This is a genomic window from Microbacterium sp. Y547, assembly GCF_057669785.1.
In genome coordinates, this window is record NZ_JBYHFN010000005.1 from 1 (window position 1) to 81,221 (window position 81,221).

The following is an 81,221-nucleotide window of genomic DNA, read 5'->3' on the forward strand; positions in this document are numbered from 1 at the left end:
TACCCGTCAACCAAAGTAGGGGCAGTCCCTTTCATCTCGCTGCACTCGCTCAACGAGCGGGTGACGCACCCGCAGCGCGAGAACCGCGAAAACGGCAACTAGCGGCTTTCGGACACGCTATTCGACGAATATGCGCCGGAAGTTTGTGGGCGATTTGTGGGCGATTTGGCTTCAGGGCGCCTGACCGCCAACGAACAAAGGCCCCGAAACCCGCGTGATTACGCGGCTTTCAGGGCCTTGTTCCGTGACAACGGTTTGTGGAGATGGGGGGAATCGAACCCCCGTCCATCGCTGAGTCTCCGCGCATTCTCCGGGCGCAGTCTGTGCAGACGTTCTACTCGGCCCCGACATTTGTCACAGACAACTAAGTCGACAGGCCCAGCCTGGAAAGAGTCCCGCGTGACGTCCAGACGCCATCACGCAGCAAGATTCCTAAATGACGCCAGGAACCGTGTCGGAATCAACCACGGCCTGACGGACTATCGGGCTCGCTTATGCAGCGAGGGCGAAGTCGTTGCGCTTTGCATCGGCAACTATAGTTTTGCAGGGAGCGTTGACGAGATAACCCTGCATCCTCGGCCCGCTTCTCGTGGATTCGCAAGCAATGTCGAAACCGATCATCCCCGTGAACCTTCTCTCGAAGGGAACCGCTGTCACTCTGTGGAGTTGTGTCTTTCCTCGGGCGAACCCGAGCATCCCAACTTACAACAGATGCCGCTCCCCCGCCATTCCCACGACACGGTCTAGCCGCTACCCTGGCGCCATGAACCGACAGCGTTCTGGCCCAACATCCGTCGTGCTCATCGCGCTGTGTCTCGGCTTCGCACTCGCCGGATGCTCCTCGGGCGCTGCGCCCGCGCCATCCACCACCCCGTCGCCCACCGTGACGGCCACCCCGACTCCGACTCCGACGCCCACGCCCACCCCGACAGCCGAACCACTCGCTCTCACGTGCGAATCGATCATCACCCCCGAAGCCGTCTCCGACTTCACGGCATTCGGCTGGACAGGGGAAGAACGTCCGAACCCCCCGTGGACCGTCGGCAGCCAGCCGTTCGAGGACGGCCTGGCCTGCCAGTGGATGCTGGACCACTCGGTCGGCACCGACAACTTCTCGTGGTTCGGGTGGGCTCCGATGGATGCCGCCGAGGCAGCCGCCGTCACCAGCTCACTGACCGGCAGCGGCGAGTACTTAGCCGACGAGACGCCCGACGGGCTCTATCTCACGATCGACCCGAGCCTCGCCGTCGTCACCGACGCGAACGGCTATGGCATCACCTACTTGCTGGCCGACGGGTGGATCGCCGGCGCGGGCACGCGATCCGAGCTGATGCTGGTGCGCGTGCCCGAAGGCTGGACGCCGGAGGGCGGCTGACCGCACCCACACGTAGAGTCTCTGCATGAGCGAAGTGATCATCACCGTCCGTGGAGAACACGAGACCCGCGTTGCCCCCGAAGAGGCCGTCGCCACGATCACCGTGCGGGCAGAAGGACCCGAGCGCGGCGAGGTCGTCGAGCGGATCTCTGCGCTCACGGCTCCCCTGCGTGACGATCTTGCCGCACGCAAGCTCGCGGGCGGCGTCGCCGACTGGTCGAGCCAGCGTGTGTCGCTCTGGGCGAACCGCCCGTGGAACAACGAGGGCACGCAGCTCGCCCTCGTGCATTACGCCTCGGTCGAGCTGACGGCCACCTTCACCGACTTCGCCGCCCTGTCGTGGTGGCTCACCGACGTGGCCGAGCGCGAGGGCGTGCAGATCGACGGGGTCTCCTGGAGCCTGACGCCCGAGTCCGAGAGCAACGCCGAGGCCGCGGTCGCCGCACAGGCCGTGCGCGTCGCCGTGGATCGCGCGACCGCCTACGCGTCGGCGATCGGACTGTCGAGCGTGACCCCCGTCGAGATCGCCGACGTCGGGCTGCTCACGCACGGTGACAGCGGCGCGCCGCCAGAGATGCTGCGCATGGCGAACGCCTCATTCCGCGCCGAGGCCGCAGGCCCCGCCTTCGAGTTCGAGCCGAAGGACATCGTGGTCTCGGCGGCCGTCGAAGCACGATTCACCGCACGGTGAATCGCTGACCATGGTTCAGTCGCCGAGGCGGTTGCGCGAGCGCATCGCGCGCTCGGCTTCGCGCTTGTCTTCGCGCTCGCGGAGCGTCTGACGCTTCTCGTACTCGCGCTTGCCCTTCGCGATGGCGATCTCGACCTTTGCCCGGCCGTCCGAGAAGTACAGCTTCAGCGGCACGAGCGTATAGCCGCCCGCTGACACTGCGTGCGAGAGTTTGACGATCTCGGCTTTGTGCAGCAGCAGCTTGCGCGTGCGCTTCGCGGCGTGGTTCGTCCAGTGCCCCTGCGAGTACTCGGGAATGTGCACGGCGTCAAGGAACGCCTCGCCGCCGTCGATGTAGGCGTAGCCGTCGCTGAGGTTCGCGCGCCCCTGACGCAGCGACTTCACTTCGGTTCCCGTGAGCACGAGGCCCGCTTCATACGTCTTCTCGATCGTGTAGTCGTGACGCGCGCGGCGGTTGGTCGCCACGACCTGCTCGCCGCGTTCCCTGGGCATGGGCCCTCCTCGATATCGGATGCCGCATCCCCGGGTTCGGGCGCGCGACAGCCCGTCAGTCTATCAACCGCGCATTCTCGCGGAAATCAGGCGCGGAGCCAGCGCCGGATCGCGAAACCTGCCGACAACGCCGCGAGGGCGATGCCGATCACGATCAGAATCGGCACCACGAGCCAGGCCTCGGTCATCCCCACCCAGGTCGTCACGAAATTGACCCGCTCACGCAGGTAACCGTTGACCCCGAAGTGCACGCCGGCGAGCACTGTGCCCGATGCCAGCACCGAGCCGATGAGCGCTGCGAAGACACCCTCGAGCACGAACGGAGTCTGGATGAACCGATTGGATGCACCGACCAGCCGCATGATCCCGATCTCGCGTCTACGGGCGTATGCCGACAGACGGATGGTCGTCGCGATGAGCAGGACCGCGGCGATCAGCATGAGGCCGGCGATGCCGACGGCGATATAGGTCGCGACGGTGAGCGCGGCGAACAGCGGCTCGAGGTATTGCATCTCGTCGCGCACTTCTTCGATGCCCGGGGTGCCCGAGAACGCTTCGATGATGACGTCGGACTGCTGCTGGTCGACGAGGCTGATGATGAACGTCTCGTTGAGACTCTCGGGTGCGACGACGCTCGCGTAGTCCTCACCGAGCAGGTCGATGACGTTCTGATAGGCCTGGTCGCGGTTCTCGAACTGGACGCCGCGGATGAGCCCCGTCAGCGCAGGGCTCTCGAGCTTCGCCTCGACGTCGGCCAGCTGTTCGGGTGTCGCGACGCCGTCGGTACACGTCGTCTCGGTCGACACATCGGTGCACATGAAGATCTTCACCTGCGCGCGGTCGACCCAGAAGTCGCGCATCGTGCCGATCTGCATCTGCATGAGCACGGCCGCGCCGACGAAGGTGAGCGAGACGAAGGTGACGAGCACGACGGAAACGACCATCGACGCGTTGCGGCGCAGGCCAGAGAACGCTTCAGAGAGGATGAGCCCGACCCTCATGATGTCGGCCCCACTTCGTCGTCGCGACCCGCGTCGGCAAGACCCAGGCGATCAGCCAGCCCAAGCTCTGAGACATCCATCTCGATCGCTTCGACGACGGGAATGGGATTCGTGCGCGGCGTGACCGGTTCGGACGCGGCCTGCGGCTCAGGTGCGGGTGCCTCGACGGCCGGCGCGGCCTCTTCGGCCCGCGCGAGCTGCTCGGCCGACTCGGTGATCGCCGCATCCGTCGCCGCCATCGCGCGCGCTTCGAGCACGGGCTCGGCGGCATCGGTGGCCGCGGCGACGGCGGCATCGACCGCTTCGGAATCCACGACGCCTGTCTCGACGATCTCGCGGTGCAGTTCGAGCACGGCGGTGAGGGCGGCGACCGCGGCCGCGCCCTTCTCGGGCTCGGGGGCCAGACTCGGGATCGCAGAGGTGTCGCCGTACCCACCGTGGCGCTCGTCACGGACCATCTCACCGTGGTGCAGCTCGATGACGCGTCGCTGCATCTGATCGACGAAGCCGGCTTCGTGGGTCGCCATGACGACGGTCGTGCCGCCGGCGTTGATGCGCGCCAGCAGCTGCATGATGTCGACGGATGTCGCGGGGTCGAGGTTGCCGGTCGGCTCATCGGCCAGCAGCACCTGCGGCCGGTTGACCAGAGCGCGGGCGATCGCGACGCGCTGCTGCTCGCCACCCGAGAGCTCATGCGGGAATCGCTTCTCTTTGCCCGCAAGGCCCACGAGGGCGAGCACTTCGGGCACGGCCTGCTGCACGAAACCACGCGACGAGCCGATCACCTGCAGGGTGAACGCGACGTTCTGGAACACGGTCTTGGTCGGCAGCAGCCGGAAGTCCTGGAAGACCGCTCCGATGTGCCGGCGGAAGTACGGCACCTTGCGGTTGGACAGCGTGCGCAGATCGCGACCGAGCACGACGACGCGCCCCTCAGAGGGCACCTCTTCGCGCAGGATCAGTCGCAGGCACGACGATTTTCCCGAGCCGGATGCACCGACCAGGAAGACGAACTCCCCGCGTTGCACCTCGAAGTCGACATCGCTCAGCGCGGGCTTCGGGGTGCCTCGGAAGCGCTTCGTGACGTTCTCGAACCGAATCATGGCTCAATGAGCCTAAGCGGGAGTCATGCGGTGGCTTCCAGCGACACTCGGGAGGTGCGTCCGAGAGTTCGCGCGACGGGGCGGCGTGGCGCTCATCGATCCCTCCCCAGGAGGCCGCGAAAGAGGTCATCCACAGATTTCAGAAAGAGCCCTGGATCTGGGTGAAATCGGGGCCGGAATGTCGGAAGGGGTCACCAGGATTGAGGCATGAACCCGCTCCTGGCACAGCTCGAGTCGCTCGACGCGCTCGCGAGCGAAATGCTCGAGCGGCACCGCGATGATGACGGCCTGCGGCGGGCCCCTGATGAGCACCTGCTGCTCGTGCTGTCGACAGCGGCCCGGGTGCAGCGCCGTCTCGACGCTCTGCTGATCGAAGCGGGTGATGAAGTCGTGGCTCGGTCGGCGACAGGTGTCGTCGAAGACCGGATGACCTCGCGATTCGGATGCCACGACGTCAACGAGCTGCTCCAGCGCACGACGCTGCAGGGTCCGCCGACCGTCGCACGCCTGCTGCGCGCGGCGAAGGGCGTGTGCGGTGAGCGTGCGCTCGTCAGCGGCGAACGGTTAGAGCCGAGGCTTCCAGCCCTGCGCCGGGCGATGCTCGATGGCGCGGTGGGCGTCGACGGTGTCCTGGCGATCGCCACGCCCCTGCTTGCGACCGGGCACCGCGCTTCGCGCGAGGCGCTCAGCACAGCCGATCGGCTGCTCGCGGCGGTGGCGACCGGTGAGGGGCCTGACGGTGCGCCACCGGCGTGCGCTGATCTGCTGCGGGTGCAGGCGCAGACCTGGCAGATCGCGCTCGATCAAGACGGCGCCGAACCGCGCGATCGCCTCGCCGCATATCGCCGTGGCGTCACGCTCGGTGCGCCCACCGATGCCGGGGTGCCCATCCGCGGCACCCTCATGCCCGAAGTCGCGGCGCAGTTCCAGCGGCTCTGCGACGCGATGCTGTCGCCCCGGGTCGAGGGCGTGCGTTTCGTCGACGAGCCTGCCGACGCCGACGACTCTTCGGGGCCGGCCGACACCCGCTCGCGTGCGCAGCAACGGCATGACGTGCTCGCGACCGTCCTGACGGTGGCCGCCTCGAGTGGCGAGCTGCCCACGATCGGCGGTGCCGCCCCGACCCTTGTCGTCTCGGTTCGCGCAGAAGACGTCGCACGCGGCACCGGCTACGCGCACATCGATGGGTTCACCCGGCCCGTGTCGATGGCGACGGCGCAGCACATCTCGTGCGGCTCGGTCATCCAGCGCATCACGTTGAACGCCGAAGGCCGCATTCTGCGACTGGGAACCGAGGAGCGGGTCTTCAACCGCCGCCAGCGGCGCGCGATCACACTTCGTGACGGCGGGTGCGTGATCCCGGGGTGCGGTGTTCCCGCGGCCTGGTGCGAGATCCACCACGTCACCGAGCACTCCGCGGGCGGACCGACCCACACCGACAACGGGGTGCTGGTCTGCTGGTTCCACCATCGATTCCTCGAGTCCAGTGGCTGGGCGATCCGCATGATGCGGGGTGTGCCTCAGGTGCGCGCGCCGCTCTGGTACGACTCCGCTGGTCAGTGGCGAGCCGTCACCACCTCGCCGACCCGGCTTCGAAACGCTCTCCTCACGACCTGACGGCACCCGCCCCGGGGCTCAGCGCGCGAACGTGAGCGCTGCGTTGACGGCCACCGCCAGGCCCAGCGCAACGACGATCCCGTTGCCGATGAAGGGCGACAGCCCGAGCAGTCGCGGCGCCGAGCGCGCGCGCAAGAACGCACCGACTCCCACCAGCAGCGCCTGCCACGCGAAGGATGCCACGCCAACGGCGAGCACGAACACCGCCGCACTCCCCCACGACGACGTCACTCCGGTGATCGCGGTGACGACGGCGGCGAAGTAGATCACCGTCGTCGGGTTGACCACGGTGAGCCCGACGAACAGCATGAACCGGCGTGCCGACGCACCTGCCTCCCGTGCCCGTGGCGCGAGACCGGCGGAGCGAGATGCCTGCATGAGCCGCCACGCGCCGAGCGCGAGCAACGCGCAGCCGCCGATGATCTGAGGCCAGGGTGCCCACTCGGCGATCACGGGTGCGGCCGTCGAGCCTGCCGCCACGGCGACCGTGCACAGGATCACATCCGTCGTCGCGACGCCCGCGGCGGCGGTCAGTCCACGGCGCCCGCCGTGCGTGGCCGCCTCCTGCACCAAGAGCACCCCGATCGCACCGAGCGGCATCGCGAGGGCGAGGCCCGCGACCAGCCCCGAGAGCAGGGCGACACCGAGATCCATGCACCGAGCATCACGCGACGGCGACATCCGACAGCGCGATTCACGGTCATCCTGAGATGATGAGCAGCATGGACGCCCTCGACGAGAAGATCCTCGGTCATTTGCGCGAGAACGGCCGCGAATCATTCAGCAGCATCGGACGACAGATCGGCCTCAGCACGAATGCCGTGGCAGCCCGTGTGCGACGCCTCGAGAACACGGGCGTCATCGTCGGCTACCAGGCCATCCTGGCGACGGATGCGCCTGACCCCACGGCGCACCTCGAGGGTTTCATCGACGTGCGCCTGCACACAGACCGCGACTCAGACGACTTCCTGGAGTGGGTGCGAGGCGTGCCGCAGATCCGCGACGCCGTGCATGTCACCGGTCCGCATGACTACCTGCTGCGCGTGAGGGTGCGCGACATGAGCGATCTCGATCAGCTACTCCGCAGAATCAAGAAGGATGCCGGCGGAGCACAGACGCAGACGCGCCTCGCGCTGCGCTGAGGCGTCAGTCTTCGATCTTGCGCTTGCGCCAGCGGATGCCTGCGGCGATGAGGCCGTCGAGGTCTCCATCGAACACCGACGCGGGGTTTCCGACCTCGTAACCTGTACGCAGATCCTTCACCAGCTGCTGACCGTAGAGGAAGTACGAGCGCATCTGGTCGCCCCAGCTCGCCGTGATGACACCCGCGAGCTCCTTCTTCTTCGCGGCCTCTTCTTCGCGCTGGAGCAGCATGAGGCGCGTCTGGAGCACGCGCATCGCGGCGGCGCGGTTCTGGATCTGCGACTTCTCGTTCTGCATCGACACGACGATGCCGGTCGGCAGGTGCGTGAGGCGCACGGCAGAGTCGGTCGTGTTGACCGACTGGCCGCCGGGGCCCGACGAGCGGAACACGTCGACGCGGATGTCGTTCTCGGGGATCTCGACCTCGACGGCCTCTTCCATGACCGGGATCACCTCGACGGCGGCGAACGACGTCTGGCGCTTGTCGGCCGAGCCGAACGGGCTGATGCGGGCGAGGCGGTGCGTGCCGGCCTCGACCGACAGCGTGCCGTAGGCGTAGGGGGCGTCGATCTCGAACGTCGCCGACTTGATGCCGGCGCCCTCGGCGTACGAGGTGTCCATGACCTTGACGGGGTACTTGTGACGCTCGGCCCAGCGCAGGTACATGCGCAGCAGCATCTCGGCGAAGTCGGTGGCGTCATCGCCGCCGGCGCCGGAGCGGATCGTGACGACGGCACCGCGCGAGTCGTACTCGCCGTCGAGAAGCGTCTGCACCTCGAGCTGACCGATGAGGCTCTCGAGCTCGGCGAGCTCCTTGCGCGCTTCGTCGGCCGAGTCCTCGTCATCCATCTCGAGAGCGAGCTCGACGAGCACGTCGAGGTCGTCGAGGCGCCGCTCGATGTCGGCGATGCGCTTGTACTCGGACTGGCGGTGACTGAGAGCGCTCGTGACCTTCTGCGCCTTGTCGACGTCGTCCCACAGGTCGGGCGCACCGGCAGCCTCGCTGAGGCGCGCGATCTCGGCGGTGAGTGCGTCGACGTCCACCACGGCGCGAATGTCGTCGAAGGTGGAACGCAGCGCCTGGATGTCGTCGGAAAGATCGAGTTCGAGCATCACAGTCCAGAGTAACGTGGATGGGCGTGACGGATCACGCGGACCCCATTCGCGCCCGGGACGTACTGTGGCGGTTCGGTCCCATGGTCTACGGTCCGACCGTGCTCTTCGCCTTCGGCGAGGGCGCCGTCATCCCCCTCATCCCCGTCATCGCAGCGCAGCTGGGTGCCGATCTCGCGACGGCCGCGCTCGTGGCATCCGCCCTCGTCGTCGGACAGCTGTGCGGAAACCTTCCCGCCGGCTGGGCGGTCGCACGCATCGGCGAACGCCTCACCATGGCTATCGCCGGCACGGTGGCTCTTGCCGGCGTCGTCGTGCTCGCCCTCGCACCGTCGCTCGGGGTCTTCGCCCTCGCCATCCTCCTGGTCGGCTTCTGTGCCGCCGCCTTCGGACTCGCGCGCCACTCGTTCATGACGACGCGCGTGCCCATCGCCTTCCGCGCCCGCGCCCTGTCGCTGCTGGGCGGAACGTTCCGCTTCGGCATGTTCATCGGGCCGTTCGCCGCCGCCGCACTCCTCGCGATCTTCCGCGACGAGCACGCCGCCATCTGGCTCTTCGGCGTGTGCCTCGTCGCGACGGTGCTGCTCGTGCTGCTCGGGCCCGACCCCGAGAAGCAGTTCGCCGCCGTCGCGACGACTCCCGCCGACCCCGCCGCGGTCGAAGACACCGGCGAACCCGTCACCGGATCGATCCCGACCGCCGCGCCCATCGGCGTCTTCCGCACGATGTGGCGCTACCGCGGGGTGCTCGCCCGGCTCGGCAGTGCCGCGGCGTCGCTGTCGGCCGTGCGGTCCGCACGCCAGGTCGTGCTTCCCCTGTGGGGCGTGTCGATCGGCCTCGACGCGCAGACCATCGCGCTCGTCGTCGGCGTGTCGGGGGCGATCGACTTCGCCCTGTTCTACGCGAGCGGCCAGGTCATGGACCGCTTCGGACGCCTCTGGGCGGCCCTTCCCGCCATGATCCTGATGGGCGCGGGTTTCGTCGCCCTGTCGTTGACGCACGACCTCGAGCAATCGGCGATGTGGTTCGCCCTCTTCGCCGCCGTGCTCGGCGTCGGCAATGGGCTGTCCAGCGGCATCCTGCTCACACTGGGGGCCGATGCCGCGCCGAGGACCGACCCCGCACCCTTTCTCGGGTCGTGGCGCACCCTCACCGATGCGGGCGGGGCCGTCGCGCCGCTCGTGGTGTCGGGCGTCGCCGCCGCGGCATCCCTCTCGGTGGCGACCGGCCTGATGGGCGTCGTCGGTCTTGTCGGCGCCCTCGCATTCATCCGCTGGGTTCCCCGCTTCGCGCCGACGTAGCAGCGGGCGGCACGGGTTGCGCCGTTCACCGCAGTGCTGTGCGACTCGTCGCCGTCGCCTGCAGCGCGACCCCGTCGGGCACGAACAGCGTGAAGACGGGCGGATGCCACGGGCTCGCGACCGTCACGCGCGCCGAGATGCCGTCCGGCGTCGACGCCGCGACGAGACGCGCATCGTGCGCGACGACGTCGAGCAACGCCGATGCCTGCGCGTACACCCCACCAGAGGTCAGGCGCGCGATGGGCTCGCCCTCTGACACCTCGACGGTGAATCCGTCGGCGCCGGCAAGCGCGGCGGCATCCGCCACGGCGTCGAGCCGCTTCTGCGCGAGATACAGACTCGTCGCGTCGACGCACACGAGCACCGTGACCAGTGCCAACAGCGCGTAGCCGATCGTGAGAATCAGGATGCTACCGCGCTCGCCGTCGCCGTCGCCGCCGAGACGGCGCCGCAGCACCCCGATCACAGCCCGCCCCACAACCGCGAGACCTTCTGCACCGCCCGGGCCTCGACGGGAACGACAGCGAGGCGGTCGAGCCCCAGGATGGGCGGCACGAACGGCAGCGACACCGCTGTACGCAAGGTCACGACGACGGTCGCACCCGCCGCCGGGCAGGGCACGGTCGCCGGTGCACACGCGATCGCGACCTTCACACGGCCCGCATCCATGCCGTACTCGCGCGCGACGGACGCGAGCACGGCGTCCGCGCGCGCCGCGGCATCCGTGGTGTCGGCCGCCGTCGAAATCGCCCGCGCGACGTGCCGCGCACCGGCTTCGGTGCCGAGGGCCTGCGTCTGGATCATGCCCAGCGCGACGACGAGATAGACGATGGGCACGAGCAGCACGAGCCCGACGACGATGAACTCCAGCGCCACGGAGCCCCGCTCGGGATCGTCGGACTCACCCGAACGACTCGACCGGCGCATGCGCCGTCACCTCCAGCATCCCGGGGGCGCCCCACAGCCCGACGAGCGGCAGCGTCGCGCGAACCGTCACCGCGACCGTGTCGTGGCCGAGGGCACTCCCGTCGCTCGCCCGCACGTCCGTCGCGTACCCGGCACCGACCGTGTACGTGAGGATCTCGCGGGTGCGCCGCTCGCCGTCGAGGGTCGTCGTGTCGGCGAGCGCCGCGTGATACGCCCCCTCGACGGCCGCATCGTGCACGACGTTGCGCACGTAGACCGCCAGCCCGAGCTGCAGCACGGCGAGCGTTAGTGCGGTCAGCAGCACCCCGACGAGTACGAACTCGACCGGCGCCGATCCCCCGTCATCGCGCAGCGCCGCGCCGAGGCGAGAACGGATGCCGCGCATCAGAACCCGGCGACGCGCGAGATCGCCTGTTCGAACAGCCCCGACAGCGCGGGTCCGGCGAGCGCCCAGATCACGACGACCAGTCCGGCCGTCATGAGGGTGATGAGCACCCAGCCGGGAACGTCTCCGCGTTCGTCGTCTCGGATGTCCCGCAGTGCGGCGTGCGCACGGGTGAAGAGGGATCGCATGAAAGGTCCTTTCCTTCGGTCAGCCGATTCCGAGTCGGAGCATCAGCACCCCGGGGAAGACGGCGAAGATCACACTGAGAGGCAGAATCAAGAAGACAAGCGGCACGAGCATCACGATCTCTTTGCGCGCCGCACGTTCGAGGAGTCCCCGCTTGGCGTCCTCACGTGCGTCGAGCGCCTGCGCGTGCAGCACGTGGGCGAGCGGCGCGCCACGCTCGATCGCGGCGACGAGCTGGTCGACGCCGCGCGAGAGCGCAGGAACATCGAGTCGCTCCGACAGCCCCGACAGCGACTCCGGCAGCGGTGACCCCGTGCCGACAGCCAGCACGACACCGCGCACTTCGCTCGTCATCTCACCCGCGCCGACGTCGCCGACGCGCCGCAGCGAATCGAGGACACCCTCCCCCGCCGACAGGCAGAGCGCGAGGAACTCCCACAGTGTCGGCAGCTCCTCTTCGATCCGCGCGACGCGGGCGCGGGCGGCTCGGGTCAGCACGACGTCGCACACGACGACGGCAGCGACACCCGCCAGGGGCGGCACGACCCACATGCTCGGCGACGCCCGGTCCGCGAGCGCGATCGCCACGAGGAGCACACCGCCCAGGCCGATGCCCGCGATCGCCCACGTCAGCTGGCGGCCGCGGAACCGCGCAGCATCCATCGCCCAGCCCGCCTGCCGCAGCCGACACTCCAGTGACGGGGCACCGCCCATGACGCGGGCGAACCGATGCTGCACGACGCGCCACACGGCGATGAGGTCCTGCGCGGCCGGCAACGTGGTGCCGCTCGGGTCGGTCACGTCGCGGATGTACGGCCCCACACGCTGAGCGAGCGACACCGCACCCCAGCGCGGCGCGACCGCGACCAACAGACAGACGCCCACCCCGAACGCTGCCCCCAGGATGACGGCGACGGCGACATCGGTCGCGACGCTCACGCGAACCACCGCCGCGGCTCGGCCAGGCGCCCGATACGCAGCATGATGCGGTAGGCCACGGCCGAGACGACCGCCCCGGCCACGACGAGCACGATGCCCTCGGCGCTCGCGTACGCGCTCGCCCCCTCGGGCCGCACCGCGAGGAGCGCCAGGATCACCCACGGTGCCGTGACGCCCAGCACGGCCGCACCCCGCACCCATGACTGACGCGCCTCGACCTCGGCGCGCAGAGCCGCGTCGGCGCGCACCGATGCGGCGAGCGAACGCAGGATCGGCCCGAGCTCGGTCCCCCCGACCTGCCGCGCCATCCGCAGTGTCTCGACGATGCGGTCGGCCACGGGGTCGGCGAGCGCGGCCTTGAGTTGCCGCACGCTGGAATCGAAGTGACCGGATGCCGCGAGGTCGAGCCGGTACGCCGTGAAGGCGGCGCGGAGCTCGATCGGAGCGCAATCGGCGAGGCTCGCGACCGCATCGGGCAGCGCCATCCCAGCTCGCACGGAAGCGATGAGCAGATCGCACACGTCGGGCCACAGCCCGCGCCGGGAGCGCCGCCGTCGCGTGCGCTGCGCACGTACGAACGCGAGGGGTGCAGAGCCGCCCGCCCCCGCGGCGACGAGCGCGATCGGCGCGACGGGCACGATGAGCCACGCTCCCGCGGCAGCGAGCGCCGCGGCGCACAGCGACACGACACCGAGCTGCCATCCGGCGACCCGTGCGAGTCCCGCCTCGTCGAGCAGCCGAGCCACCCGCCCCGCATCCGGTGTGCGCGACCGGCGGATGCCGTCCGGCCACAGCCAGGGCGAGACCGCGAGCAGCAGCCCTGCGGCGAGCGCCGCGCCCAGCACGACGGTCATACCCCGTCCGCCCGGTACAGCGTGCGCGCCGTGATCGTGCCGCCCTCGACGCCCGTGGGGGCCACGATCTCGGCCACGCGGCGTTGACCCGCGGCATCCCGCTCGCACTGCACGACGAGATCGACCGAACCCGCCACAGCCGGCAGGACGAATGCCGCGTCGATGTTGCGTCCGGCCAGGAGCGGCAGCGCGACGAGCTTCGTGAGCGCCTCGCGAGCCGTGTTCGCGTGGATCGTCGCGGCGCCGGGGACACCCGTGTTGAGCGCCAGCACGAGGTCCAGTGCCTCAGCGCCGCGCACCTCTCCGATGACGAGGCGGTCAGGGCGCATCCGCAGCGCCTCTTTCACGAGGCGTCTCAGCGTCACTTCGCCCGTGCCCTCCAAGCTCGACTGTCGTCCCTGCAGCGCGACGAGGTCGGGCGCGTCGACCGCGAGCTCGAAGGTCTCCTCGACCGTCACGATCCGGTGCTCGGGCGGGCACGCCGCGATCAGCGCACCGAGCAGGGTCGTCTTGCCGGCGTGGGTGGCTCCCGACACCAGGATGCTCCGCCCCGCACGCACCGCGTCGGCGAGGAGACGCGCACCGTCGGGCCGAAGGGCGCCCGAGGCGACGAGCCCCGCCAGGTCGCGGAACGCGGGCAGGAACTTGCGCAGGTTGAGGGCCCAGTGGCGCCGGGTGATATCCGGAATGACCACGTGCAGTCGACTGCCGTCGGGCAGCGACGCATCGACGAACGGCTGCGACAGATCGATGCGACGACCCGAAGCGTGCAGCATCCGTTCGACGAGGTCGCGCACGACCGTGTCGGTGAGCACGAGCGGCACACGTTCGGACACCCCCGCCCGGGCGACGAAGATGCGGTCGGGAGCATTCACCCACAGCTCCTCGACCGTCGGATCGTCGATGTATGCCTGCAACGGCCCGTACCCCGCGACGGCGGCGAGCACCTCGCGCACACACGCCGCCTCGTCATCGACGGGCACGAGCCCGCGGGCCAGCGCGAAATCGTTGTGACGGCGCACCTCATCGCGCGCGACACGCCCGGCATGCTCGGGATCGCGCGTCGGATCGCTCTGCTCGCGCCGCAGCCGCTCGCGCACGCGCTCGGCCACGACGGTGGCGGCAACGGCCCGGCCAGGGGCGAAGAGGGAGGCGGCGGCGGAACTCATCGGAGCATCCTCGCAAGCCACCACAGAGGCACCGCGAAGTTGTCCACAGAGCGGGGTTCTGGTGAAGACAGCGTGGGGCAGGCAGGATGGATCCAGCCAGGGAAAGGAACCCCATGTCCGTGAAGAAGAACCTCCCCCTCCCCGCGCGCGGCGCGATCGGGGTGCTCGCCATCCTTCAGGTGACCTTCGCGTTCCTCGCGTTCTGGGACCTCAGCCACCGCGACAAGCGCGAGGTGAGAGGGCAGAAGCCCGCCTGGATCCCCGTGATCCTCGTGAACTGGATCGGCCCGGCGACGTACTTCCTCTTCGGCATCAAGCACTGACATCCGGGGGCCAGCACCCCGTGCGACGTAGGCCCTCCTCAGTAGACTTGTGAGGCTCGCGGGAGTGGTGAAACTGGTAGACACGCAGGATTTAGGTTCCTGTGCTTCAGGGCGTGTGGGTTCGAATCCCACCTTCCGCACGAATTCCCATGCCCTTCAGACCGCGAACGATCGACCCCGACGGGACCCCTCGTGCAGCACCTCTCCCTGATTCCATGGCTCGACCCTGCGATGATCATCGCCGCAGCGGGCCCATGGGCGCTCCTCGTCGTGTGCTTCATCGTGTTCGCCGAGACCGGTCTTCTCGTCGGCTTCCTGCTGCCCGGCGACACCCTGCTGATCATGGCCGGGCTGCTGTCCCACCCGATCCCCGGCGCAGAGAACGGCGTCTTCGGCATCAGCGCCTGGATCGTCGCGCTTTTGATCGGTCTCTCGGCGTTCGTCGGCGGAGAGGTCGGCTACTTCATCGGCCACAAGGGCGGCCCGGCGGTGTTCGAACGCAAAGAGTCGGGCATCTTCAGCCGTCGCAACGTCGAGCGTACAAACGCGTTCTTCGAGAAGTACGGCGGGCTCACGGTCATCCTCGCCCGCTTCGTGCCGATCGTGCGCACCTTCGCCCCCGTCGCGGCCGGCGTCGGCCACATGCCGTGGCGGCGCTACTCGCTCTACAACTTCATCGGCGCCCTCATCTGGGGCTTCGGCCTCACGATGCTCGGCTACGGGATCGGCTACATCCCCGGCGTCGGCGATTTCGTCGCCGAGTACATCGATGTCATCTTGCTCGTCGCGGTCGCCGGCACGGTGATCTTCGTCGTCTGGCACTTCTTCGCGGAGCGCCGGAAGGTCCGCAAAGAAGCCGCCGAGGGCAGCGACACCGTGACGGATGCTGAAGAAGCCGAAGCGCTCGCGCTCGACCCCGAGGTCTTCAACGAGGCAGCCGAGGGCGACTCGCGGGCTTGACCCGCCTCACGACGCCTTCTTCTTGGCGCCCGTCTTCTTCGCGGGCTTCTTCACACTGGTCGCCGTGGTCTTCGCCGCGCCGCGCGCCGCGCGCGACCGCTCGACGCTCGCCCGCAGCGCATCCATGAGGTCGATGACCTCACCGCCGGCGTCGGCCTCTTCGCTCTCACCGAAGGTCTCGGCCGTGTCGAGCGCGTCACCCTTGTCGAGCTTCGCTTCGATGAGCGTGCGCAGTTCGCGCTGATAGTCATCGGTGAAGTCCTCGGGCGCGAAGTCGCTCGCGAAGCTGTCGACGAGGGATGCCGAGAGCTCGAGCTCCTTCGCCGAGATGCGCACGCTCTCATCGAGCGACGGGAACGCGGCCTCGCGCACTTCGTCGGCCCACAGCAGCGTCTGGAGCACGAGCACATCGCCGCGCACGCGCAGCGCCGCGAGGCGGGTCTTCTGCCGCAGCGAGAACTGCACGATCGCCGTGCGCTCGGTCTGCTCGAGCGTGCGACGTAGCAGCACATAGGCCTTCGGCGACGCCGAATCCGGTTCGAGGTAGTAGGCGCGATCGAACAGGATCGGATCGACCTGGTCGCTCGGCACGAACTCGACGACGTCGATCTCACGGCTGCGCTCGGCAGGGAGCGAGGCGATGTCCTCTTTCGTGAGCACGACCGTCTTCTCACCGTCGTCGAAGGCCTTGTCGATGTCCTGGTACGGCACGACCTCACCGTCGATCTCGCAGACGCGCTGGTAGCGGATCCGCCCGCCGTCCTTGTTGTGCACCTGATGCAGCGACACGTCGTGATCCTCGGTCGCGGAATACACCTTGACCGGCACGTTCACGAGACCGAACGTCAGCGCACCCTTCCAGATCGCTCTCATCCCACCAGTAGACACCCGTCACACCTCTCATCGCCAGCCTCACGGTTCCCCTTGACAGGCACGGCAGGATGGGCGCATGGCGAAATCTGCCGGTGAGCTCGTGCGGATCGACGGCCGCCGTCTGCGCGTGACGAACCTCGACAAGGTCATGTACCCCGAGACGGGCACGACCAAGGGCGAAGTGATCGACTACTACACGCGCATCGCACCGCTGCTGATCCCCCACGTCGTGGGGCGCCCCGTGACCCGCAAGCGGTGGGTCGAGGGCGTCGGCACCGACGAGCATCCCGAGCCCGTATTCTTCGCGAAGGACCTCGAGCCCGGTGCTCCGTCGTGGATCGCAAGGCGGCCGATCGAGCACTCGGGCGGCGCCAAGGACTATCCGCTCATCGGCGACGTGCCCACGCTCGTCTACCTCGCCCAGGTCGCGAGCCTCGAACTGCACGTGCCGCAGTGGCGGTTCTCCCCCGACGGCAGCCGGGGCGATGCCGACCGGCTCGTGCTCGACCTCGATCCCGGACCGGGCGTGGGCCTTGCCGAATGCGCCGTCGTCGCGGGCTGGGCGCGGGGCATCCTCACCGATATGGGACTCGAGCCGTACCCCGTCACCAGCGGCAGCAAAGGCATCCACCTGTACGCGGCACTCCCCCCGGGACAGTCCACAGAGGCGGCCTCGGCGCTTGCCCGCGAACTCGCGCGCGCGATCGAAGCCGACCAGCCCGACCTCGTTGTGAGCAGCATGAAGAAGGCCGAGCGCGCGGGCAGGGTGCTCATCGACTGGAGCCAGAACAACGGCGCCAAGACGACGATCGCCCCCTACTCGCTGCGTGGCCGCGCGCACCCCACCGTGGCGGCGCCGCGCACGTGGGAAGAGATCGACGACCCCGACCTTCGTCACCTGACCTTCGACGATGTGCTCGAGCGGATGGACCGCATCGGCGACCCGATGGATGCCCTGGGGTTCCACGCCGGCGCGCGCGAGGCCGAGCACGGTCCTCTCTCGGCGTACATCTCCAAGCGCACGGCAGGACGAACCCCCGAACCGGTTCCCGCCAATCCGCTGGGTGAGACGCCCGACACCGACACCCCCGCCTTCGTCATCCAAGAGCACCACGCGTCGCGCCTGCACTGGGATTTCCGTCTCGAACGCGACGGCGTGCTCGTGAGCTGGGCCGTGCCCCGCGGCGTGCCGCACTCGTACCGGCGCAACAGCCTCGCGATCATGACCGAGGACCATCCCCTCAGCTACGGGTCGTTCGAGGGCACGATCCCCTCCGGCGAGTACGGCGGAGGCACCGTCACGATCTGGGATGAGGGCCGCTACGAGCTCGAGAAGTGGCGCGACGACGAGATCATCGCCACTCTCGAGGGCCGCCCGGGCGGCCCGCTCGGGCGCGTGCGTCTCGCGCTCATCCGCACCGAGGGCGAGGGTGAGAAGTCGAGCTGGCTGCTGCACCGCATGAAGACGGATGCCTCGGGCCGGCCGCAGCCCGACGGCACCCCCGTCTCACCCTCCCGCCAGGGCGATGAGGACAAGCCGCCGCGGATGCCCGGTGGTCCGGCGGTTGAGAAGGAGCAGGCGGATGACCCGCCTGACACCGACGCGGATTGGCCCCCCGCGGCGCAGGACCTGCACCCCATGCACTCCGCGCCCGCGACCCCCGGCATCGTCCGCGCCGCCGCGGCGCGCTGGGGCGCGTGGGTCGAGATGAAGTGGGACGGCATCCGCGCCGTGGGCGTGTGGGACGACGCCCGACTGCGCCTCGTCGCGCGCAGCGGCAACGACATGACACCCCGATACCCCGAACTCACCGCCGTCGACGCGGGTCTCGGCGGTTCCCGGACGATCGTCGACGGCGAGCTCGTCGCCCTCGAACCGGACGGCCGGCCGAGCTTTCCGCTGCTGCAGAGCCGGATGAACCTCGAGCGACCCGGTGACATCGCCCGCGAAGCCCGCCGCATCGCCGTGCGGTACTACCTCTTCGACGTGCTCGTGCACGAAGGGCGCGATGTGACGGGGCTCCCTCTGACCGAGCGCCGTCGCATCCTCGAAGAGCTCGCCGCGGATGCGATCAGCGCGATCACCGTCCCGCCGGTCTTCGACGACGTCGACGCGGCGCTCGAGACGAGTGAGACTCTGCGCCTGGAGGGCATCGTCGTGAAGGATCCGGCGTCGACCTATCGACGCGGCATCCGCTCGGAATCATGGCTCAAGGTGAAGCTCACCCGCACGCAGGAGGTCGTGATCGCCGGCATCCGCCCCGGCAAGGGCGGCCGCAGCGGCACGTTCGGGTCGCTGCTGCTCGGCATCCCCGGCGATGAGGGTCTGCAGTACGCGGGGCGCGTCGGCACGGGGTTCAGCGACGCCGCGCTCGCGCATCTGCTGCGAACACTCACCCCGATGCGCACCGACGACAACCCGCTCACCGGCGTTCCCGCGGCCGACGCACGCGATGCCCTCTGGGTGCGCCCCGAACTCGTCGGTGAGGTCGAGTACGGAGAGTTCACGCCGGGGGGGATCCTGCGCCATCCGCGGTGGCGAGGGCTGCGGCCCGACAAATCCCCCACGGACGTGCGTCGCGAGGACTGAGGCCCCTCACGCGTGCGCGTCGTGCTCGGTGTGCCCGGCAGGCTCGAGCTGGAACGTCGAGTGCTCGACGTCGAAGTGCTGGGCGAGGCAGTCCTGCAGCGCGCCGAGCAGCGCCCCCGTGCCGTCGCGGAAGGCCGCCTCGTCGACGACGACGTGCGCGCTGAAGACCGGAGCTCCGCGCGTGAGCTGCCACACGTGCACGTCGTGAACGTCGACGACGCCCTCTTTGCTCATCAGGTGCGCGCGGATCTCGGCGACCTGCATGCCGCGGGGCGTCGACTCCGACAGCACCGAGGCCACCTCGCGCAGGAGCGCCACGGCGCGCGGCACGATGAGGGCCGCGATGAAGAGAGACGCGATCGCGTCGGCGGCGGCCCATCCCGTCACGATGATGACGATGGCGGCGATGATGACGGCGGCCGACCCGATCAGGTCGCCGAGCACTTCGAGATATGCGCCGCGCACGTTGATGCTGCGCCTCTGCGCCGAGCTGAGCAGCCACAGGGCGACGGTGTTCGCCACGAGACCGATGACCGCGACGACCAGCATGAGACCGCCGCGGATCTCGACCTCGCCCGGGTCGACGAGACGCCGGATGCCCTCGACCGCGACCCAGACCGACAGCACGATGAGGATCACGCCGTTGATGAGCGCACCGAACACCTCGGCGCGCTGATAGCCGAACGTGCGCCGATCGTCAGCGGGCCGGGCGGCGACGATGCTCGCGACGAGGGCGATCAGCAGTGCGGCAGCATCCGTGAACATGTGCGCGGCGTCGGCGAGGAGCGCGAGGGAGCCGGTGAGCACGGCACCGATGACCTGGGCGACCATGACGACAGACGTGATCGCGAGCGAGATCGCGAGCAGGCGGCGGTTGCCTGCGCCCCGGATGCCGCTCGGCGCGTGATCGTGCATGTGTCCAGGCTAGGCCGGGTTCACCCGGCGGCGGGCATCGGCCCGGTCACAGCCGTTCGAGGAGGGGAACGAGCGCCCGGAAGGCCCGCGCGCGGTGCGACGCGGCGTTCTTCTGCTCGGCCGTCCACTCGGCGACCGAACGATCCGCGGACGCGCCGTCGGGCTGTTCGCCGGCAGCGCGGTCGTCATCGGGCTGCTCATCGGGCACGAAGACGGGGTCGTAGCCGAAGCCGCCCTCGCCGCGCGCCTCGCGCGCGATGCGTCCCGGCCACACGCCTTCGACGACGTCTTCGCTTCCCGTGGCGGGATCCACGAGCGCGATCGTCGAGACGAAGCTCGCCGTGCGGTGCGGATCGGCGATGTCGGCGAGCTGATCCAGGAGCAGCTCGCGGTTCGCGACGGCGTCCTTCGCGTGGCCGGCCCAGTATGCCGAGAAGACCCCCGGCGACCCGCCCAGCACGTCGACGCACACCCCTGAGTCATCGGCGAGCGCCGGCAGCCCCGTGTGAGCCGCCGCGGCGCGCGCCTTGATGAGCGCGTTCTCGGCGAACGTCACGCCGTCCTCGACCGGCTCGGGGCCGTCGTAGCCGACGACCTCGAGGTCGGGGCGCGTCGCCGCGACGATCGCCTGGAACTCCGCGACCTTGTGCGGATTGTGCGTCGCGAGGACGACCCGGCCGCTCATGAGGCAGCGAGCGCCGCGGTCTGGATGTCGCGCAGATCGCCGCACCCGGCGAGTCCGAGCTCGAGCATGGCGTCGAGTTCGCGCTTGTCGAACGGCGCCCCCTCGGCGGTGCCCTGGACCTCGACGAAGAGTCCGCGGCCGGTCACGACGACGTTCATGTCGGTGCCCGCGCGCACGTCTTCGACGTAGGCGAGATCGAGCATCGGCTCGCCGTCGATGATGCCGACCGAGACGGCGGCGACCGAGTCGAACAGCGGCGTGGCCTTCTGCGCGATGAACTTCTTCTCGCGGCCCCACTCGATCGCGTCGGCGAGCGCGACGTACGCGCCTGTGATCGCGGCCGTGCGGGTGCCGCCGTCGGCCTGCAGCACGTCGCAGTCGATGACGATCGTGTTCTCACCGAGCGCCTTCGTGTCCACGACTGAGCGCAATGCACGTCCGATGAGGCGGGAGATCTCGTGCGTGCGTCCGCCGACGCGGCCCTTGATGCTCTCTCGGTCGTTGCGCGAGTTCGTGGCGCGCGGGAGCATCGCGTACTCCGCGGTGACCCAGCCCTTGCCCTTGCCGGTCAGCCAGCGAGGCACGCCGTTCGTGAACGACGCCGTGCAGAGCACCTTCGTGCCTCCGAACGAGATGAGCGCCGAGCCCTCGGCGTGCGCGCTCCACCCGCGCTCGATCGTGATGGGTCGCAGCTGCTCGGGGGTGCGGCCGTCGGCGCGGACGATCTCGGTCATGCGGGGTTCCTCTCGGGTGTGCGGTCCCGGATGGGGCTGCACGGTCTGGGGTCAGGGGGTCTGTCGGGGAAGGTCGATCGCGCCGGTCTGCACCAGCTGCACCTCACGCACTTCGCGGCCCATCAGGCGGTGCGCGAGGCGGAGGAACTCATCGGCGGACGCACCGGTCGCTTCGTACGTGTGCCGCGGCGTGGCATCCGGACCCGCGAGCAACGAGCGCGACACGAGCTGGCGGTAGACGTCTTTCGCCGTCTCGGTGTCGCTCGAGACGAGGCTCACGCCCTCGCCCATGACGTAGCTGATGGCGCCCTCGAGGAACGGGTAGTGGGTGCAGCCCAGCACGAGCGTGTCGACGCCGGCGTGCCGCAGCGGTGCGAGGTACTCCTCAGCGACGGCGAGCACGTCGGGGGAATCGGTGACACCGGCTTCGACGAAGTCGACGAAGCGGGGGCACGCCTGCGCGAAGACCGTGAGGCGCTCGTTGACCTCGAGCATGTCCTGGTAGGCGCGCGAACCGATCGTGCCGACGGTGCCGATGACGCCGATGCGGCCGTTGCGGCTCGTCGACATGGCGGTGCGCACAGCGGGGCCGATCACTTCGACGACGGGCACGTCGTAGCGCTCGCGCGCGTCGCGCAACATAGCCGCCGATGCGGTGTTGCACGCGATGACGAGCATCTTCACACCCTGCTCGACGAGCGTGTCCAGCACCTCGAGCGAGTACCGCCGCACGTCGGCGATCGGCTTGGGACCATAGGGCGAGCGCGCCGTGTCGCCCACATAGAGGATCGATTCGCGCGGCAGGAGCGCCGACACAGCCCTCGCGACCGTGAGCCCGCCTACTCCGGAGTCGAAGATCCCGATCGGCGCGTCATTCACGATGCCCCAGCCTACGCCAGCACGCGCGGCTCACTAGGCTGACCGGCATGCACGCCTCCAGCGCCCTGTACACCGACCGGTACGAGCTGACGATGCTCGACGCCGCACTGCGCGACGGCACGGCCGAGCGCCGCTGCGTCTTCGAACTGTTCGGACGCCGGTTGTCGGGCGGGCGCCGCTTCGGCGTCGTGGCCGGCACAGGGCGCCTCCTGAGTCTCCTCCGCGACTTCCGCTTCGGCGACGACGAGCTGCGCTTCCTGCGCGACGAACGCGTCGTGGGCCCCGCGACGATCGACTACCTCGCCGAGTACCGGTTCACCGGCTCGATCACGGGCTACCGCGAGGGCGAGCTGTACTTCCCCGGCTCCCCCATCCTCACGTTCGAGGGCACCTTCGCCGAGGCCGTCGTGCTCGAGACCCTCGCCCTCAGCGTCATGAACCACGACTCCGCCGTCGCGACGGCGGCCGCGCGCATGAGCATCGCCGCGGGAGACCGCCCGCTCGCCGAGATGGGCTCGCGCCGCGCGGGCGAGGCCTCGGCGATCGCTGCGGCTCGGGCCGCCTACATCGCAGGCTTCACGGCGACGTCGAATCTCGAGGCGGGCCGAACGTGGGGCATCCCGACGATGGGCACCGCAGCCCATTCGTGGACGCTCCTGCACGACACCGAAGAAGACTCGTTCCGGTCGCAGATCGACGCACTCGGCGTCGAGACGACGTTGCTCGTCGACACGTACGACATCCGCCGCGGTGTCGAGACGGCGATCCGCGTCGCCGGCACGGGCCTCGGCGGCGTGCGGCTGGACTCGGGCGACCTGCCCATCGTCGCCGCCGACGTACGCGCGCAGCTCGATGAGCTCGGCGCGACCGGTACGACGATCACCGTCACGAGCGATCTCGACGAGTTCGCCATCGCGTCGCTGGCCGCCTCACCGGTGGACTCGTACGGTGTCGGTACATCGGTGGTCACCGGATCGGGCGTGCCCACGGCGGGCATGGTCTACAAGCTCGTCGCTCGGCAGGATGCCGCGGGCGGGTGGGTCCCGGTCGCGAAGGCGTCCGCCGACAAGGTGTCGACGGGCGGTCGCAAGGCGGCTTTCCGCCGACTCGACGAAGGCACCGCGACAGACGAGGTCATCGCGGTGTCAGACGGGTTCGAGCCCCTGGATACGTCCGCGGAGCACCCCGACGCGCGGCCGCTGCAGGTGAGCCTGGTCGAAGGCGGCGAGATCGACTCAGGCTTCGAGGGGCCACAGGGCGTTCAGGCCGCCCGCCGCCACCACGCACGCGTGCGCGAAGAACTGCCCGTTCGCGCACTCGCGCTCAGCCGGTCAGACCCCGCGATCCCGACGGTCTACTTGTTGAGCGACGCGTAGATCTCTTTGCAGGTGGGGCAGACGGGAAACTTCTCGGGGTCGCGCCCCGGAGTCCACTTCTTGCCGCACAGCGCGCGCACGGGCTTGCCGGTGATCGCCGACTCGAGGATCTTGTCCTTCTTGACATAGTGCGAGAAACGCTCGTGGTCTCCCGGTTCGATCGACTCCTCGCGGATGAGCTCTTCGAGTTCGCGGTCGAGGGTGGCCAGCCCGCCCTGGTCAGGGCTGTCGAGAGGAGTGCTCATGGTTCGTCATTCTATCCGCGCGTCCACGTCATGGGCGCGCTTCGCGGACGCTGCGACACCGGTCATCCGGTTGATTCGGCGAACTCCATGACGCGGCCGCCCCGGTGTTCGAACAGTACCGCGCCGACGACCGTGCCGATCACGAACACACCGATGCCGATGCCCAGCCCGCTCCAGAGCGCGGGCATGATGCTCGATTCGGCGCCGTTCATCGCCTGCCAGCACCATCTCAGGGCGGGAATCGAGCACGCGATCGCGCCAACCATGACCGCCGTCTGCGAGATGGCGCCGGCGGCACTGGTTCGTTGCGGCTGCTGGAACGGGCTCTCTCCTGGGCGCGACACCGCGTAGGGGGCCAGCACGGATGCGACGCTCGACAGGCCGAGCGCCGAGAAGAAGAGCGACGCGGAGACCCCCGCGAGGGCGGGAAGCAGCGTCGGGTCGCCGTTCAGCGCAACCGCGACCGGGACGGCCACGGCGAGCAGCGGCACGCCGATGAGCAGCACGGGGACGATCCGCCCCAGCCGGTCAGACCACCCGCGCACACCACTCGCGACGTGCATCCATACAGCGGTCGAGTCGTACGCGATGTCGTTATGCGGCAGCCAGCCGAGGAAGAGCGCGGCGAACAGCACCGGCACGAACACGGCGATCTCGAGCGGCACGCCGGCCACCAGCAGCGGCACAACCGTCACGACGGCGGCGAACGGGATCACGATCATGTTCATGAGGTAGCGGCGATCGCGGGACCAGTACAGCAGGCTGCGCGCCGCGATCGCTCCGCCGGGCGTACCGGGGGCCACGGCGAACCAGCCGAGGCCCGTGCGCTCGCGCACCGACAGCGGCCGCTCGGTCGTCGTGAGCAGGCGACCGACGATCCAGCGCCAAGCCGCAGCGAGCGCGATGAGGGTGAGCAGCGCCACCGCGAGGGTGGGCCACACATCGTCGTCGGCTGCGACGCGGCCCGGGATCGCCCACGCAGCACCGAGCGGCATCACGGCGAGGATGTCGACGGCATCGGCGAGCGCGGCGGGCACAGTGCCGTTCCATTCGAGCGAACCGAGGAAGACCGCTGCGGGCACGACCACGACGACCACGAGAAGCACGAAGAGTCCGGTCATCTCGCGTGTCCGTCGCTCGCGGAGGAACAGCGAGGTCAGCCCCATGAAGACCCGTGCCGTCAGGACGCACGTCGTGACTCCGAGGACGGCGGCGGCGATTCCCGCGACGAGAGGCGACCCGTGCTCGCCCCAGACGACGGCAGATGTCACCGCGACAGCGGTCAGCGCGAGAACGGGGACGCTCACGAACCCGGCGAGAGTGAGCACGGCGGCAAGCTTGCCGGGCGCGAGCGACATCAGTGCGAAGCGGCGTGGATCGAGCGGGTCATCGACGCCGCCGATGACGGGTGTGAGCGCGAAGCCGAGGGTGAGCGCTGAGCCCCCGAGCACCGTGACGGCGAACAGGGCATCGGGTGCCGCGTCGGTCATCGAGACGAGCGCGCCGCAGGCGGCGATCGTTGCCGCGGCGAGCAGGATCAGCGCGACGGCGACGCGGGTCGCGTGCCCCGTGCTCCCCCGCAGCGCGCCGAAGAGAAGCGCGAGCCTCAGCCGGAGAACGTGTGCAGCCACTCGAGGCCCTCCACGTCGCTCAGGCCACCGGCCAGTTCGATGAAGCGCTGTTCGAGCGTGAGTTCGCCGCGCACCTCGTCGACGGTGCCTTCAGCCAGGACCTGCCCCGACACGATGACGGCGACGCGCGTACAGACGCGCTCGACGAATTCCATGCCGTGGCTGGACAGGATGACCGTGCCCCCGTGCGCCACGTAGGCCGACAGAATCTCGAGGATGACAGCGCTGGACACAGGGTCGACGGCCTCGAACGGCTCGTCGAGCACGAGCACGCGCGGCGAGTGGATCATGGCGCCCGCCAGCATGACCTTCTTGAGCATGCCCGCGGAGTAGTCGCTCACGACGCGACCGAGTGCGCCGGTGAGATCGAAGGCCCTCGCGAGGTCGGCCGTGCGACTCTCGACGACATCCCGCGGAAGGCCGCGCAGCACGCCGTAGTAGTAAAGCAACTGCCGCCCGGTCAACCGGTCGAACGTGCGCAGCCGGTCGGGCAGCACACCCATGAGCCGCTTCGCGGCAAGAGGATCGGATGCCGCGTCCACGCCGGCGACGCGGACGACACCCCGATCCGGGGTGAGCAGGCCCGCGATCATCGAGAGGGTCGTCGTCTTACCCGCACCGTTCGGCCCGACGAGGCCGTAGAACGTGCCCGCAGGAACCGTGAGGTCGATCTCTTCGACGGCGCGTGTGTCTCCGAAGCTCTTCGAGACGCCGCGCAGGCTGAGTGCCGCGGAGTCGTCGTCTGCCGCGAGCTCGGCGTGGGCTGCGGCGAAGACGGCTGCGAGGGAATCCCCGTCGTCGACGCGTTCGTCCGGCTCGTCGAGATCGGCGAAAAGCGTCTCGGCATCGTCTTGGGCAGATGCGGGCTCGGTGTCGATCGGCGCTGCGGAGGTGTCGGTGTCGGCGAGAGGCTCGGGCGCGGGCTCGACGAAAAGCTCCGGCTCCGCCTCGGCCGCGCCGAGCGGCTCGGGCTCGGGCTCGGGCGCGACGAGCGGTTGGGGCTCGGGCGCCGGGTCGACCAGAAGCTCAGGCTCAGGCTCGACGACGACCTCCGGCTCGACTTCGGCAAAAGGCTCGGGGTCCACCTCGGGGAGAGGCTCGTGCACCGCTTCGGGTACCGGCTCGGGGTCGAGTTCGGTCACCGACGCGACGAACTCGGCATCGACTTCCGCCGTCTCGGCGTGGTCGTCGTCGAGCGGCGCGTCCTGGACAGCGGAGTCGGTGTCAGACTCCTCGACCTCGTGGATCACGACGGCCGCGGATTGCTTTGACGCGGTCGACGGTGCTTCGAATGCCGCCGCAGCGACATCAGGGGCGACGTCCGGCTTCGGAGGCACGGGAGGTACGGGAGGTACGGGAGGTACGGGAGGCACCGGAGGCGCCGGAGGAGGCGCAGCCGCCGCCAACGCGGCGGGCACCTCGGGTTTCGGCGGCACCGCGACGTCGGCGAACTCGGGCGGCAACGGCGGCGGAGGCCCAGGATCGGCCGTCGCGGCCTTCACGGCAGAGGCGCGCGCAGTGCGCGGAGCTCGTTTCTCAGGCGTGGCCGAAGCCTCGTTATCCGCCCACGGCGTTCGTGCCTGCGAAAACTCGACGATGCGCCCTCCGCTTTCGTGCGTGTCAGTGTCTTCCGGCTCGTCCGGAAGCGCCTCATGTGGCACCGGCAGGAAGGCTGTCACCGTTCAACGGTACCAACCGGATGCGACATGATCGCTATGGATGTCATCAGGTTTCAGACTGTTCACGGATCACGAATCTGCAACGACGGTCACGCTTCCTGCCCGTTCCCAGCCACCGTCGCTAGCATTGTCGCGGCACGAGGGAGTGTCGTGTCGGCGAACTGTCGATGAACCTCGCACTCCAGGAGCAGCACGTGACTCTTCAGACCGTTATCCTCGCCGCCGGCATGGGCTCACGCCTCGGCCGCAGTCTTCCCAAACCGCTGACCGAGCTCAGCGACGGCCGCAGCATCATGCAGCAGCAGCACGACAACATCAGGGCGGCGTTCGGCGATGACGCGCGCATCATGGCCGTCGTCGGCTACCGCGCCGAGACGATCGTCGAAGCCTTCCCCGCGACGGACTACGTCTACAACGACCGGTACGACCAGACGAACACGTCGAAGAGCCTCCTGCGCGCCCTCGCCAAGACGGGCCGCGCCGGCGTGCTGTGGATGAACGGCGACGTCGTCTTCGACCCCCGCATCCTCGGTCGCGCGATCGAGTTCATCGAGCGCGATCAGTCGTTCGTGACGGTCAACACCGCCAAGGTCAGCGACGAAGAGGTCAAGTACACCGTCACCGCCGAGGGGTTCATCGATGAGCTCTCCAAGACCGTCAAGGGCGGCATCGGCGAGGCCGTGGGCATCAACTACATCGCCGCCGCCGACAAGAAGGCGTTCATGCGCCAGCTCACGCGCGTCGACGACCAGGACTACTTCGAGCGCGGCCTCGAGCTCGCGATCGCCGAAGACGGCCTGCTGCTCGAACCGATGGACATCTCGGACCTGTACGCCGTCGAGGTCGACTTCGCCGAAGATCTTGAGCGGGCGAACCTCTTCGTCTGATCTCAGCGGGAACCCAGAGTCGCAGTCCTAGGATCGCGTCATGGCCGAGAAGGTGCACCGCATCCACTCCTTGCCCTCTGACGCACCCTGGGCAGGCGGGCTGCCGCCTGTGGGATCCGAAGAGCACCCGCGTGTCGTGCGCATGCTCGACCGGGTGCTCGCGATCCAGCGCCCGGCGGTGCTGGCGCATCTGCGCAGCGTCCGCCTGCGGTATCCGCACGCGACGACCGACGCGATCATCCGCATCCTCGAGCGCCGCTATCTCAGCGCCGTGACGACCGGCGGCGCCGCCGTGGGGGCGACCGCCGTGATCCCGGGGGTCGGCACGAGCGTGACGCTCGCGTTGAGCGGCGTCGAGACAGTCGGCTTCCTCGAGGCGACGACGCTGTTCGCGCAGTCCGTCGCCGAAGTGCACGGGATCCCCGTGTCGGACCCCGACCGCGCGCGGGCGCTCGTGCTCGCTCTCATGCTCGGCAAGGAGGGCACCGACCTCATCGCCCAGCTGGCGGGTCAGGCGACGGGCAAAGGCGTCGCGCGCGACCGGTACTGGGGTGAACTCGTCACCAAGACGCTGCCCCGCGCCGCGGTCGGTCCGCTCGTCGACCGACTCAAGACGGCCTTCGTGCGGCAGTTCGCCGCGCGCGGCGGCGCGTCGTGGCTCGGCAAGGCCCTCCCCTTCGGGGTCGGGGCGGTCGTCGGCGGTGCCGGCAACAACGTCCTCGGCAGGCGCGTGCTGGTCAACTCACGACGAGCGTTCGGGATGCCCCCCGTCACGCTCCCGGCCGAGCTCGAGCCGCGCCCCGGAGCTGCACGCCTCGAGACCGTGGCCGGACGCGCGGCACGCCGCGCCGGTGGCGCGATCGCGGGCGGCGTTTCGAAGGGCGCCTCGGCGGTGGGCGGTGCGGCCCGCACGGTCGGACGCGCCGTCGCGCCCCGCCGCCGGCCCGGCGAGGTCGAAGCCGGCGCACACCCCGACGACCTCGGCGACGACTGAACGGAGACAACCATGGGACTGTTCCAGCAACGACCCGAAGAGCCCAACGACTGGGCGGGGCTGCCCTCGGAGCCCGCGAAGACACAGCCGCCGGCGGCGCACGTCGACACGTCGACGTCACTCGACGTACTGGGCCTCACCCCCGAATCCACCGTTTCGGTGTCGATCCCGCTCCCGACGCCCGAACCCTGAACCGAGCGTCGAGGCCGGGAGCGCGGTCAGGGGCTTCAGCGAACGTCAGGCGGTGATCTCGTCGTCGAGCTCGGCCTCGTCGGAGTCGGACGAGTCGTCACCGTCCGTGAGCGCCCGGGCGTGCCAGGCCTCCCACTCGCCCATGAGCCGACGGATCGCACCGTGGAACCTCGCCGTCGCCGCGCCGGGCGCCGTGTCGCCGAAGTAGTGTCTGGCCCAGTGCGAGAGCCGGGCGCTGGCATCGGGGTCGGCGAGCACGCGCGCCGATTCTGCGACGATGTTCGGCGCGGCGGCAGCCGTGAGCCACTCGCACGCTGACAGATAGCCGTGCGTGTCGATGACGGCGGCGGGATCGACGGGCCGCGTGATGAGCAGCGGCTTGTCGGCTGCGAGGCGGTCGTAGACCATCGCCGAGATGTCGACCACGGCGACATCGGCCGCCGCGAGCTGCCAGCCGAGTTCGGGGCCGTCGTCGTAGACGTGGTGCGCGTCCGGGTCGCGGTCGTTCGCTGCGGCGATCGCGCCGATGATCCGACGGTCGGCGGCCCCGTACGCGGCATCTACGACACCCGAACGGGGATGCGGACGGTAGATCACCCGGTGTTCGTCCGAGCTGAGCAGAGCGTCGATGAGCGCTTCACCGTGCGTCAGGATCGACCCGTAGTGTGCCGAGGGCCGGTCGCCCTCCCAGGTCGGCGCGTACAGCACGACCGTTCGTCCATCGGGCGTGTACGGCAGGACTCCGGAGTAGTGATCGGCTTGCGGGCGCCCGATCTCGATCGTGCGGGCGTCGATGTCGTAGTCCCACAGCACGCGTGACAGGCGCTCCCTCGCGGCTTGCCCCGCCACGAGCGCATAGTCGTAGGCCTTGTACTGGTTCGTCGTCATGTACATCTTGTCCGACTCGCCATGGTTGATGAACACGTGCCAGCGGCGCCCGTACCGGAACATCTGGAAGTTGCGGGTGTTCTGGTTGACGTACAGAACGATGCGGATGTCCTGGGTCGCGAGGTAGCTCTCGAGGTGGCGCACGGTCGGCACGAAGGCGATCGGCAGAGCCTCGTCGGCCAGGAGCGCCCGCGCCCCCGTTGCGGCGCGACTGAGCACGACAACGGGCCAGATCTTCGCGAGTTCAGCGAGCGGCCGGTACCACTGCCGCATCTGGTACATGTTCACTTCGCCGTCGGCGAAGTACACCGCGACGCGGAAATGATCCCTCGGCTGCGACGGGCGAGCCGCCAGCCGACGCCGCACATCGATCGCGGCGGAGCGGTTCGTGACCGCCTTGCGCATGAGCGCGACGGCCTTCTTCACATCCGAGACAACTCCCACCCCTCCAGGGTACCTACGGGCGCGTCTGGCATGATCGATGAGTGCACGAGACCACCGGCCGAGGCAAGGATGCCCCCGCGGTGGAGCCCGGATCAGGCGTCACCTTCGTGATGCCGGTGCTCAACGAACGCGACTACCTCGAGCGCGCCGTCGAGACGGTGCTCGCTCAGGATGTCACCGAGCCGATCGAGATCGTCCTGGCGCTGGGGCCCTCCAGCGACGGCACGACCGAGCTGGCGCACAAGCTCGCCGCCCGCGATCCCCGCATCGTGATCATCGAGAACCCCGCCGCTGATATCCCCGTCGGGCTCAACCTCGCCATCCGCGCCGGCTCGTACCCCACGATCGTCCGCGTCGACGCGCACTCGGAACTCGAACCGGGCTACACCCGCAACGCCCTGGCCCTGCTCGACCGAACGCGCGCCGCCAACGTCGGCGGTGTCATGCGCGCCGACGGGCGAGCGCCCTTCCAGCGCGCCGTCGCGCGGGCCTACAACTCGCCGATCGGTCTGGGTGGGGGCGCCTATCATGGCGGCGCCCAGGCCGGCGAGGCCGAATCCGCCTACCTCGGTGTCATGCGCCGAGCCGTGCTCGATGAAGTCGGCCTCTTCGACGAGTCGATCCGCCGCGGCGAGGACTGGGAACTCAACCTGCGCATCCGCCGCGCCGGGTATCGGGTGTGGTTCGACCCGTCCCTGTCGGTGACGTACTGGCCGCGCGCGAGCTGGTCGCGCCTCGTCCGCCAGTTCTATGCGACCGGCAGGTGGCGCGGCGAACTCGTGCGCCGCTTCGGGCGCGGCAACTCCCTGCGCTTCTTCGCTCCCCCGCTGCTCGTGCTCGCCCTCGCGCTCGCCCTCGTCGTCGGGGTGCTGCAGGCGACGACCGTGCTCAGCGGATGGGTCGGTGCCCTGGCATCCGTCGTCTATCTGCCCCTCGTGGCGTATGCGATCCTCGTCATCGCCGTCGCAGCCGGGCCGGGCGGCGGCACGGGCTGGCGGGACAAGGTGTGGACTCTCGCGGTGCTCCCCTCGATGCATCTGTCCTGGGGCACGGGGTTCATCAGCGGAGTCCTGCGCGGTGCGAACGACACCGTCGACACGTCGCGACTGGGCGACCGGAACACGCCGCTTCCGTAGCGCTAGGCGCGCTCGACGAGGCCCTGATCCAGAATGCGCGTGACGACCCGCTCGGCCGCGTGCCCGTCGTCGCGCGCGTTGAAGCGCTCGCGCCAGCTCGCGTACTTCTGGGCGTATGCGGCGGGGTCGTGGTCGCGCATCGCGGCGACGAGGTCGTCCTGCCTGCTCACGACGGGGCCGGGGGCGCGTGCCGCGAGGTCGAAGTAGAAGCCGCGCAGTTCGCCGCGGTAGTGCTCCATGTCGGGCACAAGGAAGAAGATCGGCTTACCCGTCACGGTGTAGTCGAACATGATCGACGAGTAGTCGGTCACGAGCGCGTCGGCACACAGCAGCAGGAGCGACGTGTCCGGAAAGCCCGTCACGTCCACGACACGCGGGCCGACGGCGTCTGAGCCGGGCGCAAGAGTGCGGGAATGCCCTCGCACGAGCACGACAGCGTCAAGGGCGACGGCGAGCGCCGCCGGATCGAGGAAGTCGACCATCTCTTCGCGGTCGTCTCGCCAGGTGGGCGCGTAGAGCACGACCTTCTCATCGGGCCCGATCCCCAGATCGCGGCGCGTATCCGCGCCGTCACCCCCGGTCACGAGGATGTCGTTGCGCGGATAGCCCTCGACCCAGATCGGTCGACGCAGAAACGCATATGCCTTGCCCAGCATGTGGGCGGCATAGGGGTTCTGGGCGAGCAGCACGTTCCAGCGTCGCGATTCCTTGACGACGGCCGCCATTCGCCGCGGATCGAATCCGGGCCGGTGCAGAGCGAGCCGTTTGAGGGGTGTGCCGTGCCAGGTCTGCAGCACGACCTGGCCGCGGCGACGCGCGAAGCGGCGGCGCAGCCAGTCGTTGACGACGAGCAGGCGGGATGCACCGCGGGCGCGCCACCACTCCGGACTGCCGTCGACGACGGGAATCGCTCCATCGGGGACGGGCACCGAGAGGTCGACGACGCTCCAGTACCGGGTCACGTGCGGCGCACGGCGGGCGAGCTCACGATCGATCGCCAGCGGGTTGCAGCTCGCGTTGCGTCCGTAGAAGCTCTCGAAGAAGACGGCGTTCTCGAGACTCGCCGGCCGTGTCGCGTACCGACGCTCGAGGGCGTCCTGCCCTTCGCCGGAGTCGTAGGCGGGATCGATCGGCGGCCCGATGCGGACCGTGGCTGCGTCAAGGCTCGCGCGCAGCGGACCGAGCTGTGTCAGGGGAAGCGCCTCGATGGCGCCCGGATCGATCCCCGACGCTTCGATCCGGTATGTCCCGATCGGCAGCGGCAGTTCGGGACCGCCCCAGCGCGAGGCGACGAGCGGAACGACGGCCTGCCAGGTCCTGCCCCCACCGGTGATCTCGGCGGATGTCCGCGCACGGGGACCGATGAGATCGACCGATGTCGGCTTCTCCCCCTCACCCGAGAGCACCAGGGCAGGTGAACCCGCAGCAGCATCGAACCTCGCGTCGGTCATCGTCGTCCTCTCCCCCGCGGGCGCCGGGCCAGAATCGCACGGTACACCCTCGCGGCGTTCTCCCCGTCGCGGAAGGCATGAAAGCGCGCGCTCAGGGCGCGCGACAGGGCGCGCCGGCGGGCGTCTTCGCTCTCGTCGCCGAGCAGTCGGGCCAACTGCGCCGTGGCGTCGGCCCACGACGCAGCGACGTCGTCTCCGGCCACGTCGCGATACGCGCCGTAGAACCCGCGGCGTCGTGCGTAGTCGGCCAGATCGGGAGCGAGGTAGACCACCGGCAGCGGCACGAGCGCCGCGTCGAAGGCGAGCGAGGAGTAGTCCGTAACGAGCGCGTCGAGCCCCGGCAGCAGCGGCGTGACGTCAGGCGCGAGGTCGCTGCCCACTGCCCTCACCCGATCGGTCGGGAAGGGCGGCGTGTACTCGCCCGCGCCGAGCGGATGCGACCGCACGAGCAGCACGGCGTCTTCGGCGTCGAGCAGGTCGACGAGGCGGCGCCAATCCGCCGTCGACGGGATCGCGGGGTCAGCGGCCCCGTCGCGCCACGTCGGCGCGTACAGCACGACGCGCGATGATCCGACGTCGCCCACGAGATGCGAGAGCTGGGCGCGGGCGGTCGCGCGGCGCTCGTCGGCGGTGCCCTGCGAGAGCACGTCGACGCGCGGCTCACCCGTCACCGGGACGCGATCATCGCTGAGCGCGAAGGCCGATTCGAGGCGCCCGCGCACGATGTGCGATGCGGCCGGCAGCACGCGGATGCGCTGCGCGGCCCCGCGGAACATCGCACCCAGCGCGCGTCGTGCGACCACCTCGACAGGCCGCAGAACGCCCGGCACGCGCAGAGTCTCGGGTGAGTCGAGCCCGATCCGCTTGAGCGGGATACCGTGCCACAGCTGCACGACGAACGCCCCCGACACGGCGTACCGATTGACGTCGCCGAAGCCGTGCGTCACGACCACGACGCCGGCACGGGCCGTGCGCCAGAAGCCGCGCAGGGTGTTCTTGTACACGTACGGGATGCCGTGAGCCGCGGCATCCGTGGCTTCACGCGCCGATCCGACGAGCCACACCATGTCGTGACCGTCCGCGATCGCGGTCTGCCACAGCGCGAGTGCCCCATCACCGATGCCGGCACCGCAGCCGAAGACCCACGCATCGCGCGTGCGCGGGATGAGCAGCGTGGCCAGCCGGCCGACGGCGTAGAGCGGGAGGGCGGCGAGCTTCTGGGCATTCCCCGCACCGAACGAGAAGGACGCCACCTCGCGAGCCTATCGCGGGGCGGCGTCCTTCGTCGGGTGCGGTCAGGGCAGCTCGCCGAGCGTCACCTCGGCCGTGCGCGTCTCGCCGTCGCGCACGAACGTGACGGTCGCATCGCTTCCTGCTGCGGCCGCGCGCACCTGGGCGGTGAGGTCGACCGAATCGGTGATGGGGAACCCGTTGAAGCCCGTGACGATGTCGCCCACTTGAAGCCCGCCGTCGGCCGCCGCTCCGCCCTCAACGATCTCCTGGATGTAGGCGCCCGTCATGGACGCGCCCTCCACATAGGCGGCGGCGCTGACGCTCGCGCCCAGCAGGCCGTGCGTCGCGACGCCGTCCTCGATGAGTTCACCCGTGATGCGCTCGACCACGTTCGAAGGGATCGCGAAGCCGACGCCGATCGAGCCTGCGCCGCCCGAGGATCCGCCCGCAGAGGCGATCGCGACGTTGATGCCGATGAGCTTGCCCTCGGCGTCGACGAGCGCACCGCCCGAGTTGCCGGGGTTGATGGCGGCGTCGGTCTGGATGACGGAGATCTTGATGCTCTCGGTGGCCTGACCACCGCCCTGGCCCTGACCGAAGTCGAAGAAGAAGGGAGCATCGCCCTGTTCGCCGCCGTCCCCCTCGTCTTCGGAGTCCGGCGCGGCCGCCGAGGCGATCTCGATCGAGCGGTTGAGGGCGCTCACGATGCCTGTCGTGACGGTGCTCGACAGGCCCAAGGGCGCACCGACGGCGATCGCGAGGTCGCCGACGTTGAGGTCGGACGAATCTGCGAACTCGATCGGCGTGAGGCCTTCTGCATCGATGAGCTTGATGACCGCGAGATCGTAGGTGGGGTCGGTTCCCACGACCTCGGCGTCGTAGACGCGGCCGTCCGACGTCGTGACGCGCACGGCCGCACCGCCGGTCGCACCGTCGAGGGTCACGACGTGCGTGTTCGTCACGACGTAGCCGTCGCTCGTGAGCACGACGCCCGAACCCGTGCCCGAGCCGTTGTTGCTGGCGGCCTCGATCGTCACAACACTCGGCACGACCTTCGCGGCGATCGCCGTCGTCTGCTCCACCGCGTCGGTGTTGTTGACCGTGACGGTGCCGGGGCCGACCGCCGGGATCCCGATGCCCGCGCCGAAGAGCTGGAGACCGGCGTAGCTTCCGCCGAGGCCCGCGAGTCCGCCGACGAGCGCGGCAGCGACGATGATCCCCGCCACCTTGCCGGCACCCGACTTCTGCTTCGTGGGAGCTTCGGTTCCGCTGCCCGAACCGGCGAGGGGCACGGTCGGCTGCGTGTCGCCGGGGCGTCCGAACCCGCCACCGTACGGCGGCTGGCCCGCACCCCCCTGACCAGGCGTCGGGGCCTGCGGGCGCTGGGGAGCCGCGTAGCCGGCGTAGGGCTGAGCCGTCGCATAGGCGGGCAGGCGGGGCTGGGCACCGGACTGCAGAACGTAACCGGGGGGCACGGGTCCGGGTGCGACGGGACGCGTCGGCACCCCGGCGTTCGAGGCGCCGGCGGGAGTGCCCGCGGCGTTCGGGCGGGCGACCGGCGCGCTCGGGCTCTGCGCAGCCGCACTCGACCCGGCGGGGTCCTGTGCGGCACCGCTCGCCGGCGCGGGGTCCTGCGGTGCAGCTGCTGCGGGCGCGTCGGACACCGCCGGCGCGGGGTTCTGGGAGGCAGCGTCAGACGCCGATGCCGATGCCGACGGCGCCGGCGGGACGGGCGGCGCCGGGGGCGCGGCATCCGTCGCCCCGGTCTCGGGAGACGACGCGGCAGGCGCAGTGCTCGCCTCGGCCGGCGGCGCCGATGGGGCAGAGGTTTCCAGGGTGGCGTCGACGGGACGGTCGTCGTTCGTGTCGCTCATGAGTACTCCTTCTGCTGACATCATCCACCTTGCCGCGCCCACCTGTGCGTTTCTTATGCCACGGATGGGACGGATCTATGCGATCGGTCTGGATCCGACGGTACCGTGGAGCACCATGCAGCAGATTCACGGCGCATGGCGCCGCACGGCGCAGGGCGCGGGGCTCGTCGATGCCGACGGCACCATCCGGACGACGATCTTCGCGGAGATGTCGGCGTTGGCCGCCCAGACCGGCGCGATCAATCTCGGTCAGGGGTTCCCCGACGAGGATGGCCCCGCCGAGGTGCTCGAGGCGGCACGTGAGGCGATCGCGAACGGTCTCAACCAGTACGCGCCCGGACGGGGCATGCCCGACCTGCTGCACGCGATCGCCGAGCATCAGGAGCGGTTCCACGGCATCTCGCTGGATCCGCACCGCGACGTGCTCGTGACGGCCGGCGCCACCGAGGCGATCGCCGCCGCCCTGCTCGCATTCACGGGCGCACCCGACGACGAGATCGTCGTCTTCGAGCCGTTCTACGACTCATACGCCGCCGTCACGGCGCTGGCAGGGGCACGGATCGTGCCGGTTCCGCTGCGCTGGCCCGAGTTCCAGCCGGACCTCGACGACCTCCGCCGCGCCGTCACCGATCGCACGCGCGTCATCCTCGTCAACGACCCGCACAACCCCACGGGCGCCGTTTTCACCCGGGAGGTGCGCGAAGAGATCGTGCGCCTCGCCGAGCGGCACGACGCCGTCATCGTGACCGACGAGGTCTACGAGCACCTCGTGTTCGACCAGGCGCACGTGCCGATCGCGACGATGCCGGGCGCCTGGCCGCGCACGCTCACGATCTCATCGGCAGGCAAGACGTTCTCGACGACGGGGTGGAAGATCGGCTGGATCAGCGGGCCGGCCGCACTGATCGACGCCGTCGTCGCCGTCAAGCAGTTCCTGACCTACACCAACGGAACACCGTTCCAGCCCGCGATCGCGACGGGGCTACGACTGCCCGACGAGTTCTTCACGGGGCTCGCCTCGACTCTGCGCGGCAAGCGGGACCTGCTCGGCGACGGACTGCGCGCCGCCGGCTTCGAGGTCTCCGCGCCCGCCGGGTCGTACTTCACCGTCGCCGACGCCGCACCGCTCGGGGCGACGGACGCCGACGAGTTCTGCCGCGATCTGCCGCGTCGCGCGGGCGTCGTCGGCATCCCCCTGACCGCCTTCGTGACGCCCGAGCATCGTGCCGAGTTCGCGACGCTCGTCAGGTTCGCCGCGTGCAAGCGCGTCGACGTGCTGCACGAGGCGGCATCCCGGCTCGCAACCCTCGCCGACTGACGCAGCGTCAGTCGCGCGGCACGACGGCGAACCGCCGCAGCGCGAGCGCGGGATTGACGCGGCGCACGCGCGCGACGGCATCGCGGTCGATGTGCGCGACGGCGACGTCGGTGGCCGTGCCGACCGCGGCGATCTCGATGCCCGTCGGGTCGACGATCATCGACAGCCCCACGCCGAGGGGCGGCGGGTGGTCGGCTGCCGCGACGAACAGCGTGTTCTCGATCGCCCGCGCGTGCAGCAGCGTGCGCCAGTGGTGCTCTTTCAGGGGACCGCGCACCCATTGCGCCGGGACGAGCACGACGTCGGCGCCCGCATCGGCGAGCACCCGCCCGACCTCGGGAAAGCGCACGTCGTAGCAGGTCATGAGCGCGAAGGTGAGCCCGTCGATCTCGAACGTCTGCGGTGCACCGAGCTCGCCCGGTTCGACCCAGTCCGACTCGCGCTGACCGAAGGCGTCGTACAGGTGCGCCTTGCGGTACGTCGCGACGACGCCCGTCCCATCGACCGCGACGACGGTGTTTCGCACACGCCGCGGATCGCCGGCCCGCTCGAGCAGGCCCGCGACGATGTGCAGGTCGTGCGCGGCGGCGAGGCGGGTCAGCGCCTGCGTGAACGCCCCCTCGACGTCCTGCGCATGCTCGGCGAGCGTCGCGTCGAAGGGGTCGACGAAGTAGCTGGAGTACTCCGGGAAGAGCACGAGCTTCGCGCCGCGGGCGGATGCCGCCGCGACGAGCCGGCCGATCAGCTCGAGGTTCGCCTTCTCGTCGGCCGTGGGGGCGAACTGGGCGATCGCGATCGGCGTCGTCTCGGACGGGTTCATGTGTTCTCCTTCGCGGCGTGCCGCGTGCGCACGACGAGGGGCGTGACGATCCACAGCGTAACGAGCAGGACCGCCAGAGCGATCGTCGTGAGGGCGGCGGCACCGGTGTCCAGGACGACGTCGAAGACGAACGCGACGACGCCGAGCAGCAGCGTCGCGACGGTCGCGAGGCACGTGATGAGAGCCACGTGCCCGTAGATGACGACTTCCCGCTTGGCGCGCTGCTGGAACAGGAGTCGATGCAGGGCGACGGGAGCGAGCGCGACGATGGCGCTCAGCGCCGCAAGCACGATGAGCACGAGGTAGAGCACGCGCTGTCCCCCGTCGAGGTCGGAGAACCCCGGTTGGAAGGCCAGGGCGAGCAGGAACCCCGTGAGGATCTGGGAACCCGTCTGCATGACGCGCAGCTCTTGCAGCACGTCGATCCACTGCCGGTCGGCCCGCTCTTCGGGTGACTCGTCGCGCCCGTCATCCCTGTCGTCACGGCGATCGGGATCGTGAGGGGCGGCCATGCCCTCATCCTCCCGCCCGTCGCCACACCCCGGCAACCACGCCTTCCCGCACCGGCGGTCAACGTGCCGCGGAACGCGTGGTAGAGTTATGGACGTGCCGCGGGGTGGAGCAGTTCGGTAGCTCGCTGGGCTCATAACCCAGAGGTCGTAGGTTCAAATCCTGCCCCCGCAACCAGAAGAAGAAGGCGTCCCGGACGGGGCGCCTTCTTCGTTTCCCCGCTCGGCCGCGTGATCCCCCGCTCGGCCCGGGCGTTTCCCGCTCGGCCGCGTGATTCCGGCTAGACCGGGTCGATGACGCGTCCGACGTCGCAGAGGAACCGCGTGATGGTCTCGAGCTCCGATTCGGTGTACTTCTCGGCCACCCCGCGCATGGCGCGCAGTCGCTGGCCGAAGTGGCGATAGAAGGCCTCGCGCGACTCCTGTGTGAGCACGACGATCCGCGCACGCCGGTCGGTCGGGTGCGGACGGCGCTCGAGATGCCCCGACGCCGTCAGTCGGTCCAGCAGCTTCGTCGTCGATGCGGTCGAGATGCGAAGGTGACGCGCGACATCGTGCGGGCTCACGGCCTTCTGCTGCTGCTCGCGCATGATCAGCATTCGCAACGCGGCCAGGTCGGTCGCGTTCATGATCATGTCGCCCTTCAGTCCGCCGTACATGCGGTCCATGGCGTCGCTGAAAGCCCGTATCGCGTTCAAGACGTCCATGACAGCATGGTCATGAGTGGTCTGCGGGTTCCAGGGTTGCGACATGTGGACACTTCCTCCCTTCCCGTTGTAACATCGCCACGAAGGAATTGCTAGCTAAACTAGCAAAAAAACATGGAGGATAGACGGATGCTGGACACCGAGTACGTTGTACTGCTCGACGACGACGGTGAGGCGATCGGCACCGCACCCAAGAGCAGCGTCCACGGTACCGAAACCGCACTGCATTTGGCATTCTCGTGTCACGTCCTCAACGATGAGGGCCAGATTCTCGTGACGCGACGCGCACTCGACAAGAAGACGTGGCCCGGTGTGTGGAGCAATTCCTTCTGCGGCCACCCCCGCCCCGCCGAGCCCCTCATCGCTGCCGTGCATCGGCGCGCCGAATACGAGATCGGTCTGACCCTGACCGACATCGAGCTCGCTCTGCCCCTGTTCCGATACCGCGCGACCGATGCCAACGGCATCGTCGAGCACGAAGTGTGCCCCGTCTACACGGCGCGCGCCGTGGGCGAGCCCACACTGAACCCGCTCGAGGTCGTCGATGCGAAGTGGGTTGACCCTGTCGATCTCGCCGCGTCCCTGCGGACCACGCCGTGGGCGTTCAGCCCGTGGCTCGTTCTGCAGGCTCAGCAGCTGCACCTGTTGAACGGCACCGCCCCCCAGCGACGGGCGTCATGATCACCCTGAGCTCGCGGATCGACATCGACGCCCCCATCGAGGCAGCCCTGAGTCGGCTCCGCGACCGAGCCGCGACGCTCGGGCCGAGCTTCGAGGCGCTCGCCGGCGCCGTCGCGCGGTCCACCGACGGCGGCAAGCGGATGCGGCCACGTCTCGTCGCGGCATCCTTCGAGGCGTTCGGGGGCGATATCGCCACCACGCCCGCCGTCGGGCCCGTTGCGGCCGCGTTCGAGCTGCTGCATGCCGCCTTCGTCGTACACGACGACGTCATCGACCACGACACCGAGCGACGGGGCATTCCCAATGTCACGGGCGAGTTCCGTGCGCGGGCGCTCGACAGCGGGGCGGATGCCGCCGGCTCGGCCCTGCTCGGAGACGCCGCGGGCATCCTCGCGGGCGACCTCCTGCTGCACGAGGCGTCACGTCTCATCGCCCTCGCCGGGCTCCCCCACGACACGCTCGCCCGCATCTACGATCTGCTCGACGACGCCGTGCACGTGTCGGCGGCGGGCGAGCTCGCCGACGTCGAGAACAGCATCACCGACGGCCGAGTGCCCTCTTCGGAGTTGCTCGAGACGGCCTACAACAAGACCGCCGTGTACTCCTTCCGCTCCCCGCTCGCCGCCGGCGCCATTCTGGCCGGCGCCCCCGAGGATGCCCGGCAGGTGCTGCAGCGCATCGGCGGACGCTTGGGCCTCGCCTACCAGCTCGTCGACGATCTCATCGGCGCGTTCGGCGATGCGACGCAGGCGGGCCGTGAGAGCGGCGGCGACCTGCGCGAAGCCAAGCAGACACCGCTCGTGGCTCTCGCCCGGGAGACGGCGCAGTGGACGCGCGTGAGCGACGCTCTGGCCGTGGCATACACGGGACCCATCGCCGTTCGCGACGCGCAGCGTGCCCTCGAAGCCAGTGGCGCACGCGATTCGCTCCGCGAGATGGTCACCGCGACCCTCTCGGATGTGCGCTTCTCGACCGCCGACCCCGTCCTTCCGGCCGAGGCGGGAGCGCTTCTGCGAGACCTCGCCGACCGTATCGAGGAGCGCGTGCCGTGACCGACCGAACCGTCCGCCAGGGCGGCCCGACGGGACTTCGCCTGTATGACCGCACGGCAAATGAGGCGGCCGCCGCCGTCATCTCGGCCTACTCGACCTCGTTCGGACTCGCGGGGCGGCTGCTCGGCCCGCGACCACGGCCGCACGTGCGCAATATCTATGCCCTCGTGCGCATCGCCGACGAGGTCGTCGACGGTCCCGGCGAGGAGTCGGGCCTGACCCCCGACGAGGTGCGCGAGGTCCTCGACGCGCTCGAGGCCGAGACGCTGCGTGCGATCGATCGGGGCTTCAGCGCGAACCTCATCGTGCACGCCTTCGCCCAGACGGCGCGGGAGTGCGGCATCCGTGAGGAACTGGTGCGGCCCTTCTTCCAGTCGATGCGCACCGACATCGCCACGACGCAGCACGATGCCGCATCGCACGACGACTACGTCTACGGCTCGGCCGAAGTCGTGGGCCTCATGTGCCTGCAGGTGTTCGTCAACGCGGGTGCGCGTCGCCCCTCCGATCCGCCGGCCGAGCTCGTCGAAGGCGCGCGGCGCCTCGGCGCGGCCTTCCAGGACGTCAACTTCCTGCGCGACCGCGACCATGACGCGGGCGCGCTCGGACGCGATTACCTCGGAATCGACGGTGCAGAGACGACCCGCGCCGACGTGCTCGACCGCATCGACGCCGATCTCGCCGCCGCGGCATCGGTGATCGGGCTGCTCCCCCGCGACTGCCGCGCCGCCGTGACGGCCGCGCACGACCTGTTCGCAGCGCTGTCGACGCGCCTGCGCGCCTCGGACTCCTCTCAGGGGCGCGTACGCGTGCCCGACCCCGTCAAGGCCGCCATCGCCGCACGCGCGCTGCTGGCCGCCGCACCCCGAAGGACACGCGTATGACCGCCACGACGTCGACCCTCGTCATCGGCGGTGGCATCGCGGGTCTCGCGACCGCAGCCCTGCTCGCCGCCGAGGGGCATCGAGTGACACTCCTCGAGGCTCGCGACGAGCTCGGCGGGCGCGCCGGGTCGTGGGAGCACGAGGGCTTCCGCTTCGACACGGGACCCAGCTGGTACCTCATGCCCGAGGTGTTCGATCACTTCTTCCGGCTGCTCGGCACGAGCGCTGCGGAAGAGCTCGACCTCGTGCGGCTCGACCCGGCCTACCGCGTGTACAGCGAGGGAGCTGAGCTGGTCGACGTGCACTCGGGGCGGGAAGAGGCCGCCGCACTGTTCGAGAGCATCGAGCCCGGTGCCGGCGCCCGCCTCGAGAGCTACCTCGACTCGGCCGCTGACGCCTACGACCTCGCGGTGTCGCGCTTCCTCTATGACACGTACGAGACGACGGCGGGTCTGCGGGACCGCGAGATCGTCAAGCGCCTTCCGACCCTTGCGCCGCTGCTGGTGCGCACCCTCGCCTCGCACGTCGACCGCAGGTTCACCGATCAGCGTCTGCGGCAGATCCTCGGCTATCCGGCCGTCTTCCTCGGCGGCTCGCCGTACGGCGTCCCGAGCCTCTACCACCTCATGAGCCATCTCGACCTCGGCGACGGCGTGCTCTACCCGCGCGGCGGCTTCACCGAGGTCATCGCGGCGGTCGAGCGCTGCGCCCGCGCTCAGGGCGTCGAGATCCGCACGGGCAGCGAAGTGGTCGAGATCCTCACGACGGATGCCACCGCGACCGGAGTCCGCCTGGCCGACGGCACGGTGCTCGACGCCGATCTCGTCGTCTCGACGGCTGATCTGCACCACACAGAGACGAAGCTGCTCCCGCCGAAGCTGCGGTCCTACCCCGAACCCTGGTGGCGCTCGCGCACGCCAAGCCCCGGCGCCCTGCTGGTGATGCTCGGCGTACGCGGACGACTGCCCGAGCTCGCCCACCACACGCTGCTGTTCACAAGCGACTGGCGGACCAACTTCGAGGCGATCTTCGGGAAGGACACGCACATCCCCGACCCCGCGTCGCTCTACGTGTGCCGGCCGAGAGCCACCGACGACTCGGTCGCGCCGCCCGAGCACGAGAACCTCTTCGTGCTCGTTCCCGTCCCCGCCGACCCCGACCTCGGCCACGGCGGAATCGACGGCGCAGGCGACGCCCGGATCGAACGCGCCGCCGACGTCGTGATCGACCAGATCGCCCAGTGGTGCGGCATCCCGGATCTCGCCGAGCGCATCGTGGTGCGCCGCACGGTCGCCCCCGCCGACTTCGAAGCCGATCTGCACGCTTGGCGGGGCAATTCGCTCGGCCTCGCGCACACGCTCGGCCAGAGTGCCGTCTTCCGCCCGCGGAACGTCTCCAAGAAGGTCGACCGGCTCATGTACGCCGGCACGTCGGTCCTGCCGGGGATCGGCCTGCCGATGTGCCTCATCTCTGCGGAACTCATCGTCAAGCGTCTGCGCGGTGACCGCACGCCCGGCCCGTTGCCCACGCCGCGACGTGCGAGAGTGTGAGTGTGCCCGGCCTCTACCTCATCGCGATTCTTCTGAGCGCAGCGGGCATAGCCGCGTTGGACGCGCGCTGGAAGCTCGCGGCATGGCGTACACCCGGACGCACGCTGGTGGCCGTCGCCATCGGCACGGCGTTCTTCCTCGCGTGGGATGCCGCCGGGATCGCCCTCGGCGTCTTCGTCAAGGGCGACAGCCCCCTGCTGCTGGGGATCGACCTCGCCCCGCACCTGCCGGTGGAAGAGCCCGTCTTCCTCGCCTTCCTCTGCTACCTGAGCCTCGTCGCCTACGCCGCTGCTGAGCGCTTCGTCGCGCGTCGGCGCGCCGCTGCAGAGACGAGCGGAACCTCATGACCTATCCCCTGCTCCTCGTGCCGTTCGTCGCCGTCACGGCGTTCGTCGTGCTCTCCACGATCCGCCGTCCCGGCTTCGGCCAGAGGATGGCGGCCTCGGGGATCGCCGCCCTCGTGCTGGTCATCCTGACCGCGGTCTTCGACAACCTCATGATCGCAGCGGACCTCTTCACCTATCCCGAAGAGCACGTGAGCGGCATCCGCATCGGGCTCGCCCCGATCGAGGACTTCTCCTACGCCGTGTGCGCCGCCTTCCTCGTGCCGGCCGTGCACACGCTGCTGGCCCGAACCGAACCCCGAGAGGCATGATGCGCGCCCGCACCGTCCTGACGCAGCTGTTCGTCTCGTCTCGGCCCGTCAGCTGGATCAACACGGCCTATCCCTTCGCGGCGGCCTACCTGCTCACGACCCGGTCGATCGATGCCACCCTCATCATCGGCACGCTGTTCTTCCTGGTCCCCTACAACCTCGCCATGTACGGGATCAACGATGTGTTCGATTACGAATCCGACCTGCGCAATCCGCGCAAGGGCGGAGCGCACGGCGCGATCCTCGACCGCCACCTGCACCGGGCCACCCTGTGGGCTGCGGCACTCACGTCGCTGCCGTTCGTCATCTACCTCGTCATCGTGGGCTCGCCCCTGTCGTGGCTCGTGCTCGCGGCGAGCCTCTTCTTCGTCGTGTTCTACAGCGCGCCGCCGCTCCGGCTGAAGGAAGTCCCCTTCGCCGACTCGGTCACCAGCAGCATCCACTTCTTCTCGCCGGCCGTGTACGCGCTCGTCCTCGCGGGCGCGACCTGGACGTGGCAGCTCGTGGCGATCATCGTCGCGTTCGGGCTGTGGGGCGTCGCCTCGCATGCCTTCGGCGCGGTGCAGGACGTCATGGCCGACCGCGAAGCCGGCATCGCCTCGATCGCGACGGTCCGCGGTGCTCGATGGACGGTGTGGTTCGCGCTCGTCGCCTATGCCGCAGCCGGCCTCGTGATGCTCGCGACGGCGTGGCCCGGACCTCTCGCGGCGATCGTCGTCCTGCCCTACCTCGCCACGGTGTGGCCGCATCGCCGCGTGACGGATGCGACGGCGAACACGGCGACCCGGGGCTGGGACCGTTTCCTCTGGCTCAACCAGTTCGCCGGCTTCGTCGTGACGCTGCTGCTCATCTGGTACGCGATCATCACCGCCTGAACGGTCGCGGCGCCCCGGCGCTCAGCCGGGGCGTACGCAGACTCGGCCTCTGCGCTCGCAGGGCAGATTTCGTGGTCCTGCCGTGCGCGTGAGCGACGCCGGCGGCGCCGGGAACGAGCCCCCGGAACGACGAATGCCCCCGCCGGTGAGGCGGGGGCATTCGTCGTTCGATCAGCGCTCGCCGAAGGCGATGAGCTTCTCGACCGCGGCGGTCAGTCGCTCATCCGCCTCGGCGAAGGCGGTGAAGTCACCGGCCTGCAGCGCCGTGTTGCGGTCGAGCATGGCCTGACGGGCCTCTTCGAGGGCCGTCGCGTAGTCACCTGCGGGCGGTGTGGGCGCGGGCGTGTCGGTGCCGGGCTCCGTCGGGCTCGGCGTCGGGGTGGGCGTCGGAACGGGGGTCTCGCCCTCGTCGGGCACGACCTCGCCGTCACCCGTCGTCGCGCCGGAATCGCCTCCGAACAGCGAGTCGAGGGCTTCGCTCAGGGTGTCCTCGAAGGCGATGTCATCACCGAACGCGACGAGCACCTTGCGCAGCTGCGGCAACTGGGTGCCCTCGGCCGCCTGAACGAAGACAGGCTGCACATAGAGCAGTCCACCGCCCACGGGCAGGGTCAACAGGTTTCCGTTGAGCACCTCGGACTGGCCGATCGTGAGCACGTTGATCTGCTGCGACACCGTGGGATCCGAGTCGAAGCGGTTCTGCACCTGCCCGGGGCCGGGCACCGTCGTCTCGGCTGCGATCTCGAGCATCCGCAGCTTGCCGTAGTCCTCGCCCTTGACTCCCGCTTCACTGCCGGCATTCGAATCGGCAGCGAGGTAGCCCATCAGAACGTTACGGCTCTCGGCCCCCGTCGAGGAGGACGGGATGAAGGTCGTGAACATCGAGAACGAGGGGTCCCGCTGTCCAGGCATCTGCATCGTCAGGTAATACGGCGGCTGCAGAGCGTTCTCGTTCTGCGGATCAGCCGGGGTCGCCCAGGCGTTGTCGCGCTCGTAGAACGACTGTGCGTCGTCGACGTGGTACACCTGCAGCATCGCGCGCTGCACCTTGAACAGGTCGGTGGGGTACCGCACGTGCGAGATGAGATCAGCCGGCATGTCCGCGATCGGCTTGATCTCGGTCGGGTACACGTTCTGCCAGGTCTGCAGCACCGGGTCCTCTGGCTCCCACGCGTACAGCGTGACCGAGCCGTCGTAGGCGTCGACAGTCGCCTTGACCGAGTTGCGGATGTAGTTGATGTCATCGAGCGCGAAACGCGGCTGCGTGTTGTTCGAGTCGGCGATCGCCTCAGACAGCGACACGGTCGTCGAGTACGGGTAGTTCGAACTCAGCGTGTAGCCGTCGACGACCCACTTGATCCGTCCGTCCACGACCGTGGGGTAAGGGTCGCGGTCGAGTTCGAGATACGGAGCGACCTTCGAGACGCGCGCGAGCGGGTGGCGGTCGTAGAGGATCTGCGACTCGGCGTTCACGCCGTCGGCGAAGAGGATCTGCTCGGACTGGAACTTCAGCGCGTAGATGAGGCGGTTGAAGACGTTGCCGACCGAGGGGCCGCCGTCGCCGTCGAACGTCGTGCGCGGTCCGGCGTTGCCGTCACTGCCCGACGGGTAGTCGAGCTCGATCGGGTCGGTGCCCTCGGGGGCGCCCACGATCGAGTACGTCGGCGAGGATTCGCCGAAGTACACGCGCGGCTGGAAGTCGGGGATCTCCGAGAGGAAGCCCGAGGCCGGGATGCCGCGCTCGAGGAAGACGGGGTTGCCGTCGGCCGTGCGCTCGTTGCCGGCCGCGGCGATCATGCCGTAGCCGTGCGTGTACACGAGCGTCTCGTTGACCCACGACGATCCCGCGCCGAGCTGGTCGACGTTGAGCTCCCGGACCGCGACGATCGTGTCCTGCATCTCGCCGTCGATCTCGTAGCGGTCGACGTCGAGGGGGTTCTGGAACTGGTAGTACGGGCGGTACTGCTCGAGCTGGCGCACCGTCGGGCCGATGATCGCGGGGTCCATGATGCGGATCTGCGTCGTCGTGGCGGCGTCGGCGCGCAGCTGGCCTGCATCCGCCGTGGTCTCGGCTGTGAACTCGGTCTTCTCGAGTCCGTCGATCCCGTACGCGGCCTTCGTGCCATCGAGGTTGCGCTGGTAGAACTCACGCTCGTACGCGGCCTGGTTGGGCTGCACCTGGAAGGTCGTGACGACCCACGGGTAGCCGACGCCCAGGACGAGAGCCACGATCACCAGCAGCGCCGTGCCGATGAGGGGGAAGCGCCAGCGGCCGATGACGGCCGTGACGAAGAACAGGATCGCGACGATGACGGCGGCGATCGCGAGGATCATCTGCCCCTGGATGACGGCGTTGACCTCGGTGTATCCGGGACCGGTGATCCGCCCGTCTGCGCCGGGCTGCACGAGCGTCATATATCGGTCGATCCACAGGCTCACACCCTGCACGAGCAGGTAGAGACCGGCCAGAACGGCGAGCTGGATGCGCGCCGACTTCGAGATGCGCAGCTCCTTCTGGCCGATGCGCACCGAGCCGTACAGGTAGGACACGAGGGCCGTGACGAGCAGGCAGATGAGCACAGTGGCCGAGACGAAGCCGACGACGGCGGCGTAGAACGGCAGCGCGAACATGTAGAAGCCCGAGTCCAGACCGAACTGAGGGTCCTTGTCGTTCGTGGCGACGCCGTTGATCCACATCCACGTGGTCTGCCACTGCGCCGACGCCGAGAAGCCGGCGAAGAAGCCGAAGAACACCGGGATGCCCCACATCGCGAGGCGACGCAGCGGCTCGACGACTTCCTGGTAGCGGTCCAGCTGCGAGCTGAGCCGCGCATACACGGGTCGCAGGCGATAGGCGAGCTGGATGGCTCCCCACACGGGGAGCGCCATGCCGAGGAATCCGACGACGAACATGATGACGCGCGCGGTCCACTCCGTCAGGAGGACACCGTTGAATCCGAGTTGCTCGTACCATAGCCACTCGGAATAGAGGCTCGCGAAGATGAAGAACGCCACCACGAGGGCGGCGATGATCGCCAGCGATATCGCGAGGATTCTGCGGGAATGGGGGGGCGTGGCCTGGGTCGGCGCTGAGGTCGTGGTCACACAGCCATCCTACGCGGCAGGATTCCGGGGTTCGGCCGAGTCAGCCGAACGAGACCGCGCTCAGCCGCTCGTGCAGGTCGGCAGAGCGTCGAGATCGCCGTCCTCGCGGACCGTCTCGAGAACATCCAGCGCGTCGTCGAGCGTTTCGACGGCGAAGACCCGCAGCCCATCGGGCACGTAGCCAACCACGTCATCGCAATTGGCCTGCGGCGCGAGGAACCAGTCGGCACCGGCGTCGAGGGCCCCCCACATCTTCTGGCGGATGCCGCCGATCGGACCGACGGCGCCTTCGGCGGAGATCGTGCCGGTTCCGGCGAAGCTCTCGCCGCCGGTCAGCTCGCCCGGGGTCAGGACGTCCATGATTCCCAGCGCGAACATCATGCCCGCGCTCGGGCCGCCGACGTTGTCGATCTGGATCGTCACATCGAAGGGGAAGTCGTACTCGTTGGTGAGGGTGACCCCGATGCGCCACGCGGCACCATCGGCGGTCTCGGTCTCGCGCGGAGTGAGCTGGAGCGTCTGCGGCGTTCCATCGCGTTCGATCTCGAGCGATATCGTCGCGCCGTCGCCCGCCTCGACGAGGGTGCGCAGCGCCGTGGCATCCGCGACCGTCTCGCCGTCGGCGGTGAGGATGACGTCGCCCTCTTCGAGCACGCCGTCGGCGGCGGAATCGGGGGCGACAGCGTGCACGATCAGTGTCCGGCCGACGTCCTCGCCGAGCTCGATGAGGGCCGCCGCGGTCGCCTCCTGCTGCGAGTCGACCATGAGGGCCGTGCTCTCCTCGGTGCGCTCCTCGCTCGTCTGCCCCTCGGGGAAGACCGCGTCGATCGGCAGGACGGCGCGGGTCTGGTCGAACCAGGCGAGCGCCAGCTCGAACCACGACGGAGTCCGTTCGCGGTTGCCGACGACCTGCACCGTGAGCAGGTCCAGGGCGCCCGAGGTCTCGTAGGTCTGCGCACCCTCGACCGAGATGAGCGGCACGTCCTCGCCGTCGGAGGTCTGCGCCGTACCGAGGGTGTTGTAGACGGGGCCCGGTCGCTGCACGACGTACGACGTCGGCAGGAAGGTGAGCACGAGCAGCACGACCATCGCCAGGGCGAGCGCCCACAGACCCGCGACCATGCCGCCGGTCAGCCGACGCCGGCGTGGACGGATCGAGACGTTCTCATCGAAGAGCGCCACGGCGGAACCTTCCTGTGCCTGGTCGTTCGCGACCGGCGTAAGGCGTTTAGCGTGGTGCCGGGGGGTGCGAGGGGATGCTGCGACTAGCGTAGATCCTGACGTCATGAACCGGCTGAAAGGCGCCTGAAGTGTCTGATGACGACCGCAATCCCGAAGACGACCTGCAGGAGCTGATGCGTCAGCTGTTCGGAGGCGGAAGCCCCGATTTCAGCGCGGAGAAGCTGTCCGAGCTGACCGGGATGCAGATCGATCCCGCCATGATGCAGAAGGTCATGGGCCACCTGCAGGGTGTGTTCGGAGGCGGCGGCGAGGACATCTCGTGGGACACCGCCCGCCGCCAGGCGCTGCACATCGCCAATCAGGACGGTCTCGGCGTGACGACCGGCGAACGCACAGACCTCGACCAGGCGTTCGCGCTCGCGACGCTGTGGCTGAGCGAGGCGACGACGATCTCGGATCTGGCCGTTGCACCCCGCGCCATCACGCGCGGCGCATGGGTCGAAGCGACGATGCCGGTCTGGCAGGAGCTCGCCGCGCCCGTCGCGACCAGCATGGCCGACGCGATGACGTCCGCGCTCAGCGAGCAGGCGCCCGATGACATGCAGGGCATGATCGAGGGCGCGGGCAGACTCATGCGCATGGTCGGCGGCTCGCTCTTCGCGGCGCAGCTGGGCCAGGTCGTCGGCAACCTGTCGAAAGAGGTCGTCTCCGGCGGCGACGTCGGCATCCCGCTCATGCCCGACGGAGAAGCCGCGATCCTGCCGCAGAACTTCGCCGACTTCGGTCGAGACCTCGAGATCCCCCACGACCAGCTCGCTCTGTTCGTCGCGACGCGCGAACTCGCCCACGCGCGACTGTTCCGCCACGCGCGCTGGCTGCGCCTGCACGTCATCTCGCAGGTGACCGAATTCGCCCGCGGAGTGCACGTCGACACCGACGCGCTCGAAGACCTCGCGGCGCGCTTCGATCCCTCTCAGCCCGACGAGCTGCGTCAGGCGATCGAGAGTGGAGCGCTGCTCCCCCAGCGCTCCGAAGCCCAGACTGCCGCCCTCACGCGCCTCGAGAACCTGCTCGCCACGGTCGAGGGCTGGGTCGATGTCGTGACCGAGCAGGCGCTCGCGCGCCTGCCGTCGGTCGACCGCATCTCAGAGGTCGTGCGGCGTCGCCGTGCCGTCGGCGGTCCCGCCGAGCGGGCGCTCGGATCGCTCGTCGGGCTCGAACTGCGCCCGCGCCGCATGCGGGAGGCTGCCGCGATGTGGCGCGCCGTGACCGACGCCGTCGGTGTCGCCGAGCGAGACGCGCTGTGGGACTACCCCGACCTCATGCCGACCGCCGAGGACATCGACGATCCCGCCGGCCTGGTCGCCCGGCTCGAGGCACGCGCACGAGGCGAAGAGCCGGTGCGCGACGAGATGGACGACGCGCTCGAGCGGCTGCTCGCGGGCGAAGAGCCCGATGACGACGGCGACGGCACCCCCGAGGACAGCCGACCCGTCTGACACGATCGGCTCCTCCCCAGGCCATTGGCCTGTGGATGGCCGCCGCGGAGACGCGACCGCGGGGCATGATCTCGTCATGTTCCGCCTCGACCCCGCACATCCCGTCGTCTGGCGCACGCCGTCGAGCCTGCAGTTCGGCGCCGACGCGGTCGTCGTCCTGCACGACCCCACGCCCTGGCAGGAGCGACTCGTGCGCGAGCTCGAGATCGGCGTCCCCGATTCAGCGGTCGACCCCGTCGCGCTCTCCCTCGGTGCCCCCGAGGGCGGAGCCGACGCGCTGCTCGCGCGGCTGCGCCCCGTCCTGCTCGACGACACGCCGCTCCTGCACGTGCGCGCCCTGGTCACGGCAGCAGGGGCGGTCAGTGACGACGTCGTGTCGTCCGTGTCGACGGGGCTCGCTGCGGCGGGGGTGCAGCTCATCGACGACCCCGCGGACGGGCTCGCCGACCTCGCCGTCGTGATCGCATATCACGCCATCGAACCGCGTCTGGTCGCGGGCTTCATGTCCGCCGATGTGCCGCACATCCCGATCCTCTTCACGGGGCACACCGCCGAAGTGGGGCCGTTCGTGTCACCGGGGCGCACGCCGTGCACGACGTGCCTGGCCGAGCACCGGCGCGATGCGGATGCCGCGTGGCCGGCCGTCGCGGCGCAGCTCGCTCACCGTCGGTCGGCGGCGATCCCCGCGAGTCTGGCCCTCGAAGCGGGCATCGCGGTGCTGCATCTCATCCGCGAAGACGCCGGTCGTCGGGGGCGTTCGTCTGCGGCCTCGTTGGTGCTGCACCGCGACCACGCGCACCGCGAGGTGCGGATGCATCGGCCGCACGCAGCGTGCCGCTGCCGATCTCTCGCAGGAACCGCGAGGGCTGGCGGTTCCGCTGGCCCCGTGCCCATGACAGAGCGAGCGTACGCGCGGCCCGCGTGATGCCGACGTACGCGAGCCGTCGCTCCTCGTCGACCTGCTCGAAGGTCGATGCATAGCTGATCGGCAGCTGACCCTCCGCGAAACCGACGAGGTGCACGTGGTCCCACTCGAGTCCCTTCGCCGCGTGCAGCGTCGCAAGAGTGATGGTGCGCATCGCCGGCTCATCGTGCGTGCGCGCTCGAGCCATCAGCTCGTCGGTGAACTCGCGCAGCGTCGTCGTCGCGGGCGCTTCCTCCGCCAGCCGCAGCACCGCGGCGCGCGCTTCCCACGCGTCGCGCAGGGCGCCCCCGGCCTGCGGTGGATCGTCAGTGAGCCCGCGCGAACGCAGGATGTCGCGCACCGTGTCGACGAAGCCCGTCGCGATCGGCGCGACCGTCGCGGCACGCAGCTCCATGATCGCCTGACGCACTTCGGGCAGGTCGAAGAAGCGCCGGCCACCGAGCACGGATGCGGCGATCCCGGCATCCACCAGCGCGCGGCTGATCTCGGCCGACTGCGCGTGTGCGCGGTAGAGCACGGCGATCCCACGGGGGTCGATCCCGGCGTCCAGCTGCGCGCGGATGCGCGCGGCGACGCCGCGGGCCTCGGCGACATCGTCGGGGTACTCCGTGACGGTCGGCATCGGCCCCGCGGGTGCTCCGCGCTCCGCGGCGGTGAGGTGCAGGGCGCCGGGGCGGCCGCGCATGAGCGCGTTGGCGACACCGAGGATCGCGGCATCCGATCGGTAGTTCGTCTCGAGCCGCACGACCGTGGCGTCGGCATGCCGGCTCCCGAACTCGAGCAGGTAGCGCGCGTCGGCGCCCGTGAAGGAGTAGATCGTCTGGCTCGCGTCACCGACGACACAGAGGTCCTTGCGCTCACCCAGCCACAGTTCGAGAAGGCGGTGCTGCAGAGGCGAGACGTCCTGGAACTCATCGACCGTGAAGTGCCGGTACTGCTCGTGCACGGCGCGAGCGACATGCGGCTCGGCTTCGAGCATGCCCGCGCACGAGAGCAGGACGTCTTCGAAGTCGATCTGACGGCGCTCGTCCTTGAGCCGCTCGTACGCCCGTTGCAGGTCGAGGACACGGTCGACACTCAGCCGGCCGATGCCCCCCGGACGCGCTGCGGCGTATTCGTGCGCCGAGCGCATCGTGACTTTGCGCCACTCGATCTCGGACGCCACGTCTCGCAGCGTCGCGGTGTCCAGATCGAGCCCGATCCCGTCCGCGGCGTGGGCGAGCAGGCGCACCTTGTTGTCGACGATGCGCGGCATGCTGTCGCCCGCGAGCGACGGCCAGAAGAAGTTCAGCTGGGCGAGCGCCGCGGCGTGGAAGGTGCGCGCCGAGACACCCTCGACGCCCAGGGCGCGCAGTCGTCCGCGCATCTCGCCCGCTGCCTTGGCGGTGAAGGTCACGGCCATGACGCGGCCCGGTGAGTACGCTCCCACATCGACGCCGTGCGCGATGCGGTGTGTGATGACGCGGGTCTTGCCCGTCCCGGCGCCGGCGAGCACGGCCACGGGACCCCGCAACGCCGTGACGGCTTCGCGCTGCCGCTCGTCGAGTCCCTCGAGCGCGCGGTCGCTCATGCCGAATCTCCGTGCCAGCCGCTGATCAGCCGGTGGGCGATCGAGGCGCGGCCGGGCAGCAGGATCTCGCTGCGCCCCGAGAGCGCGTCGCCGATCTCGGCACGCGTGAACCACCGGACGGCGGCGATCTCGTCGCCGTCGGCGAGAGCGGCGTCGTCATTGACGGCGGTGGCGAAGAAGCCGAGCATGAGCGAGCGCGGATACGGCCACGCTTGCGAGCCGCGATAGCGCACGTCGATGACGTCGACACCGGACTCCTCCCGCACTTCGCGGTGCACGGCGGCTTCGAGGGACTCCCCTGCTTCGGCGAACCCGGCGAAGCACGAGAAGCGGTCGGCGCCCCACAGCGCGTTCGAGCCGAGCAGCAGACGGTCGGGATCGGCCGCGCTCGTGATCGCGACGATGACGGCCGGATCGGTGCGCGGAAAGTGCTCGCGCCGGCAGTCGGGGCAGTGGCGTGACCATCCGGCGTTCTCGATGTCGCACCGCGCACCGCACGCGGGGCAGTGCGGTGCGTCGATGAGCCAACGGCCGAGACTCACCGCAGCGACGAACGCCTCGGCATCGGGCTCGGTGATCGCGCCTCCTGCAGTGCGCAGCCCCGCCCAGCCGTGCGGCGCGTCGAACGGTTCGCTCTCCGCCGCCTCGACCGTCGCGACGAGCAGAGCGGCACCGTCGGCGCCGCGACCGAGGAAGCCCCACACCGTGCCGGCCGGTGCGGCATCCGCGGCGACCCAGTGCAAGCGATCCGGAGCCGCCAGCGGAGCGGAGTCGCCCGCAACGACGAGGACCCGCGTCGCGGGGTCGGCGCGCGCGTCGTCGATCAGGTCGGCAACACCGCGCTCGTGGGCCGAGCGGTCGAAGGATCCGCCGAGGGGATCGCGCGTCGTCATGCAGGCCCTCTCACATCTCATCGCGGTCCGCAGCCGACTCGGACACCGGGGTCACGGTGTGCGGGCGTGGCGCGAAGACCGCCCGGCGCGCCCCGCCTAACCTGGGCACATGGCACGCTCTCCCTTCACTCTAGCCGCGTCCATAACGTCGGCTCTTCCCCGGGTCGGCGTCGTCGGAGCGGGCACGCTGACCGAGGGTGCGAGCGGCCGATACGACACGGCCATCGCGGATCTCGACGACGGCCGTCGCGTCGTCGTGCGTGTTCCGAACGACTCCGCCGCCGCCCTCGAGATCGCCGCCGAAGCCCGGGCGCTGCGCGCACTCACGCCCGGTGTCCGCAGCCTGTTGCCGTTCCGCGCGCCCGAACTGCTCGGCGAGACGACCCTCGGCGGCGAACGCGTCGTCGTCGTCGACCATCTGAGCGGGTATCGCGTCGATCCGGCGCACCTGCCCCCGGGGCCGGGAGCCGCGACCTCGCTCGGCGAGGCACTCGCGGCCCTCCACTCGCTGCCCACCTCGGTCGTTCGCACCGAGGGGCTTCCCGTCCAGACTCCCTCTCAGATCCGCGAAGACGTCTCGCGCCTGGTCGATCGTGCGGTCGCCACTGAAGCGCTGCCCCCCGCGCTCGCGGCCCGGTGGCGTCGGGCACTCACCGCCGGCGATCTGTGGCACTTCGAATCGGCCGTCGTGCTCGGCGGCATCGGTTCGACGGCGTTCCTCTTCGAGGACATCGACGACGCACCCCGCGTGACGGGCCTGCTCGAGTGGCACGGCCTGGCCGTGGGCGACCCCGCGGTCGATCTGCAATGGCTCGCCTCGGCCCCCGCTGCCGCAGACGACGTCTATGCCGCGTATACGGCGCGCAGTGAGCGTGCCCCCGACGGGCGGGCGCGGGAGCGGGCGCGACTGTACGCCGAGCTGGAGTTCGCGAAGTGGCTCATCCATGGTCACGAGTCCGAGCGACCCGACATCGTGGACGACGCCTCCGCCCTCCTCGAGTCGCTCGCCGCGAACGTCGGCGACGAAGACCTCGTGAGCGACGGTCACCTCGGCGTCGACGAAGCGATCGCCCTGCTCGACCGGGTCCCGGCGTCATCGGCGGCGCCGGTCGACACGTCGATGCAGACCGATGCATACGACCCCGAGCAGCTGTCGCAGTGGATCGCCGACGAAGACGAAGCGCGTGCTGCGGCCGACCCCGAGACGGATGCCGCCGAGCCGGCGCGCGCCGCACTGTGGACCCACGACGACGTCTCGACGGGACCGGTCGACGTGTCGTCGGTCGACCTGCCGTCGCCCGAACAGCCGACGCGCTCGGCAGACGACGGCGACGCAGTCGCCGATGCCGAGCGCGCATCCGACGCGGCGCTGCGCCGTTGGCTCAGGGACTGACGGCGCTCACGCGCGCAGGATGACGCCGTCGGACACGTAGTAAAGCACGACGTCGATGTCTTCGAGCGGCACCGCGTGCTTCGCGTGGTAGGCCCGGCGGTACAGCTCGAGCTGCAGCATCCGCTCGCGTCGTTCGGCGGCCGTGCGCGGTGATGCGCCCGTCTTCCAGTCGACGATCTCGATCCGATCATCGCGGCGGTACACGGCGTCGAGCTTGCAGATGATGACGTGCGGGCGCCCGTCGAGGTCGGTCTCGGTGAAGTCGATCTCGGTCTCGACCTCGAGCGGCTGAAGCGTCGCCCACTCCGACCGGAGGAACCGCTCGCGCAGCACCGCGAGGGCCTCAGCGTCTTCGGCCGACGCCTGGGTGTCGGGCACTTCGTCGTCGGTCTCCCACAGTGCGTCGTCGATCGAACCGCTGAGACCGACGTGCCCCGAGCGCTGCTCGACCCACGCATGGAACAGCGTGCCCAGGCGTGTCTGGCGGAACGGACGCTCGGGCATCGGGCGAGCGAGCCGGGCGAGCGTGCCGTCGTAGTCGGCGACGAAGTCCTTGTAGCGGGATGCCGCGATGCGCACGGGCGCGACGGGTGCCGGCGCCCCGCGCCGAGCCTCGCGCTCGGCAAGCAGCAGCGCGACGTCGTCGTCGGGACGCGCCCGCGGCGCGTCGAGGGCGTTGCGAGCCTCTGCGGCGGCGCGCTCGATGACCTGCCGCCGCGACCCGAGCGGGTCGATGGGCCACTGCAGCAGTCGCCGCTCGCCCGCGTAGGGGTTGTCACCGGCCTCGTCACCGGGTGGCTCGACACCGAGCGCCTCGGCGATCTCGAGGTAGAACGGGCTGCACGCGCGCGGCTTCTTCGTGCCTGACCAGCTCGCCCCCGTGAGCAGCAGGCGCTCGCGGGCCCGGGTCACGGCGACGTACGCGAGCCGGCGCTCCTCTTCGACGTGGCGTGCCTTGTTGGCCGCGACGAAGTCGTCGTACGCCTGTTTGAGCTGCTGCTGCGTCTCACAGCTGCTCCAGGGCAGCACGGGAAGCCACGGCGCGTCACCTCGGAACGCGAAGGGAAGCACGCCGAACCGCAGCCAGCCCTTCGCGTCGCGCGACGTACCGGGCAGCTCGTCGGCCACGAGGCGAACGACGGCGACGGCATCCCACTCGAGCCCCTTGGAGCCATGGATCGTGAGCAGCTGCACGACGTCGTCTTCGGGCGGCTCGGTGCGCGGAGCGAACTCGTCGAGCTGCTCGGCGTGGTCAAGCCACGCCAGCAGGCTGGACAGCGATCCGGTCTCGTCGGCGGCGAGGAAGGCGTGCACTTCGTCGACGAAGGCACGCAGCTGCGCGGCGGCGACGCGAGCGGGCCCTCGCGCCTCGTTCGCCGCGAGTTCGACGTCGAGTCGGAGTTCGCGCTCGACCAGGCGGATCAGCTCGGGGATCGGCATCCCGGTCGCCTGCCTCAGCCCCGCGAACACCGCCGCCGCCTCACGCAGACGCTCGCGCGCTTCGGCGGTGAACCCGGCGAGCCAGCCGTGGTCGGGCTTGTGCCGCAGCACGAAGTCGAGCGCGTCGACGAGCGACCCGTCATCGTCGGCCGCGCTGCCGCGGATCGCGGCGATCACCTCGGGGGCGAGCGGCTGCAGGGCGGCGTCGTGACGGGCGATCCGCCGCGCCAGTGCGGCGAGTTCGCGCAGATCGGGCAGCCCGATCCCCCATCGCGGGCCGGCGAGCAGCCGGATGAGCGACGAGCCGGCCCCGGGGTCGCTCAGGACCCGCAGGGCGCTCACGACGTCGACGACCTCGGGCGTCGAGAGCAGCCCGCCGAGCCCCAGGATGCGATGCGGGATGCCCCGTCGCCCGAGCGCGTCACCGAAGCGGACCATGTGCTTCTTGCTGCGGAACAGGATCGCCCCCGTCGTCGCGTCGCCGCGCGACGCGCGCTCGGAGCGTATGCGCTCGAACCATGCCGCGACGCGGTCGGCCTCGGCGTCGACGTCGGTCTCGAAGGAGAGCTCGACGAGTCCCGGCGGGGCCGCGGGCCGCGGGCGCAGCTCGTCGACGGGCACGGGCGCCGTCGCGGCGAGCGGAGCGAGCACGGCGTTGGCTGCCGTCAGCACCGAGGTGCTGTTGCGCCAGCTCGTCGCGAGAGAGAAGCGCGCGCAGTCCCCCTGCGCGAATGCCCGGGCGAACCCGCCGAGGTTGCCGGCGCTCGCGCCGCGCCATCCGTAGATCGCCTGGTGGGGATCGCCCACTGCCATGACGGCTGTCTCGCCGAAGATGCCCGACAGCAGATCGGTCTGCACGACAGAGGTGTCTTGATACTCGTCGAGCAGAACGACGCGGAACCGAGCGCGCAGATCCTGTGCCACAACAGGATGCGCACGTACGGCTTCGAGCGCCCCCGCCACCTGATCCGAGAAGTCGATGACGCCCAGGCGTCGCTTCTCGGCGGCGTAGTCGCGCGCGAGCTCGGTCAGCAGGGAGAGCGCGCCGACCTTGTCGACGGCCTGCGCGATGTCGGCATAGACGACCGTGCCTTTGCGTGTCGAGGGCAGCTGCAGGACCGTGGCGAACCGCTCGGGAAAGTCGGCGAGGTCGTCGAAGTCGACGAGGTTGTCAACGCCGTCGCGTGCGATCCGCAGCGCGGCGTCGATGATCGAGCGCACGGCCTCGGTGCGGGTCTCCAGACGCGGATCGTCGGAGGCGAAGACGACGCGGCGCATGAGCAGCCAGGCAGCCGACTCAGACAGCACGGCGGCTTCGGAGTCCCGCCCGATGCGCAGGGCGTTCTCGCGCACGATCTGGTCGGCGAAGCTGTTGTACGTCGCGACGGTCGGCCGGTCCAGCAGCGTGTCGTCAGCGGTCGTCTGCGGCACGGCAGACGTCGTCGACGCGAGGGTGTCCAGCGCCGCCAGGCGCAGCAGCGTCCGACGCTGCCCGTCGGGAGTCTCGCGTTCGAGCTGCGCGAAGACGCCGAGCCGCCCCTCGTCATGCAGCGCGGGAAGCAACGGAAGGAGCCCTCGCCGTTCGAACTCGCCCAGCCGCGCCAGACGGCGCTGGATGCGCTCGGACAGCTCGCCGGCGGCCTTGCGCGTGAAGGTGAGCCCCAGCACCTCGTCACGGCGGACCAGCCCGTTCGCGACGAGCCAGACGACACGACCGGCCATCGTCTCGGTCTTGCCGCTCCCGGCGCCCGCGACGACCAGCGCGGGGGCCAGAGGCGCCTCGATGACAGCGGCCTGCTCGTCGGTCGGCGGGAACTGCCCGAGCGCGGCCGCGATGACCCGTGCCGACAGCACGGGCGCGACAGGGGTCGTCATGACGCGCTCACCGCGCCGATCGTGTGGATGCGGCAGAGCCCATACGTGTGTTCGTCGCGGCAGTGCTCTTCGAAGGGCGCAGCGAACGTCGTGCCGCGCATCGTCGTGACGGCGGACCGGACGCGCTCGAAGAACGCCTCGCGGCGCTCGTCATCGAACGGCGGTTGACGCGGCGTGACGTAGTCGGCCTTCGTCGAGGTGGGTTTGAGCACGAGCAGCTGCGCACCGCCGGCGGGAAGCCCCGAGGCGGCCGGGATCGCTCCCCCTTCGAACGCGAGCTGATATGCCGCCAGCTGCGGATTGTCGACGACCTTTGCGTCGGTCTGCGGCTCGTTCTTGCCCGTCTTGAGGTCGACGATGACGACCGCCCCGTCGGGGGTCTGCTCGACCCGGTCGATGTACCCCGACAGGATGACGCGATGCTCACCCTCGGAGCCGTCGATCGCGATCGGCACCTCGAAGTGGGGTTCGGCGCTGATGAGGGCGCCGCCGGCGTCTTCGAAACGGCGCAGATAGAGGTGCAGCCGACGCACGAGCTCGCGGGCGCGGTCCCGCTCAGCCCGCGCGCGCCACTCCGCTTCGAAGGACAACTCGCCCCATCGCGCCTCGACCTGCTGCCACAGAGCGGCTTCGTCGCTCGACTCGGCGTGCTCGAGCGCAGCGTGGATGATCGTGCCGACACCGGCCGTCGTGCCGCCCGGGTCTCCTCCGAGGTCGGCGATGACCCAGTTCAGCTCGCATTCCTCGAGCGCGTGCAGACGCGACGGCGACACACGGATGTCCTCGCGCGCGAGGTCGCGCAGCGGCCCGTCCGAGGTGACCGGCATCACGCCGTACCACTCCCGCGGATGCGCGCCGGCGACGACTTCGTCGGCGAGCAGCGCCAGCTGGCGTGCCGCATGCGCGGATGCCGGTGAGGCCGGCATCGTCGTGAGGGTGCGGCGGTACCTCGCGACAAGGCCCCGCAGCGACAGCGGGTGCTCGACCGTGTGCTGTTCGGCCGGGGGCAGCAGCTCGAAGAACGGGCTCGGTCCGGTGTCGTCGTCATCGACCGCCGTCACGACGACCCGCGCCGTCGCGCGGGACAGCGCACGGGCGAGGAGACGCAGCTCGTCGTGCATCGCGGCGCGTCGCCGGTCGACCGTGCCGGCTGCCTCGGTCGGTGCCCGCCGAGCGGCATCAGGCAGGCGCCAGGTTTCGAGCAGACTGCCCCGAAGCCGGGTGTTGGGCCACACGTTCTCTTGCACACCGGCCACGACGACCGTGTCGAACTCGAGCCCGAGCGAACCCGCTGGGGTGAGGATGCGGACGCTGTCGTCGATGCTCGGCGCGTCGAGCCGGTCTTGCGCGACGTCGGTGTCGAGGATCCCGCGCACGAAGACGCGCGGATCCGCGTCGAGGGATCGCTCGACGAAGCGCTTCGCGGCCTGGAAGAGCGCCACGACGGCGTCGAGATCGCGATTCGCCTGTTCGGCGAGAGGACCGCTCCCCCGCGCGAGTTCGCCCCAGGCGCGTTCGAGGCCGCTGCGCTCCCATGCCGTCCACAGCAGCTCATGCGCTGTCGCCCCGCGGTCGAATTCGGCGCGCAGTTCGGCCAGGGTGCGGGCCACCACCGCGCCCCGTCGCGCTTCGCGCGTGTCGATCAGGTCGAACTCGATCGGCTGGGACATGGCCGACAGCAGCAGTTCGCGCCCCGGACGCTCACCACCCGTCGCGAGTTCGCTGTGGCGCAGCGTCGCAACGAGGCGGCGAAGCTGAATCGCATCGAGGCGCCCGTAGGCGCCCGTCAGCACCGCCGCGACGTCGTCATAGCTCCATTGACCGTCCATCGCGATCTCGGTCAGGCGCAGCAGGTCACGCACGGCGCGGTGCACGCCCAGCGCGCGGCCGGGGCCGGCCGACCGCGCGGGCACGTCGCGCGCTGCCAACTCGGCCTCGAGCGCCGTCACCTGGCGCGTGTCATGGGCGATCACGGCGCAGCGGCTCCACGCGATGCCGTCGTGGACGTGCCGTTCCCGCAGCAGCCGAGCGATCGCGTCGCATTCTTCGGCCGCTGAGCGCACCGTCAGAGCGCGCACCGAGTCGTCGGGTTCGGCCGGACGGGGTACGCCGCGATGGGCCACGACGCCGACCGCGCCGATGCGCTCCGTCACCCGCCGCACGGTCTCGGCCTGCCACGCCGACCCGCGGTGGCACGTCTCGAGCACGTGCAGGTCGCCCAAGCTCGCCGCGAGCCGGGCGAAGTTCTCGGGGGTCGCGCCGCGGAAGGACCCCGAACCGACGTCGGGGTCTCCGAACGCGAGGACGGCGACATCCCGCGCGCGCAGAGCCTCGACGAGCTCGACACCGCCGAGGGTGAGCTCTTGCGCGTCGTCGACGAGCACGGCACGGACGCCGTCGACCGCTTCGAGACCCGGCGATCCCGCACGCAACAGCGCGACCGCTTCGCGCACGAGGCCGGCCGCGTCACGGTGCGCGCCGCGCATGTCAGCGCGCACGTCGAGGTATTCGCGGAAGAACGATGCGAGCGCCCCCCAGGCCTCGATGCCGTCGCGTTCGGCGAGCGCCTGCAGGCGGGACGCATCGATCCCGAGCGTCGTGCACTCGGCGAGGAAGGTGCGGACCTCGGTGCGAAAGCCCGGCGTGGATCGGATGCCCGCATCGAGCCACGCCGGCCACCGCGCGTGGCCGGCGGCCTCGTCTTCGGCGTCACCCTCGAGCAGGTCATGGATGATCTGGTCCTCGTCGCCTCCCGTGAGCAGCTGCGGCGGCTCGGCGCCCGCGGTGACCGACGCCGCGCGCACGATCTGGAACGCGAACGACGCCACCGATCGGGCCAGGGGCCCCGACGTCGCGCGGCCCACCGCGAGGGCCAGTCGGTCGCGCAGGGCGGTCGCCGTCTGGCGGGACGGGGTGAGCACGACGATCGCGTCCGGATCGACGCCGCGCGCCACGAGCGCACCGACGCGGGCGATGAGCGTCGCCGTCTTTCCGCTGCCCGGTGCGCCGGCGACGATCGCCGACGCGTCGTGCGCGAGGTCGACGACCGTGCGCTGCGACGGGTCGGGCGTCGCGGCATCCTGCCCTGAAACCATGACCACGACGCTAGCGCGCACCTCGGACATCGTTCGTTCGCCGAGAGCGTCGGCACGAGGAAGATCAGAGAACGAGCAGAGTCGGCGTGTTGTCGTAGAGTTGCCATGCCCCCGGGGACCGGCCCCGGCACGCAGGAGGTCATCACGTGGAGATCCGCATCGGCATCGCCAACACGGGACGCGAGCTCACGTTCGAGACGAACGAGCCCGCCGCCGAGGTCAAGAAGTCCGTCTCCGCTGCGCTGGACGCAGCCGCGACCCACGTCTCCTTCGTCGACGTCAAGGGCAACTCGTACATCGTCCCCACGGCGGGGATGGCCTACATCGAGATCGGGACCGAAGAGTCCCGCCGCGTCGGATTCGTCGGCTGACGGCCATGCAGATCCTGCTCGCACTCATCATCGGCGCCGTCGTCGGCACCGCCCTGCACTTCCTCGTCCGCGACCGCCCCACGCGGGGCGTCGTCGTGGCACCGATTCTGGGCGCTGCGGCGGCCGGCCTCGCCTGGACGATCCTCACGTGGTCCGGAATCGGCATCGACTCGCCGTGGCCGTGGCTCTCGGCGATCGTCGCCCCCCTCATCGTCGTGTGGCCCGTGCTCGTGCTCCTCGCTCGCACGCGCATCGCGCACGACGAACGCACGCGCACTCGCCTCAAGATCGGCTGACGCCCACTAGGCGGCGAGTCCCAGCGCGTCCATGCGGCGCGAGTGGGCGCCCATCAGCTCGGTGAACACGGGTTCGACCTTCTGCTCGTCCGCGAGGCGCAACCCGCCCGGTCGCAACGCGGCGCGGGCGATGAGCAGTGTGTCGCCGACGAGCCTGCGCCCCCACATCGCCAAGAGCGACTTCCATTCGGGGTCGCTGGCGATCGTGCCGCCGAGGATGTCCACGATCGCCTGCCGGTCATCATCTGCCCGCAGGATGCGCGCCACGATGCGCCCCGTCTCGGCATAGCTCGAGGCCAGAGCGAGGTAGAAGTCGTCGAGCATCCCGGCCGTGATGTGCACGGACAGCATCGTCTCCTGGGGCCGGACGCCGTGCGTGGCCCGACGGAACGCGTCCAGCGGCTCGCGGAACGGAAGCATGATCGCCGTGGGGTCACCGCCTCTGTCACGGATGACCGCGACGAGCTCCTGATGCTTCGTCAGGGCGGCACCAGCCGCTCGCGACAGGGATTCCTTCTGCGCCAGCTCGGGTGTCAGCGCGATCAGCTCGCTCAGCGTCTCGAAGAAGCCGAGCTGCAGATAGGCCGCCTGGCCGAGGAAGGTGTCGATGTCGGGTGCGAGCTCTTCGAAGTCGACGCGCGTCGCGCCGCCGAAGTCGCCCCGCGCCCGGAGCGAGAGGGCTTTCATCGCGGGTTTCTTGCGCTGCCAGAACCACTTCACCACGCCCTAAGACTACGGCTGCCGTCCTCGCGAGCCCACGGTCGGTATCCTGGAATCGTCCCGGCGACGGATCGGGACCCCGCGCCTGTGGCTGAGTGAAGGGCGTGGACCGTTCATTCCCGGCGGCTTCTCACCGCCAGACAGGCACCTATCGTGACGACTTTCGCCGAACTCGGCGTCGACCCCGACATCGTCGATGTCCTCGCAGCCAAGGGCATCGTCGATGCCTTCCCCATCCAGGAGCAGACGATTCCGCTGGGTCTTCCCGGTCAGGACATCATCGGCCAGGCGAAGACGGGAACCGGCAAGACGTTCGGATTCGGCATCCCCGTCGTCCAGCGTCTCGGCAAAGACCCCGCGCACGGTGTCCAAGCCCTCATCGTCGTGCCGACCCGCGAACTGTGCGTCCAGGTCTACGAAGACATCGACATGCTGACCTCCGGCCGCTCGACGAGCGTCGTCGCCATCTACGGCGGCAAGGCGTACGAGGGTCAGATCGAACAGCTCAAGGCCGGTGCCCAGATCGTCGTCGGCACGCCAGGCCGGCTCATCGACCTCAACAACCAGCGCCTGCTCGACCTGTCGAACGCGACCGAGGTCGTCCTCGACGAGGCCGACAAGATGCTCGACCTCGGCTTCCTGCCCGACATCGAGAAGATCTTCTCCAAGGTCCCCGCCGTCCGCCACACGCAGCTGTTCTCGGCGACGATGCCCGGTCCGATCGTCGCCCTCGCGCGTCGTTTCATGACCAACCCGATCCACATCCGGGCGACCGATCCCGACGAGGGCCTGACGCAGGCGAACATCAAGCACCTCGTCTACCGGGCGCACTCGCTCGACAAGGACGAGATCATCGCGCGCATCCTGCAGTCCGAGGGTCGCGGCAAGAGCGTCGTCTTCACGCGCACCAAGCGCGCGGCGCAGAAGCTCGTCGACGAGCTCAACGACCGCGGCTTCAACGCGGGCGCGGTGCACGGCGACATGAGCCAGGAGGCCCGCGAGCGTTCGATGGCCGCCTTCAAGGCGGGCAAGAAGGACGTGCTCATCGCGACCGACGTCGCCGCCCGTGGCATCGACGTCGACGATGTCACCCACGTCATCAACCACACGATCCCCGACGACGAGAAGACCTATCTGCACCGCGCGGGCCGCACCGGCCGGGCGGGCAAGACGGGCATCGCGGTGACATTCGTCGACTGGGATGACCTGCACAAGTGGGCACTCATCAACCGGGCGCTCGAATTCGGTCAGCCCGAGCCCGTCGAGACGTACTCGTCAAGCCCGCACCTGTTCACCGACCTCGACATCCCCGAGGGCACGAAGGGCCGCATCACGACGGCCCCGAAGACGCAGTCCGTCAAGACGCAGCGCCCTGCCCGCGCCGCCGAGGCCGCAGCAGAAGCGGGAACCGGCGATGTCGGCACGAGCCGGCGCCGTCGGCGTCGCCGCGACTCGTCCGAGAAGGTCGGCGCGACCTTCGTCGAGGGCGGCGACGCGACGGCGACACAGAGTGCGTCCGAGGCCGCAGGCGAGCGCCGCGACGCCGACGGCGCCGGAACGCACGACGGCGGCGGCAGTGAGCACCACGACGGCAACGCGGCGCCCCGGCGGCGTCGCCGTCGGCGTGGCCCCCGATCGGGCCCGACGCCCGCAGCGAGCATCTGATCTCGGATCGTTATCCGCGAGGGTTCCGGGAGCGCTATCGTGAGCGCTGACGGCACAGGGTGGTCGTCGTTCGCTTCTAGAAAGGCACGATCGTGCGATTCTTCGAAACAGTCGAGTACCAGGGTTTCTGGGGCTCGTTCTGGGACCTCATCTGGTGGTTCCTGTGGGCCTTCATCTTCGTCGCTTACCTGTTCGCGCTGTTCGCGATCATTGCGGACCTCTTCCGCGACCACAAGCTGAGTGGCTGGTGGAAGGCGGTGTGGATCTTCTTCCTCATCTTCTTCCCGATCATCACGGCGCTGGTCTACCTCATCGCCCGCGGTGGCGGGATGGCGCAGCGCAGCGAGTCGCAGGTGCGTCAGATGCAGGCGGCGCAAGACGAGTACATCAAGCAGGTCGCAGGCACCAGCCCGGCCGATGAGATCGCCAAAGCCCGGTCGCTCCTCGACGCCGGCACGATCTCGCAAGACGAATACGAGCGGCTCAAAGCGCGTGCGCTGAGCTGACTCCGACCGGTGCGCGCCCTCGTCCCCCTCACGGGTGGACGGGGGCGCTTCCTGTTGCGCGGTCGATGAGACGCTGCACCATGTCGTCGGATGTCGTGTTCTCGCCGGGCAGGTTGGGCTTGCCGAGCCCGTGGTAGTCGCTCGAACCCGTCACGATGAGGTCCCGGTCCGCGACGAGGCGGCGCAGCATCCGGATGCCGGGCTCGACGTTCTCCCGGTGCCCGAGCTCGAAGCCCGCGAGGCCCGCGTCGAGCATGCGATTCAGCAGCGCGCGCGGCAGGACCCCGGCGCGGCCCGCGGGATGCGCGATGATCGGGACTCCCCCGGCTTCGACGACGAGGCGGACCGCCGTGACCGGGTCGGGCGCGTACAGATCGACGTAGTACGCCCCGCGCGGGCTCAGGATGCTCGCGAACGCCTCGGTGCGATCGCGTACGAGCCCCCGCGCGACGAGCGCATCGGCGATGTGCGGCCGCCCCACCGTCGCGCCGGCGCTCGTCTGGGCGACGATGTCATCCCACTGCAGGTCGTAGTCGCGCCCGATGCGCTCGGCCATGACCCGCGCGCGATCGAGCCGCGACGAACGGATGCGATCGGTCATGGCCCGCAGCCCCGGTGCATCCGGGTCGACGAGATAGGCCAGGATGTGCACGCTGCGCCACTCGTGGCGGGCCGACAGCTCCATACCGGGGATGAACGTCATGCCGAGCGAGGTCGCCGCTTCGGCGGCCTCCGCCCACCCGGCCGTCGTGTCGTGGTCGGTCAGCGCCGCCGTACGGAGACCGTGGCGGTGCGCGGCCTGCATGACGAGCGCGGGTGCCTCGGTGCCGTCGGAGTGGGTCGAGTGCATATGCAGGTCACTCGGACCCTCGAACCCCCGCTTCGCCTGCACCTGTCCGAGCGTAGCCGGGGTGAGGGCATCCGTCGGGCCGACTCTCGGCGCGGGTGCGCGGATCTCTCAGCGCCCTGACATAGAGTCACGTCCGTGTTTCGCCTGCTGGGGGTCCTGGTGACCGTGCTCTGCGCGATCGCGGCGGCCGTGCTCACCTGGCCGGGCTTCTTCCGCGTCGATCGCTACTTTCCCGTCGCGCAGGTGATCTCCTTCCGCGGCATCCTGGTCCTCGCCTTCGTCGCAGCTGCCCTCATCGCCCTGCTGCTCGCGATCGTGCGCCCCCTGCGCGCCTTCGCGCTCTCTCTCGCGATCATCTCGGGGCTCGCCGCTGTCGCGGGCGGCGTGACGGTCTTCTCGCGCGGCCTGGGAGTCACGGAGCTCCCCGCCGCGACCGAGACGAGCGTGCGGGTCATGACGTGGAACACCGCCGGGCCGGCGACCCAGCCGGATGCCGTCGCGCAGCTCGCCGTCGCGATGGAGGCCGATGTCGTCACACTCCCCGAGACGACGATCGAGACGGGCGAGCAGGTCGCGGTCGCGATGCGCGAGCTCGGGCGTCCGATGTGGGCGCATCACGCTGCCAACCCCTCTACCGAATGGGATGCCGGATCCACGACGATCCTCATCTCGCCCGAGCTGGGCGACTACTCCGTCATCGAGTCCTCACGCGACGGGTCGAGCAACACCTCGACCGTCCCGAGCGCCGTCGCGATGCCGACAACCGGCGACGGTCCCATCATCGTCGCCGCGCATGCCGTCGCCCCGCGGCGCGCATACATGCAGGCGTGGCGCGACGACCTGCGATGGCTCGCCGACCAGTGCGCCGGGTCGAATGTCATCATGGCGGGCGACTTCAACGCCACGGTCGACCACATGACAGGACTCGGCATGGACGGCGGCACTCTGGGGCGATGCAGCGACGCGGCGCTCCAGACGGGGAACGGGTCAGTGGGCACCTGGACGACGGAGCTGCCGCCGCTCGCGGGGGCACCGATCGATCACATCATGGCCTCCCAGCACTGGCGCGCGACGGGGTCCGTCGTTGTGACGTCACTCGACGGATCGGTCAGCGACCACCGCCCCCTCATCGTGCAGCTCGAGCCGGCCGACTGACACCCCGCGCCACGGCGGACATGCCAGACTTGAGGGCATGAGCACTGCAGGCGACATCCCCTCCGCCGCGTCCGTCGCAACGACTGAGACCAGCGAACCCCCCACCTCGAGCACGAACCGACGTCAGCCGTTCGGTCGTGGCTTCCTCGAAACGATCTCGACGGGGTGGGCCGAGCGGCCCGACATCGTCCCGGAGCAGCGCGAGCAGTCCCGCTACGCAGCGGCCCGGCGCGACGCCGTCTCGGCGGCCTTCCCCGGCGCCCGCCTCGTGATCCCCGCGGGCGAGCTGAAGCAGCGCAGCAACGACACCGACTACCCGTTCCGCGCGCACTCGGCCTTCTCTCACCTGACCGGCTGGGCATCCGACGCCGAGCCCGGCGCCGTGCTCGTGTTCGAGCCGACCGCCGACGGCCACGACGTCACGCTGTACTTCCGTGAGCGCGCCGACCGCACGACGAGCGAGTTCTACTCCGACGCCTCGATCGGCGAGTTCTGGATCGGACCGCGCCCCGCGATCGGCGGCGTCGCCGCTGAGCTCGGCGTCGCGACCGACCACATCGAGCGGCTGGAACGGCGTGAGGGCGACCTCGTGCTCGACGAGGATGCCGACCTCACCCGCTTCGTGTCCGAACTGCGCCTCGTGAAAGACGAGTACGAGCTCGCGCAGCTGCAGCTCGCCGTCGACGTGACGGCGAAGGGCTTCGACGACATCGTCGCGAACCTGCCCGCGATCATCGACCACCCGCGCGGAGAGCGCATCGTCGAGGGTGTTTTCCACCAGCGCGCGCGCAGCGACGGCAACTCCGTCGGCTACGACACAATCGCCGCATCCGGTCCGCACGCGTGCTACCTGCACTGGACCCGCAACGACGGCGCGGTGGTGCCCGGCGACCTCATCCTCGTCGACGCCGGCGCCGAGGTCGACAGCCTTTACACCGCCGACATCACCCGGACGCTTCCCGTCAACGGTCGCTTCACCGAGGTGCAGCGCCGCGTCTATGAGACCGTCCGCGAAGCGGCCGACGCCGCATTCGCTGCCGCACGTCCGGGTGTGCCGTTCCGCGCGCTGCACGAGGCGGCGATGGAGGTCCTCGCGACCCGCCTCGCCGAGTGGGGCCTGCTGCCGGTGACGGCTCAGGAGGCGCTCGACGCCGATGCCGGCGGCCACCACCGCCGCTACATGGTGCACGGCACGAGCCACCACCTGGGCATCGACGTGCACGACTGCGCCCAGGCGCGTCGTGAGATGTACTACGACGGCCTGCTCGAGCCGGGCATGGCCTTCACGATCGAGCCGGGCCTGTACTTCCAGATCGACGACGCGACCGTGCCCGAGGAGTACCGCGGCATCGGTGTGCGCATCGAAGACGACATCGTCCTCACCGAGGACGGCGCCGTGAACCTGTCGGCGGGCATCCCGCGCACCGCCGACGAGGTCGAGGCCTGGATCGCACGTCTGAACCCCTGAGCCGTCGTGCGTTTGCCTCACTCTGCGCTCTGCGCCCACCCGGCGCGGCAGAATGAGGCAAACGAACACTCGTGCCCGGGTGAGGCCGAGCCTCTCGCCGGACTCAGGGGGTCGAGGAGCCCGTCATACGGGCGTTCGTCACCGGTCCCCTGCTGCGCATGAAGTCGGCCACACCCGTGGCGAGGTTGGCCCCGATCTGGTCGGCGGGGCGCTTGCGGCCCGCGACCTCGAAGGAGTGACCGCCGCCCTCGATCCACACGAGCTCGGCATCGCGGCATGAGGCCACGGCGTCGCTGAGCTGGACGTGCGGATCGACGAACGGGTCCTTCGTGCCCGAGACGAACAGCTGCGGCGGCACGACGTCGGGAAGGTGCGCGACGCGCAGCTTGGTCGGGTCGCCGGGCGGGTGCAGCGGATACCCGAGGTAGACGAGCCCGGCCGGATCGATCGCGCCTTCGGCGGCGGCCATCGACGCCATCCGCCCTCCGTACGACTTTCCGCACGCCCACATCGCCACGTCGACGCGCTCCGTCAGCCAGAGCTGCACCGCAGCCCACGCCGCCACGGCGTGCCCTGCCGGACCGGGCATGCGCCGGCCCGCTTGCGCGTACGGCAGGTTGAAGCGCAGCGTCGCGACCCCCGCCGCGGCGAGGGCATCGGTGAACCCCACGAGGAACGGATGCCGGTACGCGGCCCCCGCCCCGTGGGCGACAGCGATCGCGGCCCAGGCGCCATCCGGCACCGACAGGTCAGCCGAGAGCTCGACGGTCCCCGACGTCAGGGCGACCGAGATGACGTCGTCAGCGCTCGTCATCGGCCGGGGCCGGCTGCTCGCCCGGACCCTCGGGCGACGGGTCGACCGGGAGCCTCTCGCCGTACTGCGGCGGTCCCTGCACGGCGGGCTCCGTCACGACGGGCGGTGCCGACGCGAGGGCGGTCGCACCGAGCACTTCGCGCGCGCGCTGCGCACTGCCGGCGGCCACCGTGACCTCGTAGCGGTCGGCGAGGATCTGCACGACCGAGACGTAGTCACGTCGGCGCCTGACGAACGAGTAGGTGATCATGCTCAGCAGCATCCCGATCGCGATGCCGACGAACAGCACGCCGACGAACGCCTGGATCGGCACCGTCGGCGAGCCGATCACGAGGATCGCCGCGAACAGCAGGCCGAGGAGCATCCCGTTGATGGCACCCGTCCGCGCCGCGACGGCGTAGCCCAGCCGACCCGTGATGCGCTCGACCGAGCGCAGCCCCTGGCCGACGATCGCGACATCCCGCGCCCGCACGTCGGCGGCGATGAGCTCGGAGACGGCTTTCTGAGCACGCTCGTAGGTGGGGTAGCTGGCTACGGTCTGGCCGACATCGCCGAGCCCCTTCGGCACGCGCCCGCCCATCATGCTCATTCCCCCATTCTCCCACGCACCCCGGGCTACGCTGGAACGCGTGAGTACGCAGAGGGTCTTCGTCGCACGCCTGGCCGGGTGCGCCGTCTTCGACCCCGCCGGCGACCGGCTCGGCAAAGTGCGCGACGTCGTCGTGATCTACCGGAAGAGCGATCCGCCACGAGTCATCGGCCTCATCGTCGAGATCCCCGGCCGACGGCACGTCTTCGTCTCGATCGGGCGCGTGACATCGATCGCGCTCGGGCAGGTCATCACGACGGGCCTCATCAACGTGCGTCGCTTCCAGCAGCGCGGCGGTGAAGTGCGTGTCATGGCCGAGCTGCTCGGGCGGCGCGTGAGCCTCATCGACGGGTCGGGCGACGCCGTCATCGAGGACGTCGCGATCGAGCGCAACCGCGCCGGCGAGTGGGATGTCGGGCAGCTGTTCCTGCGTCGGCCGCGCACGAGCGCTTCGCCGTTCGCGAAGGGGCCTACGACGTTCGCCGCGTGGTCCGACGTACGCGAGCGCGGAGCGCAGGGCGCGGCGCACTCCGCCGAGCAACTCGTGGCGACGTACTCCGACCTCAGACCCGCCGACCTCGCCAACACGCTGCTCGACCTGCCCGACGAGCGCCTGCTGAAAGTCGCCGAAGAGCTCTCCGACCACCGGCTCGCCGATGCGCTCGAGGAGATGCCCGAAGACGACCAGGTGCACATCCTCGAAGCGCTCGGCGACGAGCGGGCCGCCAACATCCTCGATGCGATGGAGCCCGACGACGCGGCCGACCTTCTCGGGCAGCTCTCCGAGGAGCGCTCCGAGGAGCTGCTGGATCTCATGGAGCCCGAAGAAGCCGAAGACGTGCGCGCCCTGCTGCAGTACGGCCCCGACACGGCCGGCGGCCTCATGACGAGCGAGCCGATCGTGCTGTCCGCCGATGCGACGGTCGCCGAGGCGCTCGCCCTCATCCGCCGGCACGAACTGCACCCCGCGCTGGCTGCCGCGGTCTTCGTGACCCTCCCCCCGTTCGAGACCCCGACGGGCCGGCTGCTCGGCACCGTGCATTTCCAGCGGATGCTGCGCTATCCGCCGCACGAGCGGCTCGGAGCGATCGTGGACGATTCCCTCGACCCGGTCGCCGCGACCGCGTCGGCCGCCGAGGTGGCGCGCCTGCTTGCGAGCTACGACCTCGTCTCGGTGCCCGTCGTCGACGAGGCACGGCGCCTCGTCGGGGCTGTGAGCGTCGACGACGTGCTGGACTACCTGCTGCCCGATGACTGGCGCTCGCACGACGGCAGCGACGCCGCACCGGTTCAGGAAGGCCGCCGGTGATGGCGCGCGCCCCGCGCCGCACGCCGGCGCTCGATGCGCCGCGCGGCCGCTCGGGCATGCTCACCCCGCGCACTCCGCAGCCCTCGCGCGACCGTTTCGGTCGCGCGACGGAATGGGTCGCGCGCAACATGGGCACCCCGGTCTTCCTGCTCGGGCTCACGCTGTTCTGCGCCGCCTGGCTCGCGTGGAACACCCTCGCCCCCGTCGAGGCGCGCTTCGATTCGGCGGCGAACGGCTTCACGGCCCTGACGCTGATGCTGTCACTGCAGGCGTCCTATGCCGCTCCGCTCATCCTTCTGGCGCAGAACCGGCAGGATGACCGCGACCGCGTGCAGATCGAGCAGGACCGGCAGCGATCCGAGCGAAACCTGGCCGATACCGAGTACCTCGCGCGCGAGGTCGTCGCCCTGCGGATGGAGATCGCGCACGATCGCTCCGAAGCCGTCACGAGAGACGACCTGCGCACCGAGCTGCGGGCGCTCCTCGAGCAGCTCGACGAGCGTGACGAGCAGCGCCGAGAGGACCCCTCGTGACGGCAGGAGCCACCGACGCGGTGCGCCGCGCCGTGGGCGCCGTCATCGACCCCGAGCTGCGCCGACCGCTGGCCGACCTGGACATGCTGCGCGACATCTCGGTCACAGACTCCGTCGCGCACGTGGGGATCGCCCTCACGATCGTGGGATGCCCAGCCGCCGACCGCATCTCGCGCGAGGTCCGTGCCGCCGCGGCATCCGTCCCGGGGGTCTCCTCGGTCACCCTCGAGGTCGGCGTCATGTCTCCCGCAGAGCGTGCCGCGCTCACCGAGAAGCTCCGCGGGGGCCGCGCGCCCCGCGAGATGCCGTTCGGACCCGACTCGCTGACGCGTGTCATCGCCGTCACGAGTGGCAAGGGCGGCGTCGGAAAGTCGACGGTCACCGCCAACCTCGCCGTCGCTCTCGCCGCGCGCGGCCTGTCGGTCGGCCTCATCGACGCCGACGTGCACGGTTTCTCGATTCCCGCCCTCCTCGGGCTCGTCGACGCGGACGGCGGCGCCCCGCAGCCGACCCGGATCGACGATCTCATGCTGCCCCCCGTCGCCTACGGTGTGAAGGTCATCTCGATCGGCATGTTCCTGCGGCGCTCGGGCGACGACGGACCGCTCGGCGCCGTCGCCTGGCGCGGCCCCATGCTGCACCGCACCGTGCAGCAGTTCCTCACCGACGTGCACTTCGGTGACCTCGACGTCCTGCTGCTGGACATGCCGCCCGGCACGGGCGACGTGGCGATCTCGGTCGGTCAGCTGCTGCCCAACGCCGACGTGCTCGTCGTCACGACGCCCCAGTCCGCGGCATCCGACGTCGCCGTGCGAAGCGGCCTGGTCGCCCGCCAGACGGGCCAGCGCGTCATCGGCGTCGTCGAGAACATGGCCGCGATGACCCTGCCCGACGGATCGCGTCTGGCGCTGTTCGGTGAAGGAGGCGGCGCCGAGGTCGCCGCCGCTCTCACGACCCCCGAGGCGGCCGTGCCGCTGCTCGCATCGGTTCCGCTCAGCGCGGCTCTGCGTGCGGACGGGGATGCCGGCACGCCGGTCGTCGTCGCCGACCCGGGCGATCCCGCGGCACAGGCCATCAATGGGCTGGCCGACGCTCTTGCGGCCCGGCCCCGGGGGCTGGCGGGCCGGTCGCTGCCGGTGAACCCGATCTGACGCGGAACCGGGGTCAGGTCGCCTCGGAGTCGAACGGCGGACGGTCGCCGGGTCGGAACGGGTCCGACGGGCGCTGGGCTGCGACCGGTGGTGTCGTGACAGCCGGGCGCGAGAGCCCGCTCGCCGATGCGACGGGGGCGTCCTCGAGCAGGGCTTCGCGGATGATGCGACGCGGGTCGTACTGACGCGGGTCGAGAGTCTTCCAGTCGACGTCGGCGAACTCCTCGCCCATTTCGTCTTTCACGCGCGTGCGCGCCGTCGTCACCCAGTCACGCGCACGCCGCGTGAGCCCCGCGAGCGCCTCGGCGTAACGAGGCAGTCGCTCGGGGCCGATGACGAACGCGGCGATGAGACCGATCAGCAGCAGCTTCTCGATCGTGAGGCCGAAGAACATGAAAGAAGGTTACCGTCGCGCCTGGCGTGCGGGCGTCCGGGCGACACGTAGGCTGAGCGCGGAGGAAGCCAGAATGCGCGAATACGACGCGAATCAGCGATTCGTCGCCGAGGTGACGATCGAACCCGACCACATCGCCCGCGCGCGTCAGCACGCTCTCGAACTGGGTGCCGAGCCGATCAGTGCGGCCGTCGGCGCGCAGTGCGCCGTGCTCGCCGCGGCTTCGCAAGCACTCAACATCGTCGAGATCGGCACGGGCGCCGGCGTCTCGGGCCTCTGGCTGCTGCACGGCTCGCCCCGCGCGACGCTCACCACGATCGACAACGAACCCGAGCACCTGGGTGTCGCACGACAGGCGTTCGCAGAGGCGCGCGTGCCCGCCGCGCGCGCACGCTTCATCACCGGCCGTGCGGCGGACGTCCTCCCCCGCATGAACGAAGCGTCCTACGACATCGTGCTCGTCGACGCCGACCCCGAGGGCGTCATCGAGTACGTCGAGCATGGCCTGCGCCTCGTGCGCACGGGCGGCCTCGTTCTCGTCCCGCGTGTCCTGAACGGGGGCGCCGTCGCCGACCCCGTGCGCCGCGACCCGGTCACCGCCGCATACCGCTCACTCATCCAGGAGACGCAGTCCTCCCCCGCCGTCATCGGTGCGCTCGCGATTGCGGGCGAAGGGCTGCTGCAGCTGACGACCCTGCCGACCGAGGACACCTCGGGACGCGGCATCCGGAGATGACGGAACGGCCGGCCCGAAGACCGGCCGTCCGTTTCGCCTCTGCGGATCAGGCGGGGTTCACAACTCCGCCGAGGACGCCGTAGAGCTCCTTCGCCTCGGCGTCGTTCACGGACACGACGAGGCGTCCGCCTCCTTCGAGCGGAACCCGAACAATGATGAGTCGGCCTTCCTTGACGGCCTCCATCGGCCCGTCTCCGGTTCTCGGCTTCATGGCTGCCATAGCGGCTCCTTTTCCTCAGGTCTGCCCGGCAAGTTTACCGAAGACACGGCAAGTGCTCCGCGTGGCGGATTCGCGCGTCATGGAATCTGCCAGAACGTGTTCCCGAGCGCGTACATGTTGTAGATCCACCACCACTGGCCGACGAGGCACGCCACGAGCACTCCTCCGCGCCACCAGGGCGAACGAGGAAGCGCCGCGGCGCCCCACAAGGGCGAGAGCGGCACGAGCAGCCGGAAGATGCTCGACTGGGGAAAGAACACCAGGAGCAGGTAGACGAGGTAGCTGGCCGACCAGAACCGCAGATCCGGGCCGAGCCGCTTGATGTGCGGCTCGAACAGCAGCAGCGCCGCGATCCCCGCGATCGCGACCCCGAGGGCGATGTAGCCGGCGATCGCGCCCGCCCCCCACACCTCGAACCAGAAGCCCGCGGCCTGCACGAATCCGTCCAGCGGAACGAAGTGCGCGTCGGCGTCGGCGATCCAGTTGCGCCGCCACGCGAGCTCCGTCGCGAGATACGCCCCCGGGTCACCCGTCACGATGCCGGCGAGCACCTGCCAGGAGAAGCCCACGACGACAGCGAGCAGGCCGGTCGCGATGATATGCACGATGTGCGATACGGGCAGCGCCTCACGGCGGCGGATGAACCAGCGGTGGATGCCGTGCAGTCCGAGCAGCAGCGCGAAGGCGAGGATGCCGGGGCGCGTGTAGCCCATCAGCGGGATGAGCAGGTAGAGCCACGCATACCGGCGCTCCTGCACGCAGCGCAGCGCCAGGAAGAGCCACAGCAGGAAGAGAGACTCGGCGTACCCGACCTGGAACAGCGCCGCGAGCGGTCCGCAGGCGAAGAACACGACGGCCCACATGCTCGCCGATGCACCCAGCCGTCGCCGGAGCAGGCCGTGAAGCGCGAGGCAGGCGAAATACCCCGCGATGAGCGAGATGAGGACGGCGCCCGCGCCCCACGACCCCAGCGGCAGTCCCACGATGCGTGAGAGAAAGGCGTAGACCGGCATGAACGCCCACGCGTTCTCACCGACGTCGCCCGCGTCGGTGAGGGGCAGTTCGCTCGGGTAGCCCTGCGTCGCGACGAGCCAGTACCACTGCGCATCCCAGCCCAGCACGAAGGAGCTGAGCGGCGGGTTCGGGCCGTAGCGCGACCCGGGGCCGGACAGGGATGCCGCGAGCACGAAGAAGCCCGTCGTGATGAGCCTCGCGACGACGTAGACGATCCCGATCTGCGCCGCCGTCGGCAGGGTCCGCCAGGCCTCGGCGGCGCGCCGGGTCGTTGTCGGTGTCAGGTCAGCCACGTCCGCAGCCCGCGTTCGACCTCGATGATCTGCGCGAGCGGCACCCGCTCCTCGTCGTGGTGGGCGAGGTGGGGGTCGCCGGGACCGTAGTTGACCGCGGGCACGCCCATCGCCGAGAAGCGGGCGACGTCGGTCCAGCCGTACTTGGGTCGGGGCTCGGCGCCGACTGCCGTCAGGAACTCCTGCGCGAGCGGCGCGTCCAGGCCGGGGCGCGCGCCGGCGGCGAGGTCGACGACCTCGAGGTCGAACCCGCTGAAGACGTCGCGCACGTGCTGCTCGGCCTCGACGACATCGCGGCTCGGAGCGAAGCGGTAGTTGACCTCGACCTCGCACGCATCCGGGATCACGTTGCCCGCGATGCCGCCGCGGATGCGCACGGCGTTGAGACCCTCGCGGTATTCGAGACCCTCGACGGCGACCTCGCGCGGACGGTAGTCGGCGAGGCGCGCGAGGATGGGAGCAGCCTTGTGGATGGCGTTCTCGCCGATCCATGCCCGGGCACTGTGGGCTCGCACGCCATCGGTGCGCACGATGGCGCGCAGGTTGCCGTTGCAGCCGCCCTCGACCTGCCCGTTCGACGGTTCGCCGAGGATCGCGAAGTCGGCCGCGAACAGGTCGGGCCGGGTCGCGGCGAGACGCGTCAGGCCGTTGAGGTCGGCGTCGACCTCTTCGTGGTCGTACCACATCCACGTGATGTCGACCCGCGGATCGGCGAGGTCGTGGGCGAGCTTGAGCTGCACGGCGACGCCGGCCTTCATGTCGACCGTGCCGCGCCCCCACAGGTGGGCCTCACCGTCGATCACGATGTCGCGCGTGGGCAGGTTGTCGTTGAGCGGCACGGTGTCGATGTGCCCCGCGATCACGACGCGCTGCGCGCGCCCTCGATTCGTGCGGGCGACGATCGTGTCGCCGTCGCGGTGTACCTCGAGGTGCGGCAGGGCGCTGACCGCTTCGTGGATCGCGTCAGCGAGAACGGTCTCGTCGTCCGAGACGCTCGGGATGTCGCAGATCGTGCGGGTGAGGTCGATCGAGGTCGCGGTGAGGTCGAGCGCCGGCATCCCCCGATCCTATGACGGATGCCGCGTGCTCCCCCGCTCGGACGGTGCCCTCCGCCCCGATACGGTGGAGGCATGAGTGACGAGCGATGGGTATGGGGTCTGGGCCTCGCGACGACGGCTGAGAACGGCACGGTCCTGGACACGTGGTTCCCTTCGCCCGCGGCGGGACGCCTGCCGCTGGGCTACAACCCCGCGATGCCCCCGCAGGAGCTCGAGCGGCTCGCTGTGCCCGACCCGCGGCGGGCGGTGACCGTCGATGTCGTCGCGCTCGAGATCGACCTCGACACGCCGCCCGTGTCGACCTCCGACGCCTATCTGCGCCTGCACGCCCTGTCGCACCGGCTCGTACGCCCCAACGACGTCAACCTCGACGGCGTCTTCGGGCATCTTCCCAACGTCGCCTGGACCAATGCCGGCCCCGTGCACCCCGATGACCTGACGCGGCTGCGCCCGCTCCTCATGCGCGACGGCGTGCAGGTGCAGTCGCTCGACAAGTTCCCCCGTCTGCTGGACTACGTCACTCCCCCCGGCGTGCGCATCGGCGACGCGAGCCGCGTGCGCCTGGGCGCGCACCTCTCCCCCGGAACGACCGTCATGCACGAAGGCTTCGTGAACTTCAACGCCGGCACCCTCGGTGCATCCATGGTCGAGGGGCGCATCTCGCAGGGGGTCGTCGTCGGCGACGGCAGCGACATCGGCGGCGGCGCATCCATCATGGGAACCCTCTCGGGCGGCGGTTCGCACAAGGTGTCGATCGGCGCGCGGACGCTTCTCGGCGCCAACGCCGGCATCGGCATCTCGCTCGGAGACGACTGCATCGTCGAGGCGGGCCTGTACGTGACGGCGGGATCCAAGGTGATCCTGGCCGACGGTCCGCCCCGCCACGACAACTCCCGCCCCGTTGTGAAGGCGGCCGAGCTGTCGGGCCAGGACGGCCTGCTCTTCCGCCGGAATTCGCTCACGGGCGGGGTCGAGGCCGTGCGTCGGTCCGGCGTTGGCGTCACCCTGAACGAGGCTCTGCACGCGTAGGATGCGGGCATGACGCAGCGCCTGCCGAAGAAGACGTACGAAGACGAGCTGCGACGCCTGCAGGCACAGCTCGTCGACATGCAGGCCTGGGTCCAGGCGACGGGGGCACGCGTCGTGGTGATCTTCGAGGGCCGGGATGCCGCGGGTAAAGGCTCGACCATCAAGCGCATTTCCGAGTACCTCAATCCCCGTGTGACGCGCATCGCCGCGCTGCCCGCTCCGACCGAGCGCGAGAAGTCGCAGTGGTACTTCCAGCGTTACGTCCCGCACCTGCCCGCCGCCGGCGAGATCGTCCTGATGGACCGCTCCTGGTACAACCGCGCCGGTGTCGAGCACGTCATGGGGTACTGCACCAACGCGCAGTACCACCGCTTCCTGCACCAGGCACCGATCTTCGAACGCATGCTGGTCGAAGAGGGCATCCTGCTGCTCAAGTACTGGTTCAGCGTCTCGGACGTCGAGCAGGAGAGACGGTTCCGCTCCCGCAACGAAGACCCCATGCGCCGGTGGAAGCTGAGCCCGAACGACGTGCTGTCCATCACCAAGTGGGAGGACTACTCCCGCGCGAAGGACACGATGTTCGTGCACACCGACATTCCCGAAGCGCCCTGGTTCGAGGTCGACAACGAAGACAAGCGGCGCGGACGGATCAACATGATCCACCACCTGCTGTCGCAGATCCCCTACGAGGTCATCGAGCGCGAGCCGATCGAGATCCCCGAGCGACCCGCGCCGGGCGGCTATGAGCGACCCCCGCGCGATGAGGACAACCTCGTTCCCGACTACGCCGCGACACTCACGCGGCGCTGATACCTCGACTTCCTCGCGCGCTCGCGCGTTGTCCCACAGCACGGAGCGTTTGACAACCCCATCCGCATTCCTCTCCTCCTCGGCGTACACCAGTACGCACCGGTTCATCGCCGGAAGTCGAGAGGAAGAACCATGTCAGAAAGTTATGGACAGGGCGCCGCGGCAGGATCGGGTGCCGGAGCGGACGCCTCGTCGGGGAGCGTCGAGACGGCGAAGCACGAAGCGGCCGACGTCGCCCGCACAGCCGGCGAGGGCGCGGGACACGTCGTGGATACCGTGAAGTCCGAAGCGGGTCACGTCGCCCACGAAGCCACGTCACACGCGAAGGACCTGTTCGCCCAAACGCAGCACGAACTGAAGGATCAGGTGGCCGCGCAGCAGACGCGACTGTCCGAGGAACTGCACACCGTCGGGGACGAGCTCGGGTCGATGGCGCGGAGCGCGGAGTCGCCGGGTCTCGCATCCGACCTCGTGCAGGCGGCATCCGCTCGGCTCACGAGCGCCGCGTCGTGGATCGGCGACCGCGATCCGGACTCACTGCTGCAGGACGTCAAGGCATTCGCGCGTCGGCGGCCCGGCGTCTTCATCGCGGGCGCCGCGATCGCCGGTGTGCTGGTCGGCCGGCTCACCCGGGCGCTCGCCGAGAATGCCAAGGACGAGCAGAACGCCGACTCGGGATCGGGGTCACCAGCGCCTTCGATGCCGGTGGCACCCGCCACGCCGCCACCCGCGCCCCGTGCTCAGCCGGTCGCCGAGCGCACACCGGTCTACGACGACACGCTGCCCGGCACCGGGATGCCGCGGGCCGGAGTCGGCGAGGGAGGAGTGACTGATGACCGACGCAACTCCTTCTGAGGAGAAGGCCGCAACGACGTCGCTCGGGGATCTGATCAGCGAGGTCACCCAAGACATATCCACCCTCATGCGGCAGGAGCTGGAGCTGGCCAAGGCCGAGATCAAAGAGACCGTGACCCACAGCGCGAAGGGTGCGGGGCTCCTGGGGGGTGCCGGATACGCGGCGCTCATGGCGGTCTTCTTCCTGTCGCTCGCCCTGTGGTGGGCGCTCGGGACACTGGTCGGCGGGGGCTGGTCCGGCGTCATCGTGGCCGCCCTGTGGGGCGTCATCGCCCTGATCCTGTTCCTCGTGGGACGCAAGCAGATGAAAGAGGCGAAGGGAGTTCCGCAAACGGTCGACAGCCTGAAGCAGATCCCCGACGCCTTGAAGAGAAATGAGGAGAACCGATGAGTGACACACCTGACCAGATCCGCGCAGGCATCGAGCGCACGCGCACCGAACTGAGCGGAGACGTCGACGCGCTCGCCGACAAGGTGACGCCGTCGAAGATCATGGACCGCCAGACCGACAAGGTGAAGAAGGCCTTCTCGTCGGTGCGGGAGCGCGTCATGGGCGCGGCCGACGATGCCGGCTCGTCCTTGCACGGAGCCGGCTCATCCGCTGCCGATGCCCTCTCGGACAGGGGGCGTCGCGTCGCCGCGAAGGCCGAGGGAAACCCCCTGGCCGTCGGCCTCATCGCCTTCGGCGTCGGCCTGCTGGCGGCATCCCTGCTGCCGACGACCCCGCGCGAGAAAGACGTCGCGACCACGGTGAAGGACCAGGCGCAGCCGCTCGTGGATACCGTCACGGATGCTGCGAAAGAGATGGGCGAGCACCTCAAGGAACCCGCTCAGGAGGCTGCGGCGTCACTGAAGGACACTGTCTCGGAGGCCGTGTCCAACGTGACGTCCGAGGCCGAGACGGCCAAGGACGACGTGGTCGGGCGCACCCAGGAGGCGCGTCAGAACATCTCTGACAGCTGAGCCGTTCGCCGCGTGGCGGGGGGGGACAACCCCCCCCCCCCACCCCCCCAAGAGTTTCTCCTGCACCCTAAACCCCCTCCCCAAAACACGACAAACTCCCCGCACCCAA

79 protein-coding genes, 2 tRNA genes and 1 other RNA gene are annotated in these 81,221 nt (G+C 69.9%); 40 read left to right on the plus strand and 42 right to left on the minus strand.

Annotated elements, in window-relative coordinates; all coding sequences use genetic code 11:
* Window positions 1–255: 255 nt before the first annotated feature.
* Window positions 256–625, minus strand: a transfer-messenger RNA (tmRNA) gene (gene ssrA, locus AC25Y0_RS09235).
* Between the two features lie 138 nt (window positions 626–763).
* Here ssrA and AC25Y0_RS09240 point away from each other — a divergent pair.
* Both AC25Y0_RS09240 and AC25Y0_RS09245 read left to right on the plus strand, forming a co-directional pair.
* The gene (locus AC25Y0_RS09240) at window positions 764–1,375 is read left to right on the plus strand and encodes a hypothetical protein (RefSeq protein ID WP_488134543.1); all 612 of its coding nucleotides are present in this window, start codon (window positions 764–766) and stop codon (window positions 1,373–1,375) included.
* A gap of 25 nt (window positions 1,376–1,400) precedes the next feature.
* On the plus strand, window positions 1,401–2,066 hold the full coding sequence (locus tag AC25Y0_RS09245) for an SIMPL domain-containing protein (protein ID WP_488124194.1): 666 nt from the start codon (window positions 1,401–1,403) through the stop codon (window positions 2,064–2,066).
* A 15-nt stretch (window positions 2,067–2,081) separates the two neighbouring features.
* Here the strand turns inward: AC25Y0_RS09245 and smpB are convergent, their stop codons facing one another.
* The 3 genes from smpB to ftsE form a co-directional block, all read right to left on the minus strand.
* Window positions 2,082–2,558 (minus strand): SsrA-binding protein SmpB, encoded by a 477-nt coding sequence (smpB, locus tag AC25Y0_RS09250; RefSeq protein WP_488134544.1) that lies wholly within the window; start codon window positions 2,556–2,558, stop codon window positions 2,082–2,084.
* An 86-nt stretch (window positions 2,559–2,644) separates the two neighbouring features.
* Window positions 2,645–3,559, minus strand: a complete 915-nt coding sequence (gene ftsX / locus AC25Y0_RS09255) for a permease-like cell division protein FtsX (RefSeq protein WP_488124192.1) — start codon at window positions 3,557–3,559, stop codon at window positions 2,645–2,647.
* Entirely contained in the window at window positions 3,556–4,662 is a 1,107-nt protein-coding gene (ftsE, locus tag AC25Y0_RS09260; RefSeq protein ID WP_488124191.1) for a cell division ATP-binding protein FtsE, read from the minus strand. The genes ftsX and ftsE overlap by 4 nt, the downstream gene beginning before the upstream one ends.
* Before the next feature lie 207 nt (window positions 4,663–4,869).
* Between ftsE and AC25Y0_RS09265 the strand changes: the two genes are divergently transcribed.
* On the plus strand, window positions 4,870–6,279 hold the full coding sequence (locus tag AC25Y0_RS09265; RefSeq protein ID WP_488124190.1) for an HNH endonuclease signature motif containing protein: 1,410 nt from the start codon (window positions 4,870–4,872) through the stop codon (window positions 6,277–6,279).
* An 18-nt stretch (window positions 6,280–6,297) separates the two neighbouring features.
* Here the strand turns inward: AC25Y0_RS09265 and AC25Y0_RS09270 are convergent, their stop codons facing one another.
* Window positions 6,298–6,933, minus strand: a complete 636-nt coding sequence (locus AC25Y0_RS09270) for a LysE family transporter (protein ID WP_488124189.1) — start codon at window positions 6,931–6,933, stop codon at window positions 6,298–6,300.
* 59 nt (window positions 6,934–6,992) lie between these two features.
* Here AC25Y0_RS09270 and AC25Y0_RS09275 point away from each other — a divergent pair, with 59 nt between their 5' ends.
* Window positions 6,993–7,421: an Lrp/AsnC family transcriptional regulator gene (locus AC25Y0_RS09275; protein WP_488124188.1), complete on the plus strand. Its 429-nt coding sequence runs from the start codon at window positions 6,993–6,995 to the stop codon at window positions 7,419–7,421.
* 4 nt (window positions 7,422–7,425) lie between these two features.
* On the opposite strand, the gene prfB is transcribed toward AC25Y0_RS09275, so the two are convergent.
* Window positions 7,426–8,535, minus strand: a complete 1,110-nt coding sequence (gene prfB / locus AC25Y0_RS09280) for a peptide chain release factor 2 (protein WP_488124187.1) — start codon at window positions 8,533–8,535, stop codon at window positions 7,426–7,428.
* Between the two features lie 20 nt (window positions 8,536–8,555).
* On the opposite strand from prfB, the gene AC25Y0_RS09285 reads away from it, so the two are divergent.
* The gene (locus AC25Y0_RS09285; protein WP_488124186.1) at window positions 8,556–9,836 is read left to right on the plus strand and encodes an MFS transporter; all 1,281 of its coding nucleotides are present in this window, start codon (window positions 8,556–8,558) and stop codon (window positions 9,834–9,836) included.
* A gap of 25 nt (window positions 9,837–9,861) precedes the next feature.
* Here the strand turns inward: AC25Y0_RS09285 and AC25Y0_RS09290 are convergent, their stop codons facing one another.
* Genes AC25Y0_RS09290 through AC25Y0_RS09320 form a run of 7 tightly spaced genes read right to left on the minus strand, consistent with a single transcriptional unit; the run spans window position 9,862 to window position 14,296 of the window.
* The gene (locus AC25Y0_RS09290) at window positions 9,862–10,302 is read right to left on the minus strand and encodes a pilus assembly protein TadG-related protein (protein WP_488134545.1); all 441 of its coding nucleotides are present in this window, start codon (window positions 10,300–10,302) and stop codon (window positions 9,862–9,864) included.
* The gene (locus AC25Y0_RS09295; RefSeq protein WP_488124185.1) at window positions 10,299–10,763 is read right to left on the minus strand and encodes a TadE family protein; all 465 of its coding nucleotides are present in this window, start codon (window positions 10,761–10,763) and stop codon (window positions 10,299–10,301) included. Before AC25Y0_RS09295 ends, AC25Y0_RS09290 begins: the two co-directional genes overlap by 4 nt.
* Window positions 10,738–11,148 carry a TadE/TadG family type IV pilus assembly protein gene (locus tag AC25Y0_RS09300; protein WP_488124184.1) on the minus strand — a complete coding sequence of 137 codons (411 nt, stop codon included), beginning with the start codon at window positions 11,146–11,148 and terminating at the stop codon, window positions 10,738–10,740. Before AC25Y0_RS09300 ends, AC25Y0_RS09295 begins: the two co-directional genes overlap by 26 nt.
* Window positions 11,148–11,336, minus strand: a complete 189-nt coding sequence (locus tag AC25Y0_RS09305; RefSeq protein WP_488124183.1) for a hypothetical protein — start codon at window positions 11,334–11,336, stop codon at window positions 11,148–11,150. Before AC25Y0_RS09305 ends, AC25Y0_RS09300 begins: the two co-directional genes overlap by 1 nt.
* Before the next feature lie 19 nt (window positions 11,337–11,355).
* The gene (locus AC25Y0_RS09310; protein ID WP_488124182.1) at window positions 11,356–12,273 is read right to left on the minus strand and encodes a type II secretion system F family protein; all 918 of its coding nucleotides are present in this window, start codon (window positions 12,271–12,273) and stop codon (window positions 11,356–11,358) included.
* Window positions 12,270–13,127, minus strand: a complete 858-nt coding sequence (locus tag AC25Y0_RS09315) for a type II secretion system F family protein (protein WP_488124181.1) — start codon at window positions 13,125–13,127, stop codon at window positions 12,270–12,272. Before AC25Y0_RS09315 ends, AC25Y0_RS09310 begins: the two co-directional genes overlap by 4 nt.
* Complete coding sequence (locus tag AC25Y0_RS09320) at window positions 13,124–14,296, minus strand: TadA family conjugal transfer-associated ATPase (protein WP_488134546.1); 1,173 nt, start codon at window positions 14,294–14,296, stop codon at window positions 13,124–13,126. Before AC25Y0_RS09320 ends, AC25Y0_RS09315 begins: the two co-directional genes overlap by 4 nt.
* A 113-nt stretch (window positions 14,297–14,409) precedes the next feature.
* Between AC25Y0_RS09320 and AC25Y0_RS09325 the strand changes: the two genes are divergently transcribed.
* The 3 genes from AC25Y0_RS09325 to AC25Y0_RS09335 all read left to right on the plus strand — a co-directional run bounded on the left by AC25Y0_RS09325 (window position 14,410) and on the right by AC25Y0_RS09335 (window position 15,579).
* Window positions 14,410–14,619 carry a PLDc N-terminal domain-containing protein gene (locus AC25Y0_RS09325; RefSeq protein WP_488124024.1) on the plus strand — a complete coding sequence of 70 codons (210 nt, stop codon included), beginning with the start codon at window positions 14,410–14,412 and terminating at the stop codon, window positions 14,617–14,619.
* Window positions 14,620–14,677: 58 nt separating this feature from the next.
* Window positions 14,678–14,759, plus strand: a tRNA-Leu gene (locus tag AC25Y0_RS09330).
* A 91-nt stretch (window positions 14,760–14,850) separates the two neighbouring features.
* A complete protein-coding gene (locus AC25Y0_RS09335; protein WP_488124053.1) occupies window positions 14,851–15,579 on the plus strand; it encodes a DedA family protein in 729 nt (242 codons plus the stop codon).
* Window positions 15,580–15,585: 6 nt separating this feature from the next.
* Here the strand turns inward: AC25Y0_RS09335 and ku are convergent, their stop codons facing one another.
* Window positions 15,586–16,452: a non-homologous end joining protein Ku gene (gene ku / locus AC25Y0_RS09340; protein WP_488124023.1), complete on the minus strand. Its 867-nt coding sequence runs from the start codon at window positions 16,450–16,452 to the stop codon at window positions 15,586–15,588.
* A 76-nt stretch (window positions 16,453–16,528) separates the two neighbouring features.
* Here ku and AC25Y0_RS09345 point away from each other — a divergent pair, with 76 nt between their 5' ends.
* Entirely contained in the window at window positions 16,529–19,042 is a 2,514-nt protein-coding gene (locus AC25Y0_RS09345; RefSeq protein ID WP_488124022.1) for an ATP-dependent DNA ligase, read from the plus strand.
* Between the two features lie 6 nt (window positions 19,043–19,048).
* Here AC25Y0_RS09345 and AC25Y0_RS09350 read toward each other — a convergent pair whose 3' ends face one another.
* From AC25Y0_RS09350 to murI, 4 genes are read right to left on the minus strand one after another with little or no spacing between them, the layout of a single operon-like run.
* The gene (locus AC25Y0_RS09350) at window positions 19,049–19,957 is read right to left on the minus strand and encodes a cation diffusion facilitator family transporter (protein ID WP_488124021.1); all 909 of its coding nucleotides are present in this window, start codon (window positions 19,955–19,957) and stop codon (window positions 19,049–19,051) included.
* 46 nt (window positions 19,958–20,003) lie between these two features.
* Window positions 20,004–20,642, minus strand: coding sequence for a non-canonical purine NTP pyrophosphatase (locus tag AC25Y0_RS09355; RefSeq protein WP_488124020.1), 639 nt, complete (start codon window positions 20,640–20,642; stop codon window positions 20,004–20,006).
* Window positions 20,639–21,376 (minus strand): ribonuclease PH, encoded by a 738-nt coding sequence (gene rph, locus AC25Y0_RS09360; protein ID WP_488124019.1) that lies wholly within the window; start codon window positions 21,374–21,376, stop codon window positions 20,639–20,641. The genes AC25Y0_RS09355 and rph overlap by 4 nt, the downstream gene beginning before the upstream one ends.
* Window positions 21,377–21,427: 51 nt before the next feature.
* Window positions 21,428–22,255, minus strand: coding sequence for a glutamate racemase (gene murI, locus AC25Y0_RS09365; protein ID WP_488134547.1), 828 nt, complete (start codon window positions 22,253–22,255; stop codon window positions 21,428–21,430).
* A gap of 47 nt (window positions 22,256–22,302) precedes the next feature.
* Between murI and AC25Y0_RS09370 the strand changes: the two genes are divergently transcribed.
* Window positions 22,303–23,631: a nicotinate phosphoribosyltransferase gene (locus tag AC25Y0_RS09370; protein ID WP_488124017.1), complete on the plus strand. Its 1,329-nt coding sequence runs from the start codon at window positions 22,303–22,305 to the stop codon at window positions 23,629–23,631.
* Here AC25Y0_RS09370 and AC25Y0_RS09375 read toward each other — a convergent pair.
* The 3 genes from AC25Y0_RS09375 to AC25Y0_RS09385 all read right to left on the minus strand — a co-directional run bounded on the left by AC25Y0_RS09375 (window position 23,610) and on the right by AC25Y0_RS09385 (window position 26,844).
* Window positions 23,610–23,876, minus strand: a complete 267-nt coding sequence (locus AC25Y0_RS09375) for a DUF3039 domain-containing protein (RefSeq protein ID WP_488124016.1) — start codon at window positions 23,874–23,876, stop codon at window positions 23,610–23,612. The genes AC25Y0_RS09370 and AC25Y0_RS09375 overlap by 22 nt on opposite strands.
* A gap of 62 nt (window positions 23,877–23,938) precedes the next feature.
* The gene (locus AC25Y0_RS09380; RefSeq protein WP_488134548.1) at window positions 23,939–25,507 is read right to left on the minus strand and encodes a hypothetical protein; all 1,569 of its coding nucleotides are present in this window, start codon (window positions 25,505–25,507) and stop codon (window positions 23,939–23,941) included.
* Window positions 25,483–26,844 carry an ATP-binding cassette domain-containing protein gene (locus AC25Y0_RS09385; RefSeq protein ID WP_488134549.1) on the minus strand — a complete coding sequence of 454 codons (1,362 nt, stop codon included), beginning with the start codon at window positions 26,842–26,844 and terminating at the stop codon, window positions 25,483–25,485. The genes AC25Y0_RS09380 and AC25Y0_RS09385 overlap by 25 nt, the downstream gene beginning before the upstream one ends.
* Before the next feature lie 536 nt (window positions 26,845–27,380).
* Here AC25Y0_RS09385 and AC25Y0_RS09390 point away from each other — a divergent pair.
* The 3 genes from AC25Y0_RS09390 to AC25Y0_RS09400 are packed head-to-tail and all read left to right on the plus strand — an operon-like array spanning window position 27,381 to window position 29,259.
* The gene (locus tag AC25Y0_RS09390; RefSeq protein WP_488124014.1) at window positions 27,381–28,073 is read left to right on the plus strand and encodes a phosphocholine cytidylyltransferase family protein; all 693 of its coding nucleotides are present in this window, start codon (window positions 27,381–27,383) and stop codon (window positions 28,071–28,073) included.
* A 40-nt stretch (window positions 28,074–28,113) separates the two neighbouring features.
* Window positions 28,114–29,067 carry a hypothetical protein gene (locus tag AC25Y0_RS09395; protein ID WP_488124013.1) on the plus strand — a complete coding sequence of 318 codons (954 nt, stop codon included), beginning with the start codon at window positions 28,114–28,116 and terminating at the stop codon, window positions 29,065–29,067.
* Window positions 29,068–29,079: 12 nt separating this feature from the next.
* Complete coding sequence (locus tag AC25Y0_RS09400; protein ID WP_488134550.1) at window positions 29,080–29,259, plus strand: hypothetical protein; 180 nt, start codon at window positions 29,080–29,082, stop codon at window positions 29,257–29,259.
* A gap of 45 nt (window positions 29,260–29,304) precedes the next feature.
* Here AC25Y0_RS09400 and AC25Y0_RS09405 read toward each other — a convergent pair whose 3' ends face one another.
* Window positions 29,305–30,591 carry a CDP-glycerol glycerophosphotransferase family protein gene (locus AC25Y0_RS09405; protein ID WP_488124011.1) on the minus strand — a complete coding sequence of 429 codons (1,287 nt, stop codon included), beginning with the start codon at window positions 30,589–30,591 and terminating at the stop codon, window positions 29,305–29,307.
* A gap of 110 nt (window positions 30,592–30,701) precedes the next feature.
* On the opposite strand from AC25Y0_RS09405, the gene AC25Y0_RS09410 reads away from it, so the two are divergent.
* Window positions 30,702–31,727: a glycosyltransferase gene (locus tag AC25Y0_RS09410; RefSeq protein ID WP_488124051.1), complete on the plus strand. Its 1,026-nt coding sequence runs from the start codon at window positions 30,702–30,704 to the stop codon at window positions 31,725–31,727.
* 2 nt (window positions 31,728–31,729) lie between these two features.
* Here AC25Y0_RS09410 and AC25Y0_RS09415 read toward each other — a convergent pair whose 3' ends face one another.
* From AC25Y0_RS09415 to AC25Y0_RS09425, 3 genes are read right to left on the minus strand one after another with little or no spacing between them, the layout of a single operon-like run.
* Window positions 31,730–33,178 (minus strand): CDP-glycerol glycerophosphotransferase family protein, encoded by a 1,449-nt coding sequence (locus AC25Y0_RS09415; RefSeq protein WP_488124010.1) that lies wholly within the window; start codon window positions 33,176–33,178, stop codon window positions 31,730–31,732.
* The gene (locus tag AC25Y0_RS09420; protein ID WP_488134551.1) at window positions 33,175–34,431 is read right to left on the minus strand and encodes a CDP-glycerol glycerophosphotransferase family protein; all 1,257 of its coding nucleotides are present in this window, start codon (window positions 34,429–34,431) and stop codon (window positions 33,175–33,177) included. The genes AC25Y0_RS09415 and AC25Y0_RS09420 overlap by 4 nt, the downstream gene beginning before the upstream one ends.
* 42 nt (window positions 34,432–34,473) lie before the next feature.
* Window positions 34,474–36,285, minus strand: coding sequence for a S1C family serine protease (locus AC25Y0_RS09425; protein ID WP_488134552.1), 1,812 nt, complete (start codon window positions 36,283–36,285; stop codon window positions 34,474–34,476).
* Between the two features lie 115 nt (window positions 36,286–36,400).
* Between AC25Y0_RS09425 and AC25Y0_RS09430 the strand changes: the two genes are divergently transcribed.
* Window positions 36,401–37,603 carry an aminotransferase class I/II-fold pyridoxal phosphate-dependent enzyme gene (locus AC25Y0_RS09430; RefSeq protein ID WP_488134553.1) on the plus strand — a complete coding sequence of 401 codons (1,203 nt, stop codon included), beginning with the start codon at window positions 36,401–36,403 and terminating at the stop codon, window positions 37,601–37,603.
* A gap of 7 nt (window positions 37,604–37,610) precedes the next feature.
* Here AC25Y0_RS09430 and AC25Y0_RS09435 read toward each other — a convergent pair whose 3' ends face one another.
* Window positions 37,611–38,423, minus strand: a complete 813-nt coding sequence (locus tag AC25Y0_RS09435) for a carbon-nitrogen hydrolase family protein (RefSeq protein WP_488124006.1) — start codon at window positions 38,421–38,423, stop codon at window positions 37,611–37,613.
* Window positions 38,420–38,935, minus strand: coding sequence for a DUF6328 family protein (locus AC25Y0_RS09440; RefSeq protein ID WP_488124005.1), 516 nt, complete (start codon window positions 38,933–38,935; stop codon window positions 38,420–38,422). Before AC25Y0_RS09440 ends, AC25Y0_RS09435 begins: the two co-directional genes overlap by 4 nt.
* Before the next feature lie 98 nt (window positions 38,936–39,033).
* Between AC25Y0_RS09440 and AC25Y0_RS09445 the strand changes: the two genes are divergently transcribed.
* A tRNA-Met gene (locus AC25Y0_RS09445) sits at window positions 39,034–39,110 on the plus strand.
* A gap of 103 nt (window positions 39,111–39,213) precedes the next feature.
* Here AC25Y0_RS09445 and AC25Y0_RS09450 read toward each other — a convergent pair.
* Window positions 39,214–39,639, minus strand: coding sequence for a MarR family winged helix-turn-helix transcriptional regulator (locus AC25Y0_RS09450; protein ID WP_488124004.1), 426 nt, complete (start codon window positions 39,637–39,639; stop codon window positions 39,214–39,216).
* A 129-nt stretch (window positions 39,640–39,768) separates the two neighbouring features.
* On the opposite strand from AC25Y0_RS09450, the gene idi reads away from it, so the two are divergent.
* From idi to AC25Y0_RS09485, 7 genes are read left to right on the plus strand one after another with little or no spacing between them, the layout of a single operon-like run.
* Window positions 39,769–40,320, plus strand: coding sequence for an isopentenyl-diphosphate Delta-isomerase (gene idi, locus AC25Y0_RS09455; RefSeq protein WP_488124003.1), 552 nt, complete (start codon window positions 39,769–39,771; stop codon window positions 40,318–40,320).
* The gene (locus AC25Y0_RS09460) at window positions 40,317–41,372 is read left to right on the plus strand and encodes a polyprenyl synthetase family protein (protein WP_488124002.1); all 1,056 of its coding nucleotides are present in this window, start codon (window positions 40,317–40,319) and stop codon (window positions 41,370–41,372) included. Before idi ends, AC25Y0_RS09460 begins: the two co-directional genes overlap by 4 nt.
* Window positions 41,369–42,256, plus strand: a complete 888-nt coding sequence (locus AC25Y0_RS09465; RefSeq protein ID WP_488124001.1) for a phytoene/squalene synthase family protein — start codon at window positions 41,369–41,371, stop codon at window positions 42,254–42,256. Before AC25Y0_RS09460 ends, AC25Y0_RS09465 begins: the two co-directional genes overlap by 4 nt.
* Window positions 42,253–43,806, plus strand: a complete 1,554-nt coding sequence (gene crtI / locus AC25Y0_RS09470) for a phytoene desaturase family protein (RefSeq protein ID WP_488134554.1) — start codon at window positions 42,253–42,255, stop codon at window positions 43,804–43,806. Before AC25Y0_RS09465 ends, crtI begins: the two co-directional genes overlap by 4 nt.
* Before the next feature lie 2 nt (window positions 43,807–43,808).
* Window positions 43,809–44,153: a lycopene cyclase domain-containing protein gene (locus AC25Y0_RS09475; protein ID WP_488123999.1), complete on the plus strand. Its 345-nt coding sequence runs from the start codon at window positions 43,809–43,811 to the stop codon at window positions 44,151–44,153.
* Window positions 44,150–44,461 (plus strand): lycopene cyclase domain-containing protein, encoded by a 312-nt coding sequence (locus tag AC25Y0_RS09480; protein ID WP_488123998.1) that lies wholly within the window; start codon window positions 44,150–44,152, stop codon window positions 44,459–44,461. The genes AC25Y0_RS09475 and AC25Y0_RS09480 overlap by 4 nt, the downstream gene beginning before the upstream one ends.
* The gene (locus AC25Y0_RS09485; RefSeq protein WP_488124050.1) at window positions 44,461–45,336 is read left to right on the plus strand and encodes a prenyltransferase; all 876 of its coding nucleotides are present in this window, start codon (window positions 44,461–44,463) and stop codon (window positions 45,334–45,336) included. The genes AC25Y0_RS09480 and AC25Y0_RS09485 overlap by 1 nt, the downstream gene beginning before the upstream one ends.
* A gap of 171 nt (window positions 45,337–45,507) precedes the next feature.
* Here the strand turns inward: AC25Y0_RS09485 and AC25Y0_RS09490 are convergent, their stop codons facing one another.
* Both AC25Y0_RS09490 and AC25Y0_RS09495 read right to left on the minus strand, forming a co-directional pair.
* Entirely contained in the window at window positions 45,508–48,441 is a 2,934-nt protein-coding gene (locus tag AC25Y0_RS09490) for a UPF0182 family membrane protein (RefSeq protein WP_488134555.1), read from the minus strand.
* A gap of 60 nt (window positions 48,442–48,501) precedes the next feature.
* On the minus strand, window positions 48,502–49,623 hold the full coding sequence (locus tag AC25Y0_RS09495; protein WP_488123996.1) for a YlbL family protein: 1,122 nt from the start codon (window positions 49,621–49,623) through the stop codon (window positions 48,502–48,504).
* 173 nt (window positions 49,624–49,796) lie between these two features.
* Here AC25Y0_RS09495 and AC25Y0_RS09500 point away from each other — a divergent pair, with 173 nt between their 5' ends.
* Window positions 49,797–51,122, plus strand: coding sequence for a zinc-dependent metalloprotease (locus AC25Y0_RS09500; protein ID WP_488124049.1), 1,326 nt, complete (start codon window positions 49,797–49,799; stop codon window positions 51,120–51,122).
* A 725-nt stretch (window positions 51,123–51,847) separates the two neighbouring features.
* Here the strand turns inward: AC25Y0_RS09500 and AC25Y0_RS09505 are convergent.
* Together AC25Y0_RS09505 and nudC are read right to left on the minus strand one after the other, a co-directional pair.
* Window positions 51,848–53,617, minus strand: a complete 1,770-nt coding sequence (locus AC25Y0_RS09505) for an ATP-dependent helicase (RefSeq protein ID WP_488123995.1) — start codon at window positions 53,615–53,617, stop codon at window positions 51,848–51,850.
* Window positions 53,614–54,510, minus strand: coding sequence for an NAD(+) diphosphatase (gene nudC, locus AC25Y0_RS09510; RefSeq protein WP_488123994.1), 897 nt, complete (start codon window positions 54,508–54,510; stop codon window positions 53,614–53,616). Before nudC ends, AC25Y0_RS09505 begins: the two co-directional genes overlap by 4 nt.
* Window positions 54,511–54,619: 109 nt before the next feature.
* Here nudC and AC25Y0_RS09515 point away from each other — a divergent pair, with 109 nt between their 5' ends.
* Window positions 54,620–55,903 carry a phosphotransferase gene (locus AC25Y0_RS09515; protein ID WP_488134556.1) on the plus strand — a complete coding sequence of 428 codons (1,284 nt, stop codon included), beginning with the start codon at window positions 54,620–54,622 and terminating at the stop codon, window positions 55,901–55,903.
* Window positions 55,904–55,909: 6 nt separating this feature from the next.
* Here the strand turns inward: AC25Y0_RS09515 and AC25Y0_RS09520 are convergent, their stop codons facing one another.
* Both AC25Y0_RS09520 and AC25Y0_RS09525 read right to left on the minus strand, forming a co-directional pair.
* Window positions 55,910–59,218 (minus strand): ATP-dependent DNA helicase, encoded by a 3,309-nt coding sequence (locus tag AC25Y0_RS09520; RefSeq protein ID WP_488134557.1) that lies wholly within the window; start codon window positions 59,216–59,218, stop codon window positions 55,910–55,912.
* Window positions 59,215–62,313, minus strand: a complete 3,099-nt coding sequence (locus AC25Y0_RS09525) for an ATP-dependent helicase (RefSeq protein WP_488134558.1) — start codon at window positions 62,311–62,313, stop codon at window positions 59,215–59,217. Before AC25Y0_RS09525 ends, AC25Y0_RS09520 begins: the two co-directional genes overlap by 4 nt.
* Before the next feature lie 146 nt (window positions 62,314–62,459).
* Between AC25Y0_RS09525 and AC25Y0_RS09530 the strand changes: the two genes are divergently transcribed.
* Together AC25Y0_RS09530 and AC25Y0_RS09535 are read left to right on the plus strand one after the other, a co-directional pair.
* Window positions 62,460–62,684, plus strand: coding sequence for a DUF3107 domain-containing protein (locus tag AC25Y0_RS09530; RefSeq protein ID WP_488123990.1), 225 nt, complete (start codon window positions 62,460–62,462; stop codon window positions 62,682–62,684).
* A gap of 5 nt (window positions 62,685–62,689) precedes the next feature.
* Window positions 62,690–62,980, plus strand: coding sequence for a hypothetical protein (locus AC25Y0_RS09535; protein ID WP_488123989.1), 291 nt, complete (start codon window positions 62,690–62,692; stop codon window positions 62,978–62,980).
* A 6-nt stretch (window positions 62,981–62,986) separates the two neighbouring features.
* Here the strand turns inward: AC25Y0_RS09535 and AC25Y0_RS09540 are convergent, their stop codons facing one another.
* Window positions 62,987–63,703 (minus strand): ferritin-like fold-containing protein, encoded by a 717-nt coding sequence (locus AC25Y0_RS09540; RefSeq protein WP_488123988.1) that lies wholly within the window; start codon window positions 63,701–63,703, stop codon window positions 62,987–62,989.
* 150 nt (window positions 63,704–63,853) lie between these two features.
* Between AC25Y0_RS09540 and AC25Y0_RS09545 the strand changes: the two genes are divergently transcribed.
* Together AC25Y0_RS09545 and AC25Y0_RS09550 are read left to right on the plus strand one after the other, a co-directional pair.
* The gene (locus tag AC25Y0_RS09545; protein WP_488134559.1) at window positions 63,854–65,365 is read left to right on the plus strand and encodes a DEAD/DEAH box helicase; all 1,512 of its coding nucleotides are present in this window, start codon (window positions 63,854–63,856) and stop codon (window positions 65,363–65,365) included.
* Window positions 65,366–65,457: 92 nt separating this feature from the next.
* Window positions 65,458–65,871: an SHOCT domain-containing protein gene (locus tag AC25Y0_RS09550; RefSeq protein ID WP_488123986.1), complete on the plus strand. Its 414-nt coding sequence runs from the start codon at window positions 65,458–65,460 to the stop codon at window positions 65,869–65,871.
* A 28-nt stretch (window positions 65,872–65,899) separates the two neighbouring features.
* Here the strand turns inward: AC25Y0_RS09550 and AC25Y0_RS09555 are convergent, their stop codons facing one another.
* Window positions 65,900–66,721 carry a PHP domain-containing protein gene (locus tag AC25Y0_RS09555; protein ID WP_488134644.1) on the minus strand — a complete coding sequence of 274 codons (822 nt, stop codon included), beginning with the start codon at window positions 66,719–66,721 and terminating at the stop codon, window positions 65,900–65,902.
* Window positions 66,722–66,856: 135 nt separating this feature from the next.
* On the opposite strand from AC25Y0_RS09555, the gene AC25Y0_RS09560 reads away from it, so the two are divergent.
* Both AC25Y0_RS09560 and AC25Y0_RS09565 read left to right on the plus strand, forming a co-directional pair.
* On the plus strand, window positions 66,857–67,876 hold the full coding sequence (locus tag AC25Y0_RS09560; protein WP_488123985.1) for an endonuclease/exonuclease/phosphatase family protein: 1,020 nt from the start codon (window positions 66,857–66,859) through the stop codon (window positions 67,874–67,876).
* A gap of 37 nt (window positions 67,877–67,913) precedes the next feature.
* Window positions 67,914–69,344, plus strand: coding sequence for an aminopeptidase P family protein (locus tag AC25Y0_RS09565; protein WP_488123984.1), 1,431 nt, complete (start codon window positions 67,914–67,916; stop codon window positions 69,342–69,344).
* A gap of 103 nt (window positions 69,345–69,447) precedes the next feature.
* Here AC25Y0_RS09565 and AC25Y0_RS09570 read toward each other — a convergent pair whose 3' ends face one another.
* Complete coding sequence (locus AC25Y0_RS09570) at window positions 69,448–70,158, minus strand: alpha/beta hydrolase family protein (protein ID WP_488134560.1); 711 nt, start codon at window positions 70,156–70,158, stop codon at window positions 69,448–69,450.
* Window positions 70,145–70,747 (minus strand): YflT domain-containing protein, encoded by a 603-nt coding sequence (locus AC25Y0_RS09575; RefSeq protein WP_488123982.1) that lies wholly within the window; start codon window positions 70,745–70,747, stop codon window positions 70,145–70,147. Before AC25Y0_RS09575 ends, AC25Y0_RS09570 begins: the two co-directional genes overlap by 14 nt.
* A 40-nt stretch (window positions 70,748–70,787) precedes the next feature.
* Between AC25Y0_RS09575 and AC25Y0_RS09580 the strand changes: the two genes are divergently transcribed.
* Genes AC25Y0_RS09580 through AC25Y0_RS09590 form a run of 3 tightly spaced genes read left to right on the plus strand, consistent with a single transcriptional unit; the run spans window position 70,788 to window position 73,740 of the window.
* Window positions 70,788–72,056: a magnesium transporter MgtE N-terminal domain-containing protein gene (locus AC25Y0_RS09580; protein ID WP_488123981.1), complete on the plus strand. Its 1,269-nt coding sequence runs from the start codon at window positions 70,788–70,790 to the stop codon at window positions 72,054–72,056.
* Window positions 72,056–72,589, plus strand: a complete 534-nt coding sequence (locus tag AC25Y0_RS09585; RefSeq protein WP_488134561.1) for a DUF1003 domain-containing protein — start codon at window positions 72,056–72,058, stop codon at window positions 72,587–72,589. The genes AC25Y0_RS09580 and AC25Y0_RS09585 overlap by 1 nt, the downstream gene beginning before the upstream one ends.
* Window positions 72,586–73,740, plus strand: coding sequence for an Mrp/NBP35 family ATP-binding protein (locus AC25Y0_RS09590; RefSeq protein ID WP_488134562.1), 1,155 nt, complete (start codon window positions 72,586–72,588; stop codon window positions 73,738–73,740). Before AC25Y0_RS09585 ends, AC25Y0_RS09590 begins: the two co-directional genes overlap by 4 nt.
* Before the next feature lie 13 nt (window positions 73,741–73,753).
* Here AC25Y0_RS09590 and AC25Y0_RS09595 read toward each other — a convergent pair whose 3' ends face one another.
* Window positions 73,754–74,134: a twin-arginine translocase TatA/TatE family subunit gene (locus tag AC25Y0_RS09595; RefSeq protein ID WP_488123978.1), complete on the minus strand. Its 381-nt coding sequence runs from the start codon at window positions 74,132–74,134 to the stop codon at window positions 73,754–73,756.
* Between the two features lie 73 nt (window positions 74,135–74,207).
* On the opposite strand from AC25Y0_RS09595, the gene AC25Y0_RS09600 reads away from it, so the two are divergent.
* Window positions 74,208–74,870: an O-methyltransferase gene (locus AC25Y0_RS09600; RefSeq protein ID WP_488123977.1), complete on the plus strand. Its 663-nt coding sequence runs from the start codon at window positions 74,208–74,210 to the stop codon at window positions 74,868–74,870.
* Window positions 74,871–74,916: 46 nt separating this feature from the next.
* Here AC25Y0_RS09600 and AC25Y0_RS09605 read toward each other — a convergent pair whose 3' ends face one another.
* The 3 genes from AC25Y0_RS09605 to dapE form a co-directional block, all read right to left on the minus strand.
* Window positions 74,917–75,090, minus strand: coding sequence for a DUF3117 domain-containing protein (locus tag AC25Y0_RS09605; RefSeq protein WP_137845070.1), 174 nt, complete (start codon window positions 75,088–75,090; stop codon window positions 74,917–74,919).
* A 77-nt stretch (window positions 75,091–75,167) separates the two neighbouring features.
* Window positions 75,168–76,397, minus strand: a complete 1,230-nt coding sequence (locus AC25Y0_RS09610; protein WP_488134563.1) for a hypothetical protein — start codon at window positions 76,395–76,397, stop codon at window positions 75,168–75,170.
* On the minus strand, window positions 76,385–77,455 hold the full coding sequence (gene dapE, locus AC25Y0_RS09615) for a succinyl-diaminopimelate desuccinylase (RefSeq protein ID WP_488134564.1): 1,071 nt from the start codon (window positions 77,453–77,455) through the stop codon (window positions 76,385–76,387). Before dapE ends, AC25Y0_RS09610 begins: the two co-directional genes overlap by 13 nt.
* A 72-nt stretch (window positions 77,456–77,527) precedes the next feature.
* Here dapE and dapD point away from each other — a divergent pair, with 72 nt between their 5' ends.
* The 5 genes from dapD (at window position 77,528) to AC25Y0_RS09640 (ending at window position 81,112) form a co-directional block, all read left to right on the plus strand.
* On the plus strand, window positions 77,528–78,484 hold the full coding sequence (gene dapD / locus AC25Y0_RS09620; RefSeq protein ID WP_488123974.1) for a 2,3,4,5-tetrahydropyridine-2,6-dicarboxylate N-succinyltransferase: 957 nt from the start codon (window positions 77,528–77,530) through the stop codon (window positions 78,482–78,484).
* A 9-nt stretch (window positions 78,485–78,493) separates the two neighbouring features.
* Window positions 78,494–79,294 carry a polyphosphate kinase 2 gene (gene ppk2, locus AC25Y0_RS09625; RefSeq protein ID WP_488134565.1) on the plus strand — a complete coding sequence of 267 codons (801 nt, stop codon included), beginning with the start codon at window positions 78,494–78,496 and terminating at the stop codon, window positions 79,292–79,294.
* 132 nt (window positions 79,295–79,426) lie between these two features.
* On the plus strand, window positions 79,427–80,149 hold the full coding sequence (locus AC25Y0_RS09630; protein ID WP_488134566.1) for a hypothetical protein: 723 nt from the start codon (window positions 79,427–79,429) through the stop codon (window positions 80,147–80,149).
* A complete protein-coding gene (locus tag AC25Y0_RS09635; RefSeq protein WP_488123971.1) occupies window positions 80,127–80,540 on the plus strand; it encodes a phage holin family protein in 414 nt (137 codons plus the stop codon). Before AC25Y0_RS09630 ends, AC25Y0_RS09635 begins: the two co-directional genes overlap by 23 nt.
* Window positions 80,537–81,112: a DUF3618 domain-containing protein gene (locus tag AC25Y0_RS09640; RefSeq protein WP_488123970.1), complete on the plus strand. Its 576-nt coding sequence runs from the start codon at window positions 80,537–80,539 to the stop codon at window positions 81,110–81,112. Before AC25Y0_RS09635 ends, AC25Y0_RS09640 begins: the two co-directional genes overlap by 4 nt.
* The last annotated feature ends 109 nt before the right edge of the window (window positions 81,113–81,221 follow it).

Excerpts from the sequence above, each read along its gene's own strand:
- AC25Y0_RS09240 (WP_488134543.1), top strand. The coding sequence starts at position 764 with ATGAACCGACAGCGTTCTGGCCCAACATCCGTCGTGCTCATCGCGCTG.
- AC25Y0_RS09245 (WP_488124194.1), top strand. The coding sequence starts at position 1,401 with ATGAGCGAAGTGATCATCACCGTCCGTGGAGAACACGAGACCCGCGTT.
- smpB (WP_488134544.1), bottom strand. The coding sequence starts at position 2,558 with ATGCCCAGGGAACGCGGCGAGCAGGTCGTGGCGACCAACCGCCGCGCG.
- ftsX (WP_488124192.1), bottom strand. The coding sequence starts at position 3,559 with ATGAGGGTCGGGCTCATCCTCTCTGAAGCGTTCTCTGGCCTGCGCCGC.
- ftsE (WP_488124191.1), bottom strand. The coding sequence starts at position 4,662 with ATGATTCGGTTCGAGAACGTCACGAAGCGCTTCCGAGGCACCCCGAAG.
- AC25Y0_RS09265 (WP_488124190.1), top strand. The coding sequence starts at position 4,870 with ATGAACCCGCTCCTGGCACAGCTCGAGTCGCTCGACGCGCTCGCGAGC.
- AC25Y0_RS09270 (WP_488124189.1), bottom strand. The coding sequence starts at position 6,933 with ATGGATCTCGGTGTCGCCCTGCTCTCGGGGCTGGTCGCGGGCCTCGCC.
- AC25Y0_RS09275 (WP_488124188.1), top strand. The coding sequence starts at position 6,993 with ATGAGCAGCATGGACGCCCTCGACGAGAAGATCCTCGGTCATTTGCGC.
- prfB (WP_488124187.1), bottom strand. The coding sequence starts at position 8,535 with ATGCTCGAACTCGATCTTTCCGACGACATCCAGGCGCTGCGTTCCACC.
- AC25Y0_RS09285 (WP_488124186.1), top strand. The coding sequence starts at position 8,556 with ATGGGCGTGACGGATCACGCGGACCCCATTCGCGCCCGGGACGTACTG.
- AC25Y0_RS09295 (WP_488124185.1), bottom strand. The coding sequence starts at position 10,763 with ATGCGCCGGTCGAGTCGTTCGGGTGAGTCCGACGATCCCGAGCGGGGC.
- AC25Y0_RS09300 (WP_488124184.1), bottom strand. The coding sequence starts at position 11,148 with ATGCGCGGCATCCGTTCTCGCCTCGGCGCGGCGCTGCGCGATGACGGG.
- AC25Y0_RS09305 (WP_488124183.1), bottom strand. The coding sequence starts at position 11,336 with ATGCGATCCCTCTTCACCCGTGCGCACGCCGCACTGCGGGACATCCGA.
- AC25Y0_RS09315 (WP_488124181.1), bottom strand. The coding sequence starts at position 13,127 with ATGACCGTCGTGCTGGGCGCGGCGCTCGCCGCAGGGCTGCTGCTCGCG.
- AC25Y0_RS09320 (WP_488134546.1), bottom strand. The coding sequence starts at position 14,296 with ATGAGTTCCGCCGCCGCCTCCCTCTTCGCCCCTGGCCGGGCCGTTGCC.
- AC25Y0_RS09325 (WP_488124024.1), top strand. The coding sequence starts at position 14,410 with ATGTCCGTGAAGAAGAACCTCCCCCTCCCCGCGCGCGGCGCGATCGGG.
- AC25Y0_RS09335 (WP_488124053.1), top strand. The coding sequence starts at position 14,851 with ATGATCATCGCCGCAGCGGGCCCATGGGCGCTCCTCGTCGTGTGCTTC.
- ku (WP_488124023.1), bottom strand. The coding sequence starts at position 16,452 with ATGAGAGCGATCTGGAAGGGTGCGCTGACGTTCGGTCTCGTGAACGTG.
- AC25Y0_RS09345 (WP_488124022.1), top strand. The coding sequence starts at position 16,529 with ATGGCGAAATCTGCCGGTGAGCTCGTGCGGATCGACGGCCGCCGTCTG.
- AC25Y0_RS09350 (WP_488124021.1), bottom strand. The coding sequence starts at position 19,957 with ATGCACGATCACGCGCCGAGCGGCATCCGGGGCGCAGGCAACCGCCGC.
- AC25Y0_RS09355 (WP_488124020.1), bottom strand. The coding sequence starts at position 20,642 with ATGAGCGGCCGGGTCGTCCTCGCGACGCACAATCCGCACAAGGTCGCG.
- rph (WP_488124019.1), bottom strand. The coding sequence starts at position 21,376 with ATGACCGAGATCGTCCGCGCCGACGGCCGCACCCCCGAGCAGCTGCGA.
- AC25Y0_RS09370 (WP_488124017.1), top strand. The coding sequence starts at position 22,303 with ATGCACGCCTCCAGCGCCCTGTACACCGACCGGTACGAGCTGACGATG.
- AC25Y0_RS09375 (WP_488124016.1), bottom strand. The coding sequence starts at position 23,876 with ATGAGCACTCCTCTCGACAGCCCTGACCAGGGCGGGCTGGCCACCCTC.
- AC25Y0_RS09395 (WP_488124013.1), top strand. The coding sequence starts at position 28,114 with ATGGCCGAGAAGGTGCACCGCATCCACTCCTTGCCCTCTGACGCACCC.
- AC25Y0_RS09400 (WP_488134550.1), top strand. The coding sequence starts at position 29,080 with ATGGGACTGTTCCAGCAACGACCCGAAGAGCCCAACGACTGGGCGGGG.
- AC25Y0_RS09410 (WP_488124051.1), top strand. The coding sequence starts at position 30,702 with ATGCCGGTGCTCAACGAACGCGACTACCTCGAGCGCGCCGTCGAGACG.
- AC25Y0_RS09415 (WP_488124010.1), bottom strand. The coding sequence starts at position 33,178 with ATGACCGACGCGAGGTTCGATGCTGCTGCGGGTTCACCTGCCCTGGTG.
- AC25Y0_RS09425 (WP_488134552.1), bottom strand. The coding sequence starts at position 36,285 with ATGAGCGACACGAACGACGACCGTCCCGTCGACGCCACCCTGGAAACC.
- AC25Y0_RS09430 (WP_488134553.1), top strand. The coding sequence starts at position 36,401 with ATGCAGCAGATTCACGGCGCATGGCGCCGCACGGCGCAGGGCGCGGGG.
- AC25Y0_RS09435 (WP_488124006.1), bottom strand. The coding sequence starts at position 38,423 with ATGAACCCGTCCGAGACGACGCCGATCGCGATCGCCCAGTTCGCCCCC.
- AC25Y0_RS09440 (WP_488124005.1), bottom strand. The coding sequence starts at position 38,935 with ATGGCCGCCCCTCACGATCCCGATCGCCGTGACGACAGGGATGACGGG.
- AC25Y0_RS09450 (WP_488124004.1), bottom strand. The coding sequence starts at position 39,639 with ATGGACGTCTTGAACGCGATACGGGCTTTCAGCGACGCCATGGACCGC.
- idi (WP_488124003.1), top strand. The coding sequence starts at position 39,769 with ATGCTGGACACCGAGTACGTTGTACTGCTCGACGACGACGGTGAGGCG.
- AC25Y0_RS09460 (WP_488124002.1), top strand. The coding sequence starts at position 40,317 with ATGATCACCCTGAGCTCGCGGATCGACATCGACGCCCCCATCGAGGCA.
- crtI (WP_488134554.1), top strand. The coding sequence starts at position 42,253 with ATGACCGCCACGACGTCGACCCTCGTCATCGGCGGTGGCATCGCGGGT.
- AC25Y0_RS09480 (WP_488123998.1), top strand. The coding sequence starts at position 44,150 with ATGACCTATCCCCTGCTCCTCGTGCCGTTCGTCGCCGTCACGGCGTTC.
- AC25Y0_RS09485 (WP_488124050.1), top strand. The coding sequence starts at position 44,461 with ATGCGCGCCCGCACCGTCCTGACGCAGCTGTTCGTCTCGTCTCGGCCC.
- AC25Y0_RS09500 (WP_488124049.1), top strand. The coding sequence starts at position 49,797 with ATGCGTCAGCTGTTCGGAGGCGGAAGCCCCGATTTCAGCGCGGAGAAG.
- AC25Y0_RS09505 (WP_488123995.1), bottom strand. The coding sequence starts at position 53,617 with ATGAGCGACCGCGCGCTCGAGGGACTCGACGAGCGGCAGCGCGAAGCC.
- nudC (WP_488123994.1), bottom strand. The coding sequence starts at position 54,510 with ATGACGACGCGCGATCCCCTCGGCGGATCCTTCGACCGCTCGGCCCAC.
- AC25Y0_RS09515 (WP_488134556.1), top strand. The coding sequence starts at position 54,620 with ATGGCACGCTCTCCCTTCACTCTAGCCGCGTCCATAACGTCGGCTCTT.
- AC25Y0_RS09520 (WP_488134557.1), bottom strand. The coding sequence starts at position 59,218 with ATGACGACCCCTGTCGCGCCCGTGCTGTCGGCACGGGTCATCGCGGCC.
- AC25Y0_RS09525 (WP_488134558.1), bottom strand. The coding sequence starts at position 62,313 with ATGGTTTCAGGGCAGGATGCCGCGACGCCCGACCCGTCGCAGCGCACG.
- AC25Y0_RS09535 (WP_488123989.1), top strand. The coding sequence starts at position 62,690 with ATGCAGATCCTGCTCGCACTCATCATCGGCGCCGTCGTCGGCACCGCC.
- AC25Y0_RS09555 (WP_488134644.1), bottom strand. The coding sequence starts at position 66,721 with ATGCACTCGACCCACTCCGACGGCACCGAGGCACCCGCGCTCGTCATG.
- AC25Y0_RS09565 (WP_488123984.1), top strand. The coding sequence starts at position 67,914 with ATGAGCACTGCAGGCGACATCCCCTCCGCCGCGTCCGTCGCAACGACT.
- AC25Y0_RS09570 (WP_488134560.1), bottom strand. The coding sequence starts at position 70,158 with ATGACGAGCGCTGACGACGTCATCTCGGTCGCCCTGACGTCGGGGACC.
- AC25Y0_RS09575 (WP_488123982.1), bottom strand. The coding sequence starts at position 70,747 with ATGAGCATGATGGGCGGGCGCGTGCCGAAGGGGCTCGGCGATGTCGGC.
- AC25Y0_RS09585 (WP_488134561.1), top strand. The coding sequence starts at position 72,056 with ATGGCGCGCGCCCCGCGCCGCACGCCGGCGCTCGATGCGCCGCGCGGC.
- AC25Y0_RS09595 (WP_488123978.1), bottom strand. The coding sequence starts at position 74,134 with ATGTTCTTCGGCCTCACGATCGAGAAGCTGCTGCTGATCGGTCTCATC.
- AC25Y0_RS09600 (WP_488123977.1), top strand. The coding sequence starts at position 74,208 with ATGCGCGAATACGACGCGAATCAGCGATTCGTCGCCGAGGTGACGATC.
- AC25Y0_RS09605 (WP_137845070.1), bottom strand. The coding sequence starts at position 75,090 with ATGGCAGCCATGAAGCCGAGAACCGGAGACGGGCCGATGGAGGCCGTC.
- dapE (WP_488134564.1), bottom strand. The coding sequence starts at position 77,455 with ATGCCGGCGCTCGACCTCACCGCGACCTCGATCGACCTCACCCGCACG.
- dapD (WP_488123974.1), top strand. The coding sequence starts at position 77,528 with ATGAGTGACGAGCGATGGGTATGGGGTCTGGGCCTCGCGACGACGGCT.
- ppk2 (WP_488134565.1), top strand. The coding sequence starts at position 78,494 with ATGACGCAGCGCCTGCCGAAGAAGACGTACGAAGACGAGCTGCGACGC.
- AC25Y0_RS09630 (WP_488134566.1), top strand. The coding sequence starts at position 79,427 with ATGTCAGAAAGTTATGGACAGGGCGCCGCGGCAGGATCGGGTGCCGGA.
- AC25Y0_RS09635 (WP_488123971.1), top strand. The coding sequence starts at position 80,127 with ATGACCGACGCAACTCCTTCTGAGGAGAAGGCCGCAACGACGTCGCTC.
- AC25Y0_RS09640 (WP_488123970.1), top strand. The coding sequence starts at position 80,537 with ATGAGTGACACACCTGACCAGATCCGCGCAGGCATCGAGCGCACGCGC.